Here is an 87,410-nt window from a genome sequence, read left to right on the forward strand (position 1 = left end):
ACCACGCTCAGCCCCATATTACGCAGGGTTTCCGCCACGGTAAAGGCTTTTTGTTCTGCCAGTTGACCCACATTCACCAAGTAAATGTCAGGTTGATTCTGAGCATTAACGCCATATTCCTGCATAAGTAGATATACACGTTCCAAGCCAATGCCAAAGCCACAGGCAGGGGTGGCATTACCACCGATACGCTCAACCAATGTATCGTATCGCCCGCCACCAGCAATTGTGCCTTGCGCGCCAAGTTTGGTGGTGACCCATTCAAACACAGTACGGTTGTAGTAATCCAGCCCGCGTACCAAGCGGTGGTTGATTGTATATTTAATCTCGGCTTGAATTAACAATTGACAGAGATTTTCAAAGTGTTTTTTGCTTTCATTTCCCAGGACATCTATAAGCTTAGGGGCAGCTTGGCACATCTCCTGCATTTTTGGATTTTTGCTATCCAATATTCTTAGAGGATTTGTATGCAAACGACGCTTCGCTTCTTCGTCTAGTAGATCAATATTTTGTTCAAAATATCGAATTAACCACTCCCTATATTCTGCACGCTCATCGGCATCACCAATACTATTAATCTGTAATTCGACATCCTGTATGCCTAGGGCCTGCCACAACCGTGCCAGTAACACGATTTGTTCTGCATCCACATCCGGGCCTTCAAAACCAAACGCTTCGACGCCGATCTGGTGGAACTGGCGCTGGCGGCCTTTCTGCACATTTTCGTGGCGGAACATAGGGCCCATATACCACAGTCGTTGCGGGCCGTTGTAGGTAAGGTTATGCTCGACCACCGCGCGTACACAGCCGGCAGTGCCTTCAGGACGCAAAGTTAACTTGTCACCATTAAGCGCATCTTCCCAGGCATACATTTCTTTTTCGACAATGTCTGTATGTTCACCCACGCTGCGTATAAATAATTCGGTAGGTTCCACCACCGGCATACGGATATTGTTGTAACCATACTGGCTCAAGATTTTGCGTGCGGTATCTTCCAGTTTGAACCAAAGCGGTGTGGCTTCCGGCAATATGTCATAGAAACCTTTGATGGATTGGAATTTTTGGGTCATTGCTAACAGTTGTTGCTTGAGTTATTGGGGGATGGCGACAATAGGGATGACACTGGCTTTGCTAGCGCGCAATTTTCCGCCTTCTGCATAGTGGGCGCGCACATAATCATCGACGATCAATTGGAATTCCTGGGCGATATGGTCGCCTTTCAGGGTCACCGTTTTTTCGCCATCCACAAACACAGGCGCGACCGGTGTTTCACCAGTGCCTGGCAGGCTGATGCCGATATTAGCCAGTTTGGACTCGCCAGGGCCGTTCACGACGCAACCCATCACAGCCACATTCAGTGATTCAACACCCGGATATTGGCTGCGCCAGACCGGCATCTGGTTACGTAACCAGGTCTGGATTTGCATCGCCAGCTCCTGGAAATAAGTGCTGGTTGTACGGCCACAACCAGGGCAGGCGGTCACTAAGGGGGTAAATGAACGTATGCCCATGGTTTGCAGGATTTCCTGCGCGACCACAACTTCTTTTGTACGCGATTCATTCGGTTCCGGTGTCAGCGATACGCGTATGGTATCGCCTATGCCTGATTGCAATAAAATCGCCAGGGCAGCGGTTGAGGCGACAATACCTTTTGAGCCCATGCCTGCTTCGGTGAGCCCCAAATGCAGAGGGTAATCGCAACGTTGGCCAAGTTCGGTATACACCCGAACCAAGTCTTGTACATTACTGACTTTGCAGGAAATAATAATCTGGTCGGGGCTCAGGCCAAGATCTATGGCCTGTTGCGCACTTTCCAGCGCGGATTGGATCAGTGCCTCACGCATCAAAGCATCGGCAGATAATGGCTCGGCCAATTTGCCATTGTCATCCATCATTTGCGCCATCTTGGCTTGATCCAGGCTGCCCCAGTTTACACCGATACGTACTGCTTTTTTGTAGTGGATGGCCGCTTCAATCATGGCGCCGAATTGTTCATCACGCTTACTGCCTTTACCGACGTTGCCGGGATTAATGCGGTATTTAGCCAAGGCCTCTGCACATTCGGGATAAGCTTGCAGCAGTTTATGACCATTAAAATGGAAATCACCTACCAACGGCACATTGCAACCTAACGCATCCAGGCCTTTGCGAATGGTAGCGACCTGTGCGGCAGCTTCAGCAGTGTTTACGGTGATACGTACCACCTCAGACCCGGCCTGCCACAACTCATAAACCTGGCGTATGGTGCCTTCAGCATCTGCCGTGTCGGTATTTGTCATACTTTGTACGACCACCGGTGAGGATGTCGTGCCATACAGGCCGCCACCGACTGCGACGTGGCCTATCATGACCTGGCGGGTATTTCGACGTGAGAGCATGCTTATTTCAATTGAATACGTGCAACACGGCCACGTGTCGCCTGGGTTAAGTCATAGGGTTGATTATCAATGGTCAGTTGCGTACCTTGGGCATGACCGACAATCACGTTAACCGGTTTTTCAGCCGTCACATTATGCTCGCTGCCTGCAGTAAGGACTTCACTCAATACTTTTTTGCCTTGCATGTCCTCTATGCGTACCCAGGAGTCTTCAGTGACCCTGAATACCAGAATGGCTTTCTGCGGATCAGCAGATTTAAGGGTGGTGCTTTCCACTACATTGTTGGCAGCTGGGGTAGGCGTGCTTACGATCGTGCTATCGGTAGGCGATGAAGCGATATTGGTCGGTTCTGCAGTCAGGGTCTGCGAGACTTCAGGCGCATTGCCAGCTGCAGGTTCTGTCGCTGGTAATGTCGTGGGGGCGACTGCATTTTCCGTAGCCGCCGTTGCATCATCGGGTGGTGTGGGAGATGTTACAGCGTCAGTCACGGGTGCCGGAACATTGATCTCTTGCCCGGTTGTTTCACTGATCTCATCGACATCCAGCGCCAGTGAGGCATTTTTAAGTGCTTGCGGTTTGATATGGTTCACATAAAAGTAAGCCAGTATCGCAGCCAGGATGAGGAAAATAAAAAACGTTAATATACGTTGCGGACGAATAGTGCGCGCCGGCTTGTCAATAACAGACGGGCTGGCGTTGGATCTGACACTGAGTGGCAAAGGTGCCGTGCTGGGTACCATACGCTGATAGGCTGCAAGCACCGGTGTGACATCTATATTCAGCAGCCTGGCATAGTTACGGATAAATCCGCGCACGATGCTGGGTTGTGGCAGTTTGTCAAAGTCATCCTGTTCAATCGCCTGGATCTGCTTGACACCCAAACGCAACTGGCTGCAAACCTCATGGATGCTGAGGCCTTGTGATTCACGTGCGGCTTTCAAAATGTTTCCACAGCCTGAGCCAGGTGTCAAAGCCACAGGGGACTCTTCAATGATGGGTGCTTCGTTATCTGGTGAAGAAGGTTGCATGCTGTCCGTATCGTTTATTATTGCGGTTGAAAGCGTATCAAAATTTTGTGCTTCAACGCCGTTGATTGGTGACAGCTCAGGCATAGTCTCTGAATCAACTTTGCGCTTGCGCCCACGTCTTGGTTTATCTGCCGTCTCTGCTTGCAGAGCGCTGACGTTATTTCTATCTTCTGACGTCACTTGCATTTACTCCATTTTCAACAATTGTTTGGTTTCGTTGGAATTTGGAAACAATTTATGCAGTTGCACACTGTAATGATGTGCCTCATCGTGCATTTGTAAAGCACGGTAGATGCGCACGGCTAGCAACAGTGATTCTGGGGTCGGGGCGACACTGACACTATTCTGCAAAGTGTTCATGGCGGCAGTGGCATCACCACGACCAAATTGCAAATTGGCTAATTGATAAGCGCTGGCATGTGCCAATGGATCAACTTGCAATGCTTTGCTGAAATATGCCTCAGCTTGCGGTTTCTGCTTGCTACGCAGGGCGCATACGGCTGCATTGTAATAAGCCACCTGCGGTGTTTTATAGAGGGGGTTTTTAACCGCCAGCATGAATTCTCTTTGTGAATCCTCATAGCGCCCCTGGTCACACAAAAAACGGCCATAGTTATTATGGGATTCCGAGTTGACCGGTTGTAATTGAATCGCACGCTGAAAAGCCGTTTCAGCACGTGATTTGTCGCCTAAGGCTGCATATACCAGTCCCTGGCCATTATACGCAAGTGCGTAGCTTGGGCTGCGTTCAATCGCGGTATTGAACTCTTCCAGCGCAACGTCATAACGTTTGAGGCGGAAATATTCGGCACCCAATTCGGTATGCACGCGGGCAGATTCAACATCTCCAGTTTCGCGGCCAATCGGCTGCTGATCATAAGGGGCAGTATTGGATGCGCCAGAAGGATTTTGTGCGCAACCGGGCAGCCACAAGCCTGCAGCCAGCAATATCAGTAAATGTTGCACAAAAAAGTGTTTTTTCATGACTTATTGGCCAGGTTGCAAGGCATCACGCTCAATTGCGCCAGATTGTATGGCGATCGTTCTTTCTGTCCGACGGGTTTTGTCGAGCACTTTGCCAGCGAGTTGACCGCAAGCGGCATCAATATCTTCACCGCGCGTTTTGCGTACAGTGACCACGTATCCAGCCTGCATTAACATATCACGAAAAGCGCGTACCTGCATGGGTTTGGAGGTGCCGTAACCGCTGTTCGGGAAAGGGTTGAACGGGATCAGGTTGAACTTGCATGGCACGTTGCGTACGACATCGAGCAATTGTCTGGCATGCTCGAGTGTGTCATTCACCCCATCAAGCATGACATATTCAAAGGTAACAAAGTCGCGTGGGGCTTTTACTAAATAGCGTTCACATGCGGCCATCAAGTCTTTAATCGGGTATTTCTTGTTAATAGGCACTATTTCATCACGCAATGCATCATTGGGTGCATGCAATGATACCGCCAGCGCAACCGGGCAATCTTCTTTCAGCTTATCCATCGCTGGCACCATGCCACTGGTAGACAAGGTGACACGGCGGCGGCTCAGACCATAAGCGCTATCATCCAGCATGATCTGCATGGCGGTGACCACATTGTCGTAATTGGCGAGCGGTTCACCCATGCCCATCATGACCACATTTGAAATGATCCGGTCACTGGCCGGCAGCATGTTGTAGCCTTCTGATTGACGCAGTGAATGGTTGGCAATCCATAGCTGGCCGATAATTTCAGACACGCTCAGGTTGCGGTTGAAGCCCTGGCGACCGGTGCTGCAAAATGTGCATTCAAGCGCACAGCCAACCTGGCTGGAAATGCACAAAGTGCCACGGTCATCTTCAGGGATAAAAACGGTTTCTACGCTATTGGCGGTGCCGTCTTTCAGGTTATTTGTGCCTATCAGCCATTTGCGTGTGCCATCGTCGGAAATTTGTTCCAACTGCACATCTGGTAATTTAAATTCGGCTTCCTGTCGCAATTTTTCGCGCAAGACTTTAGCAATATCTGTCATCTGGTCGAGGTCTAGCACCCCGTAGTGATGCATCCAGCGCATGAGCTGCTTGGCACGGAAGGGCTTCTCGCCGATACTTGTGAAGTAGTCGGCGAGTTGCGGTTGGTTCAAATTCAGTAAATTAACCAAAATTCCATTTCTCGATTTCAATCAATAGCCTACTCGATCATCAGCCTTTAAATCGTTCGGGCTTCAAAACCAGTGAAGGCATGCTAAAAAATGATGAGGCTTCTAAGGTGCATCTGTCAGAAAATCATTTTCTAGCAGGCAACGCCGTTTCCGGCGAAGCTTTAATGATTATCCAAAGAAGTATTTGATTTCAATAGCTGCATTTTCCAGGCTATCGGAACCGTGTACTGCGTTTGCATCAATGCTTTCAGCAAAGTCAGCACGGATAGTGCCAGGCGCTGCGTCTTTAGGGTTTGTTGCACCCATTAATTCACGGTGCTTCAATACGGCATTCTCGCCTTCTAACGCTTGAATCATGACTGGACCGGAAATCATGAATTTCACCAGGTCGTTGAAGAAAGGGCGCTCTTTGTGAACAGCGTAAAAGCCTTCAGCTTCAGCCTGTGTCAATTGCGTGAATTTAGCAGCCACGATTTTCAAGCCAGCGTTTTCAAAACGTGTGTAAATTTGACCAATCACGTTTTTTGCAACGGCATCTGGTTTGATAATGCTAAGTGTACGCTCTAAAGCCATGAGAACTCCAATATAGTTAATTAACAAGAAAAATCAAACAGCTATTCTACTATTTTTAACGTGATTGATAAACCTTGATTGCGGATTGTTTATCTATGTGTGCCTCATTGATTCCCGGTAGCTTTATTTTCAATAGCCTAAATAACGCGCATTCCCTGCTTTATTTTTTCTATCCATCTAGTTTAGATGTTTGTATGATGTGATTGTTTTCAACGATGCAATTAGTTTTCAGCGTAGAAGAGAGATCTTTCCATATATGGTAAATACAGAACAGACTATGCATGCTTGCCCGGCGTGTGGCTTGTTATGCGACGATATTTCGGCGGATACAATTGCCAAACAGCAGTTTTCGTGTGGCAAGGCGGCGAAATTCTACGCCCGGTCTACCTCTTTGAATGTGCAGCCCCAAGTAAATGGACAGGCTGTTTCCCTGCCGGAAGCGGTAAAAGCCGCGGCCGCATTGTTGCAGCAAGCACAATCGCCGTTGATAGCCGGTAGCAGTACAGATGTACATGGCGCCCGTGCATTGGTAAGCCTGGCCAACCAGAACAGTGCGGATATGACGCACTTGAATGCAGACAGCACATTGCGCAATATGAAGGTGTTACAGCATAGAGGCTGGCAAACCACCACATTGACTGAAGTGCGCAACCGCGCCGATGTGATCCTGATGATAGGCACCGATGTCGTCACGCATAACGCACGTTTCTTTGAGCGTGTGGTATGGGTGGATGAAGCCATGTTTACTGAACCGGCAGCCCGTAAGATTATTTACCTGGGTGGCGATCAACTCAAAACGCAGGCCGGTGTTGCACCGGATGGCCGCGCCCCGCAAGTGATTGCCTGTGCAACCGAGCATTTACCTGAAGTCGTCTCTGCCTTGCGCGCCCTTATTATGAATAAACCTCTAGCTGGCGAAAGTGTTGCGGGTGTGCCAGTCAGCACACTCGCCGAGCTGGCTGAGACATTGAAAGCCGCCAAGTATGCTACTTTGGTCTGGATATCTAAAGACCTCCATTTCAACCACGCAGAATTAACGATAGAGAACATTACCGAAACCGTGGTAGCACTGAACCAGAAATCGCGCGCCATGGGTTTATCTTTAGGCGGTAGCGACGGTGATACCAGCGTTAACTACGCGCATACCTGGTTGAATGGTGTGATTATTGATGCGCCAAACTGGCAAGAACATGATGCGGTGGTGTGGGTGAACAGTTTTAGCCCGGAAGCGATGCCGCCTGCCGAAGTTTCGCCAGTGATTGTGCTGGGCGCAGCTGATAGCAAGTTCACCACAGTACCCGCCGTGTTTATCCCGTTAGCCACACCAGGCCTAGATAGCAATGGTCAGCAATTCCGCGTTGATGGCTCTGTGACTTTGCCGCTGACAGCAGCGAAACCTTCTGATGTCCCTACTTTATCCAGAGTAGTTGCTTTGATTGAACAGGCCATAGCCAATGAAGGGAAGTCGGCATGATTACGTTGCTAAAAAATGCCAGGGTAATTGATCCTGCCCATCATAAAGATGGCGTACTGGAAGACATTTATATCCGTGATGGCCGCATTATCGCCAAGCCCGCCGAGACTGAGAAAATCGACCAGGCGCATGAGCTGAACGGCAAAATAGTGATGGCCGGTGCGATTGATATGCACAGCCATATTGGTGGCGGCAAAGTGAATATTGCACGCATGTTGCTACCTGAATACCAGGACATGCGCCGCATGCAGGAACCTGAAGCGCATATCTGCGGGGCCAATTGCAGCCATCATGCAACGCCCAATACCACCGATACCGGGATGCGCTATATCGAGATGGGTTATACAGCTGCGTTTGAGCCTGCGATCCTTGCAGTGAATGCACGCCAGGCACATATGGAAATGGGTGATACGCCCATGATCGATAAAGGCGGCTACGCCATGCTCGGCAACGATGATTATTTGTTGCGTTTACTCAGCCAAAATGCTGACCAGAAAACCATTAATGATTATGTCGCGTGGACTTTGCATGCAACACAAACCATAGGCATCAAGGTTGTGAACCCCGGTGGTATCTCCGCCTTCAAGTTCAACGAGCGTCGCCAGGATCTGGACCAGCAGCACAGCCATTACCACATCACGCCGCGCCGTATTTTGCAGGCGTTGAGCCGTGCCGTGAATGACCTGGGCATCGCCAAGCCATTACATGTGCACTGTAACAATCTGGGAGTGGCTGGCAACTTCCAGACGACCTTGGATACGATGGGTGCCAGTGATGGCTTGCCCATGCACTTAACGCATATCCAGTTTCATAGCTATGGTACTGAAGGCGATAAGAAGTTTTCTTCCGCTGCGGCCAATATCGCTGAAGCTATCAATAAAAACAAACACATTACCGCTGATGTCGGCCAGATCCTTTTTGGACAAACCGTCACCGCCTCTGGTGACAACATGATGCAGCATTTGAATGCAAAAGTGGCCAACCCGAAAAAATCGGTGATTATGGATATTGAGTGTGATGCCGGTTGTGGCGTGGTGCCATTTAAATACCGTGACGAAAATTATGTGAATGCCTTGCAGTGGGCGATCGGCCTTGAGGTCTTCCTGAGTGTGGATGATCCATGGCGTGTCTTCCTGACGACTGACCATCCGAACGGTGCACCATTTACTACCTATCCGCATTTGATCCGCTTGCTGATGGACAAATCATTCCGTAATGATGCCTTCGATAAATTGAACCTGGATGCGCAAGCGATGAGTAACCTGAAAGCGCTGGATCGCGAATACACGCTTTACGAAATCGCCACCATGACACGTTCAGCGCCGGCCAAATTGATAGGCTTGCAAGACCGGGGGCATTTAGGCGTTGGTGCCGCCGCCGATATCACCGTCTACACCGAGCAGCCTGACAAAGAAGCCATGTTCAGCAAGCCTGACCTGGTATTTAAAGATGGTGAACTGGTAGTGAAAGAAGGGAAAGTCATTAAAGTAGTATGGGGCGCTACCCATACTGCCAAGCCTGCATTTGACCTGGGCGTTGAAAAAGACATCAAGCAGTATTTTGATCGCTACCACACCATGCAAATGCAACACTTCAAAATCAGTAATGACCATATTGCGGAAGATGGCCGCAACCATGTCATTAACCATGTGCAGGGGGCATGATGGTTATCAACGGCGTAGAAATAGACGACACCTTTGCTGAAGCATTCAATATGCGCGCCACGCGGGTATTGATCACCGCGCAAAACTTGCGCTGGGCTTATAACGCAGCCAATGCCATGACTGGTTTTGCCACCAGCGTGATCGGCTGTGGTGTAGAAGCCGGGATAGAACGCGAACTGACTGAGGACGAAACGCCGGATGGCCGTCCGGGTGTCAGTGTGCTGTTGTTTGCCATGGGTAGTAAAGTGCTTATGCAGCAGCTGGAAACCCGCATGGGGCAATGTATCCTCACTTGCCCGACGGCGGCCGCATTTGCCGGCATTGAATCGGAGGATATGATCAGCCTCGGTAAACATCTGCGCTTTTTTGGCGATGGCAACCAGATATCGAAACAGATCCCGAATGCCGAGGGCAAACTGAAGCGCTATTGGCGTATTCCAGTGATGGATGGTGAGTTCCTTACCGAAGAAACCACCGGTATGGTGCGCGCGATTGGTGGCGGTAATTTTCTGGTGTTGGGCACCAGCCAGGCGCAAGTTTTGACTGCGTGTGAAGCAGCGATCGATGCCATGCGCACTTTCCCGAATGTGATTATGCCGTTTCCGGGTGGCGTGGTGCGTTCCGGCTCCAAGGTGGGCAGTAAATATCCCAAAATGTTTGCCAGCACCAATGATGCCTTCTGCCCGACATTAAAAGGCGCGGTGAAAAGCGAGCTCGATCCGCGTGTAGAAAGCGTGATGGAGATTGTAGTGAATGGCCTGGCATTTGAAGATATTGCCGCTTCTATGAAAGCCGGTATTGAAGCTGCCTGCGGTTTGGGAAAAGAGAATGGCATTTTGCGTATTTCTGCCGGTAACTATGGTGGAAAACTGGGCCCACATCACTTCAAGCTGCGTCCAATTTTAAGTGGGGAGGCCGTATGAGCCATATCGTCTTAACCGCCAAACCGGTCTCGCGCCAGATTGATTGCCGTGCATTGTCGCCACAAGCTTTGCAGGGTAAAACGGTTTCTGAAATTACCGCTATCAAACTGACTAAACATTTAACGGTGGATGAAGTATTCGAGGTAAGCGTTGATAACAGTGTTGAAGCATTGAAAGTCAGCTTTAAAAACACCGATTCACAGCATGCTTATATTGGTTTTGGCATGACTACTGGCCAGGTGATTGTTGAAGGGGATGCCGGCGATTTTCTGGGTGCACAACTCCAAAATGGGGTGCTCATCTGCAAGGGAAATGCTGGCGCACGTGCTGGTGATCGCATGCGCCGAGGCATGTTGCTGATTGAAGGGAATGTCGGAGACTATTGTGCTTCTGACATGATGGCGGGTACCTTGGGTGTGCTGGGCAATACCAGCGCTTATTTAGGCTACGGCATGAAACGCGGCACACTTTTGCTGGCAAAAACACCTGCGGCACAAGCGACCTGGATTGATTGTGGGCCGCATAAATTACCTTTCCTCAATATCCTTTATAAATCATTCAAATTGCTGGATAGCCGGTTTGCTGACATTAGCAGTTTGCGTGTACACCGCTGGATGGGTGATATGGGCGGTTTGGGCAAAGCAGAAATTTTAGTGATTCAATAAATTTTGATCTGGATCAATTATTATGAAACGGGCGCTAAGCCCGTTTTCTTTTTTGCACATTTCCCTTTTTCATTCAGCGGCTTAGGGTGGTAAAATGCGACTCTTTGAAACAAAGCTACTTCGCAAATGAGTCAATACCTCACCGTCGCACTCTACAAATTCGTTACTCTGGATAATTACAAAGACCTGCAACAACCTATCCTGGAACAATGCCTGATGCTCAGGATTAAAGGCACTTTGCTGCTGGCGAATGAAGGTATCAATGGCACCATTGCCGGTAAGCCGGAAGATATCAAAGCAATTTTGAATTACCTGCGCCAGGATCCGCGCCTGGCAGAACTGGAGCACAAAGAATCCTGGGCTGACAGCCATCCGTTTTACCGCATGAAGGTCAAGCTGAAAAAAGAGATTGTGACCATGGGTGTGCAGGGCGTAGACCCCAATCATGTGGTCGGCACTTATGTCAAACCCGAAGACTGGAATGCGCTGATTTCAGATCCGGATGTGATTTTGCTGGATACGCGTAACGATTACGAAGTGCATATCGGTACTTTTAAAAATGCAGTTGATCCGAAAACCACCACTTTTCGTGAATTCCCCAAGTATGTCGCAGACAATCTGGATAAAACCAAGCACAAAAAAGTAGCCATGTTTTGTACCGGCGGAATCCGTTGCGAAAAAGCATCCTCCTTTATGAAGCAGCAAGGGTTTGAAGAGGTATATCACTTGCAGGGTGGCATTCTCAAATACCTGGAAACCGTACCCAAAGAAGAAAGTTTATGGGAAGGCGATTGTTTCGTATTTGATCAGCGCGTTGCGGTCAAACATGGGCTGGAAGTTGGCGATCACGACCAGTGCTACGCTTGCCGCATGCCGCTGACCAGTGAGGAGAAATTGAGCGAGCAATACGAAGCAGGTATCTCTTGCCCTTATTGCTATGAAAAACTCACAGAAGACAAACGGGAATCGCTGCGTGAGCGTCAAAAACAGGTCAAGCTAGCCAAGGTGCGCGGGCAAAGCCATATCGGGGACAAGCAAAAGAATCAAAGTGGTAAGTGATTTTCAAAATTGTGAATACATTTACTAGGTCTGACTAGTGCCCATTAATTGAACGCGAGCATTGAGTTTGCCTGATGGCCTTAAAAATCTTTCCTCGGCTGTATAGTGCCGAGTATCTCTTTCTTTGCTAGCTGCAAACCTGAGCATCAAATCACATCCAGCGGACTAGCCACGCCACGCCCGCCAATATTCACTACCTGCGTGTAAATCATGGTGGTGCTTACATCGGCATGACCCAATAACGCCTGCACAGTACGAATATCCTGCCCGCCCTGCAATAAATGAGTAGCAAAACTGTGGCGGAATGTATTGGGCGTCACTAATTTTTTAATACCAGCCTGTTTCACCACCTTTTTAACTGCACGTTGTACAGTTTTTTCGTCGGCATGATGACGGAAAATAGTGCCCGTTTGCTGGGTGACTGAAAGCCTGCTCGAAGGGAAGGCATATTGCCAGGCCCACTCCTTACCGGATTCGGGATATTTCCTGGCTAAGCCAGTTGGCATTCTGGTTTCGCCAAATCCTTTAGCCAGGTCTTCTTCATGTAATGACTGCACTTCCACTAAATGCGCCTTCAATGGTTCAACCAGGCTGGCAGGCAACAACGTGATGCGATTCTTGTAGCCTTCAGTATCCCTTACAAAAATCTCAAGTTTGGCAAAATCAATGTCAGCAACGCGCAAACGTAAACATTCCATTACTCGCAAACCGCTGCCATACAACAAGCTGGCTATTAACCACATCGATCCATTCAAGTTAGAAAGAATAACTTGCACCTCGTGTTTGGTCAGTGTCACAGGCAGCGTTTTGCTGGCTTTTAGTTTGACCAGATTTTCCATCACGGGTAATTCACGTGCCAGTACTTGTTTGTACAAAAATAACAAAGCACTTTTAGCCTGGCTTTGCGTGCTGGCCGAGACTTTTTTCTCTTCAGCCAGATGGTTTAGATACGTTTCGATTTCTGCTATGCCCATATCACGCGGATGCCGCTTGCCATGAAATGTGATAAAGCGTTTGATCCACTGGATATAAGATTCTTCAGTGCGTTTACTGTATTGAAGCGTACTCAGACGCTCAATGATACTAGGGAATAATTTAGGTTGAGTCTTTTTTTCTGGTGTGCTATTCATTAATAAATACCCTATAAAAAGGTGCACTAAAATGTATATTTTTATTGAAAAATATAAATAAAGAATAATTTAATTAATTATAGACCAAAAGATAAATAAAATTTCAATTGCAAGATTCAATTAACTTGCGACATGTATATCCACCAGCACTGATAGCTTTTCATTGGTAGAAACTGGCAGTCCGAATGCAGTAAACTGGGTATTCAGCTGATATTTGGATAAAAATACAACTCACCTGCATGGCTAACAGAGGGAGAAAAGAAATGACTGCTAAAAATACGATTTGTCTTTGGTTTGATGGTGCAGCGCTAGAAGCCGCAAATTTCTATGCTGCCACATTTCCTGATAGTAGCGTGGGTGCTGTCCATTTCGCGCCTGGCGATTATCCTTCTGGCAAGCAAGGAGATGTATTGACCGTTGAATTCACCGTCATGGGTATACCGTGCCTAGGTTTGAACGGCGGTTCGACCTTCAGACACAATGAGGCATTTTCGTTTCAGATAGCAACAGATGACCAGTCCGAGACCGATCGTTTGTGGCATGTGATTGTCAGCAATGGTGGGCAAGAGAGTGCTTGCGGCTGGTGTAAGGACAAGTGGGGAGTTTCATGGCAAATCACACCGCGTGCGTTGATCGCAGCGATTAGTGATCCTGACCCTGCTGCAGCGAAACGTGCGTTCGAGGCAATGATGCAAATGCGTAAGATCGATATTGCAAAAATTGAAGCTGCACGACGTGGGTAGTGTGTAAGTAAGTTAGCAATATAGTTTGTGTGAGTAATATTGATTGAAACATGTGAGCACCGTTGCATTCATTCGTCAGTCACCACATTAGGGCTGGACGTATACAACGCCAGTCCGTACTATGATGAAAAAGTTAAGCAATGTTAGATTGACGAGGTTAATGTGGCTATCCAGTTTTTACCTATAATCAAGGCCTTGGCGCCTTATATCGCGCAGGTGGCAACTTCGGCTGTACCTGCATTTACTTCCAAACCTGAGGCGGCGGTCAAGGTTGATCCTTTGCTGGTCAAGCAGATTGAGGAGTTGCAGTCTGCAGCGCTCCAGAATGCAGAGTCTATCCATGTATTGGCAGAAAAAATGCAGCAGGCCATCCAGCAAATTGAAGCCGCTGCGCAAATAGCCAATAAACAGGTCACTGCCTACAAGACCATGTTGTTTGTTTCGTTCGGCTTGTCGATTGCAGCGATGTCAGCATGTATTTACCTCCTGGTCAGATGAATATTTAAATAAATTACCCAGAGACAAAAGCCATGAAACCATGTATTGCGATGATTACGCTAGGGGTGGATAACCTTGAAGCTTCATTGAGGTTTTATCGTGATGGCCTGGGTTTGGTCACTGAAGGCATCATGGGCACCGAGTTTGAGTACGGGGCGGTGGTGTTTTTTGAATTAAAAGGTGGCCTGAGACTGGCCCTCTGGCCACGTAACAGTCTTGCACATGACGCTACACTCCCGGTTTCGTCTCCTGGCCCGGCAAGTTTTTCGATAGCTCACAATGTTGGTTCAAAAGCCGAAGTGGACGAAGTCCTGGAACAGGCCAGAAAGAGCGGGGCAATGATTACAAAGCCGGCGCAGGATACTTTCTGGGGTGGCTATGGTGGATATTTTCAGGACCCGGATGGTCATCTCTGGGAAGTGGTCTGGAATCCGGAGTGGCGAATTGAAGAGTAAAGTTAATTCTTTACTGATGATGTGTTGATCGCATCAGTGACGACATACATCAATCCAGTATCCATCCAAAGAACATCGTGGCGTTTTCAACACATGAAGATTATTTTGCAAGTCTTGCGCCAGATGTAAAGGCTACAATGGTTTCAATCCAGCACAGAGTGCAGACCTTATTGCCAGAAGCGACACCTTGCATTCATTACAATATCCCTGCATTCCGCGCCAAACGTGTGTTTTTCTATTTCGCAGCCTTCAAGAAACATATCGGTATATATCCGCCCGTCAGTGAAGATCAAGAATTAATCACGGTGCTTGCACCCTACAGAGGCGAAAAGGGCAATTTATCTTTCCCGTTGGATCAACCCTTGCCACTCGACCTGATCGGCCTGGTGGCCGTGGCATTGCATCGTGAGTACGAGGCCGCTGCACCTCATCAGTAAGGTTGATTTATACTTAATATATTCATATATTTTCAAAAAATAATAACGAGGATTCCACCACATCATGACAAATCTGAAGGTCACTGAAATTAAAGCTTTTGTGCCGGCCAAAGACTTTGAGTTATCCAAGCAGTTTTACCAGGAAATTGGTTTTACCATGGCTTCAGAAGGTGGCGGTGTGGCTTACTTTCATCATGCGCATTCAAGTTTTCTGCTGCAGAATTTCTGTGCAGATGGTTTTGCTGAAAATTTCATGATGCATTTGCTGGTAGAAGATGTAGATGCATGGTGGCAGAAAATCCAGGAAAGCGGTGTAGTAGGGAAATATAGTGTCAAACTTTGGCCAATCGAGCTGCAACCATGGGGAATGCGCGATTTTTGTATCGCTGATCCTTCAGGTGTGCTTTGGCGTATTGGTCAAAATGTGGACTAGGCTGCCATTGTGATGCCGAGCATTGGTTTTCTGGGCAGCACTTTCCTGATTTGCTGTATGTATTGCCGCTTTCGCTTCTGCGGAAGCCATCGCTAGTTGGTTTCTGATGAGTTTGAAATTGCTGGTTGAAACCGGGCAGGGCAACCCAGCGCTAAATGATGTCAAGATCGATCACTGGAATTAGTCAGAATGAAGTTGAACAGGATCAGGCTATGCTGCGTGCTTTAATTTACGGCCTTGCCATTTTGCATCTGGGTCCCGGCTTTGCGTTTGCGGTGGTCGCTTTTGGGTGTGATACTACTGATCCGTTAATATCCATTTGCCGGCAGGACACCTTTGCAGCATTTATAAAATTGACCTTACTTGCCTGGGGCGTATTGATTATTGGATTGTTGCTGAAAATATATATTATAAAATGGATTAATAAAAATAAATAATTAATTGATTTAAAATATATAAATATTTTTATAAAAGTGCCATGAAAACTTTTCCTTGTGCGCGTAACTCGTATATAGCATAAGAATGGAGAACCTTGTTTTGCTTTATTTAGACCATCAACTGTCAATTCGACCACTTTCAAAATTCTTGATATTTATTCTCTGCTGGCTGATATTGAGCTGGAATATGCTGCTACCCACAGTGCATGCCGGTGATGATGTAGTACCCAGATTATTATTATCCGGTAGCGATGCCGCACAAGCGGATAAAGAGGCAAACAAAGAGCCGGAGCCGCCTAGAATCAGTTCGGTATTTGGGACGCAACCGCTTAAAGTGTATAAATTGCCATTCGAGGATCAATACCCCAGCGGACCATTCGAACGTTTGGATAAGCATTTGTTTTTGTTTATCAGTAAATGTGGTGAAGTGTATTTCGTACGTCAGAACGAAACGATGGAATTGGTCAAGCCCAGCAAGCCATTGGCTAAGTTTATTCCAGGTGGCGATACCTCATCGGACGAAAGCAGCAGCAAGCAATTGGTTTATTGCAAAGAGCTTTCAGGCGTCAAGGATTCTTTACTGATCGGTAAAACCTTATACGTCGCATATACTGCCTGGGATGAAGTGACCAACGGTGTACGTCTGGCCGTCAGTGAATTCGCGGTGGATGTGGAAAACAGCGAAGTGAGTTTTGACCGCGAAATTTATATCAGCCGACCAGCCATTAAAGAACCGATTCTCGGTCACCAGGTGGGCGGGAAGCTGGCCTTAGGTGAAAATGAGCGCACCTTGTATTTGAGCTTAGGCGATTTTTCTAAACCGGACAGGGTCCAGGATAAAACTACGTCTCTGGGTAAGGTATTGCGTATTGATTTACAACGTTTGAATGCTGAAGTATATGCCACCGGCTTCCGCTCACCTTCAGGCGGCCTGTTTTACGACAAGGAAAGTAATGAACTCTGGTTAACAGATCATGGCCCGCGCGGTGGCGATGAAATTAACCTGATCAAACGAGGTAAAAATTACGGCTGGCCGATTGTGAGCTACGGCACTATTTATGAGCGCGATGGCATGAGTGGCTATTATGGCAATAAATTCAATAGCCATGAAGGACATGAAAAACCGCTCATGACGTTTGTGCCTTCGATTGGCATAGGCCCGCTCGCCAAATACCCCACAACAGGGCGCAATGACTTTTGGGATAACGATTTTTTTGTAGCCGGCATGGGGAATACTACTTTGTACCGGGTTCGCCGCGAAGGCACAACTCTGGTGTATGCCGAGCCCGTATTAAGCGATTACCGCATACGCGCTATCCAGATCGATGCTAACGGCACGTTTTACCTGAAAACGGATCATAACCAGTTGCTGATTTCAGATCAGGAGTGAGTGCTGTATGGATGATAGGCTTCAATGTAGGCTTTAGCTATCAGCATGAATTCCTGGTGCGGTATCGAAAGCTTTCCGCTCCCTATACCTGGAGCAAAGGATTTCCAGAAATGCCGTAAGTTTCTGCAACAGGATTAATAAGCCTTTCTGGAATGGAACACAGGCCAGCACATCCATATTAGCTATCAGGCACAATGCGTGCTTCGTGAGTGTTAAAGATAAATTTTATGCAAAAGTTGCGATAATTCACGCTACTCTACAACAGCCAAAAAAGGCCTGACAATTGATTAAAACATTATTGTTGTTCGCTCTGACCGCGGTGGCTGAAATCATAGGTTGTTACCTGCCTTATCTCTGGTTGAAAGAGGGTAAAAGCGTCTGGTTGCTCATTCCCGCTGCCATCAGCCTGGCAGTGTTTGCGTGGCTGCTGACATTGCACCCGACGGCAGCTGGGCGAATCTACGCGGCTTATGGCGGCGTTTATATTGGTGTAGCGATTATTTGGCTGTGGCTGGTAGAAGGCATACGTCCGACCGGTTGGGATTTAGTCGGCGCTGGTGTAGCGATATTGGGAATGGCGATTATTATGTGTTCACCCAGGCATATTTAAAAAAATGCATCATTTTTAGCCGCACAGGCTGGCTGGTATATTCAAGGTAATACAATTTTGCGCCTACTTATTCTGTTATGGACTTTGCCAACGACCCTGATAGGCATCATTGCCGCCATTATATGGTTGTCACTTGGCGCAAAAGCACGCTTGGCACATGGTGTGCTAGAGATCCATGGCGGGAAGTTTGCATACTGGATGATGGCGCGGGGATTCGCCGCGATGACATTGGGGCATGTGATCCTTGGGTTTTCAGCCAGCAGATTAGAGCAACTGCGTTCGCATGAACATGTGCATGTCAGGCAGGCCGAGCGTTGGGGGATTTTTTTTATTCCGGCTTACCTGTTGGCGGGGCTTTGGCAGCGTATGCGAGGACGGCATATCTATTATGACAACCCTTTTGAGCAGGAGGCTTTTGCCGTTGATGCCATACAAATAAAGCGGCAGGCTGGAATTAAAAAAGCGCCATAACAGTGGCGCTTTTCAATCTCTCAACAATTACTGATACAAGCTTTCCCAGAATTTCCACCAGACCTTTTCGTCTTCATTGATTTTGCCTGTGATCATTGGGTTTTCGGGATAGTTAGTTTTAAGTACGCGCAGCGTATCCTCTTTCAGGTCATCCATATTCATGGCATCGTAAGCGCTGATCATGGTAACTAACGCTTCTTCAACCGCGCTTGAGTTCGGGTAGGTTTCCAATACATATTTTGTGCGATTCAGCGCAGCGACATAAGCCTTACGCTGCATGTAATAACGTGCGACGTGCATCTCATGCATGGCCAGCGTATTCACCAGGAAAATCATGCGCTGCGTGGCATCTTTTAAATAGCGGCTATTGGGGAAACGTTCGACCAGCTCTTTGAATGAGTTGAATGACACACGTAGTGTTTTCGGGTCGCGGTCGTTGATTTCCTGCTTGGTATATTTCTCAATCACACCACGTTCGTTAAAGGTAGCCAGGCCTTTCAGGTAGTAGGCGTAATCAAGGTTGGGATGGTTTGGATGCAGCTTGATAAAGCGGTCAACCGCAGATAAGCACAAAACCGGCTCGGTTTTTTTGTAATAGGCGTAAGCAACTTCAAGTTGGGCCTGGGTGGCATAAGCCCCGTGCGGATAACGCGCTTCCAGCTTTTGAAAGTATTCAATCGCCTTATCGTAATTCTTATCCATCATCTTTTCTTGACCAGCGGCGTACAGGCGTTGCTCAGGCCAGCCTTTGGTTTCGTCAAGCGGATTGGGATCGCCAAAGATAGCACAAGCACTCAAGGTAAGCGCGGCGATGAAAATAAAAGCGCGCGTGAGCAGGGCGTTAAGCGGTAAAATGCGAAGCATGTTGTTCAATATCGTTATATATAAGGAAACTCAGGTCATTATAACTGATGCCGTTTGAAAATATGAAAGAAAGCGCTTCCTTACATCTGGTCGTACCTACCAATCTCGGTGGGCAACGGCTGGACCTGGTTTTGCAGCAGATGCTGCCAGACCATTCTCGTAGTCGATTACAGGGTTGGATCAAAGAAGGCCTGGTATTGCTGGATGGCAAAGCACCCATTGCTAAAACCAAAGTGTGGGGTGGCGAGAACATTATCGTTACGCCACCAGTGAATGCGCAAGACAACGCATTTGAACCCGAAGATATTCCGCTGGATATCGTCTATGAAGATGATGCGCTCATGGTTCTCAACAAGCCTGCCGGGCTGGTGGTGCATCCAGCAGCGGGAAACTGGAGTGGGACTTTGTTAAATGCTTTGCTGTTCCACCGGCCGCAACTCAAGGAAGTGCCACGCGCTGGCATTGTGCACCGGCTGGATAAGGATACCAGTGGCTTACTGGTGGTGGCGAAAACACTAGAGGCACAAACCAGCCTAGTGCGCCAGTTACAAGCGCATTCCGTGAAGCGTGAGTACCGGGCCATTGTCTGGGGCCAGCTTTGGCGCAACGGCAAAGTGGATCAGCCGATAGGGCGTCATCCACACCAACGCGTCAAAATGGCGGTGATACGCCGAGGTAAATCAGCAGTGACGCATTACCAGGTATTAGAGCGTTTCGGCACGAATACCTATCTACGCTGCAACCTTGAAACCGGCCGCACGCATCAGATTCGGGTACATTTGCAGCATTTAAAAGCGCCTATGGTGGGCGATCCCCTGTATGGCATCGGCAATATCATCCCGCACAAAATGATGTCTGCAGAGTTGCGTGCGGTGATTGGTGATTTCAAACGCCAGGCTTTGCATGCGATCAAGCTGGGTTTGACTCACCCGGTCACCAATGAGCATATGGAGTGGCAAATTGAGTTGGCGGATGATATGCGCGCTTTGCTCGAAGCCATGCGTGCCACTGAAGTGCCGGATGAACCCTTGTCGCCGGTTGACCTCAATGTAGACGAAAACGGATTGTATATCGGTGACGATGATGAAGATTGGGGTGATGACGACCTTGAGGAGGATGACCTGGAAGATAGCGAAGAGTGGGATGACGAAGAGTTGGTAGCGGACGAGGATGATGCATAAACCCGAATTCATCAGTCCAGATTGGCCTGCGCCGGCGAACGTTAAAGCGTTGCAAACGACGCGGGCAGGTGGCTTCAGCACCGGCAACTACGCCAGCCTGAACTTGGGTGATCATGTGAAAGATAATCCTTTACACGTGGCGCACAACCGCCAGTCATTAAGCCCGTTTTTGCCGACGGAACCGGTCTGGCTGCAACAGGTGCATGGCATACGTGTCATCGATGCCAGCACTTCAAGTTGCATCGAAACTGCTGATGCCAGTTTTTCAACGCGCAAAGAAGTCGTTTGCGTGACCATGACGGCAGACTGTCTGCCAGTGTTGCTTTGTGATGAAGCGGGTTCTGTTGTAGCCGCCATTCATGCCGGTTGGCGCAGCTTGTGTGACGGTGTGATTGAAGCCACTGTCAACGCCATGCCGGTCGAAGCCGCACAGCTGATGGCCTGGCTGGGACCAGCGATTGGTCCCGATGCTTTTGAAGTCGGTGGTGAAGTACGTGCGCAATTCATAGCGCAGGATGCGCAAGCGGAAACTGCTTTTCGTCCGCAAGGGGATAAATGGCTAGGTGATTTGTATACCATTGCCAGGCAGCGGCTTAACACGTTGGGCATTCACCAGATTTATGGTGGCGGGCGCTGCACCTTCAACGAGCCGGATACATTCTTTAGCTTCAGGCGAGATGGGGATACAGGCCGCATGGCGACCATGATCTGGCTGGAATAGTCGGGCGCTAATCATCCATCAATCACACAATTGACTTATATGAAAACTGTGTTGGTCAAGGTTATTGACCCACAGTCCAGCAGTTCGAGAGAAACATACTTCATGAAAAAACATCTGATTTTTGATCTGGACGGCACCTTGATCGATTCCGCACCCAGTATCCTGGAAGGCTATGACCATGCCTTTAAAACGACAGCTACGCCTTTAAAGGTGCCATTAACCAGCGACGTGATCGGCCCACCACTGATCGAAAGCCTGAGGATACTCTCCGGGTGTGATGATGAAGCGCTGCTGCAATCATTGGCTGCTGTGTTTAAACAGCATTATGATAGCACCGGCTACCTGAAATCCGTGGTGTTTGACGGTGTGACTGATATGTTGCAGCAACTACATAATGAAGGTTATCAGCTCTATATTGCGACTAATAAACGCTTTTTCCCAACGAAGAAAATTATTAGTCACTTGCAATGGGCTCCATTTTTTCAGGGTGTTTTTGCACTGGATTACTTTCAGCCTGCATTAAGTCGCAAAGCGGAGATGGTTGGCCGGATAGTGCAGGACCTTGCACTGCCGATTGATGAATGTCTGTATATCGGTGACCGGCTCGAAGATGGCCTGGCCGCTGATGCGCACCAGATGGATTTTGTGCTGGTGACCTGGGGGTATGCTGAAGATGCTTCACTTAAAAAACCGCACTGGCAAAGCTGCACTGTGGTGAATGACTTACCTAAGCTTATCGCTGGTTTAAAGGGAAGCGCTTGATGAGATAGCATCGTACTCGCCGTCCTCCAGCCAAACTTGTTGGGCGATCCTATTTCTTTCATTGCTATCAGGCTTGAGTATTCAAAAGATGTAATGAGTTGCCTGAGTTTAACCCTGGTGTTGATGATAGTCTCTTCATCGGATAGGTCATTGCGCAATTTATTTAAGCCTGATTGGCTGATGCTTTAATTTATTTTAGATTTTTTTCAGGCCTGTAAAGTTGATAACTGATTGTTTATGCTCATTTTTGCCAGAACTCACGTATAATGCGCGCCTCATTTCTACAAAGTATGCATGACTAATTTCTCGACCTCCTTGACGGCAACATTAGCGACGATTTCACCGCTGACTGGCATGGTGCTCGCCTGTCTGGCTGGTGGTATTTTAAGTGTGTCGGTGGCTGCTGTGTTTGCGCTCAATGCCAGGAAACATTGGGTACCCCTGCTTGTGAGCTATGCGATTGGCGCTTTGTTGGCAGCCGTATTCCTGGAAATACTGCCGCATGCGATTGAAACCAGCCCGAATATAGAGGCGATGACCGCGACCATGCTGTTCGGGATTTTGCTGTTTTTTGCGTTGGAAAAATTGGTGCTTTGGCGTCACTGTCACGGTGAGCATTGTGAAATGCATGCCATCCATGATGAGGCACATTGTCCGGAACTGCATCCTGGTCAGGCTTCTGAACAAAAAGTAAAAGCGCCGCAAGGGGCGATTAAATTCCGGCCAGTGTCGCTCGAAGCCCCACAGGTAATGACGCATCACCATCATCATGATCACGGACGTAGCGGCATGATGATTATGATAGGCGACACTTTTCACAACTTTGTTGACGGTGTACTGATTTGTGCGGCATTTATGGTTGATATGCAAGTGGGGTTGGTCACTGCGCTGGCAATTATTGCGCATGAGATTCCGCAAGAGGTGGGTGATTTCCTGATTCTGCTTCATTCCGGTTATAGCAAACGTAAAGCATTCCTGTTTAATATTGGCTCCAGCCTTGCCACATTGGTGGGTGGCTTGATCGCTTATGCCGGTCTTTCCATGGTGCAGCACTGGGTGCCTTACATTTTAAGTCTGGCGGCTTCCAGCATGTTGTACGTGGCGGTGGCAGATTTGATTCCCGGATTACACAAACGCACAGCGTTACACGATACGTTGTTGCAGTTATTATTGATTACATTAGGCGTAGCTTCGGTTGCTGTTACCAAGCTCCTGGTGGAAGGTTAAAAGGTTTAATTTATGCAGACTATGCCTAAAGTGGGTTTTGTTTCACTGGGTTGCCCTAAAGCCGGTTCAGACTCCGAGCGTATTCTTACTCAGCTGCGTGCTGAGGGTTATGAGATCAGTAACAGTTACGAAAAATCCGATCTGGTAGTGGTGAATACCTGTGGATTTATTGATTCAGCGGTGCAGGAATCACTGGACGCGATCGGCGAAGCGCTGAATAAAAACGGCAAGGTGATTGTGACCGGATGCCTGGGTGCTAAAAAAGACGTGGTCACTGGCGCACACCCAAGCGTGCTGGCAGTCACCGGCCCGCATGCGCTGGAAGAGGTGATGGGCCATGTGCATACCCATTTGCCCAAACCGCATGATCCGTATACCGACCTGGTTCCACCACAAGGCGTGCGCCTGACGCCCAAGCATTATGCTTACCTGAAAATCTCCGAAGGTTGTAACCACCGTTGCAGTTTCTGCATTATTCCAAGCATGCGTGGTGACCTGGTCAGCCGCCCGATTGGCGATGTCATGAATGAGGCAGAAAACCTGGTCAATGCCGGGGTGTCTGAAATACTGGTGATTTCTCAAGATACTTCAGCTTATGGCGTCGATATGAAATTCCGTAGCGGTTTCTGGAACGGCAGGCCCGTGAAAACCCACATGACCACGTTAAGCAAGGCATTGGGTGAACTGGGGGTATGGATACGCTTGCATTATGTTTATCCCTATCCGCATGTGGATGAAGTAATTCCATTGATGGCAGAAGGGGCGATTTTGCCTTACCTAGATGTGCCGCTGCAGCATGCCAGCCCGCGTATCCTTAAAGCAATGAAACGCCCTGCCAGTAGTGAAAACAATCTGGCGCGTATCAAGGCCTGGCGCGAAACCTGCCCGGAAATCGCCATCCGCAGTACATTTATTGTAGGCTTCCCTGGTGAAACAGAAGATGACTTTAAAATGCTGCTCGACTTTATGGAAGAAGCGCAGCTGGACCGTGTCGGCTGTTTTGCCTATTCTGCAGTGGATGGTGCAACGGCTAACGCTCTGGATTTTCAGGTGCCGGAAGAGATCAAGAAAGAACGCCTGAGCCGTTTCATGGAAGTGCAGGAACGTATCAGTGCCGCCAAGGTGGCTGCCAAAGTTGGTAGCCTGCAAACTGTGCTGGTGGATGAACTGACTGAAGATGACGATGGCAATGTAATTGCGATTGCGCGCACTAAAGCGGACGCGCCGGAAATTGACGGTATTGTTTATCTACAGGATGCTGATGGTATCAGCCCGGGTGATTTTGTTGATGTGCAGATTGTGGATGCACAAGGACATGACCTGATAGGGGCGCCGCCTGAGTTTTAATGAATCAGATAGAAATAAAACATGCCGCCATTTGCGGCATTTTTTTATGGGTTAGCGCTGTGACTTAAATCGCGTGATTCTATGGAATTTATTAAACTTTATTCTTAATTACGCAGGTTGGCTGAATTGAGGTCGTTCGTAATCGGCCCGATCAGCAAAAATATCCAGTGTAAAAGGGCACCGTTTGAGTTTGGATTGGATATTTTTACGTTTTGTCGTTTGTGCCAGGTTCACATAAGGGGTTTGGCTAAGCCTGACATAACCTGACTGCAGCAGTTTCTGTTCTGTGGTTTCAAACTGGCTCAATGGATTATCCATGTTTTGCAAAGTGATGCCTAGTTTGTGCACGGCAATCACGTGATAAATCACACTGGTTTGCCCAGGCATCGCCGGCTTGCCGTAAAGCTCGCCGACATGAATCTCGCTGCTTGAAGGAATAGACTGCATCATGGACGCATGATAACGTGTTTATAACAGCGCTTCAATCGTCCTCATGCAAAAAGCAACGCGCGGCAAGAGTATCGTCAACATGTTAAAATAGTCCGCTTAAGTATTCAGAGAGTCATCATGCAACAAGCTGTTAAAACCCGTTTCGCGCCTAGCCCCACTGGCTACCTGCACATTGGCGGCGCACGTACCGCATTATTTTCCTGGGCGTATGCCAAACGTCACGGTGGCCAGTTTATCCTGCGGATTGAAGATACGGATGTTGCACGTTCAACACCAGAAGCAGTGCAAGCGATCCTGGATGGTATGGCCTGGCTGGAGCTGGATCATGATGAAGGCCCTTACTACCAGATGCAACGCATGGATACTTACAAGGCCATGATCCAGAAAATGTTGGATGCGGGGCAAGCCTATCATTGTTATAGCAGTAAAGAGGAACTGGATGCATTGCGTGAAAGCCAGATGCAGCAAGGCCTGAAGCCGCGCTACGATGGTCGCTGGCGTCCTGAGCCAGGCAAGGTGTTGCCGGAGCCCCCGAAGGAAGTCCCGCCAGTGGTACGTTTTAAAAATCCGCAAGACGGTGTCGTGGCGTGGGAGGATATGGTTAAAGGCCGTATTGAGATTGCCAATGCCGAACTGGATGACCTGATTATTGCTCGCGCGGATGGCACGCCTACCTATAATTTCTGTGTGGTGGTGGACGACTGGGAAATGGGTGTGACGCAAGTGATTCGCGGCGATGACCATGTCAATAACACACCACGCCAGATCAATATGTTGCAAGCGCTGGGGGCGCAAGTGCCTCAATATGCGCACTTGTCCATGATTCTCGGGGATGATGGCCAGAAGTTATCCAAACGCCATGGTGCTGTGAGTGTGATGCAATATCATGAAGATGGCTATCTGCGTGAAGCCGTGTTGAATTACCTGGCGCGCCTGGGCTGGTCGCACGGTGATGATGAAGTGTTCAGCATGGAGCAGTTCTGCCAATGGTTTGACCTAGACCATATCACGCCTTCAGCCGCCCAGTTCAATACTGAGAAACTGAATTGGTTAAACGCTCACTACATCAAGACTCTACCGCTGGAGCAGATAGCTAATGAAGTAAAGCCAAGACTGGCTAAACTGGGTATTGTCGATACTGATACACCGGATTTACTGGCAGTGCTTACCCTATACCGTGAGCGGGCCAATAATTTGAATCAGCTGGCTAACGAGATAGCTTTTTTCTACCGTATGCCCGAAATCAATGAAGCAGATGCGACCAAGCATATTCAGCCGGAAACAGCGGCTTATATCGAGAGTTTTCTGGAAAAAATTAAAGATTCTGACTGGACTGCCGATAAATTACACGATGGCCTGAATCAGGTCGTCACTGAGCAGCAGATTAAATTCCCTAAATTGGCCATGCCATTGCGGGTGGCTTTAATCGGGATCGCACAGTCTCCAAGTATTGATCAGGTGATGTCGATATTAGGCAAAGAACCATGTTTACAGCGCATTCGCGCTTTATTTCCAAAAAAATAAAGTAGAAGCATTGAAATTGGAACAAATTGGTACAATTATAGTCACTGTTAGGAATTGGTGTTCTACATAATAAAAACTCCAATATATGATTAAAACAAAGAAGGAGCAATTCGATGAATAATAAAGGCCAAATGCTGCAAGACCCTTTTCTGAACGCCTTGAGGAAAGAGCATGTACAAGTGTCTATTTATCTCGTAAACGGTATCAAATTACAAGGCCAGGTAGATTCGTTTGACCAGTATGTTATTTTGCTGAAAAACACAGTAACCCAGATGGTATATAAACACGCTATTTCTACCATCGTTCCAGCGCGTCCTGTTAATTTAGGGCCACACGAACCCGCACAAGAATCTTAATGCATGTTTGATAGACCTAGCGGCGGAGATGCTGTCGTTCTGGTCAGTGTCAACTTTGGTGATGCTGATTACGAAGAAAGTTTACAAGAGCTCCGCCACCTTGCCGGTACTGCCGGATTAAATATATCTGCTACGCTTGAAGGCAAACGCCAGTCACCTGACCCCAAATACTTTATCGGCTCAGGCAAGGCGGATGAACTCAAAGCATTGATGGCCGCATACGAAAGTAAAGTGGCCGCGTTTAATCACGACCTCAGTCCTTCTCAACAACGTAATCTGGAAAAATTTCTGGAAGCCCGAGTAGTGGATCGCACAGGCCTGATTCTGGATATTTTTGCCCAGCGTGCGCAATCGCATGAAGGTAAATTGCAGGTCGAACTGGCGCAGTTGGAACATTTGTCTACGCGGCTGGTACGTGGCTGGACCCACCTGGAACGTCAAAAGGGCGGGATTGGCGTGCGTGGCGGTCCTGGTGAAACACAGTTGGAACTCGATAGGCGAATGTTGCGCGTACGCGTGAAGCAATTGCGTGAAAAGCTGGCTAAGCTGAAGCAACAACGCGGTATGCAACGTCGAGCCCGCAAACGGTCTACTTTGCTGACAGTCTCGCTGGTCGGTTACACCAACGCTGGTAAATCCACTTTATTTAACCGCCTTACACATTCAGGTGTCTATGCCGCTGACCAATTGTTTGCCACGCTGGATACCACTTCTCGCAAAATGCATTTGCCTGAAGGTTATCCTGTGGTTATTTCAGACACTGTGGGCTTTATCAAACATCTGCCAACGACCTTGATTGAAGCTTTTGGCGCCACACTGGAAGAAGCGTCGCAAGCTGACTTGCTACTGCATATTGTGGATGTTGCGAGCCCCAACCGCGACAACCAGATTGAACAAGTCAATATCGTACTGAACGAAATTGGTGCCGCTGATGTGCCACAGATTCTTGTGCTGAACCAGATTGATCGCATGGGTATGCCGCCGGGAATTGACCGCGATGAATATGGTAATATCAAAACAGTGCGCGTCTCTGCCATGGACGGTACGGGTATCGAAGATTTACGTCAGGCATTGCTGGAACACCAGCAGCATCTGAAGAAACTGAGTACGGAAGAACGTGCCTACGTTTAACCGGAAAAAATAAAACACGGAGTAGATGAATGAGAAAGTTTCCAGGCTTTTGGAATAAGAATAATGAAGGCCCGCCCGATCTGGATGAGGTATTCAAGGATTTGAATCAAAAGCTGAATCGTATGTTCGGTGGCAAAGGCGGTCAGGGTAGCCCTAAGGGTAACGCACCTGCGCCACAACCTTTGCCAATAGCGCCGATTTTAGGCCTGGTCGCTTTGATCTGGCTTGGCTCGGGCTTTTACATTGTGGACCAGGGCTCCCGCGGTGTTGTGCTGCGATTTGGCAAGCATGTCGAAACGACTACACCTGGGCCGCGCTGGCATCTGCCTTTCCCGATTGAAACAGTCGAAAATGTAAACCTTGAGCAAGTGCGGACTATTGAGTTGGGCTATCGCTCGTTCGAAGGTGAGTCTGGCCGGAGTAAAGAGCCACGCGAGTCTTTAATGCTGACCGATGATGAAAATATTATCGATCTGCAAGTGGCTGTGCAATACAACCTGAAGTCAGTTGAGGATTATCAATTCAGCAACCGCTCTACCGAAGAAAGTGTACGCGGCATTGCCGAGACTGCCATTCGTGAGATTGCCGGTAAAAGCAAAATGGATTTTGTATTGTACGAAGGCCGTGATGAAGTCGCCGCGAAAGCGAAAAAGCTGATGCAGGAAATGCTGGATAGATACAAATCCGGTGTGCACGTCGTCAACGTCACCATGCAAAATGCACAGCCGCCCGAGCAGGTACAGGCCGCATTTGATGATGCAGTAAAAGCCAAGCAGGACCTTGAGCGGCAGAAGAATGAAGGCCAGGCCTATGCCAATGACGTGATTCCTAAAGCACGAGGGACCGCTGCACGTTTGTCAGAAGAAGCTTCTGGCTATAAATTACGTGTAGAAAACGAGGCCAAAGGTAATGCTGACCGCTTCGAACAGATTCTGACGCAATATAACAAGGCGCCAGAAGTCACACGTCAACGGTTGTATATAGATGCTCAGGAGCATATTTTGTCTAACACCAGCAAAGTGCTGGTGGATCAAAAGGGTGGCAATAGCCTGCTTTATTTACCGCTGGACAAACTGATGAGTAACAGTGGTGCAGGAGGCAATACCAGCGCTGCGCCACCAGTTGAAAAGTCGAATCAGGAATCTTCTCCATCCGATAACGGCGCACTGGATCGCACCCGCGATGCCATGCGTAGCCGTGACCGTGAATATCGCTAGTTGCCCTGAAGGATAAAAGAACATGAGAAATATTGGAAGTGTGTTAATCGGGGTATTTGTATTGCTGGTAGTGATTACCTCATCAGCGTATACCGTAGATCAGCGAGAGTTCGCCTTGGTCTTCCGCTTAGGTGAAATCGTATCAGTTAAAAAAGAGCCTGGCCTCTACTTCAAGATGCCGATGGTGGAAAATATCCGTTATTACGACAAGCGTATCCTGACCTTAAACTGGGAAGAGCCAGATCGCTTTATTACCAGCGAGAAGAAAAACGTGCTGGTGGATTCTTTCATCAAATGGCGCATTATCGACCCGGCTAAATACTATGTGTCTGTGCGTGGTGAAGAAGTGCAGGCTGAGCGTCGTATTTCGCAAATGGTCAATGATGGTTTGCGTGCAGAGATCGGTAAACGCAATATCCACGATGTGGTTTCCGGCGAACGTGCCACTATCATGAGGATTTTGCGTGAGCGTGCCGACAAGGAAAGCCGCCAGATGGGTATCCAGATTCTTGATGTGCGCCTGCGTCGGGTTGACCTGACTAAAGAAGTCAGTGAGTCGGTCTACCAACGTATGGAAGCGGAACGTAAGTCGGTAGCGAATGAATTGCGTTCAGAGGGTGCAGCTGCTGCCGAGAAGATTCGTGCCGATGCAGACAGGCAGCGTGAAGTGATTATTGCGGAAGCCTACCGTGAAGCACAAAAGGTCAAAGGTGAAGGCGATGCCAAGGCCTCAGAAGTGTATGCGCAGGCGTTTGGTAAAAACCCGGAATTCTATGCCTTCTACCGTAGCCAGGAAGCTTATAAAAACAGCTTCAAAAGTAAATCTGACGTAATGGTGATTGACCAGAGTTCGGACTTCTTTAAATACATGCGCAATTCCGGTAAAAAGTAATTTAGTCTACTATCCACAAGATCATTGTATGAAATGGTGGTGGCTTATTGGTGGTGTGTTGTTGATTGAAGGTTTGATGCCATTATTGTTTACTCAGGCATGGCGTCAAAGCTTTGAAAAGCTGCTGCAACTGAGAGACGGGCAGATTCGTTTTATTGGATTTCTTTCAGCACTAGTTGGCCTGTTGATTTTATGGCTGAATCGCTGATCGTACAGTTGAAATATGTATGAAATATCTAAAGGCACGCTTAATCAGCGTGCCTTTTTTATATTCGCCTCTCGTGATTACAAGCCATTTCCATTACTAAAGCCATGTCTTAGGCAGGGGTTTGCAGGTATAATAATGGGATGCATAATTGGTTACTTCCAGAATATATTGAAGACGTGTTACCAGCCGAAGCTGCGCGTCTTGAATCCTACCGCCGTCAAGTCTTGGATTTATTCCGTGTCCACGGTTATCAGTACGTGATGCCGCCCATGATGGAGTATGTGGAGTCGTTATTAACCGGCACAGGGCATGATCTGGATATCGCTACTTTTAAGGTAGTGGACCAGCTAACCGGCCGTTTGATGGGCTTGCGTGCTGATACCACACCGCAAGCAGCCCGCATTGATGCGCATATGTTGAACCATCAAGGCGTTTGCCGCCTGTGTTATGCAGGGACAGTTTTGCGTACCAAACCAGATGGTCTGGCACGCACGCGTGAACCGTTGCAACTGGGTGCGGAAATCTACGGCCATGCCGGTATTGAAAGCGACATCGAAGTGCAGCGTCTGATGGTAAAAGCATTGCAGTTGTTAGGCATGCGTACCCTTTTCGTTGATCTCAGTCATGTCGCAATTTTTGCCAGCTTGTCTCATATGGCGCAGCTGGGGACTCAGCAAGAGCGTGAATTGCAAATAGCATTACAATCCAAAGATGTCTCCCGCGTAAAAGAGTTAATCACAAATCTATCTGAAAAATCACGCAAAGCTTTTGTGGCATTGACTCAATTAAGTGGTGGTCTAGAAGTGCTTGAGCAGGCGAGGGATGTCTTGCCTGATTCCCCTGAAATTGAACAGGCCTTGCACGAGATGGCTGCAGTAGCGGCTGCATTAAGCAATGATGAAGTGACAGTGACCATAGACCTTAGCGAATTGCGCGGCTATCACTATCATAGTGGGATGGTATTTGCAGCTTACGCAAAAGAGTATGCCGGACCGATTGCTTTGGGTGGCCGTTACGATGAAGTCGGCGCTGCTTTTGGTCGCGCGCGTCCGGCAACCGGGTTTAGCCTGGACTTGCGTGGAGCTTTGCAGGCACTCGGTCCTGCTCGCTTAAATAAAGGCATTCTAGCCCCTGTATCCAGTGATGGCGAGTTGGCGACAGTGGTTGAAACCCTGCGTGCGCAAGGCCAGGTCGTCGTCGAGGCTTTGCCGGATGCGTTGCTGGATTATTCTGAATTGGCATGTGACCGTACTTTGGAAAAAGTAGATGGTCGCTGGCAGGTCGTTGCAATTTAAAACTGTTTTCAAATTGGCAACCCATTTTCGTTTTTGACAAGATAATTATTGAACATGACACAATCAAGGCAAGCAAAAAACGTCGTTGTTATTGGTACCCAGTGGGGCGACGAAGGTAAAGGTAAAATTGTTGACTGGCTGACCGATCACGCCCAGGGTGTGGTGCGTTTCCAGGGTGGGCATAATGCGGGTCATACATTGGTCGTTGGCCAGGGTGCAGCGCAAAAAGTCTACAAACTGAACCTGGTGCCCTCCGGTATTGTGCGTGATGGCGTTAATTGTTATATCGGTAATGGCGTTGTGCTTGATACCACACATTTATTACATGAGATTGCTACGTTGGAGGAGGGCGGCTTAGATGTTAAAAACCGCTTGAAAGTCAGTCCTGGTTGCCCATTGATCTTATCCCACCACGTTGCGGTTGATCTTGCGCGCGAAGCCAAGCGCAGCGCCGAGAAGAAAATCGGTACCACAGGCAAAGGCATAGGCCCCGCTTATGAAGATAAAGTCGCACGCCGTGCTCTGCGTGTCTATGACTTGTTCCATCCAGAACGTTTTGCCGAGAAACTCCGCGAAGTGATGGATTACCATAACTTTGTGTTAACCCAGTATCTGGGCGCAACGGCCGTGGATTTCCAGCAGCAATACGATGCCAGCATGCAGCATGCATCAGTGTTAAAACCGATGGTAGCCGATGTTTCTGCTGCGCTGTATGAAGCGAATGCGCGCGGCGAGCATCTTTTATTTGAAGGTGCGCAAGGCACGTTGCTGGATATCGATCATGGTACTTATCCGTATGTCACCTCCAGCAACTGTATCGCTGGTCAGGCTTCAGCAGGTACCGGCGTTGGCGCCAATATGTTGCATTATGTATTGGGCATCACCAAGGCTTACACCACCCGCGTTGGCGGCGGGCCTTTCCCTAGTGAACTGGATATCGAAACTGAAGGCGTGCCTGGCTATCAAATGTCTACCGTAGGGCAAGAAATTGGCACGGTGACACGTCGTAAACGCCGTTGCGGCTGGTTTGATGCTGCAGCGTTACGCCGTTCTGCACGTATCAATGGCTTGACAGGCTTATGTATCACCAAGCTAGACGTGCTGGATGGGATTGAATCGCTGGATATTTGTACCGGGTATACACTCGATGGCAAAGTGGTTGATATGTTGCCGGTAGGTGCAGATGATGTGGCTGGTTGTGTGCCGATTTACGAAACGGTACCCGGCTGGACTGAAACCACTTTCGGCGTTAAAACCTGGGAAGGCTTGCCGAAAAATGCCCAGCATTACCTGAAGCGCCTTGAAGTATTGTGCGGCGTGCCTATCGCTATTGTGTCAACCGGTCCTGAGCGCGATGAAACCATTGTTTTGCAACATCCTTTTGCCTGATTAAGGGATTTCAGTCATGCGCGCACAACGATTGGCTTGGGCAATTACCGGTTCCGGCCATTATCTGCGGGAGTCTCTGGAGATTTTGCAGACCTTGCAGGATGTCGATATCTACCTGAGCCGCGCTGCCGCTGAAATTATCAAGCAATACGGTTTCCAGGCGCAACTGGATGCGACCGGCCACAAGGTCTATCAGGATAAAACCGCCAGCAGTATTCCGGTTGAGCGCTTTTACGAAGGTGTTTATCACACGCTGGTGATTTCTCCGGCAACCTCCAACACCATCGCAAAAATGGCTTATGGCTTTTCAGATAGCCTGGTCACAAACTTATTCGCACAGGCAGGCAAAACCCGTGTGCCTAGTGTCGTGTTCGCCTGCGATACTGCGCCTGAGCTTGAATCTGAAGCGCCGCGTGACAATGTCGTTAACGTATATCCACGTCAGATAGACCTGGAAAATGTGGCTAAACTGAAGACATTCGCTGACACCGCGGTGGTAGAAGACATGGCTGATTTGCAATCCACCATTATGCAACGCCTGGTGACGCACCATGATTTACATTTGCACGCAGGTGTACAGGTAGCTGATCACCTGGCAGATTAACGCTATGGCAAAACTGCTGTTCCTCACCGGAAAACTGGCAGAACACAGCCTGCACCAGGTAATAGAATCTATCCTTGCGGATAAAAAGCAATCCCCATTTGAATATGAAGTGAAACACATAGGTGTGTCGGTCGCTGCGCTCATGACCCCCGCATTAATTGCGCGCCGGGTGCCCAAAGTTGAAAATATAGATAAAGTGATTTTGCCTGGCTTATGCCAGGGAGACCTAGAGCCATTAGTGGCACAATGGGGTGTACCCGTTGAACGTGGACCCAAAGACTTGAAAGACTTACCTCAATATTTCGGACAAAAAGGCAAGGCGCCGGACCTGACCCGCCATAGCGTGACGATTTTTGCTGAAATCGTTGATGCTCCTGATTTAAGTATTGAGCAGATTGTCGCGAAAGCTGAGCGCTTCAGGCAACAGGGCGCAGATGTGATTGACCTCGGTTGCTTGCCGGGCAAATCATTCAATCATATGCCGGCAGCCATCAATGCCCTGAAAGCACAGGGCTTCCAGGTCAGTGTTGACTCCATGCGTGACGAAGATTTATTGGCGGCGGGTAAAGCTGGCGCCGATTATTTACTGAGCTTGCATGAAAAAAATCTGTGGATAGCCGATGAAGTGGCAGCTACGCCCATTCTGATTCCAACCAGGCCGGCAAACACAGCCAGCCTGACGCGGGCGATTGAGCATTGTCTTAAACACGAACGACGTTTTATTGCTGACCCGATCCTGGATCCGATTCACTTTGGCCTGACCGACTCTATTGTCCGCTATCATAAGTTGCGTAAACGCTACCCAGATATCGAGATCATGATGGGCGTGGGTAACCTGACCGAACTGACTGATGCTGATACCACCGGCGTGAATGCACTTTTATTTGGTGTCATCAGCGAGTTGAATATTAATGCTGTGCTGGCAACTTCTGTCAGCCCGCATGCTTCTGAAGCCATTGCAGAAGCAGATGTCGCCAGGCGTGTCATGTACCGTGCTAGTCAGGATAAACGTTTACCGCGAGGGTATTCCAGTGGCCTGTTAGGGCTGCATGATCGCAAACCATTCCCGTATTCCGGTGACGAAATCATGGATCTGGCCAGCCAGATCAAAGACCCCAGTTTCAGGATTATGGTGAGTGAAGAAGGTGTGCACGTTTATAATCGCGATGGCATACAGCAAGGTATTGACCCTTTCAGTTTTTACGCAGGGCTGAATGTGCAGAACGATGCATCGCATGCTTTTTATCTTGGTGTAGAACTCGCCCGTGCGCAAATCGCATGGCAATTAAAAAAACGCTATGTGCAGGATGAGATGCTGGAATGGGGTGTGGCTTCTATGCAGCAAAACAAACAGGCCAAAATTGCACATCGCGAAGCCTCAATCAAAGAGCGTTTGGAAAATACACGCACTGAATCTAAATCAGCATTCGATCCGGAATAACCCATGATTTATGAAACGATAGTCACGACATGCTCTGCGCAAGGTGAAGTGCATATTGCCCCCTTTGGTGTGCAATGGAGTGATGGCAAAGTAGTGATTGCACCATACAAGCCTTCAGCTACATTGCAAAATATCCTGGAAACAGGTCGCGCTGTATTGAACCTGACAGATGATGTGCGGATATTTGCGGCTGCAATCGCAAAACGGACGCCCTTTGCCACGCAAGAGGTGGCACATGGTTGTGTGCGTCTAGAAAACTGCCTTACGCATCACATCCTGAAACTGGATCAAGTAGAAGAGGATGCAGTTCGTCCCAGATTGACCATGACTGTTGAGGAAAGCGTGTTGCATGGCCCTTTCATGGGGTTTAACCGTGCGCAGGCAGCGGTGATTGAATTGGCGGTGCTTGTCAGTCGCCTGCATATGTTGCCTATCGAAAAAATTAATCAGGAAATGGAGTATCTGAAAATCGCCATTGATAAAACGGCAGGTGAACGTGAGCTTGAAGCCTGGCAGTGGCTGGTCGATACGATTAATAACCATATCGCCCGCGAAAGCGGCTTGCAGCAGGCCTGAGAAATGCAAGTGTTGGTCAGTGTCAGTTCGGTACCTGAAGTACAAATCGTCTTGTCAGCCGATGTCAGGTTGATTGACCTCAAGGACACCTCGCACGGTGCGCTGGCTGCACTTGATCTCAAATTGTCTCAATCAATTGTAGAGACAGTGAATACCTATAGAAATTGCAATCCAGGCATTGAAATCACAGTCAGTGCCACGATCGGGGATGATTGTGCATCCGTTGTTCTGTTAGATGAATTGATTCAGTCAAGATTGGCAATAGGCGTTGATGTCATTAAGTTACCTGAGGCTATCTGGGCGAATGCAAACTACAAGGTAGCAATCAACAAATTTCTCTCTCAACAGGTCAAGTTGATCGCAGTATTGTCACCGGCAACGCTTCTTAAGCAAAGCTCCATGAAAGATAGTTTGTCATCACTTGCTGAAGATGGATATTGGGGAGTGATGGTAGACACAATAAGAAAATCAATGCCTTTAACGGCATTGGTTAATCTGGATATGCTGAATTCTTTCGTGTATTCGGCAAAATCATTGAATTTGTATGTCGGTCTGGCTGGTGGTTTGAGCTTGGAACAGTTCGATCAACTGGCAGAATTATCGCCGGATTACCTCGGCTTCAGAAGTGGTTTATGCATCAATGAGCAGAGAGGACAGCCGTTAATTGCGGAAAAAGTGCAGGGGCTAACAACAAAATTGTCTCAAATTTGTTGTTTATAGCCTCAAAGCCAATAAATACTTGAATCCGAGTGCTGTTGAGGGTTGCGTCAGGAGGTAGGTTTGAGTATAGTCTGACATGTAAGTCTTTCTAAAGATGTGGTGATTTAAGCCAAATAATAAAGGAGTCGATGAATGAAAAAGAATTTTTTAAGCTTGGCAATTGCGTCTGCATTTGTACTGGCATCGCAAGTTGCGCAAGCTGAAGACATGTACCGTGGTGCATGGTATGTGGTACCTGGTGCTTCATACATGAACACTGACAACGATCTTGAAGCTGACAATGGCCGTGGTGGCTTCTTGTCAATCGGTAAAGAGGTAAGCGAACACTGGGATATCCAGGGTCGTTTGGGTTATAACCGTGCTGACGAAGATACCGGTATTGCTGGTGCAAGTGGTAAATATAAACAAACAGCCTTGGGCCTGGATGCATTATATGTATTCAGCCGCGAAAAATTCCGTCCGTTCCTGTTAGCAGGTATTGGCGCAGCACGTAATGATGTTGATTACACAGTTCCTGGCTTTGATGTTGATGGTAAAAAAACATCATGGATGGCTAACGTTGGTTTGGGCGCGCAATATCTGTTCAACGACAAATTCGGTATTCAAGCTGATGTACGTCATCAATGGAGTCGTGCAAGAGTTGCAGTTAGCAATGGCGTAGCTACTGGATCTGATACAGATACTATTGGCAACACATTAGTAAACTTGGGCGGTATCTTCCGTTTCGGCGCACCAGCACCGGTTGTTGAAGAGCCAACACCAGAACCAGCACCGACTCCAGTAGCTGCTGCTGCTGAGCCAGCACCTGCACCGGCACCAGCACCTGCTCCAATGTGCAAGCCACAAACCGAAGTGGTCACAGTGAGTGCTGAAAAACTGTTCGGTTTCGACAAAGCTAACCTGCGCGAAGAAGGCCGTAAAGTGCTCGAGGAAACTGCGGCTAAAATCAAGGCAAACCCAGAAATCACTGCTGTTATCGTAACAGGTCATACTGACCGTATCGGTACTGATGCTTACAACCAGAAGTTGTCCGAGCGTCGTGCCAAGCAAGTTTCTGATTACCTGATTGCTCAAGGTATTGATGGTGGTATCATCACTTCTGAAGGTAAAGGTAAATCTGAGCCAGTTGTACAGTGCGAAGGTAAAAAAGTATCCAAGAAATTGATCTCTTGCTTGCAACCTAACCGTCGTGTTGAAATTCGTGCTGAAGGTACGAAACAACTTGGTTGCCAGTAATTAGCAGCTAGTTTTACTAAAAAGCCACGCGTTTGCGTGGCTTTTTTTACGTCTGTAGTTTGGAGCGGGCACAGTGCAGACTAGCCTCGGTTATAATTCAAGCATGAGTGACTCTCAATTTATTATTAAACCACGTTGGGTAATCCCCATGGATGGAAAGCAGACCTCACTGGAACAGCATGTAGTCATAGTGGATGCGGGTGTTATCCAAGCGGTGGTTCCTAAAAATGAGATTCCGGAATGGGCCAGTGATTGGGAAATTATTGATTGTTCTCAACATGCACTGCTTCCTGGGCTCATTAATTTGCACACGCATAGCAGCATGAATTTGCTGAAAGGCTATGCCGATGATTATGCATTGATGCCATGGTTAAACGATTATATCTGGCCAGCTGAAAGGCAATGGGTATCAAAGTCCTTTGTGTATGATGGTAGTCTTTTAGCCGGTGCTGAAATGCTGAGTGGTGGTATAACCACTTTCAATGACATGTATTTCTTTCCTCAGGCTACGATTGAAGCTGTCAAGAGGTTAGGCTCGCGGGCGCATATTGGTTTGGTAATTATGGAGTTTCCCACCAATTACGCGAATAATGCGAATGAATACATTCGTTTAGGCACTGAAGTCCGGGATCAGTTTAAATCTGACGCTCTCATCAGTTTTTCATTCGCACCACATGCGCCCTATACAGTAAGCAATCAAACTTTTGAGCAAGTAAGTACGCTGGCGGAGCAATTGAACCTGGGCATCCATACGCATCTGCACGAAACCCGCGTCGAAATCCAGCAAAGCCTGGATCAGTTCGGGGTCAGGCCAATAGAAAGATTAAAAGCGCTAGGTATTCTTGGTCCAAGTACCGTGTGTGCGCATGGCGTTCACCTGGAACCAGCTGAATTAGAGATGCTTGCCACACAAGGCGCACATATCGCGCATTGTCCTTGCTCCAATTTGAAATTGGCCAGCGGAATTGCACCTGTAGCCGCTGCCTTGCGCGCAGGATTAAATGTTGGCTTGGGAACTGATGGAGCGGCAAGTAATAATCGCTTGGATTTATGGCAGGAAATGCGTACTGCCGCTCTGTTGGCTAAAGTCGCTGACGACAATGCTGAAGCGGTGCCTGCTTATACAGCCTTAGAAATGGCGACGATCAACGGTGCGCAGGCATTGGGTTTACAGGATAAGATAGGTAGCATCGAGCCGGGCAAACAGGCCGACCTGATTGCAGTCAGGCTGGATGATTTAAATAGTTTGCCTTGTTATGATCCTATATCACACTTGGTATATGTCGCCGGACGTGAGCAGGTCACTCATACCTGGGTAGACGGCCATTTACGCTACCAGCGCACTGAACAAGGCCAAGCCTTTTTTGAAGGCATAGAAACGGAAGAATTAAGGTCTATTGCATTGCAATGGCAATTAAAAATACAGTCATCACAGTCTTAAATTAGTGAAGAGGAATGCATCATGGCAAATGTAGAGGCCGCTGAAGTTAATAAATTTGCTGATCTGGCACATCAGTGGTGGGACGCGCAAGGCGTGTTTAAGCCTTTGCATCAACTTAATCCCTTACGCCTGGATTATATTGATAGCCGTGCCAGGCTGGATGGTAAACAGGTATTGGATGTGGGTTGCGGCGGCGGTATTTTAAGTGAATCCATGGCGCGTCGCGGTGCGCGGGTGTTAGGCATTGATATGGCTGAAAGATCTTTGGAGGTCGCACAACTACATGCGTTAGAGTCAGAAATACAGGTCGAATACCGCTGCATCGCAGTAGAGGCGTTGGCTGAAGAAAAGCCAGCATCATTCGACGTAGTCACTTGCATGGAAATGCTGGAACATGTGCCTGACCCTGCCAGTGTCGTACGCGCTTGTGCTGCTTTGGTCAAACCGGGTGGTCATCTGTTTTTTTCTACGCTTAACCGCAATGCCAAAGCCTATTTAATGGCAGTCATCGGCGCTGAGTATGTACTGAATCTGCTGCCCAAAGGCACGCATGACTATAGTAAATTCATCAAGCCGTCAGAACTGGCAAGCTGGCTGCGCCAGTCTGGGCTGGAACTGCTGCATCAGACCGGCGTGACTTATAACCCGCTCAACAAGCAATATAGCTTGACCGCAGATACCAGTGTGAATTACATGTTGCATGCAATAAAGGATTATTAATGCAGGCAGTATTGTTTGATCTAGACGGTACCTTGGTGGATACCGCACCAGATCTGGGTTATGCATTGAATTTGCAACGCGCGCGACATGGGTTACCTTTTTTAGCGGATGACACTATCCGCCCCCATGCATCTCATGGTTCGCGTGGTTTGCTGGCAATTGGTTTTGGTTTAGAGCCTACTGATAGCGATTTTGATGCGATGCGACACGAGTACCTGGATTTATATACTGAAGTGATGACTCGACAGCCTTTGTTATTTGATGGTATGGCCGAAACATTGGCAGATATTGAAGAACGCGGTTTGCATTGGGGGATTGTGACCAATAAACCAAGGCGGTTTACCTTGCCAATGATTGAGCATATGGGTTTGAGCAGCCGAGCCTCTGCGGTCATAAGCGGCGATGATGCACCACTGCCGAAGCCGTCACCACAAACGTTGTTATTAGCCAGTAAACAAATACAAGTGGATCCCGCCCATATCTTGTATGTGGGCGATGCTGAGCGCGATGTGCAAGCAGGTAAAGCTGCCGGTATGACCACGTTGGTGGCTTTGTTTGGCTACCTGTCAGGCACGGATAAGCCTTATGAATGGGGCGCTGACGGCTACATCCAGCAACCGCGAGACTTGCTCTCCTATCTGTAACCTGTCCTAACTTAGCTATTTAAACATTAACCGCGAGCACTGCTGAGGATAGCCATTGCTGCAATGTTAATATCGGCAACCAGAATACTGATCAGCTTGCCTTTGTCATCAAGGATAGGTAAAGAGACGGTCAGGCAGAAATCTTCAGTCGCGGTGGATAAGTAAATACTTGAGATATATGGCTCATTCGTTTCTGCCACGCGCTGATAATATGCCTGTTGGCTCCGGTCTATACCTGCACCGCCAGCCTTGATCTTTCCATACATGTTCGGGTTGATCCAGTTGGCATAGCGTTGGACACCATCAGGCTCAAGTTCAAATATTACTTCAAAGTATGGGAATTCGGCAAAGCAGCTGTCCAGGTCGTGCGAACCCGTTGAGCGATGCGTATTCAACAACGATTGTAATGCCGACAATGCTTTCTGTTGCCAACCGGAATAAAACTCTTTTGTCGGTAAAATGGTTTGCGGAGGCGTATCTTCAACAACCACAATGCTACCGATATTTGCTTTCCCGATTTTTTTAAGATAGGCGGCCCGTTCTGCCGCGACCACGCTATTTTCAAGAGCGCCTTGTTTACCATTGACGACAGCAATAGACACGCTGGCAACTGGGTGATCCTTACCATCTTCGGTGGTAAAAAATCCCCGCTCCAGATCGCTTGCGTCATATAGATGCACAGCTAAAGCCTGAAATTGGCTAATAACATGTAGCAAGGTGTCGTTAAGGGTAGGCGCATTATGATCATAGATCAGCACGAAATCATCGCCGCCAATATGCCCCACCATGACGCCGGCTTTATCCTGGTATTCCTGGCGGATGATTTCAGATAACAACCGGATCATGGCGTCGCCGCGAATAAAGCCGTAGCGGTCGTTATATGCCTTAAAATGATCCAGATCAATATAGATCAGTTGTGTGTTGGTGTTATTACGCAGGCTGTTATCCAGCGTTTGTCTCAGCGTAGGTCCGGTGGTCAGGTGGCTAAGTGGATGCAGGTTGCCGCTAGAGGCTTTGCGGCTGATGAGCTGGGCCATAATTTCCATCGGTTGCAAGACGCCCATGTAGCCGCCTTCTTCATTCACCGTAATCCAGATGTCGATATTGCCACGCTCCAGGTAAAAGATGCGCGCCAGCACAGAAGATGGCAGCATATGGTTAATCACCTTCGGTAAAGGGTCACAACAAGCGCCAAGTCCAGTATGTTTCTTGGAAAATACCTTGCCACGTCTTAATACGCCCAGAGGTTTTTGCCCATCGAGTACCACTGCGTTTGCGATATCCGCATGGGCATTGAATAAACGTCTTGCCTCGGCCAGCGAGCAGCTGACATCAATCGTCAGGCCGTGGCTGATGTATTCGCCAATATGAAAGTCGTCAGGTATATGTGAGCGATGAGATTCATCTCTTACCGGCAACGCCGTCACCTGGTCACTGGGCATGCTTTGGGGATGCGCAAAGTAATGCCCTTGCGCATAATGCAAGCCTAAATCCTGACAGTAGGTGATATCTTCTACGCGTTCCAACCCTTCCGCAATAATGGTACATCCCAGACGTTGAGCCATGGAGATAATGGCTTCGAGCAATACGGTACGCACCCGGCTGCCTTGCGCCTCATGCACAATTGCGCGATCTATTTTGATGAAGTCTGCGCGTACCTCGGCCAGAATCCGCAAACCGTTAAAACCAGATCCCATATCGTCAAGCGCGATACGCAGGCCATGCATACGGATTTCGTCACAGTAGCGAGCCAGTACTTCAGGATCTGTCTTTTCACTTTCTACAATTTCGATGACTACGTCACGTTTATCAATTTCCTGCTGATTCAATATTTTTAGAATAAAGTCTAGCCAGCCAGGACTCATGATGGTTTGCGGCAAGACATTAATAAAGATCGGCTTCTCTGCAGAGATGGATTGTGACTTCCCAATCAGAGCCAGCTGCTGGCAAACCAGATCCAGTTCGTGGGTACGCTTCACTTCTGCCGCAAGTGCAAAAGCCTCCATGCCGTTAAGCCATTTTCCCTCAGGCGTTTTCAATCTGCATAAAGCTTCAAAGCCAAATACTTTTCCGCCCTGGCCAAAATCTACAATCGGCTGGTAATGCATTTGTACGTGGGGTGTCAGGTCAGAGAGCAGCCATGGATATTTATGGCGCGCATAAAACGTATTGAAGGGCATTGTTGCCTGCAAAGCCTCCATCGGATTCATGGGCTGATTGTCCTCAGTTATTAGCACCCAGGTATCCCTCAATATACGCGCACCTTCTGTCGCAATCACTTCATCGAGTATGTTCAAAAGCTCGGGCTCTGAGTCATAGTTGAATGATGAAGTATTAATGCCTGAGAAAAGTGGGTTTTCTGAATTGGTGTGACTGTTGGCGTCAAAAGTATGCAGAAATAATTCCATTCAATACGACCTTGCTTTTATAAGTGTGACAGTCTGGTTGGACGCCATGCTTGATTTGAAAATTGGGCGTCTCAATCCATATAACGACAATGTACGGTTTTTATTAAGAGTGCCGGATGAGTAAACTTTGGCTAGAATCAGCTTTTGTATAACCTCTATTTTAATTGGTGAATACTGGGATTAAATTGCCAAAAAGGATTGCTTTTCAAAGGCATAACCTCAAATTTACCCATCTTCCAGTTTTAAAATCCTACAAGTGAATAAGTAACTACCTATAAAAAGGCTATTGAATTAAATCAATAATATTTTTAATAGCTGATAGAAGGAGAACAGTATGAATGAAGAAATTGTAAAAGATGACTGGAAACAGCTTGCAGGCAGGATTAAAGCAAAATGGGGGAGACTGACCGACGATGAAATTCAGGAAGCCCAAGGAAATACCGAATATCTGATTGGAAAATTGCAAGAACGCTATGGACTGGCAAAGGAGCAGGTTGAACAGAATTTACGAGATATCGGATATGATCGATAAATTCTAGTGACCAAGACTTTGCATTTCAATTGTCAAAGGGTGTATCGGTTTAAGATTGAATTTATCAGTAAAGCCAAGAAATATTCTTGGCTTTATTTGTTCTAGACATTAAAAAAATCTAACTTAACGCGGCGTCGCGGTTGTAGGCATGCAATCGCCACCGCCGGTGGTTGGCTGTCCCGCTATTGATTGACAGCCGTTGTCTGGTACAGGTGGTACAGTCCTTGTATTAGTGTTGTTCATATTATTCCCAGCCCGGGTATCGCGGGTATTGGGATCAACCCGGTTCATATCTTTCCTTGCAGGATTTGCCGTCGGGTTAATATCCTGCCCGGTAGGGGATGTTGGCTGATTCGGATTGACAGTTGGTCTTGCTGGAGCCGCGACTCCTGCATTACCCGTTCCTGTTGTTCCCGGCGCTGCACCGTTGGGAGAAACGCCGTTTGTAGTTGCGCCATTGCCTACAGTGCCATTAGTCGCTCCGCCTGTTGCACCTGCCGGATTGCCAGCACCTGCTGCTCCGCCAGCCCAGCTATAAGAGCATTGCAACACACCTGTGAGTAAAACACTCAATACTGAAACTTGTAATTTGTTTAATTTCATTAAAATCACTCCTTATGGGAAAGTAACACAATGCTTTACTATAAGGAGTCAGGCGCGGTAGCTTAATAGGTTTAAGCTTAAATTCCTGTAGGAATTAATTGACTAAAGTGATTGAACGGTATTAAAGATAAGTATGTGACCGGGCCTGGAAAGTGAGTAGCATTTAAGTCACTATTTTGCGCTCTAGCAAGGCGGTAGAGAGTGTTCCGCTATCCACATATTCAATCTCCCCACCCATCGGTAATCCACGTGCAATCCGGCTGACTTTAATCCCTCTGGATTTCAGCATCTGACCGATGTAATGGGCGGTGGCTTCACCTTCAGAAGTAAAGTTGGTGGCCAGGATGACTTCTTCTACCAGGTTATCCTGCGCGCGGCGGAGCAGTTTATCCAGATGAATATCTTTAGGGCCAATGCCATCCATGGGAGAAAGTTTACCCATGAGTACAAAATATTGCCCCTGGTAGCTGCGGGTATTTTCCAGCATCATCAGGTCGGTAGGCATTTCAACTACACAAAGAGAAGATTTATCCCGCTGGCTATCTACGCAAAGGCTGCATACAGCATGCTCACTGAAGTTGTTACAGTAATCGCAATGCGCCAGTTTATCCAATGCCTGCTGAAGGCTGGCGGCCAGGCGCTGCGCGCCTTCGCGATCCCGCTGCAACAAATGATAAGCCATGCGGGTGGAGGATTTAGGCCCTACGCCAGGCAGGCAGCGCAGGGCATTAATCAACTGTTCAAGGACTGCCGGTGAGTTCAAACGGGCACTTCCGGTTTAAAACGGTAATTTGAAACCGGCCGGCATCATGCCGCTCATCTTGGCAGAAGAGGTCGCTTCAGCTTTAGCTTTGCCGTCTTTGAGCGCAATCAGGATCAAGTCTTCCAGTGTTTCTTTATCATCCATTGCCGCATCATCAATCTGGATGCGTTTAACATCGTTGCTACAGGTCATGGTGATTTTGACCATACCATTGCTGGCAATGCCTTCAACTTCCGTCAGTGCAAGTTCGGCTTGCGCTTTCTGCATGTTCGCTTGCATCATCTGGGCCTGTTTCATCATATTGCCCATGCCACCTTTCATCATTTTTCGCTCCTCGTCTGATGTGGTTAGTGTAAAGGTTTAATTGAGTTGGGCACAATGGTCGCGCCCATTTCCTGCATCAGGCCCTGCACAAAGTGGTCGCTCAATATGGCGTCTTTGGCTTGATCCTGTAATTCAGCTTTTTCCACCGCCATCTGCCTGGCAGGTGTATTGGCTTCTTGCCCGACTTGTATAGTCAGCTTAATCCTGCGTCCGAAATGGTTGTTCAAGGCACTATTCAGCTTATCTGAATAATTAGCACTGGCAAGATGCTTGTGAGCGTCACCGATACGCAATGTCATTTGGTCGGCATCATAAGAAACCAGCTCGCAGTTTTGCGCTAATGCGCGCACCAGGCCTAGCTTACTTAAATGATTTTCTACTAAAGAACGCCAGTTGCCATCCCAGTTGACTGTCGCTGCCTCATTTGTACTGACTGGCTGTGAAGATACAGGTTCGTCAATCTGCGGGCTCTCGGTGACTGACTGGTTGATCACGACTGCTTGAGTGACTGAGATAGTCGTTTCAATCATACCAACAGGAGGCGTGCCTGCCGGATCTAGTGCCAGGATATTGGGCGTTGCTGCCTGTCTATTCTGTGCCAAAGCGGCGCGAGCGCCAGCGCTGGCTGAGGCATTACGCGAGTTGTTCTCGATTGATCCTGCATTTCCGGCTGGGCCGGCTGAAGTCGGAGCCATGGCATCTGCTTTAAATGCCAGCATGCGTAGTAGCGTCATGGTGAAACCTGCATACGCATCAGGTGCCAGGCCTATATCCCTATGCCCCAGAATGCTGATCTGATAATACAGTTGCAGTATTTCTGCGGATAGCTGCGATGAAAGATCCAGCAAGGTATGACGTTCAGGGTGGTCATCTGCGATAGCCTGGGGGTTGTGCTGGGCAATCGCCAGCAAATGCAACAACGCCGCCAAGTCTTTAAGGGCACTTTCAAACCCTATGCTGCGCGAATCCATTTGCTGGGCGATATCCAGCATGGCGGGTGCGTCGTTTGCAAGCAGGGCGCGCAATAGTTCATACAGGTAACTCTGGTCAATCGCTCCCAGCATACTGCGAACATCTGTTTCACGCACTGACTGGTTTCCATAAGCGATCGCTTGATCTGTTAACGATAAGGCGTCTCGCATACTCCCATTGGCAGCGCGTGCAATCAGTTGTAAGGCAGGCGCTTCGAAGCTAATCTGCTCCTGCCCAAGGACATTCTGTAAATGTGCAGTGATGGTGCTACTCGCCATTTGCCGCAAATTAAATTGTAAACAGCGTGAAAGGATAGTAACCGGTACTTTTTGCGGGTCGGTCGTCGCCAGTATAAATTTGACGTGTGCTGGCGGCTCTTCCAGCGTTTTCAGCATGGCATTGAACGCTTCTTTGGTGAGCATGTGCACTTCATCGATCATATAGACTTTGAAGCGGCCGGAGGAGGGGGCGTAAATCGCCTGTTCCAGCAAGCTGACCATATCAGCAATGCCGCGGTTGGAGGCAGCATCCATTTCTACGTAATCAACATAGCGGCCAATATCGATCGCGCGACAGGCGTCACATTCACCACAAGGTGTCGCGGTGATGCCTGTTACACAGTTTAATGATTTGGCAAGAATGCGGGAGAGTGTTGTTTTACCAACACCACGCGTGCCGGTGAACAGGTAGGCATGATGCAGTCTTTGCTGGCTCAGCGCATTACTCAACGCTTGAACCACATGGTCTTGCCCGACCAGATTGCTAAAGGATTTTGGGCGCCACTTGCGCGCCAGCACTTGGTAAGACATTGCGGACTCTATTGATTAAATGTCATAAAGGCAAACCAATACTTTAGCCTAAATTGCCTGATTATGCGCACTTCCCTCAACTAAATCTTTCAAGAGGATGCATATGAAATTTGCGGAATGACAATACAGAAAGGGGCGAGCCCAACCCCCGGCACTTGCTTGACAGTTGTGGCTGCTTGCTTCCGCACCTGACCAGGTTGGCTATCTTACAATGCGGGGAGGCCCGCCGGCGCTATTGTAACGCAAAACCCAGTATGCATGGCTGTGTTTTTCAAAGTTAGGCGCTGAATCTCGCCATTTTTATAATCCAGAAAATAATGGGCAATCTGCCTTCTTATAACCACATCGATTTGCTAAATCCGGCTTCACAATAGGCGTTATTTTCAGTCAATTTGTGCGGTAACAAATATTATGGCAATGAATGGAACTCCATGACTGCATCCGAAATAGCACGCGAAACCATTAAGCAAATGGCGGTACGCCGGGTGGAGCCTACGCCGGATAATTACACACAGATTTACCTGGAAATCTCCGGTAAACCCGCGAAGGAAGATGCCGCATCCGCCTTGCGCAAAGCACTCAAGCAGTTGCCGCATGACTCCATGGAACAAACCAACTGGGTCAACCGTTGGGAAAAAGTACTGAAACAGGATAACTGGCAAGGCTTGGGCGATCTGCTGAAAGAGGCCATGCAGCAGCAACTCAGCCATTCCACCAAATGGCCAAAGGCGATCCGCACCTTGATGCAGGGCTGGGATGACAAGCGCTCAGCGATGGAGCCCGCCAAAAAACGCGAAATGCTGGAGCGGGTACTGATCAACTTTGGTAACGATGACACCTTATCGGACAAGTTGCTGGGCATGGCCAATAACTGGTTACCGGCGGATGCCAGGGTTGAGGGTGTCTCTGTGCCAGAGTTAAAAGAGGTGCCCGGCACAGCTCAGGTTGTCGCGCCCATAGAGCCATTAACTAAGGACGAGTTACCTAACGAAGTACAGCAATTCCATGGGGCATTCACTATTTTGCAAACCCTGCTCAAGCAGACTTTGCAACTAGGTCTTATTCCGCGCTTGGAAGGTTATCCTGACTTGCAGGTAGAAGCTGTTGCCGTACAAGAAAGCACCGAACGCGCTAAAAAGGTCAAGGAATGGGAAGCGCTGGCCAAATCACTGAAAGCCTTGCTGATGCGTGTGGAAGTGATCGGTGCCAAAGAGGATGATGTACGCGGCGACATTATTGATTTGCTGCACTTGCTGTTATCTAATATTGGTGAACTGGTGGCCGAAGATAGCTGGGTAAGTGGCCAGGTGTATGCGGTGCAATCGATTATCAGCGGCCCATTAGACCGTGCCAAACTCAAACAGGCTGAAAAAAGCCTGAAAGAAGTCATTTACAAGCAGGGATTAGTGAAGCATAGCCTGGTGGAGGCTAGAAATTCATTTAAAACATTGATTGGTTCTTTTATTGATAAGCTCAAATACATGGGTGAAGCCAGCGAGTTGTATAGCGGAAAAATTGAAAGTTATGCCGAACAGCTATCACAAACGGATGACCTGATCAAAATCAATGAATTAGTCAATCACCTGATGCGTGATACCTCTGTGATGCAAACTGACATTATGCGTTCGCGAGATGATTTGCTTGATCAGCAACGTGTTGCAAACGCGACGCAGGAGCGTATGGTAAAACTGCAAGATGAGTTAAGCCAGTTAAGTGAAGTTGTACGTATTGATCAACTGACAGGTGTACTCAATCGCCGTGGCATGGACGATGCATTCAGCACTGAGATCGCCCGTTTTCACCGGAGCGGTGAGTTGTTGAGTGTGGCACTGCTGGATATTGATAATTTTAAATCGCTGAATGATCAGCATGGACACGGTGCCGGTGACTCCGCCCTGAAGCATTTGGCAGCCGTGATAAAACGCACTGTACGCCCAACCGACATCGTGACGAGGATGGGCGGTGAAGAGTTCGTGGTGATTCTCCCGAATACTAAACTCGACGAAGCCGTGACCACGATGAGTCGCTTGCAACGCTCACTGACGAAAGAGTACTTTCTTGGTAATAACCAGAAGTTGCTGATTACCTTTAGTGCCGGTGTGGCGCTTTTTCAATCAGAAGACGATGTGAGCTCGATTTTATTGCGTGCGGACCAGGCAATGTATCTGGCCAAGAAGAGTGGAAAAAATCGTGTCATGACAGAAGTCGATTTACGCCAAAGCCAGCGCTGACTCACTTTTCGTCTAGGCCCAGCTTCATTATTTTCCTAAGAAGCACATCAACCTTGACCGGCTGCCTGCATTTCCTATAAAGCATACCCAACGCACTCGCTGTCATGGTATGCTAATTGGCATCTTGAACGAGGTGCCCTGTGACCAGCCCTGCAACTGACCTCCCTGTCGATAGCGTCAAAGATGCCTTGCATGAAAGCGAGCGCAGATTTTCAGCCATTGTTTCCAGTATCCCCGGCCTGGTATTTCAAATGCATATGACCGCCGATGCGCAAGTCGTATTCACTTACTTGAGTGATGGCTGCGAAGCGTTGCTGGGCATTCCCACCGCTGCATTGCTCAAAGACGCACAGACTTTATTCAATGCCATGGAAGAAAAGTCTGCCACCCAGTTCAAATACAAATTGCAGCAATCCGCCAGGCAACATAAACGGCTGGATTGGGAAGGTAAAATCTGGATTGCTGACTGGCAGGATATGAAATGGGTCAATATCCGCGCCACCATACAAGCACTGGGGCAGGGCGCTGTGCAATGGGATGGCATCATGCTGAATATCAGCCAGAGCAAGCAGGAAAAGCTGGAAATCGAGCAGGCCAGGAAAGATCTACAGGCACTTACCGCGCATTTGAACCAGGTAAAAGAACAGGAACGTGTCAGCATTGCGCGCGAGATCCATGATGATCTAGGCGGCAATATGACAGCGATGAAGCTTGGCCTTTCCACCATTATCCAGAAAATCCAGAACGGCTCACCTGTTGATATTGAACAGGCAACCATGCTGCAATCGATTGTGAACCAGACATTTGACTCTGTGCACCGTATTTCCGGCAACCTGCGACCGAATATCCTTGATCTGGGCTTGGTTGACGCACTCGAATGGCAAGTGAATCAATTCAAAAAGCAATTGGGGTTGAAGGCAAGGTTTGTCACTAATTGTGATGAACTGGAATGCGACCACGACAAATCGATGGCCCTATTCCGTATTTGTCAGGAAGCCTTATCTAACATAGCGAAATATGCCCAGGCAGATGAGGTGCGGGTAGAATTAAACAGGGTTGAAGAAGCGTTATTCATGACCATTGAGGATAATGGTATAGGCATCGCTCCTGCCGATAAAATAAAGCCGAACTCTTTTGGCTTGAGGGGCATGCAGGAGCGCGCAGCAGCCTTTGGCGGTGAGTGTTATATTGAGTCCCCGGTGCAGGGCAACGGCACTTTGATTCGCATACAAGCGCCTGTGCGTCCGATTGCATGATTTAGAACAGCACCAGAGAAAATATGAGGGAACGGTTTGGATACTAAAAAAATTAGAGTCATTATCGTCGATGACCACGCCATCCTGCGCTCAGGCATTAAACAGATATTAATGGCGAGCGGTGATATTGATGTTGTCGGCGAAGCTGAGAATGTTGCGCAAGCACTTAAATGTGTGCGGGAAATCGATGCGGATGTGATGTTGCTGGATATATCTCTGCCTGATAAAACCGGGATTGAAGCGCTGAAACTGATCAAGCGTGAAAATGCGGCATTGAATATCCTGATGCTGTCCATGTATATGGAAGACCAATATGCGGTAAGGTCTATCCGTTCAGGCGCTTCAGGCTATTTGTGCAAACACACAGCCTCGGAAGAGTTGCTCACTGCCATCCACACCCTGGCTAAAGGCAGAAAATATATCACTGCCAATGTGGCGGAAATCCTTGCAGAGCAAGTAGGCAATGAACATGCTGCTGCATTACATGAGTCGTTATCTGATCGTGAGTTCCAAGTGATGCGCATGATTGCATCAGGCTTATCTGTGGGCGAGATTGCGGATAAACTTGCATTGTCAGTAAAAACTGTCAGCATGTATCGCACGCGTTTACTGGAAAAAATGAATCTGAAACACAATGCGGATATCACCCATTATGCAATCAAAAATCAACTTGTTGAATAATTAATTGAATAAGTAATGAGCAATAAAAAAGGCCTTACGAAAAGGCCTTTTTAACTTTTAAATCAATACGCTATGATGATTTCTTTGCGTAATTGATTAAGCCATTGGTCGAACTGTCAAAGCACGTAATTTCATCCTCATTTTTCAACAGTGGCAGGATCTGACTGGCAATTTGCTTGCCGTATTCAACCCCCCATTGGTCATAGCTGTTGATATCCCAGATAATCCCCTGCACAAAAACCTTATGCTCATACAAAGCAATCAATTTACCCAGGGTGAATGGCGTTAATTGCTCAAACATGATGGAAGTGGTCGGGCGGTTACCTTCAAACACTTTATGCGGTAACAAGTCTTCCAATGCTTTGCCGCTAAAGTCTTGTTGAACCAGTTCTGAACGCGCTTCTTCGCGGGTTTTACCCAGCATCAATGCCTGGGTTTGTGCCAGGAAGTTAGCCAGCAAAATCTTGTGATGCTGGTCATCCGGACTGCCGACTTTGTAATGGCTTTTCACAGGCATCAGGAAATCGGCGGGTACCATCTGCGTACCCTGGTGGATGAGCTGGTAAAACGCATGCTGTCCATTGGTGCCAGCTTCGCCCCAGATCACAGGGCCGGTTTTGTAGCTGACGCGGCTGCCGTCACGACAAATGAATTTGCCGTTGCTTTCCATATCTGCCTGTTGCAAGTAAGCAGCGAAGCGTGACATGCCTTGGTCGTAAGGCAAAATCGCGTGCGTATCGACATGGAAGAAATTGTTATACCAGATGCCCAGCAATGCCATGATGACGGGCATGTTTTGTTCCAGCGGAGCGGTTTTGAAGTGCTGATCCATGGCGTGACCGCCGGCCAGCAACTGCTCAAAATTGTCCATGCCTACGTACAGGGCAATCGATAGGCCGATCGCAGACCACAGGGAATAACGCCCGCCTACCCAATCCCAGAAGGCAAACATATTATCCGGGTCAATACCGAATGCTTCCACAGCCTTGGCATTAGTAGATAATGCGACAAAGTGCTTGGCAATGTGTTGCTCATCTTTTGCAGACTCAAGGAACCAGCGACGAGCGGAGTGCGCATTGGTCATGGTTTCCTGTGTGGTGAAGGTCTTGGAAGCCACGATAAACAGTGTGGTTTCAGGGTTGCATTCTTCAAGCGCCCGTATGAGGTGTGCACCGTCGATATTGGACACAAAATGTGCTTTTAAATCCGGGCTGGCATAAGGTTTCAATGCATCACAAGCCATCACCGGCCCCAGGTCTGATCCGCCAATCCCGATATTCACGATATCTGTAATGCGTTTGCCAGTGTAGCCGGTCCATTGACCATTACGCACTTGTTCAGTAAAGCTACGCATATGCGCTAACACTGCGTTGACTTCCGGCATCACATCCTTGCCATCAACTTCTACCGGAGTATTGCTGCGGTTGCGCAGCGCTGTATGAAGCACAGCGCGATTTTCAGTGATGTTGATCTTCTCACCGCTAAACATACGGTCGCGCCATGCCTCTATTTTGGAGTCACGGGCCAGTTGGAACAGCAGGGATAAAGTTTGTTTGGTGATGCGATGCTTGGAATAGTCCAGCAGAATATCATCTACGTTTAAACTGAATTCTTCGAAGCGTTTTGCGTCTTGTTTAAACAAATCACGCATTTGAACATTGCGGATATCACTTTGATGCTGGTTCAGCGCGTGCCAGCTTGGATGCGTCGTTAATTTTGCCATGTTATGTTGTTGCTTTATTTTTCAAGTCAATTAAATTTCAAGTCAGTAAATTTATCAGGCCCGCAAACGGCAATCATTCAATGCCTTTTGCGAGCCGTTGTGTCATCGTTGTAGTGTATCAATTCATTGTAACTGAAGTATGACACCTGCCAGTGGAGGTAAGTTTATACTGATTGAGTCAGGATGATCCATCCACGGAACGGGGTCAGAGCGGCAGCCCTGGCTGTTGCCTACGTCGCTACCACCATAAATAGTTGCATCACTGTTAAACACTTCTTTATATACACCCGGTTGCGGCACGCCCAGGCGATATTGATGTCGAGGTACCGGTGTAAAATTAAGCACTATTATAACAAAACTATGATCATTACCGCGGCGAATATAACTCAATAGGGATTGCCCTGTATCCTGGCAATCTATCCATTGAAAGCCTTGCTGGTCAAAATCATGTGCATGCAGGGCAGGGCGTTGCTTGTAAAGTATATTCAGATCGCGTGCCAGCGATTGCACACCTCTATGCATAATGTGTTCGGGATAGCTATCTTCCAGTAAATGCCAGTCCAGGCTCTGGTTGACATTCCATTCACGCCACTGCGCAAACTCGTTGCCCATGAAATTCAGTTTTTTCCCGGGGATGGTCATCTGGAAAGTCAGTAGCAATCTTAAATTGGCAAATTTCTGCCAGTTATCACCTGGCATCTTGCCCAGTAAGGATTTTTTTCCATGTACCACTTCATCATGCGAAAAAGGCAATACAAAATTTTCTGAGTATGCATACATTTGGCCGAAAGTCAGGCGATTGTGTTCGTATTGACGATAGAGTGGATCGATTTCCATATAGGCGAGTACATCATTCATCCAGCCCATGTTCCACTTCATATTGAAACCCAGCCCACCTGTGTAGACAGGGCGTGAAACCGCTGGCCATGAAGTTGACTCTTCAGCGATGACAAGTGCACCGGGGAAGCGCTCGCCAACCATAGTGTTCAATTGCTTGAGGAATTCAATCACCTCGAGGTTTTCACGGCCGCCATAAATATTGGGCACCCATTCACCCGCATTACGAGAATAATCCAGGTATAACATCGAAGCTACCGCATCTACCCGCAAGCCATCAATATGGAATTCTTTTATCCAGTAATAAGCGTTACTTAACAGGAAGTTGCGGACTTCATTACGTCCGTAATTGAAAATATAAGTGCCCCAGTCGGTGTGTTCACCTAACCTGGGGTCAGCATGCTCATAGAGCGCCGTACCGTCAAAACGTGCCAGCGCCCAGTCATCTTTAGGAAAATGTCCTGGAACCCAATCAAGGATCACGCCGATATTGGCGGCATGGCATTGATCAATAAAGTATTTCAGGTCATCCGGACTGCCAAAACGTTGGGTAGGTGCAAAGTAGCCCGTGACCTGGTAACCCCATGATTCATTCAGTGGATGCTCTGCAATCGGCAATAATTCAATATGGGTGTAGCCCATGCTGGTCAAATGCGGGATTAAGGTATCAGCCAGGTCACGATAAGTCATGAAATGACCATTTTTATCGCGTTGCCAGCTTCCTAGATGCACTTCATAACAGTTAAACGGCGCATGCAGCCAATCATGCTGCTGGCGTTGTTGCAGCCATTGTTCATCTTGCCAAGTGTAGCGACTCTGGCAGATACGGTTGGCCGAACCGGGTCTAGGTTCAAAAGCTTTGCCATAAGGGTCAGCTTTAACCACCACAAAGCCATGCTCGCGGTTACGGATCTCAAACTTATATAAATCGTGCTCGGTCAAGCGAGGGACAAACAATTCCCACACACCGCTGCCACCGAGTACACGCATGGCATGCACACGGCCATCCCACTGGTTAAAGCTGCCCACCACGCTGACGCGGGCTGCGCTTGGCGCCCACACGGCAAACCTGACACCCTCTACGCCATCGACCGTCATTGGTATTGCACCCAAGGTATTGTAGGCTTCGAGCAATCTGCCTTCGCCAAACAGGTAAATATCTTCTTGAGGAATCGTGCTTTTGAAGCTGTAGGTATCTGTGGTTTCGTAATAGGTTTCCTTGCCGTGCGGCTGGATACGCAATTGCGCCGGAACTGTTAAAGCTACCGGTGATGCATATTCAAATAACCCCTGGCGATCGACTAAGGCCAGCGGTTGCCAGGTTTTATTGATTTTTACCCAGATTTTATCCGCATCAGGCTGGAATACACGTACAAACCATGGCCCATCTACTTCATCCTGATGCGTCCCTAGGAATTCGAAAGGGTTGTGATGGGTAGCATCAAGAATACGTTGCAGGTGCAGGGAATATGTGTGATGCGATGCTGCTGATTTGACTGTCATGCTTGCAAGGTCCGATTGACTATCCTTCATCCTAACAAAAAAAGTGAGGTTTTACGCCGTTTCCGGCGGAAATATCGTTGTCTTTGCCTGAATTATCATGCAGACTGTGGGTGTCGGACCTGCTGTTTACAAGCGTTGTGTCGTCTTTTAGGGTGTTTCGCTATGCATGGCTGCAGGCTGATTTTCAGGATCAGGAAAACAGGAAGGCATCATGTCTAAAGCAGTTGAATTTGTTGAACGCAGAAGGTACAACCGTAGGCAAGAGCGTCATTCTGACCGGTTCATCAGTACTCTTACAAAAAATACAGTGGCTATTATTCTTGCCGGTGGCCGGGGCAGTCGATTAAAAAACCTGACTGACTGGCGTGCTAAACCTGCAGTGCAATTTGGCGGTAAGTTCCGCATCATTGATTTCCCGCTTTCCAATTGCATCAATTCCGGCATTCGTCGCATCAATGTCGCTACACAATACAAAGCACAAAGCCTGATTCAGCATATCCAGCGTGGCTGGGGGTTTTTGCGTGGTGAGTTCAACGAATACGTCAATATTATTCCCGCTCAGCAGCGTCTGGGTGAGGAGTGGTACAAGGGTACCGCCGATGCGGTTTACCAGAATATTGATCTGTTACGTGAAAACGGTGGTGAGTACATTCTTGTGCTTGCCGGAGACCATATCTACAAAATGGACTACGGCAAAATGCTGGCCACGCACGCGCGCAGCAATGCGGATATGACGATTGCCTGTATCAATGTGCCACTTGAAGATGCCAAAGGCTTCGGGGTGCTGGAAGTGGATAACACCGACCGTGTGGTTGCCTTTGATGAGAAGCCTGCCAACCCCAAGCCTATGGCTGATGATCCCAGCCAGTCATTTGCGAGCATGGGTATTTATATCTTTAATGCCAAGTTCCTGTATGAACAACTCATCCGCGATGCCTATGACCGTCATTCCAATCATGATTTCGGCCAGGATATTATCCCTTACATCATTAAAAAATATCGCGTGCAGGCGCATCGGTTTACCGATAGTTGCGTAGGCGCGCTGGGGAACAGTTATTACTGGCGTGATGTCGGAACGATTGATGCCTATTGGGAAGCCAATATGGAGCTCACAAAAGTCATTCCTGAATTGAACTTGTATGACAGTGAGTGGCCTATATGGACTTACCAGGAGCAATTGCCACCCGCGAAATTCGTCTTCAAGGATGAAGGGCGTACCGGTAAAGCCACCGACTCACTGGTATCCGGAGGCTGCCTGATTAGCGGTTCCAGTGTCTCCAACTCGGTTTTATTCTCCGGAGTGCACGTGGCTGATTATTGCGACCTTGATGGTGCAGTAATATTGCCCAAGGTGAAGATCAACCAGGGTGTCACACTTAAAAATGTAGTAATTGACCGGGGTTGTGACATACCTGCCGGCATGCAGATTGGTGTAGATCTGGTCCGCGACAGCAAGCGTTTTTACGTGTCCGAGAAGGGTATCGTGCTTGTCACGCCAGACATGCTGGGTCAGGATTTGTACCGTGTAAAGTAATTTATAGAACCATGTAAGTCGAAGACGAAAGAGAGATGTATGTCCGATAAAAAATTGTTATTGAATCTGTATTGGCACATGCATCAGCCCGATTACCGGGATCAGGTCAGTGGTGAGTATGTTCTGCCGTGGACATATCTGCATGCGCTTAAGGATTACAGCGACATGGCCTATCATCTCGAGCAGAATCCAAAGGCAAGAGTTACCTTCAATTTTGTCCCCATCCTGGTTGAGCAGTTACAGGATTACGCCGAACAATCCCGTATCGGCCAATGGCGTGACCCCTTGTTACGCTTATTGGCCAGTCCTGACCTTGATCACATTACAGATGCCGATTGCCAGTTGATCGTGGATAGCTGCTTTAAAGCGCACCACGAGAAAATGCTCAGTCCTTTCCCGCATTACCAGCGCTTGCTGCATCTTTATGAATTGGTCGAGCCGGTGATGAAAACCGGACAATTTCATTATCTATCGGCCCAGTACAAGTCTGACCTGCTGGTTTGGTACCATTTGGCGTGGACTGGTGAGGGTTTGCGCCGCAAGAGTAAAGTCATCCAGGGCCTGATGAAAAAAGGGCTGCTGTTTACCCTGGAAGACCGCGTGGCCTTGCTCGAGGTGCTTAGTGAAACCCTTCAGGGCATTTTGCCGCGCTACAAGGCGCTAGTCGCCAAAGGCCAGATCGAGCTCACTACCACGCCTTATTACCATCCTATCCTGCCTTTGCTGATTGACCTCAAAAGCACGAAAGATGCGATGCCAAACGCACCTCTGCCTAACTCACCCACTTACCCGGATGGACCTGCACGCGCCATTACGCATGTTGAGGCCGCCAAGGTTTTTCATGAAAAAGTATTTGGGCAGAAATCAGTGGGTATGTGGCCCGCCGAGGGGGCGGTTTCCCATGCTGCCTTATCGCTGCTGGCGGAACAGAATGTTGCATGGGCCGCCACCGGGCAGGGCGTGCTCGCCAATAGCCTGAAAAAGCTGGGCCTGGAACACGAGCATGCCAAAGACTATCTATACCAGCCATACCGGGTGACCAATGGCCAGCAGGATATCGTGTGTTTTTTTCGAGATGACCAGTTATCAGACAAAATCGGCTTTGAATATTCCAAGCAATACGCCAGCGAGGCTGTAAACGATTTTATCCAGTCACTGGAAGCCATTCATGCCAACAGCGACGAGGATACACCACCAGTCGTTAGCGTGATTTTAGATGGTGAGAATGCCTGGGAATATTATCCTTATAACGGCTATTACTTCTTGCAGGAGTTATACCAGAACCTGGCGAATCATCCTTTGATCCAGATGACTACGTTCAGTGATATTCTCGCTATGCAGGAGTCGCAGGCGCTACCGCAACCCGATCTGTTGAAAGATATATGCGCCGGTAGCTGGGTGCATGGCACTTTCAGTACCTGGATCGGCGAACCAGCTAAAAACCGCGCGTGGGACCTCTTGTGTGAGGCCAAGCGCCAATATGACCAGCATGTGCACAAGCTTTCAGTCGCCGCCAAAGAGAAATGCCAGCAGCAACTCTCTGTCTGCGAAAGTTCAGACTGGTTCTGGTGGTTTGGCGATTATAACAATGCGCAAAGCGTCACTAGTTTTGACAAGCTCTACCGCCGCAATCTGAGTAATCTTTACCATTTATTGGGTTTAGTCCCTCCAGAAAACCTTTCCCAATCTATCAGTCACGGTGGTGGAAACTCCGAAAATGCCGGCACTATGCGTCGAGGCACATCTTGATTGAGCGCTCAATTGACTTGATCCGGTCTACTCTATTCATTTTCATTTAACCCCTTCAAGAGTTTAATTTAATAAAAACAATATGACGCAAGCCAGACAAGTCGGTGTTTTAATGCATATCACCTCATTACCAGAAGGTAATCTTGGGCCGGATGCGTATCGTTTCATAAATAATCTGGTGGATATGGAAGTGTCTATCTGGCAAACCTTGCCGGTCACCCTGCCACACGAAGACCAGTCTCCCTACCAAAGCGTGTCAGCGCATGCCGGGCATACTGGCATGATCAGTGTCAAACAGCTATTGAACGAAGGCTGGTGCCTGCCGGACGAAGTGAATCTGTCTCAACCTGAATTATTTGCCAAAGTCATGCTGCGCGTGCAGTCGAATGGTGCTATCTCGAAAGTGGATGGCCACGGCCTGAGCTGGTCCGGTTTTGCACGCTTCTGCCAGGCGCAACAGTTTTGGCTTGAAGACTTTGCACTGTTCATGAGCTTGCGTGAGCAGCATGGCTACAAAGGCTGGAATGAATGGCCCGAGGCTTATCGTGTGCACGATATATTGGCGTTGCAGGCATTTACGGAGACGCATGAGGAAAAACTGACGCTGATCAAGTTCACCCAATATATATTTTTCCAGCAATGGGCCCAACTCAAAATATATGCCAATCAGCGTGACATCAAGCTGTTTGGGGATCTGCCGATATTTGTTGCTTATGACAGTGCTGATGTGTGGGCGCACCCTGAGTGGTTCAAGCTGGATGCTGAGTCAAACATGACTGTGGTGGCCGGCGTGCCGCCGGATTACTTCTCCATCACCGGCCAGCGTTGGGGTAACCCGCATTACAACTGGGATACCATGCAGGCTAATGGCTTCTCCTGGTGGCTGGGCCGTATCGAAACGCAATCCAAGCTTTTTGATATTGTGCGCATAGATCACTTCCGCGGGTTGCAGGCCGCCTGGGAGATTCCCGTGAGTGAGCCGACCGCAATCAATGGGTATTGGCAGCCAGCCCCAGGACATGCGTTATTACAAGCCATCATACAGACCTTTCCACAACTGAGCCTGGTGGCGGAAGATCTCGGTATTATCACTGAAGATGTCGACGCACTACGCCATGCCTTCAACCTGCCTGGCATGAAAATCCTGCAATTCGCTTTTGGTAGCGGTTACGATAATCCCTATCTGCCGGAAAATATCGATGAAAACAGCGTGATGTATACCGGCACGCATGACAACGATACGACACTGGGCTGGTACCAAGAGGCAGAAGAGGGGCCGCGGTTGCATTTGCAGGACTATCTGCAACAGGAAGCACCAGAGATGCCGCTAGCATTAATGCGGCTTGCATTAAACAGCATTGCTTTCCTTGCTGTTGTCCCCATGCAGGATATTTTAGGGCTGGATGGCAGTGCACGTATGAACACACCCGGCACCAGTATCAATAACTGGGCCTGGCGCATGCACTGGGAACAATTGACGGATGAAAAAATTACTAGCTTTAAAGCGCTTGTGAAAGAAAGTGGCCGTGCCTATGGCTGAGTCAAACACGGCTTTGCGCCTGGGGCTGGATGTCGGCGGTACTAACTTACGGCTTGGCGTATTCTCTAATCTCACATTGCTTGAAGAAACCCGTTTTCAAGCCAATTATTCAGCCATCTGCAAACAAAACTCGCCCGAGCAAGCGTGGCAAAATATATTGCAAGTCACAGCAACGGCAATCCAAACCATGCTGGATAAGCACTCGGCAATACAAAGTATAGGGATAGGTTTCCCGGGCTTTATCAACCCAGAGTCTGGTGTACTTGCTCAATCACCTAACCTTCCCGGGCTTATCAATGTCAATTTAGGCAAGGATTTATCAAAGCTGCTTGGACGGAAAGTGCTCGTAGTCAACGATGGCAATGCAGCGGCATATGGTGAGTACTGCTCGCTTGAACAACCTGCAGGAGGCTTGTTATACGCAGGTCTTGGCACTGGAATTGGTGGTGGATTGGTTGCTAACGGCAAAGTATGGGCAGGGGCACATGGTTACGCACTGGAGTTAGGCCATTTAATTGTTGAGCGTGATGGTCCAGAGTGTGGCTGTGGCAACAGGGGATGTGTAGAACAGTATGCTTCTGCCACCGCAATTGGTAAAAACTATGCCAGGCTAACCGGCAAACAATTATCAGCGCAAGAAGTTTCAACGCTTGCCATACAAGGTGAGAAACAAGCGCAGTCAGTGTTTGCCCTTGCAGGTGAAAAACTGGCACAAGCTATTGCTTTAACTCTAAATATTGTAGATGTTGAAAATATTGTGATTGGTGGTGGCGTGGTTTCTTCTTGGGCGTTAATGGAAGAGTCATTTACCCAGCGATTGCAGACTGATTTGATTCGTGTGTTGCGAGATAAAGTCAAAGTGAATTTGTCGGCTTCGGGAGATAATGCGGGAATGCTAGGAGCAGCCTTCCTCGCAGATCTAGCTGCTAATTGAGTGTGGTCTCTTTTCTTATTGCGTTTTCAAGGGTGAAATGTTCTAGAATTTTTAATTAATAAATAACTTTAATATAAACCATTAAGTATTTGTTATTTATAAATTATTTTCATTATTCATGTTGTTCTAAAGCCCAAACTACATGTTCCCGAAGTATCTCGTTTTCTTCATGGAGTCGTGCTTCCAATGCAGTAATCACTTCAGGCGAAGTCGGCGCATTGCCTAATCCTACCGCCACATTCCGCAACCATTGAATATAGCCTATGCGATAAATCGCACTGCCAGCCATACGTTGCTGAAACTCCGTTTCAGTCCATTTGAAGCAGGACACTAAATCTGTACTATCCAGACCATTTCGCACAGAAAAATCACTTTCTTCACTAGAGACAGAAAACTTGTTCCAAGGGCAAATGAGCTGGCAATCATCGCAGCCGTAGACACGATTGCCGATTAATGGCCGCAATTCCGGTGGGATGCTGCCTTTGTGCTCGATGGTCAAATATGAAATACAACGCCGGGCATCCAATTCATAAGGGGCGACAATGGCCTGGGTAGGGCAGATATCAATACAGGCGCTGCAACTGCCGCAATGTGAAGTAGTTGGTTCATCAATCGGCAAAGCCAGGTTGGTGTAAATTTCCCCAAGAAAAAACCAGGAACCCTGTTGCCGGTTAAGCAGCAGGGTATGTTTGCCACGCCAGCCGACGCCAGCCTTGGTTGCCAAGGCGACTTCCAGCACCGGTGCACTATCGGCAAATACGCGGTATTCAAAACTGCCATAGGTGTCGGTGATACGCGTGCAAAGCTGTTGCAGTTTTTGCCGCATCACCTTGTGGTAGTCACGCCCCATGGCATAACGGGCGACATAGGCTTTGTTCGGGTCTTCCAGTGTTTGCCAGCCGTCCTGTGCATCCTCCGGCATGTAATCCAGGTTAACTGAGATCACCCGCAAGGTGCCGGGTACCAATTCTGCCGGCCGGCTGCGCTTGGAGCCGTGTTTTGCCATATAATCCATGTCGCCATGGTATTTTTTTTCAAGCCAGCGCATAAACCCTGGCTCTGCGGCAGACAGGTCGGTGTCAGTGATACCAATACTGCCAAAGCCCAATTCGCGCGCCCAGCCCTTGATTGTGGCCGCCATTTTTTCGGCAGCATGATGATCAGGCAAGTGAATAGGAGCAGGATGTGAATGGTGTGACATGACAGAAACGTATTCTACACAGATTTTAAAAGACGAAGCAGCCACAACGCATGCCGCAAGCGTGTTGGCAAAGCAGTTGCAACCGGGGCAGGTGATTTATTTGCATGGTGACCTCGGTGCCGGTAAAACGACGCTGGTACGCGGCATTCTGCATGCGCTGGGCCATAGCGGCAAAGTCAAAAGTCCAACCTATACCATTGTAGAACCTTATAACCTGCCAGTCGCTTCATGTTACCATTTTGATTTGTACCGCTTTCAAGACCCTGAAGAATGGGAAGCCGCCGGATTCAGGGATTACTTCAATGCCACAAGCATTTGCCTGGTCGAATGGCCGGAAAATGCGGGTGCCTTGTTACCGATTGCCGATATTGAGATTCGATTTGATATTTTGCCACATGGGCGCCTGCTGCATATCACCAGCCAGCAACCGCTATCATTGGAAGGTTTATGCCAGTAAGTCGTTTTAAATGTTTCAAAAGCTGGGTGCTGACAGCGTTGGTATTTGCATTCAGCATTTCTTCACAGGCCGCTGAAGTCATCCTGGCCAATTTGCAGCAGCAGGGCAGCCAGATCCATCTTGACCTGTTACTCGACCAGCAAATCAAATACCGGATTTTCACGCTGGATAACCCGTTCCGGGTGGTGATCGATATGGATTCAGTGGCTATCAGCCCCACATTAAAAGCGTTGCCGCCGCAGCTGGATCTGCAACATCCTTACCTTTCCAAGATCCGTATCGCGCCATTCACAGAAAACACCACCCGTATTGTATTTGATATCAAATCCGATATTAAACCGTTGGTGACGGATATGAATGCAGGCAACTCCCAGCAGCGCCTGGCTATCAGCATTGCGCCTGCGACTGCCAACGCTAGCGCTGAACCGCCGCTAGGCTCACCGGCGCTGGCACATTCCAAACAATTGGAATCGCAGGCAAGCAGTTCCGAAGAAAAGGCCGTAGAAAGCAACGAGCCAGCGCCTGAGAAAGCTTCCTCTAATACGCCTGCCGATAAACCGGCTGATAAAACCACAGAAAAACCGGCAGACAAGCCGGCGGATAAACCACTAGAAAAAACCGTCAAGCAGGCAAAACCCGGCCAGAAAATAATTACCATCGCTGTGGATGCCGGCCATGGGGGTGAAGACCCTGGTGCCAGAGGCGCCAAAGGCAGCCACGAAAAAAATATCACCCTGGCAATCGCCCGTAAACTCAAGCAGCAGATTGATGCCGAAGACAATATGCAGGCAATCCTGATCCGCGACGGTGATTACTTTGTCCCATTGGGAGACCGCGTCAAGAAAGCGCGTGCGGCTAAAGCAGACCTGTTTATCTCGATTCACGCGGATTCGTTTATCAACAGCACGGCGCGCGGTTCGTCAGTGTTTGCGTTATCCGAGCGTGGAGCTACCAGTGCCGGTGCGCGTTACCTGGCCAAGAAAGAAAACGCGGTGGATTTGATTGGCGGCGTGGCGATTGATACACGTGATATGGATTTGGCGCGTACTTTGCTGGATTTATCACAGACCGCAACGATCCATGACAGTATTCGCCTGGGCAAAGGCGTACTCGGCAGAATCTCTAAAATCAATACCTTACATTCGAAGTATGTGGAGCAAGCGGCTTTTGCGGTGCTGAAATCACCGGATATTCCTTCGATTCTGGTAGAGACGGCGTTTATCAGTAACCCGGAAGAAGAGGCCAGGTTGAATGATGATGGTTACCAGGATAAGTTGGTGAATGCGATCTTGTCGGGCGTGGAGTCGTATATAGCGACGAATCCTTCTTTTTCTAAGAAATAAGCATCAGTTTCAACTCGATATTTTTAACCTAGAGTGGCAGGAGTTTCGTACTGCATCTGTGCGCTTTTGTAACGATTAAAGTAGATATCCTCTGCCCAATTCGTCATTCTGGCGGAGGCCAGAATCCAGGTAGTGCGAGTGCTTAGCGAGGTAGCAATAAATAACCTGATGCCACTTACGTGTTTGGATGAATATTTAATAGATATTTCTTTCGATTTTCACCATTCTTTTTCGCCTCTAGGCGAGTTACTTTTCTTTGCTTGCCCAAAGAACAAGTAACCAAAAGAAAAGGCACCCTAGCCTCCGCTTTTTCCTCCGTTGCTCGTCAAAACAAGCGGTCACGAAACTCAACCTGGTAGCTCACACAAAGCGTGAGCTCCTGCGGGATTCGGACAGTCGCTCCCTTACTTCTTATTTTGCCTGTGCTACTCGGCGCGTCAGATAGGGGCCCGTTGAAAACCACCACGATGGAACGTTGTTTGAACATATGGTATTCAGGATGCTAAGTGACTTTTGGACTTCTAAAACTAAAACGCTACAAACTGTTTTGTATTTTGACGCGATGATTGAGCGGGTTGCAATGTGAAGAGATACAGCTAGGTGAAAGCGTGTGTTCTTATGGGCCCCTATCTGACGCGCCGAGTAGCGCAATCAGCGTGGGAGTTGTCGGCCAGCGTCTGTTTGAGTTCCGCGGTGGCTTGCGACTTTTGCAAGCCACTAGGGCGAGTTTCGTTGGACGCCCACGTTGATGAGCAACGCAGGGAACAAGCGGAAGCTAGGGTGCCCTTTCTTTTGGTTACTTGTTCTTTGGGCACGCAAAGAAAAGTAACTCGCCTAGGGGCGAAAAAGGACATTGTGCCCGTCATTGGATTTTTTAACCTAGCACATCTCTTCTAAATAAAGATGCCGGTCTTGTTCTTTGCAATCTTTAATTTATGGACGAGCATAAGAAAGTGGGGCATCCACAGGAGAAAGAGTATGTTTCATTCAGGAACTAACGCTGTTGCGCCAATTCCATCTCCCTTTGCGTCTTCCCATACCCCGCCTGAACTTTCAACGCCCGACTAATAAATCCATTCAATGTTTTTCTAGCTTCATCCACCAAATCCCTATCAGGGAAAATCTGCGGATATTGATAACTCAACCAGCTATATAAACTCAAATGCTGACAAATCAGTTCCGCCTGTTCCAGATATTGCGCCTGCTGGCCTTTCAACCATTCCGGCATTGTCGGGAGGGCACGAGGTTGCTGATTCACAATCGCCTGCATGCATTGCACAAAATAATCCCGCGCAATCGGCACCTGTATCGCCAGTGGTGCGCACATCAAACGATACTTATCCCGCATGGCTAGCTTGGGTGCGGTTTCATCTATCAGCAACGCTTGCTGGTATTGCAAGGGCGTCACCTGCCACTGCAAAGCGGCAATGCCAGATTGCTGTTGATATTGTGCATGCAAATACTCGACACACTCTGCCAATCGCCAGGTGGGGATGCGCTGGCTTAAAGCTTCAATATCACCGCTACCCACCGCCATCGGCAGGGCAAATGGCGCGACAGTGTCGTCACAGCCCAGCATTTCATTCAAATGCCATTGCTCATCATCTTCCAACACCGTCACATAGCCGGTGTCATACAAACCATGCCGCCCAGCACGCCCGGCAATTTGCCGCATTTCGGTGGCATTGAGTGGGCGCGGGGCCACGCCATCAAACTTATGGATATTGGCAAAAATCACCCTTCGGATAGGCAAATTGAGCCCCATACCAATCGCATCTGTCGCAATCAGTATTTGCGCATCACCACTGGCAAAACGAGCGGATTCGCCACGGCGAACCTCTGGCGATAAAGCGCCGTAAATGGTGGCGACAGTTAAACCCCACTGGCGGATGCGTGCTGCCAGTGTTAATACATCTTTGCGGCTAAACGCGATAATCGCATCGCCAGCTTGCAACACTTTGCGCAGTTTCGCCGCATGGTAACGCTCACCGCAAATGCTGGCATCTTCGATCACCAGCGGCGTCATGCGCTGCAAGTGGGTGAGGGTATAAGGCTCATTCAGGGCATCCAGCACCCGTGTGCAACTTTCAGTCACGCTATTGGCGCCACAGATAAACACCTGTCTGGCGGGCACGCCAACTAAAGCAGCAGTCCATGCGCTCCCTCGATCGGGGTCCATCAGCATCTGGATTTCATCAATCACTGCGACATCCACTGCATGGTCCGGCCGTAACATCTCAATCGTCGAAGCGGTATGTTTTGCACCTGGTACGATGATGCGCTCTTCCCCTGTGACCAGATTGCAGGGCACATCTGCCTGCATCAGCCGATCACGTACTTCCATCGCCAATAAACGCAGCGGCGCGAGATACACGCCAGAATCGGCTTTGCGTAAGGCTTCCAGTGCCTGATAGGTTTTACCGGAGTTGGTCGGGCCGACATAAAAGTGATGCTGGCGATTCAGCTGGCGGGCGAGGGCGAAGCGGTTGAGATAGGCTTGGAAATCAGAAAGTGGCATGGCCTCCATTCTAGCAAAACAGGTAGAATATGAAGATGCAAATAAAATTACTCCCCGACCAACTTATCTCGCAAATTGCCGCAGGTGAGGTGGTTGAGCGCCCGGCCTCGGCGCTTAAAGAGCTCCTGGAAAATAGTGTCGATGCCGGTAGTACACAGATTCAAGTCGCGTTGATGCAGGGCGGTACCAAGTTATTAAAAGTCACCGATAACGGTCATGGCATTGCCAAAGATGAGCTGGAACTGGCGTTGACGCGTCACGCCACCAGCAAGATTCAAAGCCTGGAAGATCTGGAGCAGGTGGGCAGCCTTGGGTTCCGTGGTGAAGCACTGGCAAGTATTGCTTCAATTTCGCGCACTGTGCTCACCAGCCGCCAACAGGCTGCCAGTCATGCCTGGCAAATTAGCGCAGAAGGCACACAAGGCCAACCGATCAGCCCTGCAGCGCTGGATGAAGGCACTATCGTCGAAGTGCATGATTTGTATTTCAACACCCCGGCCCGCCGCAAGTTTCTTAAAACCGAGAATACCGAGTTTGGCCACTGTGAAGATGCCTTTACCCGCATCGCCTTGTCGCGCTCGCAAATTGGATTTTTGCTGCAGCATAACGGCAAAGCCATCATGCGGCTGTCCGCTAATACACCTCAACAGCGTATTACCGATGTTCTCGGCAACGAATTTGCCACTCAAAGCGTTTGGCTGGATGAAGAAAGTAGCGGGCTACGCCTGTGGGGAATGACCGCCTCGCCGACCTACCAGCGCCATAGCCGCGATACGCAATACGTGTTTGTGAATGGCCGTTTTGTACGCGATAAACTGATTGCGCATGCCATCAAGCAAGCCTATCAGGACGTATTGCACGGCGACAAACATCCGGCTTTCGTGCTTTTCCTCGAACTCGATCCTTCATTGGTCGATGTTAACGTCCACCCGGCTAAAACCGAAGTCCGCTTCCGCGAATCGCAAGCCGTGCACCGCTTTATTTTCCATAGCCTGCACAAAGCCCTGGGGAAAACATCCGCCGAAATCCAGGCCAGCCAGCCCGTACAAGCGCCATTTAACCCGTTCACGCCCGGCTTATCCATGCCGCGTCAGCAAGTCGAAATGCCTTTGCAAAACCGCTCGGTATTTGATGGCAGCTACCAGCCCAATGTCAGTAATGGCGCAGCTATGGCCCAACAATTTTACGGGCAAATGTACGGCGACTTAAAGCCTACCAATGTAAGTGCATTGGGGAATGTCCAAGAAAACCCTTCTTCAGAAGATTATTTAAACCCGATATCACTTTCTGAAGCCGTTCTCACTCAAGAAGCAGCGCCACAACCGCAACAATATCCACTCGGTTTCGCGCTAGGCCAATTGCATGGCATTTATATCCTAGCCCAAAACGCGCAAGGCATGGTGGTCGTCGATATGCACGCCGCGCATGAACGCATTATGTATGAGCGGCTGAAAAACGCCTTAAGCGAACAAGCGATTGCCACACAGCCACTGCTGATCCCTATGAGCTTTTATGCGGAAAAAGTTGAAGTCGCCACACTGCAATCCCTGCAAGGCAGCGATACCTTGCAACAGCTAGGATTTGATTTAGCTACCTTGTCGCCGACCACCATTGCCATTCGCGCAGTGCCCACCATGCTGCAAGATGCGGATGTTGTGTCATTAGCGCGTGCGGTATTGCGTGACCTGCATGAGTATGGCGCCAGCCGTGTGTTGCTAGAGCGCCAAAACGAGGTGTTAGGCACAATGGCTTGTCATGCTGCCGTGAGGGCTAACAGGCAACTCACCATCACTGAAATGAATGCTTTGCTCAGGGATATGGAAGCGACTGAAAGAAGCGGGCAGTGTAATCACGGCAGGCCAACCTGGTTCCAGGTGAGCCTGAATGATCTCGATAAGATGTTTATGCGCGGGCAGTAAGACTCTGGATTTAGAAACTTAAATAAAAATATGTGATGGCTTATCCAATTGAACAAAAATTAGTAATCAGCGTTGCCTCAAGCGCTTTGTTTGATTTAACCGAGTCTCATGAGGTTTATAAAACTCAGGGCGTAGAGGAGTATCGCCAGCATCAAGAAAAGAATATTGATGTTCCGTTTGCAAAAGGCGTTGCGTTCCCCTTTATTCGCAGGTTTCTGGCAATTAATAAGGCTTTTCCCAAAGAGTTACCGGTAGAAGTTGTGCTGTTATCAAGAAACTCACCAGAAACAGGGTTGAGAGTGTTCAGATCAATCCAACATTACGGCCTGGACATCTCACGCGCCAGTTTTATGACAGGCAGGTCTCCGCATGAATATATTCCAGCATTCAATACCTCACTATTCCTGAGTGCTAACGAAGCGGATGTGCAGTCTGCGATCGATTTAGATTATCCCGCAGGCGTAGTTTTACCCTCAAAAGTCTATGATGATGAGACTGACACTGAGCTTAGAATCGCTTTTGACTTTGATGGCGTGATTGCAGATGATGAAGCGGAAGCCGTTTTCAAAACGAATAATAATCTAACCGAATTCGAAGCGCATGAGGTTGCCAAGCAATCTATTCCGCACCAGGCCGGGCCTTTGGCTGATTTATTTAAAAAACTATCTTTGATGCAAAAGCTGGAAGACAAACTCCTGAGCGAAAATCCCGATTATAAAAAGATATTGAAAATAGCAATTATTACTGCAAGGAGTGCACCTGCTCACGAACGTGTTGTCACCACCTTAAAAGAGTGGGGCGTTTCAGCAGATGAATCGTTTTTTCTTGGTGGAATGGAAAAAGCCAGAATTCTCTCAGTGTTAAAACCGCATATGTTTTTTGATGATCAGAGAAGTCATTTAAAATCTTCTGCGGGCGATATTCCGATGGTTCATATTCCATTTGGCGTTGCTAATTCAAAAGTTAAATGAAATATTTGGTAGCAAAATTGTTAGCCTGCTTTTCGAGACAAAAATAATATAACTAAGATATTTGTAGAGGGAGAGTTATGGAGAATCAAGATAATCTTTTTGAAGAGTATTACAAATCCGCAAGAGATTTGATCTTGGAGCGTTTTTCTAGCCCTCTCTTTTTCTCTTTTATTATTTCTTGGTTAATAACTAACTACAGAATTGTGATCACAGTCTTGTCCGACCAGACAGCAGAGTTCAATGTGGATTATAAGTTTTGGCTAGTTCAACAGTATTTGAATATTTGGGATGGTTTCGCTTATCCTTTAGTAGCTGCATTAGCATATGTTTTCTTATATCCACATATTGATTTAAAAATTACAGAATATCTTCTAAATAGAGCGATTGAAAAAAGAAATTCAATTCATGACATCGAAAAAACTCAAACAAGAACAGCTGCTGAAGTTGCTGCTATTCATTTAAGGCACTATAAGGTTGAGTCCGAATTACGAAAAGAAATAGAAAATTTAAGAATCACAGAGCAACAATTACGAGAAAAAATTTCTAGTTTCGAAACAACGCCAGCTGAAACTCCTCTAGAGCCCAGCTCAAATACATTTGTAGATGAGCCTTTAGTTAAAAGTGAGAGTTCCGATATCAGATGGGAAGCTGAAGAATTAGATACGATTAAGACTTTGGGAACATTATTTGATAATGGAGACGAGTATGTGGAATTTGAGAATATTGTGAATTATTCGCAATATTCTCATTCAGCAATTCGACTAGCCTTATTAAATTTGGTAGAGCATGAATATGTTGATAACAATCCGACTGTTTATTGGTTGACAAAAAAAGGGCTGACGAAATACCAAGATATCTTAAAGAATGCATCTGTTTAAGATCCGTTACTAATTTTGATAAAGCTATATCTTGTTTACACTTTAGAGTGTGTATGCAAAACTTCCTACCTTAGACATAAAAATAGCTATTCCTAACTACATTGATATTCTAGTATTCCCAGCTGAAATTCGCTGTATAGATTGCGGTGGCTGCAATTAACCCTTCAGAAAAGCCTGTTTCGCGGGCAATGATTTCAATCTAGTGGTGGCCTGTTTATATCATTAATCTTGCAGATTCTAACCAGGATTGGATAGAGTGAGAGAGGGCGCGTCGCGCTTTAAGGCCAAAATTTTCCAATACAAAATCCGGTCTCCGCGGTCTTGCTTCATAACAATTTAGAAAAGGTTGTTCTATGTCTGTAAGCATTAATGTACCTACCCAAATCACTTTAGGTGATCGCCAGCTCCACCGTATTGGTTTCGGCTCTATGCGTATCACGGGAGCCGGAGTTTGGGGGCAACCTGAAGACCCGGCCCATTGCTTGGAATTATTGCGTAGACTGCCTGAGCTGGGAATTAATTTTATCGATACTGCGGACAGTTATGGCCCGAATGTCAGCGAGGATTTGATTGCTGAGGCGCTGTATCCTTATAAAGGACTGACCATTGCAACCAAGGCAGGGTTAACCAGACAAGGGCCTAATGTATGGACAGCCGTAGGGCGGCCAGAGTATTTGCGTCAATCGCTATTGATGAGTTTGCGCCGTCTTAAGGTAGAGCAAATTGACTTGTGGCAATTGCATAGGATTGATCCCAAAGTACCTAGAGATGAACAATTCCAGGTGGTTGCCGAGTTCCAGAAAGAAGGTTTGATAAAACACATTGGTTTAAGCGAAGTGAAGGTTGAAGATATTAAAGAGGCACAGAAATACTTCAATGTGGATACTGTACAAAACCAGTTCAATCTGATTAACCGGCAATATGAGCAGGAGCTGGATTATTGCACTGAGAATGACATCATTTTCATTCCATGGTACCCATTGGCCAAGAATGCATTGGCTGGAAAATTGGATATATTGGGTCAAATTGCACAGAAATACGAAGCCACACCTAACCAGATCGCAATTGCATGGCTATTGAAACGCAGCCCAATCATTTTGCCTATCCCCGGCACCAGCAAGGTGCAGCACTTTGAAGAAAATATGCAGGCGATCAATATCAAGTTAACTAATGAAGATTTTGAGCTGCTGGCGAATACTTTCAAGACGGTTAATTCATAGGTGGTAACCTCTCCAAATAATAATTCTCCAGGCAAAGGTTAAGCTGGTCCTGCTTTCATTAAACAGTCATCTTTGAATCAACCGATTTCTGATATTTTCTATGTTAAGAAAAATCAAAAAAATCGAGAGTGATAATGAAGTTTTTAAAAGCAGCTTTGCTACTGAATTTGGTCTTGATTTCGAATGCAGGCTATGCGATAGAAATCCTAAATCTCGATATTCGCAGTGACTTATCATCACCTTTAATTAGTTCAACACCTAGACCAGTTTTAGTGACTAATATTCAAAACTTTGTTTGGCAAAGTGGCGGTAATATTAATGTCTCTGGCGTTTTCAATGTTGAAAATCCATCAGCAAAGTGGGATATGATAAATCGAGTTATTAATACTCCAGGATCCCTGATTGTTGGCGGAAGTATTTCGATTGGTTCACCTCTGATCCTGACTACAACTGGACCAAGTATTTCAGTCACCCAAATTACTCTAGCTGCAACTGCGGTTCCTGAAGCTGATACATATTTAATGTTATTGGCAGGCTGGGGATTGGTTGGCGCAACTGTAGCCAGACGCTCTGCAAGATGAATTGAGAAACATTCCAAAATTATTACTAGTAGGTTAAAGCCTTCCTGGCACATTTAGCATTCAATAGAACAAAGGTCTTGTAAGTGAGTTTATTAAAAATAATTTTGCTGGTAAATTTGGCTTTGATTACAAATCTGAGCAATGCTCTGGTGATGCCAGCTACAGGCTCATCTCTAGTGATCGATCAAAACGAAACTTTGTATGTGGATGATGGCGATGTATTTAATCTATCATCATTCGATCTAAAGCCTGGCAGTATCCTGGATATTTATTCCAATACCCCGAATGCCACATTTTCCATTATTGCAAGTAACGCTATCACGCTATCTGGCCTGCTCAATGTGTATCTGTCCAATCTCTCTTTCGTAAGTGAAAGTTTTTACCTCTCAGCCACTCTGTCCGTAAAGGGGAACAGTATAAGTGTGGATGCGCCCTATATCAGTATTACAGGAATCGTTGATTTAACAGGTAATGGTGGGGCTGGTGCGCCGATTGACACGTATAGTGGAAGCAGTGGGGTTGTTCTGACTGTATCAGGCTTTCCATATGTCCCCAGATTACCTGCTGCTGGAATTATTATCGGTAACAACACCAATATGCCTGTGACACAGCCCTGGATTAGCGCCACTAACGTCCCGGAGCCGCAAGGTTACACAATGCTACTGGGTGGCCTAGGATTAATGGGCGTGGTGGCGCGTCGCCGTCAGCTTTGATAGCTCCGTCTGGAGTGTAGTCAAACAACAAAAACACCGTTGTTTTTTATCCCCATCAGGTAACGGTTTTTCTTCCACTCCGCTACCGTTTCAGTCACAATCAACTCAACCTCTGACGTGATATTGCGGGCTACGCCTAATCTTGTTTGTGGCTGCATATTGGCAACCACGTCTTCCAGTATGCACTGATTGAGACTAAATAAGATTGGAAGCAAGCATTTGGCTACTCGCAGCGATTGGTGATGCATGTTTTTTCCTGCTATTTCAAATCTGCTGTTAGTATGCCTGCATGAAAAATCCAGCGACATCCACTGTCAGTAAAGACCTCGAACTCATTGAAGCAAACCGGCAATTCTACGACCCGCTATGGACGGATGCGCGGCTAGTCAGCCCTGAGCGCTTTAATACCTGGCCGCTAGTTTCATCCTTAATATCCCAATCTCAAACTCGTCTTGAAATCGCTCCGGGCTTAAGGCCGCGATTACCTATTGAGGGCACACATTTCGTGGACATTAGCGCACCCGCAGTTGCCAAGCTGCAGGCGCATGGTGCAAATGCGATGCAGGGGCTGGTCTCGGCGCTGCCGTTTGAGGATGGCATATTCGGCCTGGTATGCGCTTTCGATATTGTCGAGCATGTCGATGATGACGATGGCGCTTTGTCCGAGCTTTCGCGTGTGGCTGCACCCGGTGCGACATTGTTGCTATCCGTGCCGCTGCATCCATCGCAGTGGACACCGTTTGACGACTTTGTCGGGCACTGTCGCCGCTATGAACCAGAAGGGCTCGTCGCCAAGCTTGCCAAGTATGATTTTGTAATCGAGCAAAGTGCTGTTTACGGTATGCAGCCTAAATCGTCACGCCTGCTTGATATCGGCATGTGGTTTCTCACCCATAGGCGTACACGCGCGCTGTGGTGGTATAACAATGTATTCATGCCCATTGGTGTACGTTTCCAGAAGAAGCTCGACCTTGTCACTGGCATGATAGATACCAAGGGAGTGGATGAGGTTATGCTTGTTTGCCGGAAGATTAGTAAAGGTAATAATGCTTAATCGCTGATCTAAAATGATGAAGCCCGTCATTAACAGGCTTCATGTATCTAGCTTCTAATAGTGACTATTGAATAACCCCTAGTTGTTTAAATAGCCCATACGTATCCAGCACATCCCAATGCTCTGCCAGTTTGCCATTTTCGATTCTGAAAATATCCACTGCATGGATGCTGTAATGCTTGCCGGTAGCGGGGATGCCTAACCAGTCACCTTGCTGGGTGCCTGAATACACACCATACACCCAAACCGTATCACCCTCTGCGACCAGCTTTTCCAGTTGATAGTGCCAGTCTGGGACTGCTTTAAACCAGTCGGCGAAAAACTGTTGGAATCCACTTAAACCTTGTGGCACCAGCGGGTTATGTTGAATATATCCTTGCTGCATAAACTGCGGCAGTTGAGTGAAGTCTTTTTTCACAAAAACGGCATTAGCGAAATCTGCCAATAGTTGTTTGTTTTGTTGAGTGATATCTTGCGCCATGAGGGTGGTTCCTTTCGTTAACAGTGTTGTCAAAATCAATGCATTCAATATGTGTTTGAACAGTTTCATCAAATCTCCTTGCAGCGGTTGCATAACACTTGTGCGTTATGGAGTTGCGCATCATAATTCCATTAGTCACTATTAGTAAGTAGGCACCTGAAAGTGACTTAGGCACCTGAAATTAACAGAAAGTAGAAGATGATGAGTGAAGACACTGACCGGGTTTTGCAGATATTGAGTAGCTGGGATGCGTACCACACTGAATGTCCGACGCGGCTGGTATTAAACAGGATTGCGGATAAATGGGCTGTGTTGGTGCTTGGTTTGCTGGAGACAGAAACCAAACGCTTTAGTATTTTGCAGCGCGAGATTGGGGGTATCTCGCAAAAGATGCTGACGCAAACATTGCGGGGTCTGGAGCGGGATGGGTTGATAGCGCGGACCATTTACCCCACTGTGCCGCCTAAAGTGGAGTACACCATTACGCCATTGGGCAAAACGCTGGTGGGTTTGCTGGCTGCGGTACGGGTATGGTCAGAAATGCATATTGAGGATGTGCTGAAAGCGCAAAGCGATTATGACAAGGCTGCGCATGACACCCTCAACTCGGGAACACCAGGCGTGAGAACAATCCGCTTTTAAGTGCTTTAGGCCAGTAACAAAAATACCGTCGGTTTTTTATGCACATCCGGTAACGGTTTTTTCTTCCACTCAGCAGCAGTCTTAGTCACAATCAGTTCATTTTCTGCCGTGATATTGCAGGCTACACACAATCTTGTTTGTGGCTGCAAGTTTGCAACCAAGTCTTCCAGCATATGCTGATTGCGGTAGGGCGTTTCTATAAATAATTGTGTTGCCTGCTGTTTCTTGGAATCAAACTCAATCCCTTTAATAGCTTTAATGCGTTCAGCCTTGTCACTGGGCAAATAGCCCAAAAACGTAAACCGTTGGCCATTTAACCCACTTGCCATTAATCCTAATAACAAACTGCTGGGGCCAATCAAAGGCGTTACGCGTATGCCTTTTTGATGCGCCACGGCAGCGAGAGCAGCGCCGGGGTCTGCGATACCGGGACAGCCTGCTTCACTCATCAGGCCGACATCAGTGCCTTTTTGCAGAGGCTGTAATAGGGCGGGTAAATCTTTTGTCTGCGTGTCTTTAGTCAGTAGAGAAAAGCTTAATTCACGAATCGGTGTCGGATGGCCGCTGGCCGCTAAAAACTGGCGGGCAGTTTTCTCGTTCTCGACGATGAAATGCTGCAGGCTATGCATGCGGCTGATGACTTCTGGCGGCACGACTTGTTGCGGCGAAGTATCTTCTGCCAGGGGAACGGGAATAAAGTAAAGCGTACCGGTTGTCATAGCTTTGTTGTTTGATTGAATTAGCTGAATTATCCCACGGCCGCCATAAAAAAAGCATTCTCGTGAAAGAATGCTTTTTTAGTTTTATCAATCACCACTTCTCAGCCGGAGGCTGCGAATCATTTAATACTTCACTTGTACGCGATATTTAAGGGTGACATCGCTTTCAGCAGGAACGTTGATTTTCCAGGTGGCCTGATGCGCACTGGTTTTTGTGTGTGGCTGCGATTCATTGAGGATTTTCCAGTCGCCATTGATCGGCTCTTGCACGTTGACAGTCACCGCTTCTTTCTTGGCATTGTGCAGGGTGATGGCATAAGCGCTTTCATACAGCGGCACCTGGTTGTTGCTCTTGCTCAGGTTTTTAAAGTCGGTTTGCACGCGGTCTGCGGTGACATCAAATGCATTGCCCAGTTTCAGGCGGACAGTGTCGTTTTTAGCCGTGTGGTCGATCTGGTCTTCACCGACAAACTGTGCAGTGCCATCGTTATCCTTTTTGTACACGCGCATGGTGCCTTTGGGTAATGGAATGCCGAGCTTGCTGCTTTCCTTGTTCTCAAACTCGACATAGACCTGCACCTTTTGTTTTTTCTCCACGTCACGGTATTGACCCTGATAGTAGTAATCGGCGCCAGTTAATACGAGTTCCTTACGCGCCGGAATTTGCTGGGCAGTCAGCAGGGCAACTTGCTTGGTTTGATTCTCGGCAATGCTGGTAGCACGTGGCAAGGTATAGAGATGGTATTCCAGCAGGCCTTGCTCAGTTGGCATAGGCGCATCGGCGGCCATGGCTTCAGAGCGCATCATCATGGTTTTCGGACGGATGGCTTCGCGCACGCGATTGACATCGCCGGCGACTAATTGCACTTTGGCATTCGGGTAGGAGGTGCCGCTGGTATTGTTGAGAGTCACCCAGCCTGAGAGGTCTATGGTGTCTTCCTTGCTGCTGAGTTCAGCGACGTAATCAGCTTTCCAGTTCAGGCCGCCGGTGAGGTAGCTTAATTCCAGGCTGGACTGTTCAGCGCCCTTGTATTGTACTTGTGTGGTCAAAGTCGGGCGATCTCTCAGCTGGCCTGGCACGTTAGGGTAGGCGATACGGCCTGGGACGCCGGTTTCGATACGGTTACCTATCTTGAGGACCACGCCATTCTGGGCTGAAAGCACAGTCGCGGTCTCTTCAGTTTCTGCACCCGTTGTCGGATTGGTTTTAATCACGCTGACTTGCTGGCCGACAAATTTTTCTAACAAGGTTTGTGGGCTGAGCAGGTCAAAATCAAAATTCTGTTCCAACACCTGCAAGCTGGTATTGGGCAACAAGCTGCGTAACAAAGCGGTTTCAGGTTTGATCTGTGCGCTGACATCACGGAAGGACAAAGCGGATAAACCATTATTCAGTTTGAGTTTTCGGCTATCTTTAACCAGGGCCAGGTCTTCGTTGTAAATAGTGACAGCGACGCTGGTTTGATCTGATTGCGGGCTGATGACGGCAGTTTCCGCATGTGCGATTGAAAAACTACCAAGTGATAACAGTAGCAGGGAGCTGAGTCGCATGAGTATCCTCTCGTTGTTGTGTGCTTGTATGCTTGAGACTTTGTTAACGCGGCAGCCGTTCAAAAGTTAACACTGCGCCAGGTCGAATATAGATCATAAGCTACTCACGTGGCAGGGATAAGACATCAATGCCAGCTTGCTTCAACATATCGACCAGCACGATCAGTGGCAGACCTATCAGTGCGTTCGGGTCATCGCCACGCATATAATCAAGCAGCGCAATGCCCATGCCTTCAGATTTGGCGCTGCCTGCGCAATCATAAGGTTGTTCAAGACGTAAATAAGTTTCGATCTGCGATGATGTCAAGGTTTTGAATTTGACGTAATAAGGCACGATGGTGGATTGCATGTGCAGGGTGTCGCTGTCGTACAAACAGATCGCACTGTGGAAGATGACTTCTTTGCCGCTGAGCATGGTGAGTTGCCTGACGGCATTTTCATGGCTACCGGGTTTGCCGATTTGCTGTCCATTGATGGTCGCGACCTGGTCGCAACCGATAATCAAGGCATCCGGATGACCCTCAGCGACTTTACGGGCTTTGCTTTCAGCCAGCCTTAAACAGGTATGCTCAGGTGTTTCGCTCTGGAATGGCGTTTCATCAATATCTGGCGAAATGCATTCAAAAGGGAGGTGCAGTTTTTCCAGCACTTCACGGCGGTAGCGGGACGAGGAAGCAAGAATCAGCGTTTTCATTGATATAGCACAGGATAAAAAAATCCCCGAAGAATGATTCGGGGATTTTAGCATTGCTATTACTAAGGATGATTAATCCGGTTGAATTTCAATCAGTGTTTCGTCTGGTGTCACGCTATCACCTTTGGCCACGTGAATCGCAACCACGGTACCTGCTTTACTGGACTGGATTTCGTTTTCCATCTTCATGGCTTCGATTACCAAAACGCCATCACCGGCACTCACTTTGTCACCCACATTCACTTTTACAGTGACGATAGTGCCTGGCATGGCCGTAGTGACACAGCCTGGATGTGTAGGGCGAGGGCGGCCGCTGGAAGTCACGGCAGCGGCTTTTTTCTTGCCACCGTTGGAAGCGCCACCATCACTGATTTCCATTTCGTCCAGCGTTTCAACGAATACTTCTTCAGAAATGCCATCTACCTTTACGTAGTAAGGGCGGCGCTCTTCACCAGCATGGCCACTACCTGTCAGTTTGATATGGTAGGTTTCACCGTGCAGGGTGATGTTGAATTCATTAGGCGCATAACGTGCAGCGGCAGTTTGCTGGGTCACGGCTTCTTTGCTCAGCAATTGCTCTGGTTGCAATGAACCGGCATTACGCTCCTGCAAAAATGTCTGGCCGATATCCGGGAACATGGCGTAGGTCAGCACGTCTTGTTCGTTTTTGGCAAAACGTTCAGCTTCACCTTGCAACTTGGTCATTTCAGGTTGCAGCAGGTCAGCTGGACGGCCAGTGATCACTTCTGCATTGCCAACCGCTTTTTGGCGTATCTCGGCATTCACCGGGGCGGGTGCTTTACCATATTGGCCCAACAGGTAATTCTTCACTTCGTTAGTGATGGATTTGTAGCGTCCACCGGTCAATACATTCAACACGGCCTGTGTACCAACGATCTGCGAAGTAGGGGTGACTAATGGAGGGAAACCTAGATCTTCACGGACACGTGGGATTTCGGCCAATACTTCATCCATGCGGTTAAGCGCACCTTGTTCCTTCAGCTGGTTGGACAGGTTGGAAATCATGCCGCCCGGTACCTGGTTGATCAGTACACGGGTATCCACACCGGTGAATTCGCTCTCGAACTGCCAGTATTTTTTACGCACTTCTTTAAAGTAAGCAGTGATTTCCTGCAGTTTGCCCAGATCCAGGCCAGTGTCGTATTCTGTGCCTTGCAAGGCAGCGACCATGCTTTCGGTCGTCGGGTGGCTGGCCCCTTCAGAAAAGGAAGAATTACAGGTGTCGATAATATCTACACCGTTTTCAACACTCTTCAACATCACCATGCTGGCTAAACCTGAAGTCGCATGGCTATGCATGTGTACTGGCAGGCTGACGGCAGCTTTTAGCTCCCTGACCAATTCACCAGCCATAGTCGGGGTTAGCAAGCCGGCCATATCTTTCACGCCTATGCTGTCACAACCCAGAGCTTCAAGTTCTTTTGCCATGTTGACGAAGTAAGCCACGTCATGCACTGGGCTGGTAGTGAACGACAAGGTACCGATCGCGTGTTTTTTAACCGATTTGACCGCTTCAATCGCTGTTTTCAGGTTGCGGATGTCGTTCATCGCATCAAAAATACGGAACACATCGACGCCGGTATCAGCCGCTTGTTTCACGAAGGCATGTACCACATCGTCAGAATAGTGACGGTAGCCAAGGAGATTCTGGCCGCGCAACAGCATATTAATAGGCGTATTAGGAATCGCTTTGCGCAGGCTGCGCAGGCGCTCCCATGGGTCTTCTTTCAGGAAGCGCACACAGGCGTCAAAAGTCGCTCCACCCCAGGCTTCAAGAGACCAGAAACCAACATCATCCAGCTTGCTGGCGATTGGCAGCATATCTTCGGTACGCATGCGCGTCGCGATCAGGGATTGGTGACCATCTCTTAAAACGAGTTCGGTGATATGTATTTTGCTCATAATCTTGTCGATCTAATAATCTGCGATACGTTAATTAAATGCCTTCATGGGCGGCAATCGCGGCAGCGATCGCTGCGGCCATCAATTCTTTTGGTAATCCGACGTCATATTCAGTCAGCTCCGGGTGTTGCTCCACAAAGCTGGTGTTGAAATTAGCCGCACGGAAATCCGGGTGTAGCATGATCTGCTGGTAGTAAGGAATCGTGGTTTTAACGCCATAAACCACCATATCGTTCAGTGCACGGCGACCACGTTCAATTACACCTTCCCAATCCAGGGCCCAAACAGTCAGCTTGGCGCACATGGAATCATAATAGGGTGGAATTACATAGCCGCTATAAATCGCCGCATCCATACGCACGCCGGGACCGCCAGGCGCGTAGTAACGGGTGATTTTACCAAAGCTGGGCAGGAAGTCTTTTTGTGGATCTTCGGCATTGATGCGGTATTCCATGGCGAAACCACGGAAAGCGATTTCGCTTTGCTTGTATTGCAATGGCATGCCTGCAGCCACGCGAATCTGTTGCTGCACGATATCTACACCGGTAATGGTTTCAGTCACGGTATGCTCCACCTGCAAGCGGGTGTTCATTTCCATGAAGTAAAAATTGTTGTCGGAATCCAGAAGGAATTCGACGGTACCGGCATTTTCATAACCAACCGCTTTGGCTGCTTTTACGCCTAAGCCACCGATGTAGTCACGCTGCGCTTGTGACAGCTGGGGTGATGGTGCAATTTCAATCAGCTTCTGGTTACGGCGCTGGATAGAGCAATCGCGCTCAAACAGGTGAATGACGTTGCCATGCGAGTCAGCCAGAATCTGTACTTCAATATGGCGTGGATGTACGACACATTTTTCGAGGAATACTTCTGGCTTGCCAAACGCCTTGCTGGCCTCGGAAATCACCCGGTCATAGTTGCTCAGCAAGTCTTTTTCACTGTCGCAACGGCGAATACCACGACCACCACCACCGTTAGTGGCTTTCAGCATGATCGGGTAACCGATTTTTTTCGCTAATGCGAAGGCAGCATCCAGCGATTCCAGGTTGCCATCGCTACCTGGTACACATGGAATACCCGCATCAATCATGGCATTACGGGCCTGGATCTTGTCGCCCATCTGGCGAATCACGTGTGCTTCCGGACCAATGAATTTGATCCCGCGGCGGTCGCAGACTTCTGCCAGTTCCGGATTTTCTGAAAGAAAGCCATAGCCAGGGTGTAGCGCGTCACAGCCAGCAGCGACGGCAATATTCACAATATTATGTGCATTCAGGTAACCCGCAACAGGGTCGGAACCGATGTTATAGGCCTCGTCAGCTTTTTTGACATGCAAGGCATGGCGATCGGCGTCGGAATAAATGGCCACGGATTTAATGCCCATTTCCGAACAAGCGCGCACAATGCGCACCGCAATTTCACCGCGATTAGCGACTAAAATTTTCTTAAACACACATTACCCTTAAAGCAAGAAAAAAGGACAGAGTTTTTGTAGCACCAGTTTTTTTACGCGGTTTTAAACCTTGTATCAACACTGTTTGGGCTAGTTAGGTTGTGGTTTTGTACTATCTTGACCATCAGAAGTATGGTTGATAATACACACCGCACCGTAGTTGCGCTCTTGAAAAGAGCACTGCGTGAAGCGACGCCATTATAACAAAAAACCTGCGCCTTAAATAGTATGAAGTAAACAGGGCGCGCGCGTTTGTATAGAAGGATTCGTCAAGCGCTGCATAGTTTGCTATATTAAATAGCTTGTAAATAAAAGGAGTTTTCTTTGTCGAGTGCGCGTTATCTGGAGTTGGCCAGGCAGCAAAAACAGTCAGAAGGTGTGCTGGAGATGGCATCTCTTAGCCGTTTGGAGCAGGCGTTACGCGAACTGGGTGTAGACGATGCGAAAGCATTGTCAGCTGTTTCGGTGGTCTATCAAATACAAGGCTTGCCGCCGCGTTATTTTGGCGACACGCAATTGCCCATGCTGTCTTTAACGCTGCAAACCAATCTGCCCCTGATTTGCCAGAGGTGTTTTGCGCCTATGCCGCAAATGTTGGATGTGCAATTTGAATTTGCGGTTTGTGACGAGCCACCTGAAGCATTGCTTGAAGATGAAGACGTCGACTGGCTGGAGTCCAGTGCTGAATCCACGTTCGAATCTCTGGTGGAAGATGAGCTGTTGATGGCTTTACCTATTGCAGTGATGCATGAAGAAGAGTGCGCGCCTTTGCAAAAGACTGCGGGTGAAAAACCTAATCCCTTTGCAGCGCTTAAAAATCTGAAACTGGATAAGTGAAAATTAAGCTTCAAGGTAAAATATCAATGAAAAGCGGCCTATGTACTATTTGTTTGCAGTTGTCTCTGGAATATTTTATAATGCTGGATTAGGTAGCAATTCTGGTTTTTAAACTGCCCATTTGCAAATTGCGGCGGTTAATTTTGGAGTGATTTAAAATGGCAGTTCAGCAAAACAAAAAGACACCGTCCAAGCGTGGTATGCATCGTTCACACGACTTCTTGACAAACCCGCCTTTGGCAATCGAACCAACCACTGGTGAAGTACATTTGCGTCATCACGTAAGTCCTAACGGTTTCTACCGTGGCCGTAAAGTGATGCCTGCAAAAGGCGAATAAATCGCTGCTAAAGCATTAAGGTATTAAACTGCGCCGCGCACAAAATGCGCGGCGTTTGTGTATCTGGCATTAGCCTGCGTTTTTTCCGTCGCCCGGCAATGCGAGCACAAGTAAGTCGTGCACATCGAAGTAGTGCACCAGTGAAATAATGTGCAAATTAAAAGTGCATTAGTAAATTTGGGAAATAACATGACTACAAGTCAACTCGGGCAATCTCAGGAAGTTGTGATTGCCATTGATGCCATGGGAGGAGATCACGGTCCACATGTGACTGTGCCTGCGGCGGTTCGTATCCTGGACGAAAATCCTAATCTCAGTATTATCCTGGTTGGATTGCAAGATGCGATCGAGGCTGAGCTGAAAGTATTGCATATTTCAGCCAGTCCACGTCTGCGCGTGCACCATGCGAGTGAAGTGGTGTTGATGCATGAGTCGCCGCAAAGTGCGATGAAGAATAAAAAAGATTCTTCGATGCGTGTAGCGATCAATATGGTGAAAACCGGTGAAGCACAAGCCTGCGTCAGTGCAGGCAATACCGGCGCACTAATGGCGACTGCGCGTTTTGTCCTCAAAACGTTGCCAGGCATTGATCGTCCGGCGATCGCTTCTACTTTGCCTTCTGAAAAAGGCAGTACCTTTATGCTGGATCTGGGCGCTAATGCCGATTGTACGCCTGAGCACCTGTATCAATTTGCGATTATGGGTGCGATGGTGGTGAGTTGCCTTAACAGTAAGCCTAACCCCACCATCGGCTTGCTCAATATCGGTTCGGAAGATATCAAAGGGAATGAAGTTGCCAAGCAGGCTGCAGAATTGTTACGCGGTAGCCATCTTAATTTCTACGGCAACGTTGAAGGTGACGATATTTTCAAGGGCACTACTGATGTCGTTGTCTGTGATGGTTTTGTCGGCAACGTCTCCCTCAAAACGACTGAAGGCTTGGCGCATATGATGGGTAAATTCCTGACCCAGGAATTTAAACGCAACTGGCTGACAAAGTTAATGGCGCTGGGTGCTTTCCCGGTATTAAAAGCATTTAAAAAACGTGTGGACCCTCGCCTTTACAATGGCGCCAGTTTTCTGGGCTTACGTGGCATTGTGGTTAAGAGCCATGGCGGCGCAGACAAAGTCGGTTTTTACCATGCCATTCACGTGGCAATGGAAGAGGCGCAAAGCGGTGTTTTAAAGCGCATTCAATCCCAACTTGAAATCGAACATCTGGCGACTGCAGAAGAGCCATAGCGCGCTCATGCCATTGTTCTGTTAGGCGTTTTTATCCATTTAAGGCATAATCGCACCCATGATTTACGCACGAATTGCAGGGACCGGCAGCTATCTGCCGCCCACTTTATTGACCAATGTGGATTTGGAAAAATTGGTCGATACCACAGATGAGTGGATATTTTCCCGGACAGGTATCAAACAGCGTCACCGTGTTACCGATGAGCTTACCAGCGACCTGGCAACCAAAGCTGCGCTGAACGCAATTGAGGCTGCAGGCATTCAGGCGCAAGATATCGACCTGATTATTGTCGCAACGACTACGCCAGATAAAATTTTTCCCAGTGTAGCCACCATGGTCCAGCGCAAGCTGGGTATCGCAGGCTGTCCGGCCTTCGATGTGCAGGCAGTGTGCAGTGGTTTTATCTATGCGCTGGCCACCGCCACTCATTTCATGCGCTCAGGACAGCATAAAAATGTACTGGTGATTGGTGCAGATACTTTTACCCGTATCTGCGATTATACGGATCGCAGTAACTGTATTTTATGGGGTGATGGCGCTGGCGCCGTTATTTTGCAAACCAGTGATCAGGCCGGTGTGCTTTCTACCCATATTCACGCCGATGGCAGCTACGAAAATCAGCTGCATGTACCGCGTAATCCTGATGGACCGGATACGGTCATCATGGAAGGTAATGCGGTATTCAAAATTGCGGTCAACACCTTAGACCAGATTGTTGATGAAACATTAAAAGCGAATGGCATGCAGAAATCCGATATCGACTGGCTGGTCCCGCACCAGGCCAATATCCGCATTTTACAAGCGACCGCTAAAAAGCTCGATATGTCCATGGACAAAGTGATTGTGACTGTAGATCAGCACGGCAACACTTCTGCAGCTTCCATCCCATTGGCATTAGATACCGCGGTCAGGGATGGCCGCATTCAGCGTGGTCACATTCTTTTAATGGAAGCATTTGGAGGCGGATTTACCTGGGGCTCCGCATTGGTTAAGTTTTAAAGTGCAGGTTAAGTGGTTTCACTAAAACTTAACGCTTTAACCATTAATCTTTTTCAAATAATTTAATCACTCATACTTAATATTATGTCTACATTTGCTTTTTTCTTTCCTGGTCAAGGTTCACAATCTGTGGGCATGATGCAAGGTCTTGAGTCTCACGCTATTGTTAAACAAACATTTGAAGAGGCTTCTACCGTTTTAGGCATAGATTTCTGGAAGATGGCGACTGAAGCCAATGACGAAATCAATCTGACCCAGAATACGCAGCCCATTATGCTGACTGCTGGCATTGCGACCTGGCGCGTGTATGAAAGTCTTGGTGGCAAACAACCGGTAGCCATGGCTGGACATAGTTTAGGTGAATATACAGCTTTAGTCGCCGCTGGCGCGCTAAGCTTTGCAGAGGCATTGCCATTGGTTAAATTTCGCGCCGAGGTTATGCAGCAAGCTGTTCCTGAGGGGCAGGGCGCTATGGCAGCGATCTTAGGGCTGGACGATGACACTGTGCGTGCGGTTTGTAGCGAAGCTGCGCAAGGCCAGGTGGTGCAGGCCGTCAACTTCAATTCTCCTGGCCAGGTCGTGATTGCAGGGGATAAAGCGGCGGTTGACCGTGGCATGGAACTGGCTAAAGCCAAGGGTGCCAAGCGAGCACTGCCATTACCAGTCAGCGTGCCGTCACATTGCGAATTAATGAAGCCTGCTGCTGAAAAGTTACGTAATTATTTACAGAATGTAGCTGTGCAATTGCCGCAAGTACCGGTTTTGCACAATGCAGATGTCGCGTCTTACAGCGACGCAGCACTGATTAAAGATGCTTTGGTACGCCAGTTATATAGCCCGGTGCGTTGGGTAGAGACGGTACAGCAGCTGGCTGAGCAACAAGTATTAATCAGTGCTGAAGCTGGTCCCGGTAAAGTATTGACGGGTCTTGCAAAACGTATAGTGGCTGAAATGAGTTGTGTGGCTCTGGTTAACGAAGAGTCCATAAAAACCTTTATAAACCAATAATAAAAATGCGCTGTGTGAAGGAGAAATTATGCTGAATCAACAAGTAGTGTTAGTTACCGGCGCTAGCCGAGGTATTGGTGCCGCGATTGCACAGGAACTTGGCAAGCAGGGCGCGATTGTCGTTGGCACGGCCACTTCTGCCAGTGGTGCTGACGCGATTACCACTTCCCTTAAGGCGGCAGGCGTGAATGGCGTCGGGATGGCGCTGGATGTGACGCAGCCTGAGCAGATTGATGCCGTGTTGAAGAAAATTGCCGAACAATATGGCGATGTGACTATCCTGGTGAATAATGCCGGCATCACTAAAGATACATTGCTAATGCGCATGAAGGATGATGATTGGGATGCTGTATTGAATACCAACCTGAAATCAGTATTCCGCATGAGTCAGGCGGTGTTGCGGCCGATGATGAAAGCACGTCAGGGCCGCATCATCAATATTTCAAGCGTGGTAGGGCACATGGGTAATGCGGGCCAAACCAATTATGCTGCAGCTAAAGCAGGCATGACCGGCTTCACCAAGTCACTGGCACAAGAGGTAGGTAGCCGCAATATTACCGTGAACTGTGTGGCGCCTGGTTTTATTGAAACCGACATGACTGCCGAGTTGCCAGATGAGATCAAGGCAAAAATGCTTGAGCGTATTGCGGCTGGTCGTTTGGGCCAGGTATATGAGATTGCAGCGACAGTCGCTTTCCTGGCTTCACCGGCTGCCGCTTACATCACCGGCGAAACCATACATGTAAATGGTGGCATGTACTGCGCATAGTCTGACAGTGCAAGTGCATTTACCGTATCATTTTCAATAATAGTGTTTTGGTATTCTGGGTAAGATTTGTTAGAATACCGGTTTACTGAACACGACACTTATCAATAAGGGGTATTTTAGATGTCCGACATCGAACAACGCGTAAAGAAAATCGTTTGTGAACAATTAGGTGCAAACGAAGCTGACGTTAAAAACACATCATCTTTCGTGGATGATCTGGGTGCAGATTCTCTGGACACGGTAGAGTTGGTAATGGCTTTGGAAGAAGAATTCGATTGCGAAATTCCTGACGAAGAAGCTGAAAAAATCACAACCGTTCAGCAAGCGATTGACTACGTCAGCGCCAACCTTAAGTAATTCTTTGACTTAATTCTTTAATCAGCCCTCGCAAGAGGGCTGATTTCTATTATGACCAAACGCAGAGTAGTAGTCACTGGCTTAGGCGTGGTGTCTCCAGTAGGGATTGGTTACCAGAACGCCTGGAACAATCTTATCGCTGGTCAATCAGGCATTGCCCGCATAACCAAATTTGATCCAACGCCATTTGCATCGCAGATTGCCGGTGAAGTCAAAGGCTTTAACGCCGAAGACTTTATCCCAGCCAAGGATGCCCGCCGCATGGATACATTTATCCAGTATGGCCTGGCAGCTGGCCTGGAAGCTTTCAAAGATTCCGGTCTTGAAGTGACAGAAGCCAATGCCGAGCGCATCGGTGTCACCATTGGTTCCGGCATTGGTGGCCTCGGTCTGATTGAATCCACCAACGACAGTTACGATGACGGTGGCCCGCGCAAAATCTCGCCATTCTTTATCCCTGGCACTATCATCAATATGATTTCCGGTAACCTGTCGATCATGCTGGGCCTGAAAGGGCCGAATATCGCGATTGTGACTGCCTGTACCACTGGCACGCATAGCATCGGTGAAGCAGCGCGCATGATTGAATATGGTGATGCAGATGTGATGGTCGCTGGCGGTGCAGAAGCAGCGATCACTGAGTTAAGCGTAGGCGGCTTTGCCTCTGCGCGCGCCTTATCCGGCCGCAATGA

At 48.1% G+C, this 87,410-nt stretch carries 86 protein-coding genes and 1 other RNA gene (1 of these 87 only partly in view); 61 read left to right on the forward strand and 26 right to left on the reverse strand.

What is annotated here, in order from left to right; translation table 11 throughout:
- The 6 genes from hisS to ndk form a co-directional block, all read right to left on the reverse strand.
- Positions 1-1,070, reverse strand: partial view of a histidine--tRNA ligase gene (gene hisS, locus VK958_RS09155; protein ID WP_325240883.1) — the 5' portion only. The gene continues 190 nt to the left of window position 1, outside the view; only the first 1,070 of its 1,260 coding nucleotides appear in the window; its start codon is at positions 1,068-1,070; the stop codon falls past the left edge of the window.
- A gap of 21 nt (positions 1,071-1,091) precedes the next feature.
- Positions 1,092-2,378: a flavodoxin-dependent (E)-4-hydroxy-3-methylbut-2-enyl-diphosphate synthase gene (ispG, locus tag VK958_RS09160; RefSeq protein ID WP_325240884.1), complete on the reverse strand. Its 1,287-nt coding sequence runs from the start codon at positions 2,376-2,378 to the stop codon at positions 1,092-1,094.
- 2 nt (positions 2,379-2,380) lie between these two features.
- Entirely contained in the window at positions 2,381-3,592 is a 1,212-nt protein-coding gene (locus VK958_RS09165) for a RodZ domain-containing protein (RefSeq protein WP_325240885.1), read from the reverse strand.
- Complete coding sequence (gene pilW / locus VK958_RS09170; protein ID WP_325240886.1) at positions 3,593-4,390, reverse strand: type IV pilus biogenesis/stability protein PilW; 798 nt, start codon at positions 4,388-4,390, stop codon at positions 3,593-3,595.
- Positions 4,391-4,393: 3 nt separating this feature from the next.
- Entirely contained in the window at positions 4,394-5,542 is a 1,149-nt protein-coding gene (gene rlmN, locus VK958_RS09175) for a dual-specificity RNA methyltransferase RlmN (protein ID WP_325240887.1), read from the reverse strand.
- Positions 5,543-5,710: 168 nt separating this feature from the next.
- On the reverse strand, positions 5,711-6,115 hold the full coding sequence (gene ndk / locus VK958_RS09180; protein WP_055825381.1) for a nucleoside-diphosphate kinase: 405 nt from the start codon (positions 6,113-6,115) through the stop codon (positions 5,711-5,713).
- Between the two features lie 256 nt (positions 6,116-6,371).
- On the opposite strand from ndk, the gene VK958_RS09185 reads away from it, so the two are divergent.
- The 5 genes from VK958_RS09185 to trhO all read left to right on the forward strand — a co-directional run bounded on the left by VK958_RS09185 (position 6,372) and on the right by trhO (position 11,900).
- Complete coding sequence (locus tag VK958_RS09185; protein ID WP_325240888.1) at positions 6,372-7,589, forward strand: formylmethanofuran dehydrogenase; 1,218 nt, start codon at positions 6,372-6,374, stop codon at positions 7,587-7,589.
- The gene (locus VK958_RS09190; RefSeq protein WP_229007469.1) at positions 7,586-9,253 is read left to right on the forward strand and encodes a formylmethanofuran dehydrogenase subunit A; all 1,668 of its coding nucleotides are present in this window, start codon (positions 7,586-7,588) and stop codon (positions 9,251-9,253) included. The genes VK958_RS09185 and VK958_RS09190 overlap by 4 nt, the downstream gene beginning before the upstream one ends.
- Positions 9,253-10,176, forward strand: coding sequence for a formylmethanofuran--tetrahydromethanopterin N-formyltransferase (gene fhcD, locus VK958_RS09195; protein WP_325240964.1), 924 nt, complete (start codon positions 9,253-9,255; stop codon positions 10,174-10,176). The genes VK958_RS09190 and fhcD overlap by 1 nt, the downstream gene beginning before the upstream one ends.
- The gene (locus VK958_RS09200; protein WP_325240889.1) at positions 10,173-10,841 is read left to right on the forward strand and encodes a GltB/FmdC/FwdC-like GXGXG domain-containing protein; all 669 of its coding nucleotides are present in this window, start codon (positions 10,173-10,175) and stop codon (positions 10,839-10,841) included. The genes fhcD and VK958_RS09200 overlap by 4 nt, the downstream gene beginning before the upstream one ends.
- A 126-nt stretch (positions 10,842-10,967) precedes the next feature.
- Complete coding sequence (trhO, locus tag VK958_RS09205) at positions 10,968-11,900, forward strand: oxygen-dependent tRNA uridine(34) hydroxylase TrhO (protein WP_325240890.1); 933 nt, start codon at positions 10,968-10,970, stop codon at positions 11,898-11,900.
- A gap of 146 nt (positions 11,901-12,046) precedes the next feature.
- On the opposite strand, the gene VK958_RS09210 is transcribed toward trhO, so the two are convergent.
- Complete coding sequence (locus tag VK958_RS09210; protein ID WP_325240891.1) at positions 12,047-13,030, reverse strand: integron integrase; 984 nt, start codon at positions 13,028-13,030, stop codon at positions 12,047-12,049.
- A 263-nt stretch (positions 13,031-13,293) separates the two neighbouring features.
- On the opposite strand from VK958_RS09210, the gene VK958_RS09215 reads away from it, so the two are divergent.
- The 9 genes from VK958_RS09215 to VK958_RS09255 all read left to right on the forward strand — a co-directional run bounded on the left by VK958_RS09215 (position 13,294) and on the right by VK958_RS09255 (position 18,504).
- The gene (locus tag VK958_RS09215; RefSeq protein ID WP_325240892.1) at positions 13,294-13,773 is read left to right on the forward strand and encodes a VOC family protein; all 480 of its coding nucleotides are present in this window, start codon (positions 13,294-13,296) and stop codon (positions 13,771-13,773) included.
- Between the two features lie 162 nt (positions 13,774-13,935).
- Entirely contained in the window at positions 13,936-14,271 is a 336-nt protein-coding gene (locus VK958_RS09220) for a hypothetical protein (RefSeq protein WP_325240893.1), read from the forward strand.
- 32 nt (positions 14,272-14,303) lie between these two features.
- Entirely contained in the window at positions 14,304-14,726 is a 423-nt protein-coding gene (locus VK958_RS09225; protein WP_325240894.1) for a VOC family protein, read from the forward strand.
- A gap of 77 nt (positions 14,727-14,803) precedes the next feature.
- Entirely contained in the window at positions 14,804-15,163 is a 360-nt protein-coding gene (locus VK958_RS09230) for an iron chaperone (RefSeq protein ID WP_325240895.1), read from the forward strand.
- A gap of 64 nt (positions 15,164-15,227) precedes the next feature.
- On the forward strand, positions 15,228-15,596 hold the full coding sequence (locus VK958_RS09235; protein WP_325240896.1) for a VOC family protein: 369 nt from the start codon (positions 15,228-15,230) through the stop codon (positions 15,594-15,596).
- A gap of 212 nt (positions 15,597-15,808) precedes the next feature.
- On the forward strand, positions 15,809-16,033 hold the full coding sequence (locus VK958_RS09240; protein ID WP_325240897.1) for a hypothetical protein: 225 nt from the start codon (positions 15,809-15,811) through the stop codon (positions 16,031-16,033).
- A 187-nt stretch (positions 16,034-16,220) separates the two neighbouring features.
- A complete protein-coding gene (locus VK958_RS09245; RefSeq protein ID WP_325240898.1) occupies positions 16,221-17,423 on the forward strand; it encodes a PQQ-dependent sugar dehydrogenase in 1,203 nt (400 codons plus the stop codon).
- 283 nt (positions 17,424-17,706) lie between these two features.
- Positions 17,707-18,033 (forward strand): YnfA family protein, encoded by a 327-nt coding sequence (locus tag VK958_RS09250; RefSeq protein WP_325240899.1) that lies wholly within the window; start codon positions 17,707-17,709, stop codon positions 18,031-18,033.
- Between the two features lie 57 nt (positions 18,034-18,090).
- Positions 18,091-18,504 (forward strand): hypothetical protein, encoded by a 414-nt coding sequence (locus tag VK958_RS09255; RefSeq protein WP_325240900.1) that lies wholly within the window; start codon positions 18,091-18,093, stop codon positions 18,502-18,504.
- 27 nt (positions 18,505-18,531) lie between these two features.
- On the opposite strand, the gene VK958_RS09260 is transcribed toward VK958_RS09255, so the two are convergent.
- Positions 18,532-19,368, reverse strand: a complete 837-nt coding sequence (locus VK958_RS09260) for an outer membrane protein assembly factor BamD (protein ID WP_325240901.1) — start codon at positions 19,366-19,368, stop codon at positions 18,532-18,534.
- 47 nt (positions 19,369-19,415) lie between these two features.
- On the opposite strand from VK958_RS09260, the gene rluD reads away from it, so the two are divergent.
- The 5 genes from rluD to rimO all read left to right on the forward strand — a co-directional run bounded on the left by rluD (position 19,416) and on the right by rimO (position 24,606).
- Positions 19,416-20,549 carry a 23S rRNA pseudouridine(1911/1915/1917) synthase RluD gene (gene rluD / locus VK958_RS09265; RefSeq protein ID WP_325240902.1) on the forward strand — a complete coding sequence of 378 codons (1,134 nt, stop codon included), beginning with the start codon at positions 19,416-19,418 and terminating at the stop codon, positions 20,547-20,549.
- Complete coding sequence (gene pgeF / locus VK958_RS09270; protein WP_325240903.1) at positions 20,539-21,270, forward strand: peptidoglycan editing factor PgeF; 732 nt, start codon at positions 20,539-20,541, stop codon at positions 21,268-21,270. Before rluD ends, pgeF begins: the two co-directional genes overlap by 11 nt.
- A gap of 102 nt (positions 21,271-21,372) precedes the next feature.
- Positions 21,373-22,032, forward strand: a complete 660-nt coding sequence (locus VK958_RS09275; protein ID WP_325240904.1) for an HAD family hydrolase — start codon at positions 21,373-21,375, stop codon at positions 22,030-22,032.
- A gap of 294 nt (positions 22,033-22,326) precedes the next feature.
- Positions 22,327-23,259, forward strand: coding sequence for a ZIP family metal transporter (locus VK958_RS09280; protein ID WP_325240905.1), 933 nt, complete (start codon positions 22,327-22,329; stop codon positions 23,257-23,259).
- 12 nt (positions 23,260-23,271) lie between these two features.
- Positions 23,272-24,606: a 30S ribosomal protein S12 methylthiotransferase RimO gene (gene rimO, locus VK958_RS09285; RefSeq protein WP_325240906.1), complete on the forward strand. Its 1,335-nt coding sequence runs from the start codon at positions 23,272-23,274 to the stop codon at positions 24,604-24,606.
- Between the two features lie 108 nt (positions 24,607-24,714).
- On the opposite strand, the gene VK958_RS09290 is transcribed toward rimO, so the two are convergent.
- A complete protein-coding gene (locus tag VK958_RS09290) occupies positions 24,715-25,056 on the reverse strand; it encodes a hypothetical protein (RefSeq protein ID WP_325240907.1) in 342 nt (113 codons plus the stop codon).
- 117 nt (positions 25,057-25,173) lie between these two features.
- On the opposite strand from VK958_RS09290, the gene gltX reads away from it, so the two are divergent.
- The 16 genes from gltX to VK958_RS09370 all read left to right on the forward strand — a co-directional run bounded on the left by gltX (position 25,174) and on the right by VK958_RS09370 (position 40,450).
- A complete protein-coding gene (gene gltX / locus VK958_RS09295; protein ID WP_325240908.1) occupies positions 25,174-26,580 on the forward strand; it encodes a glutamate--tRNA ligase in 1,407 nt (468 codons plus the stop codon).
- 113 nt (positions 26,581-26,693) lie between these two features.
- Positions 26,694-26,936, forward strand: a complete 243-nt coding sequence (gene hfq, locus VK958_RS09300; protein WP_306390195.1) for an RNA chaperone Hfq — start codon at positions 26,694-26,696, stop codon at positions 26,934-26,936.
- Between the two features lie 3 nt (positions 26,937-26,939).
- Positions 26,940-28,067 carry a GTPase HflX gene (hflX, locus tag VK958_RS09305; RefSeq protein WP_325240909.1) on the forward strand — a complete coding sequence of 376 codons (1,128 nt, stop codon included), beginning with the start codon at positions 26,940-26,942 and terminating at the stop codon, positions 28,065-28,067.
- A 29-nt stretch (positions 28,068-28,096) separates the two neighbouring features.
- On the forward strand, positions 28,097-29,284 hold the full coding sequence (gene hflK / locus VK958_RS09310; protein WP_325240910.1) for an FtsH protease activity modulator HflK: 1,188 nt from the start codon (positions 28,097-28,099) through the stop codon (positions 29,282-29,284).
- A gap of 22 nt (positions 29,285-29,306) precedes the next feature.
- Positions 29,307-30,176, forward strand: a complete 870-nt coding sequence (gene hflC / locus VK958_RS09315; RefSeq protein ID WP_325240911.1) for a protease modulator HflC — start codon at positions 29,307-29,309, stop codon at positions 30,174-30,176.
- Positions 30,177-30,204: 28 nt separating this feature from the next.
- The gene (locus VK958_RS09320; RefSeq protein ID WP_325240912.1) at positions 30,205-30,384 is read left to right on the forward strand and encodes a DUF2065 domain-containing protein; all 180 of its coding nucleotides are present in this window, start codon (positions 30,205-30,207) and stop codon (positions 30,382-30,384) included.
- A 140-nt stretch (positions 30,385-30,524) separates the two neighbouring features.
- Positions 30,525-31,679 (forward strand): ATP phosphoribosyltransferase regulatory subunit, encoded by a 1,155-nt coding sequence (locus VK958_RS09325; protein WP_325240913.1) that lies wholly within the window; start codon positions 30,525-30,527, stop codon positions 31,677-31,679.
- 54 nt (positions 31,680-31,733) lie between these two features.
- Positions 31,734-33,068, forward strand: a complete 1,335-nt coding sequence (locus VK958_RS09330; RefSeq protein ID WP_325240914.1) for an adenylosuccinate synthase — start codon at positions 31,734-31,736, stop codon at positions 33,066-33,068.
- A gap of 16 nt (positions 33,069-33,084) precedes the next feature.
- A complete protein-coding gene (locus VK958_RS09335) occupies positions 33,085-33,672 on the forward strand; it encodes a flavoprotein (protein ID WP_325240915.1) in 588 nt (195 codons plus the stop codon).
- A 4-nt stretch (positions 33,673-33,676) separates the two neighbouring features.
- The gene (locus VK958_RS09340) at positions 33,677-35,113 is read left to right on the forward strand and encodes a DUF6513 domain-containing protein (protein WP_325240916.1); all 1,437 of its coding nucleotides are present in this window, start codon (positions 33,677-33,679) and stop codon (positions 35,111-35,113) included.
- Between the two features lie 3 nt (positions 35,114-35,116).
- Positions 35,117-35,689: a DUF447 domain-containing protein gene (locus VK958_RS09345; protein WP_325240917.1), complete on the forward strand. Its 573-nt coding sequence runs from the start codon at positions 35,117-35,119 to the stop codon at positions 35,687-35,689.
- A gap of 3 nt (positions 35,690-35,692) precedes the next feature.
- Positions 35,693-36,409, forward strand: coding sequence for a (5-formylfuran-3-yl)methyl phosphate synthase (locus tag VK958_RS09350; protein ID WP_325240918.1), 717 nt, complete (start codon positions 35,693-35,695; stop codon positions 36,407-36,409).
- A 132-nt stretch (positions 36,410-36,541) separates the two neighbouring features.
- Positions 36,542-37,645 (forward strand): OmpA family protein, encoded by a 1,104-nt coding sequence (locus VK958_RS09355; RefSeq protein ID WP_325240919.1) that lies wholly within the window; start codon positions 36,542-36,544, stop codon positions 37,643-37,645.
- 103 nt (positions 37,646-37,748) lie between these two features.
- Entirely contained in the window at positions 37,749-39,086 is a 1,338-nt protein-coding gene (locus VK958_RS09360; protein WP_325240920.1) for a TRZ/ATZ family hydrolase, read from the forward strand.
- 21 nt (positions 39,087-39,107) lie between these two features.
- Entirely contained in the window at positions 39,108-39,806 is a 699-nt protein-coding gene (gene ubiG / locus VK958_RS09365) for a bifunctional 2-polyprenyl-6-hydroxyphenol methylase/3-demethylubiquinol 3-O-methyltransferase UbiG (protein WP_325240921.1), read from the forward strand.
- Positions 39,806-40,450, forward strand: a complete 645-nt coding sequence (locus tag VK958_RS09370; protein ID WP_325240922.1) for an HAD family hydrolase — start codon at positions 39,806-39,808, stop codon at positions 40,448-40,450. Before ubiG ends, VK958_RS09370 begins: the two co-directional genes overlap by 1 nt.
- A gap of 26 nt (positions 40,451-40,476) precedes the next feature.
- Here the strand turns inward: VK958_RS09370 and VK958_RS09375 are convergent, their stop codons facing one another.
- Positions 40,477-42,858, reverse strand: coding sequence for an EAL domain-containing protein (locus VK958_RS09375; protein ID WP_325240923.1), 2,382 nt, complete (start codon positions 42,856-42,858; stop codon positions 40,477-40,479).
- A gap of 334 nt (positions 42,859-43,192) precedes the next feature.
- Between VK958_RS09375 and VK958_RS09380 the strand changes: the two genes are divergently transcribed.
- The gene (locus VK958_RS09380; RefSeq protein WP_325240924.1) at positions 43,193-43,390 is read left to right on the forward strand and encodes a CsbD family protein; all 198 of its coding nucleotides are present in this window, start codon (positions 43,193-43,195) and stop codon (positions 43,388-43,390) included.
- Between the two features lie 123 nt (positions 43,391-43,513).
- Here VK958_RS09380 and VK958_RS09385 read toward each other — a convergent pair whose 3' ends face one another.
- From VK958_RS09385 to ffs, 5 genes are all read right to left on the reverse strand, one after another.
- Positions 43,514-43,993 carry a hypothetical protein gene (locus tag VK958_RS09385; RefSeq protein WP_325240925.1) on the reverse strand — a complete coding sequence of 160 codons (480 nt, stop codon included), beginning with the start codon at positions 43,991-43,993 and terminating at the stop codon, positions 43,514-43,516.
- A 163-nt stretch (positions 43,994-44,156) separates the two neighbouring features.
- A complete protein-coding gene (gene recR, locus VK958_RS09390; RefSeq protein WP_325240926.1) occupies positions 44,157-44,756 on the reverse strand; it encodes a recombination mediator RecR in 600 nt (199 codons plus the stop codon).
- 15 nt (positions 44,757-44,771) lie between these two features.
- Entirely contained in the window at positions 44,772-45,080 is a 309-nt protein-coding gene (locus VK958_RS09395; RefSeq protein WP_325240927.1) for a YbaB/EbfC family nucleoid-associated protein, read from the reverse strand.
- Positions 45,081-45,103: 23 nt separating this feature from the next.
- Positions 45,104-46,861, reverse strand: coding sequence for a DNA polymerase III subunit gamma/tau (gene dnaX, locus VK958_RS09400; RefSeq protein ID WP_325240928.1), 1,758 nt, complete (start codon positions 46,859-46,861; stop codon positions 45,104-45,106).
- 131 nt (positions 46,862-46,992) lie between these two features.
- An RNA gene (gene ffs, locus VK958_RS09405) (signal recognition particle sRNA small type) lies at positions 46,993-47,089 on the reverse strand.
- Between the two features lie 203 nt (positions 47,090-47,292).
- On the opposite strand from ffs, the gene VK958_RS09410 reads away from it, so the two are divergent.
- From VK958_RS09410 to VK958_RS09420, 3 genes are all read left to right on the forward strand, one after another.
- On the forward strand, positions 47,293-49,092 hold the full coding sequence (locus VK958_RS09410; RefSeq protein WP_325240929.1) for a diguanylate cyclase: 1,800 nt from the start codon (positions 47,293-47,295) through the stop codon (positions 49,090-49,092).
- A 140-nt stretch (positions 49,093-49,232) separates the two neighbouring features.
- Complete coding sequence (locus VK958_RS09415; protein ID WP_325240930.1) at positions 49,233-50,348, forward strand: PAS domain-containing sensor histidine kinase; 1,116 nt, start codon at positions 49,233-49,235, stop codon at positions 50,346-50,348.
- A gap of 36 nt (positions 50,349-50,384) precedes the next feature.
- A complete protein-coding gene (locus VK958_RS09420) occupies positions 50,385-51,029 on the forward strand; it encodes a response regulator transcription factor (protein ID WP_325240931.1) in 645 nt (214 codons plus the stop codon).
- Positions 51,030-51,099: 70 nt separating this feature from the next.
- Here VK958_RS09420 and pgi read toward each other — a convergent pair whose 3' ends face one another.
- Entirely contained in the window at positions 51,100-52,752 is a 1,653-nt protein-coding gene (gene pgi / locus VK958_RS09425) for a glucose-6-phosphate isomerase (protein WP_325240932.1), read from the reverse strand.
- Positions 52,753-52,875: 123 nt separating this feature from the next.
- Positions 52,876-55,092 carry a 1,4-alpha-glucan branching protein GlgB gene (gene glgB, locus VK958_RS09430; RefSeq protein ID WP_325240933.1) on the reverse strand — a complete coding sequence of 739 codons (2,217 nt, stop codon included), beginning with the start codon at positions 55,090-55,092 and terminating at the stop codon, positions 52,876-52,878.
- Positions 55,093-55,303: 211 nt separating this feature from the next.
- Here glgB and glgC point away from each other — a divergent pair, with 211 nt between their 5' ends.
- The 4 genes from glgC (at position 55,304) to VK958_RS09450 (ending at position 60,849) form a co-directional block, all read left to right on the forward strand.
- Positions 55,304-56,626: a glucose-1-phosphate adenylyltransferase gene (gene glgC / locus VK958_RS09435; RefSeq protein WP_325240934.1), complete on the forward strand. Its 1,323-nt coding sequence runs from the start codon at positions 55,304-55,306 to the stop codon at positions 56,624-56,626.
- A gap of 39 nt (positions 56,627-56,665) precedes the next feature.
- On the forward strand, positions 56,666-58,375 hold the full coding sequence (locus VK958_RS09440) for a glycoside hydrolase family 57 protein (protein WP_325240935.1): 1,710 nt from the start codon (positions 56,666-56,668) through the stop codon (positions 58,373-58,375).
- Between the two features lie 82 nt (positions 58,376-58,457).
- The gene (gene malQ, locus VK958_RS09445) at positions 58,458-59,915 is read left to right on the forward strand and encodes a 4-alpha-glucanotransferase (protein WP_325240936.1); all 1,458 of its coding nucleotides are present in this window, start codon (positions 58,458-58,460) and stop codon (positions 59,913-59,915) included.
- Positions 59,908-60,849 carry an ROK family protein gene (locus tag VK958_RS09450; RefSeq protein ID WP_325240937.1) on the forward strand — a complete coding sequence of 314 codons (942 nt, stop codon included), beginning with the start codon at positions 59,908-59,910 and terminating at the stop codon, positions 60,847-60,849. The genes malQ and VK958_RS09450 overlap by 8 nt, the downstream gene beginning before the upstream one ends.
- Positions 60,850-60,961: 112 nt before the next feature.
- On the opposite strand, the gene queG is transcribed toward VK958_RS09450, so the two are convergent.
- A complete protein-coding gene (queG, locus tag VK958_RS09455; RefSeq protein ID WP_325240938.1) occupies positions 60,962-62,050 on the reverse strand; it encodes a tRNA epoxyqueuosine(34) reductase QueG in 1,089 nt (362 codons plus the stop codon).
- On the opposite strand from queG, the gene tsaE reads away from it, so the two are divergent.
- Together tsaE and VK958_RS09465 are read left to right on the forward strand one after the other, a co-directional pair.
- On the forward strand, positions 62,049-62,507 hold the full coding sequence (tsaE, locus tag VK958_RS09460; protein ID WP_325240939.1) for a tRNA (adenosine(37)-N6)-threonylcarbamoyltransferase complex ATPase subunit type 1 TsaE: 459 nt from the start codon (positions 62,049-62,051) through the stop codon (positions 62,505-62,507). The two genes, queG and tsaE, sit on opposite strands and share 2 nt — an antisense overlap.
- The gene (locus VK958_RS09465; RefSeq protein WP_325240940.1) at positions 62,498-63,850 is read left to right on the forward strand and encodes an N-acetylmuramoyl-L-alanine amidase; all 1,353 of its coding nucleotides are present in this window, start codon (positions 62,498-62,500) and stop codon (positions 63,848-63,850) included. Before tsaE ends, VK958_RS09465 begins: the two co-directional genes overlap by 10 nt.
- Positions 63,851-64,844: 994 nt before the next feature.
- On the opposite strand, the gene VK958_RS09470 is transcribed toward VK958_RS09465, so the two are convergent.
- The gene (locus tag VK958_RS09470) at positions 64,845-66,368 is read right to left on the reverse strand and encodes a helicase-related protein (protein ID WP_325240941.1); all 1,524 of its coding nucleotides are present in this window, start codon (positions 66,366-66,368) and stop codon (positions 64,845-64,847) included.
- A 35-nt stretch (positions 66,369-66,403) separates the two neighbouring features.
- Here VK958_RS09470 and mutL point away from each other — a divergent pair, with 35 nt between their 5' ends.
- The 6 genes from mutL (at position 66,404) to VK958_RS09500 (ending at position 72,650) form a co-directional block, all read left to right on the forward strand.
- Positions 66,404-68,287, forward strand: a complete 1,884-nt coding sequence (gene mutL / locus VK958_RS09475; RefSeq protein ID WP_325240965.1) for a DNA mismatch repair endonuclease MutL — start codon at positions 66,404-66,406, stop codon at positions 68,285-68,287.
- A gap of 35 nt (positions 68,288-68,322) precedes the next feature.
- Positions 68,323-69,258: a 5'-nucleotidase gene (locus VK958_RS09480; RefSeq protein WP_325240942.1), complete on the forward strand. Its 936-nt coding sequence runs from the start codon at positions 68,323-68,325 to the stop codon at positions 69,256-69,258.
- Positions 69,259-69,335: 77 nt separating this feature from the next.
- Positions 69,336-70,136 (forward strand): hypothetical protein, encoded by an 801-nt coding sequence (locus VK958_RS09485; protein ID WP_325240943.1) that lies wholly within the window; start codon positions 69,336-69,338, stop codon positions 70,134-70,136.
- Positions 70,137-70,489: 353 nt separating this feature from the next.
- Positions 70,490-71,356 carry an aldo/keto reductase gene (locus tag VK958_RS09490; RefSeq protein ID WP_325240944.1) on the forward strand — a complete coding sequence of 289 codons (867 nt, stop codon included), beginning with the start codon at positions 70,490-70,492 and terminating at the stop codon, positions 71,354-71,356.
- Between the two features lie 134 nt (positions 71,357-71,490).
- Positions 71,491-71,937 (forward strand): PEP-CTERM sorting domain-containing protein, encoded by a 447-nt coding sequence (locus tag VK958_RS09495; RefSeq protein WP_325240945.1) that lies wholly within the window; start codon positions 71,491-71,493, stop codon positions 71,935-71,937.
- 83 nt (positions 71,938-72,020) lie between these two features.
- Positions 72,021-72,650 carry a PEP-CTERM sorting domain-containing protein gene (locus VK958_RS09500; RefSeq protein WP_325240946.1) on the forward strand — a complete coding sequence of 210 codons (630 nt, stop codon included), beginning with the start codon at positions 72,021-72,023 and terminating at the stop codon, positions 72,648-72,650.
- 20 nt (positions 72,651-72,670) lie between these two features.
- On the opposite strand, the gene VK958_RS09505 is transcribed toward VK958_RS09500, so the two are convergent.
- On the reverse strand, positions 72,671-72,865 hold the full coding sequence (locus VK958_RS09505) for a hypothetical protein (RefSeq protein ID WP_325240947.1): 195 nt from the start codon (positions 72,863-72,865) through the stop codon (positions 72,671-72,673).
- 290 nt (positions 72,866-73,155) lie between these two features.
- On the opposite strand from VK958_RS09505, the gene VK958_RS09510 reads away from it, so the two are divergent.
- Positions 73,156-73,704, forward strand: a complete 549-nt coding sequence (locus tag VK958_RS09510) for a class I SAM-dependent methyltransferase (protein WP_325240948.1) — start codon at positions 73,156-73,158, stop codon at positions 73,702-73,704.
- Between the two features lie 64 nt (positions 73,705-73,768).
- Here VK958_RS09510 and VK958_RS09515 read toward each other — a convergent pair whose 3' ends face one another.
- Positions 73,769-74,254 carry an ester cyclase gene (locus tag VK958_RS09515; protein ID WP_325240949.1) on the reverse strand — a complete coding sequence of 162 codons (486 nt, stop codon included), beginning with the start codon at positions 74,252-74,254 and terminating at the stop codon, positions 73,769-73,771.
- Between the two features lie 132 nt (positions 74,255-74,386).
- Between VK958_RS09515 and VK958_RS09520 the strand changes: the two genes are divergently transcribed.
- A complete protein-coding gene (locus VK958_RS09520) occupies positions 74,387-74,827 on the forward strand; it encodes a winged helix-turn-helix transcriptional regulator (RefSeq protein WP_325240950.1) in 441 nt (146 codons plus the stop codon).
- Between the two features lie 5 nt (positions 74,828-74,832).
- On the opposite strand, the gene VK958_RS09525 is transcribed toward VK958_RS09520, so the two are convergent.
- The 5 genes from VK958_RS09525 to VK958_RS09545 form a co-directional block, all read right to left on the reverse strand.
- Positions 74,833-75,546 (reverse strand): SAM-dependent methyltransferase, encoded by a 714-nt coding sequence (locus VK958_RS09525; RefSeq protein ID WP_325240951.1) that lies wholly within the window; start codon positions 75,544-75,546, stop codon positions 74,833-74,835.
- Between the two features lie 123 nt (positions 75,547-75,669).
- A complete protein-coding gene (locus VK958_RS09530) occupies positions 75,670-77,097 on the reverse strand; it encodes a DUF4139 domain-containing protein (protein ID WP_325240952.1) in 1,428 nt (475 codons plus the stop codon).
- Between the two features lie 100 nt (positions 77,098-77,197).
- On the reverse strand, positions 77,198-77,791 hold the full coding sequence (locus VK958_RS09535; protein ID WP_325240953.1) for a Maf family nucleotide pyrophosphatase: 594 nt from the start codon (positions 77,789-77,791) through the stop codon (positions 77,198-77,200).
- A gap of 72 nt (positions 77,792-77,863) precedes the next feature.
- A complete protein-coding gene (oadA, locus tag VK958_RS09540; RefSeq protein ID WP_325240954.1) occupies positions 77,864-79,714 on the reverse strand; it encodes a sodium-extruding oxaloacetate decarboxylase subunit alpha in 1,851 nt (616 codons plus the stop codon).
- Between the two features lie 34 nt (positions 79,715-79,748).
- Positions 79,749-81,167, reverse strand: coding sequence for an acetyl-CoA carboxylase biotin carboxylase subunit (locus tag VK958_RS09545; RefSeq protein WP_325240955.1), 1,419 nt, complete (start codon positions 81,165-81,167; stop codon positions 79,749-79,751).
- Positions 81,168-81,491: 324 nt separating this feature from the next.
- Between VK958_RS09545 and VK958_RS09550 the strand changes: the two genes are divergently transcribed.
- The 8 genes from VK958_RS09550 to VK958_RS09585 all read left to right on the forward strand — a co-directional run.
- On the forward strand, positions 81,492-82,004 hold the full coding sequence (locus tag VK958_RS09550) for a YceD family protein (RefSeq protein WP_325240956.1): 513 nt from the start codon (positions 81,492-81,494) through the stop codon (positions 82,002-82,004).
- A 158-nt stretch (positions 82,005-82,162) separates the two neighbouring features.
- A complete protein-coding gene (gene rpmF, locus VK958_RS09555) occupies positions 82,163-82,342 on the forward strand; it encodes a 50S ribosomal protein L32 (protein ID WP_018985326.1) in 180 nt (59 codons plus the stop codon).
- Between the two features lie 189 nt (positions 82,343-82,531).
- A complete protein-coding gene (gene plsX / locus VK958_RS09560) occupies positions 82,532-83,584 on the forward strand; it encodes a phosphate acyltransferase PlsX (RefSeq protein WP_325240957.1) in 1,053 nt (350 codons plus the stop codon).
- Between the two features lie 58 nt (positions 83,585-83,642).
- Positions 83,643-84,584 (forward strand): beta-ketoacyl-ACP synthase III, encoded by a 942-nt coding sequence (locus VK958_RS09565; protein ID WP_325240958.1) that lies wholly within the window; start codon positions 83,643-83,645, stop codon positions 84,582-84,584.
- A gap of 84 nt (positions 84,585-84,668) precedes the next feature.
- On the forward strand, positions 84,669-85,592 hold the full coding sequence (gene fabD, locus VK958_RS09570; RefSeq protein ID WP_325240959.1) for an ACP S-malonyltransferase: 924 nt from the start codon (positions 84,669-84,671) through the stop codon (positions 85,590-85,592).
- Between the two features lie 28 nt (positions 85,593-85,620).
- A complete protein-coding gene (gene fabG / locus VK958_RS09575) occupies positions 85,621-86,361 on the forward strand; it encodes a 3-oxoacyl-ACP reductase FabG (RefSeq protein WP_325240960.1) in 741 nt (246 codons plus the stop codon).
- A gap of 120 nt (positions 86,362-86,481) precedes the next feature.
- Positions 86,482-86,718 (forward strand): acyl carrier protein, encoded by a 237-nt coding sequence (gene acpP / locus VK958_RS09580; RefSeq protein ID WP_055825178.1) that lies wholly within the window; start codon positions 86,482-86,484, stop codon positions 86,716-86,718.
- Positions 86,719-86,769: 51 nt separating this feature from the next.
- The coding region (locus VK958_RS09585; protein ID WP_325240961.1) for a beta-ketoacyl synthase N-terminal-like domain-containing protein at positions 86,770-87,410 on the forward strand (641 nt) is incomplete at its 3' end.

Source organism: Methylophilus sp., assembly GCF_035460085.1.
Taxonomy (GTDB): Bacteria; Pseudomonadota; Gammaproteobacteria; order Burkholderiales; family Methylophilaceae; genus Methylophilus.

What these genes read in the sequence shown, in the direction of transcription:
- ispG (WP_325240884.1), bottom strand. Translation starts at nt 2,378, where the DNA reads ATGCTCTCACGTCGAAATACCCGCCAGGTCATGATAGGCCACGTCGCA.
- VK958_RS09165 (WP_325240885.1), bottom strand. Translation starts at nt 3,592, where the DNA reads ATGCAAGTGACGTCAGAAGATAGAAATAACGTCAGCGCTCTGCAAGCA.
- pilW (WP_325240886.1), bottom strand. Translation starts at nt 4,390, where the DNA reads ATGAAAAAACACTTTTTTGTGCAACATTTACTGATATTGCTGGCTGCA.
- ndk (WP_055825381.1), bottom strand. Translation starts at nt 6,115, where the DNA reads ATGGCTTTAGAGCGTACACTTAGCATTATCAAACCAGATGCCGTTGCA.
- VK958_RS09185 (WP_325240888.1), top strand. Translation starts at nt 6,372, where the DNA reads ATGGTAAATACAGAACAGACTATGCATGCTTGCCCGGCGTGTGGCTTG.
- VK958_RS09190 (WP_229007469.1), top strand. Translation starts at nt 7,586, where the DNA reads ATGATTACGTTGCTAAAAAATGCCAGGGTAATTGATCCTGCCCATCAT.
- fhcD (WP_325240964.1), top strand. Translation starts at nt 9,253, where the DNA reads ATGGTTATCAACGGCGTAGAAATAGACGACACCTTTGCTGAAGCATTC.
- VK958_RS09200 (WP_325240889.1), top strand. Translation starts at nt 10,173, where the DNA reads ATGAGCCATATCGTCTTAACCGCCAAACCGGTCTCGCGCCAGATTGAT.
- trhO (WP_325240890.1), top strand. Translation starts at nt 10,968, where the DNA reads ATGAGTCAATACCTCACCGTCGCACTCTACAAATTCGTTACTCTGGAT.
- VK958_RS09210 (WP_325240891.1), bottom strand. Translation starts at nt 13,030, where the DNA reads ATGAATAGCACACCAGAAAAAAAGACTCAACCTAAATTATTCCCTAGT.
- VK958_RS09215 (WP_325240892.1), top strand. Translation starts at nt 13,294, where the DNA reads ATGACTGCTAAAAATACGATTTGTCTTTGGTTTGATGGTGCAGCGCTA.
- VK958_RS09225 (WP_325240894.1), top strand. Translation starts at nt 14,304, where the DNA reads ATGAAACCATGTATTGCGATGATTACGCTAGGGGTGGATAACCTTGAA.
- VK958_RS09235 (WP_325240896.1), top strand. Translation starts at nt 15,228, where the DNA reads ATGACAAATCTGAAGGTCACTGAAATTAAAGCTTTTGTGCCGGCCAAA.
- VK958_RS09240 (WP_325240897.1), top strand. Translation starts at nt 15,809, where the DNA reads ATGCTGCGTGCTTTAATTTACGGCCTTGCCATTTTGCATCTGGGTCCC.
- VK958_RS09245 (WP_325240898.1), top strand. Translation starts at nt 16,221, where the DNA reads ATGCTGCTACCCACAGTGCATGCCGGTGATGATGTAGTACCCAGATTA.
- VK958_RS09260 (WP_325240901.1), bottom strand. Translation starts at nt 19,368, where the DNA reads ATGCTTCGCATTTTACCGCTTAACGCCCTGCTCACGCGCGCTTTTATT.
- rluD (WP_325240902.1), top strand. Translation starts at nt 19,416, where the DNA reads ATGCCGTTTGAAAATATGAAAGAAAGCGCTTCCTTACATCTGGTCGTA.
- pgeF (WP_325240903.1), top strand. Translation starts at nt 20,539, where the DNA reads ATGATGCATAAACCCGAATTCATCAGTCCAGATTGGCCTGCGCCGGCG.
- VK958_RS09275 (WP_325240904.1), top strand. Translation starts at nt 21,373, where the DNA reads ATGAAAAAACATCTGATTTTTGATCTGGACGGCACCTTGATCGATTCC.
- VK958_RS09280 (WP_325240905.1), top strand. Translation starts at nt 22,327, where the DNA reads ATGACTAATTTCTCGACCTCCTTGACGGCAACATTAGCGACGATTTCA.
- rimO (WP_325240906.1), top strand. Translation starts at nt 23,272, where the DNA reads ATGCAGACTATGCCTAAAGTGGGTTTTGTTTCACTGGGTTGCCCTAAA.
- VK958_RS09290 (WP_325240907.1), bottom strand. Translation starts at nt 25,056, where the DNA reads ATGATGCAGTCTATTCCTTCAAGCAGCGAGATTCATGTCGGCGAGCTT.
- gltX (WP_325240908.1), top strand. Translation starts at nt 25,174, where the DNA reads ATGCAACAAGCTGTTAAAACCCGTTTCGCGCCTAGCCCCACTGGCTAC.
- hfq (WP_306390195.1), top strand. Translation starts at nt 26,694, where the DNA reads ATGAATAATAAAGGCCAAATGCTGCAAGACCCTTTTCTGAACGCCTTG.
- hflX (WP_325240909.1), top strand. Translation starts at nt 26,940, where the DNA reads ATGTTTGATAGACCTAGCGGCGGAGATGCTGTCGTTCTGGTCAGTGTC.
- hflK (WP_325240910.1), top strand. Translation starts at nt 28,097, where the DNA reads ATGAGAAAGTTTCCAGGCTTTTGGAATAAGAATAATGAAGGCCCGCCC.
- hflC (WP_325240911.1), top strand. Translation starts at nt 29,307, where the DNA reads ATGAGAAATATTGGAAGTGTGTTAATCGGGGTATTTGTATTGCTGGTA.
- VK958_RS09320 (WP_325240912.1), top strand. Translation starts at nt 30,205, where the DNA reads ATGAAATGGTGGTGGCTTATTGGTGGTGTGTTGTTGATTGAAGGTTTG.
- VK958_RS09325 (WP_325240913.1), top strand. Translation starts at nt 30,525, where the DNA reads ATGCATAATTGGTTACTTCCAGAATATATTGAAGACGTGTTACCAGCC.
- VK958_RS09330 (WP_325240914.1), top strand. Translation starts at nt 31,734, where the DNA reads ATGACACAATCAAGGCAAGCAAAAAACGTCGTTGTTATTGGTACCCAG.
- VK958_RS09335 (WP_325240915.1), top strand. Translation starts at nt 33,085, where the DNA reads ATGCGCGCACAACGATTGGCTTGGGCAATTACCGGTTCCGGCCATTAT.
- VK958_RS09340 (WP_325240916.1), top strand. Translation starts at nt 33,677, where the DNA reads ATGGCAAAACTGCTGTTCCTCACCGGAAAACTGGCAGAACACAGCCTG.
- VK958_RS09345 (WP_325240917.1), top strand. Translation starts at nt 35,117, where the DNA reads ATGATTTATGAAACGATAGTCACGACATGCTCTGCGCAAGGTGAAGTG.
- VK958_RS09350 (WP_325240918.1), top strand. Translation starts at nt 35,693, where the DNA reads ATGCAAGTGTTGGTCAGTGTCAGTTCGGTACCTGAAGTACAAATCGTC.
- VK958_RS09355 (WP_325240919.1), top strand. Translation starts at nt 36,542, where the DNA reads ATGAAAAAGAATTTTTTAAGCTTGGCAATTGCGTCTGCATTTGTACTG.
- VK958_RS09360 (WP_325240920.1), top strand. Translation starts at nt 37,749, where the DNA reads ATGAGTGACTCTCAATTTATTATTAAACCACGTTGGGTAATCCCCATG.
- ubiG (WP_325240921.1), top strand. Translation starts at nt 39,108, where the DNA reads ATGGCAAATGTAGAGGCCGCTGAAGTTAATAAATTTGCTGATCTGGCA.
- VK958_RS09370 (WP_325240922.1), top strand. Translation starts at nt 39,806, where the DNA reads ATGCAGGCAGTATTGTTTGATCTAGACGGTACCTTGGTGGATACCGCA.
- VK958_RS09375 (WP_325240923.1), bottom strand. Translation starts at nt 42,858, where the DNA reads ATGGAATTATTTCTGCATACTTTTGACGCCAACAGTCACACCAATTCA.
- VK958_RS09380 (WP_325240924.1), top strand. Translation starts at nt 43,193, where the DNA reads ATGAATGAAGAAATTGTAAAAGATGACTGGAAACAGCTTGCAGGCAGG.
- VK958_RS09385 (WP_325240925.1), bottom strand. Translation starts at nt 43,993, where the DNA reads ATGAAATTAAACAAATTACAAGTTTCAGTATTGAGTGTTTTACTCACA.
- VK958_RS09395 (WP_325240927.1), bottom strand. Translation starts at nt 45,080, where the DNA reads ATGATGAAAGGTGGCATGGGCAATATGATGAAACAGGCCCAGATGATG.
- dnaX (WP_325240928.1), bottom strand. Translation starts at nt 46,861, where the DNA reads ATGTCTTACCAAGTGCTGGCGCGCAAGTGGCGCCCAAAATCCTTTAGC.
- VK958_RS09410 (WP_325240929.1), top strand. Translation starts at nt 47,293, where the DNA reads ATGACTGCATCCGAAATAGCACGCGAAACCATTAAGCAAATGGCGGTA.
- pgi (WP_325240932.1), bottom strand. Translation starts at nt 52,752, where the DNA reads ATGGCAAAATTAACGACGCATCCAAGCTGGCACGCGCTGAACCAGCAT.
- glgB (WP_325240933.1), bottom strand. Translation starts at nt 55,092, where the DNA reads ATGACAGTCAAATCAGCAGCATCGCATCACACATATTCCCTGCACCTG.
- glgC (WP_325240934.1), top strand. Translation starts at nt 55,304, where the DNA reads ATGTCTAAAGCAGTTGAATTTGTTGAACGCAGAAGGTACAACCGTAGG.
- VK958_RS09440 (WP_325240935.1), top strand. Translation starts at nt 56,666, where the DNA reads ATGTCCGATAAAAAATTGTTATTGAATCTGTATTGGCACATGCATCAG.
- malQ (WP_325240936.1), top strand. Translation starts at nt 58,458, where the DNA reads ATGACGCAAGCCAGACAAGTCGGTGTTTTAATGCATATCACCTCATTA.
- VK958_RS09450 (WP_325240937.1), top strand. Translation starts at nt 59,908, where the DNA reads ATGGCTGAGTCAAACACGGCTTTGCGCCTGGGGCTGGATGTCGGCGGT.
- tsaE (WP_325240939.1), top strand. Translation starts at nt 62,049, where the DNA reads ATGACAGAAACGTATTCTACACAGATTTTAAAAGACGAAGCAGCCACA.
- queG (WP_325240938.1), bottom strand. Translation starts at nt 62,050, where the DNA reads ATGTCACACCATTCACATCCTGCTCCTATTCACTTGCCTGATCATCAT.
- VK958_RS09465 (WP_325240940.1), top strand. Translation starts at nt 62,498, where the DNA reads ATGCCAGTAAGTCGTTTTAAATGTTTCAAAAGCTGGGTGCTGACAGCG.
- VK958_RS09470 (WP_325240941.1), bottom strand. Translation starts at nt 66,368, where the DNA reads ATGCCACTTTCTGATTTCCAAGCCTATCTCAACCGCTTCGCCCTCGCC.
- mutL (WP_325240965.1), top strand. Translation starts at nt 66,404, where the DNA reads ATGCAAATAAAATTACTCCCCGACCAACTTATCTCGCAAATTGCCGCA.
- VK958_RS09480 (WP_325240942.1), top strand. Translation starts at nt 68,323, where the DNA reads ATGGCTTATCCAATTGAACAAAAATTAGTAATCAGCGTTGCCTCAAGC.
- VK958_RS09485 (WP_325240943.1), top strand. Translation starts at nt 69,336, where the DNA reads ATGGAGAATCAAGATAATCTTTTTGAAGAGTATTACAAATCCGCAAGA.
- VK958_RS09490 (WP_325240944.1), top strand. Translation starts at nt 70,490, where the DNA reads ATGTCTGTAAGCATTAATGTACCTACCCAAATCACTTTAGGTGATCGC.
- VK958_RS09495 (WP_325240945.1), top strand. Translation starts at nt 71,491, where the DNA reads ATGAAGTTTTTAAAAGCAGCTTTGCTACTGAATTTGGTCTTGATTTCG.
- VK958_RS09515 (WP_325240949.1), bottom strand. Translation starts at nt 74,254, where the DNA reads ATGAAACTGTTCAAACACATATTGAATGCATTGATTTTGACAACACTG.
- VK958_RS09520 (WP_325240950.1), top strand. Translation starts at nt 74,387, where the DNA reads ATGAGTGAAGACACTGACCGGGTTTTGCAGATATTGAGTAGCTGGGAT.
- VK958_RS09525 (WP_325240951.1), bottom strand. Translation starts at nt 75,546, where the DNA reads ATGACAACCGGTACGCTTTACTTTATTCCCGTTCCCCTGGCAGAAGAT.
- VK958_RS09530 (WP_325240952.1), bottom strand. Translation starts at nt 77,097, where the DNA reads ATGCGACTCAGCTCCCTGCTACTGTTATCACTTGGTAGTTTTTCAATC.
- VK958_RS09535 (WP_325240953.1), bottom strand. Translation starts at nt 77,791, where the DNA reads ATGAAAACGCTGATTCTTGCTTCCTCGTCCCGCTACCGCCGTGAAGTG.
- oadA (WP_325240954.1), bottom strand. Translation starts at nt 79,714, where the DNA reads ATGAGCAAAATACATATCACCGAACTCGTTTTAAGAGATGGTCACCAA.
- rpmF (WP_018985326.1), top strand. Translation starts at nt 82,163, where the DNA reads ATGGCAGTTCAGCAAAACAAAAAGACACCGTCCAAGCGTGGTATGCAT.
- plsX (WP_325240957.1), top strand. Translation starts at nt 82,532, where the DNA reads ATGACTACAAGTCAACTCGGGCAATCTCAGGAAGTTGTGATTGCCATT.
- VK958_RS09565 (WP_325240958.1), top strand. Translation starts at nt 83,643, where the DNA reads ATGATTTACGCACGAATTGCAGGGACCGGCAGCTATCTGCCGCCCACT.
- fabD (WP_325240959.1), top strand. Translation starts at nt 84,669, where the DNA reads ATGTCTACATTTGCTTTTTTCTTTCCTGGTCAAGGTTCACAATCTGTG.
- fabG (WP_325240960.1), top strand. Translation starts at nt 85,621, where the DNA reads ATGCTGAATCAACAAGTAGTGTTAGTTACCGGCGCTAGCCGAGGTATT.
- acpP (WP_055825178.1), top strand. Translation starts at nt 86,482, where the DNA reads ATGTCCGACATCGAACAACGCGTAAAGAAAATCGTTTGTGAACAATTA.